This is a genomic window from Paenibacillus daejeonensis DSM 15491, from assembly GCF_000378385.1.
Taxonomy (GTDB): Bacteria; Bacillota; Bacilli; order Paenibacillales; family Paenibacillaceae; genus Paenibacillus_D; species Paenibacillus_D daejeonensis.
Genome location: NZ_KB899660.1, coordinates 633,540 through 748,882, shown reverse-complemented (window position 1 = coordinate 748,882; position 115,343 = coordinate 633,540). Strand labels below are relative to the sequence as shown.

The window sequence follows — 115,343 nt, the reverse complement described above, 5'->3', positions numbered from 1 at the left end:
GTGATAACCCGATGATTGGATGCAAGGAGACGCTGCTGATAGGCAAACACCGCACTTGTCAGCAAGGGAGGATGGATAAAGACAATTGGCACTCCTTCTCCGGTACTTGTGTAGTACAGGGTTCCTCCGTTAACAGTGGCGTAGGGCACAGACAACCACTCCTTCCCGAGATCCAACTCTAGGAGCCGGCAATGCTTCTCATCGGATCATTGAATACATATCGATGCAGCACCCATTCCACAACGCCAATCAGCACAGCAAGAAAAATGATCTCCCCTGCATAAATCCGTAAATCCATGGCGTAAGACAGGATACCAAAATAGACAATCGCCAACAAGGCGTCACACACAGCAGCAAATCCGTTATTCGTTAACCGCAAGATCACTTGGTCACCGATCAGATAGGCAAGGAGGGTAAGTCCGGTTGCGATGACTGCTGACATCATGAATGTCGTATTGGAGTAATACATCAGAAAGGCGACGATGATCGTTCCATTTACAATCCATTTCAACAAAAATTTGAACATGATGTATGCACTTCCTTTCGCTGAAATTTTTCCTTAGCGTCCCTCCTGATGATGACCTTTATGCATTTCTAATGTTCAGAGCAAATGTGGAAGGGTATTCATAGATAGATTGGCAAGGCGTGTTTACAAGTCCGAAACAAGTAGAGACGATTGCGAGATATCACAGCCCTATACTCTATCTAAGACAACTAGATTAGGAGGCAAAGGCCTATGAAATTCTCAAAAACCTGTGCAGGAGCCTTAGTAACCCTGGTCTGCACTGGCTACCTGGCGCTGGCTGAAACACCACTGGATCACTGGCTTATCAAACAGGCATCCTCAGAAACATCTATCATTCCTAGCGGACAAGCTCCGATTGGTATAGCACCAAGTAAGCCTGCGGACAACACACTTGTCCCACTAACGCCGGTTGCCGCAGCACAGCTTGATCCTAAAATGATGCTGGAGAACGCCCTGGCAGCTATGATTGAAGCTAATCGCCCGGACACCAATGTACGTGAGGTGGAGGGTCGAGTTACCGTGACTAATGTGACCAGTATGCTTGTTCTTGTCAACAAAGAGCGACATCTTCCAGCAGACTATATCCCGCCCGATCTTGTCATTCCTAATGTGCCGTTCTCCTTCGCTGGAGACCATCCGAAGAAGCAGCTCCGCAAGCCTGCGGCCAAGGCGCTGGAGCGGTTGTTCAACCAAGCCAAGGCAGAGGGAATAGAGCTAAAGGCAGTGTCAGGCTATCGCTCTTATGCAACCCAAGAGGCTATATTCAACCGTAACGCCGAGCTTAAGGGGGCGGAGGAGGCCAATCGGACCAGTGCCTATCCAGGCCAGAGCGAGCACCAGAGCGGCCTGGCGATGGATGTCTCAAGTGCCAGCGTGAACTATGACCTCGTCAAGAAATTTGGCCAGACCGAGGAAGGCAAGTGGCTGAAAGAGCACGCGCAGGAGTTTGGATTTATTATTCGTTATGCGGAGGGCAGGGAAGAAGAGACCGGCTATGATTATGAGCCTTGGCATTTGCGTTTTGTGGGTGTAGATGCTGCGAAGCGGATTGTGGGCAAGGATTTTATTCTGGAGACTTTTCTGAAGGCCTGAGTCTTGGAATTGACGTTGTCATGCATAAGATGGCAAAAGCTGCGGATAATGGAGTTAAAAAAGGTGGCTGATCTCCATGTGCGAACGCTTTTCCCTGACAGCAGATATCGTCCAGCTCCAAGAAACCTTCGGCATTACCAAAATGCTGACGTCGTACCGACAGCGGTATAACATATCTCCATTACAACAGCTCCCCATCATTATCTCCAGCCGCCGCGAACGCAGCCTGGTTGATTCCAGATGGGGACTGTTTCCGTATTGGGCCCGAGATTCCGTCAATGCGGATTATGATTCCGTTAGCGGCAAGAAAATCTTTGAACGCATCTTAAAGCGTCAACGTTGCATTATCCCATGCAGTGGTTTCTACAGCACCCGAACGGAGGGGAAGAATAGCAGCTCTGTACGAATCGTGTTGCGGGATCAGCCGGTTTTTGGCATGGCTGGCTTGTACGAGACCAGAGTGGACCCACGCGGGATGCAGCACCGGACCTTCACGATTATCACGACCATGTCCAATCGCGTTGTGTCCGAGTATACCGAGCGCATGCCTGTCATCCTGGATCGCGAGGACATGGACCTGTGGCTGGATTCTGACACGACAGATCTCAGTCTCTGGAATAGCCGGATCTATCCTTATGCCGCATCCCGAATGGACAGCTACCCAGTCAATCCTCGCCTCCAATTGGATGAGTTGGAAACCCCGGATTGCATCGTCCATTATGACCCAGGCACATTAACCGTCAAACGATAGAAGGATTGATCCGAACCGCTAATCGGCTTTGACAAGCATCCCTACTTCCATGGATAATGGTGGACAAGCATGTTCATCTATGGAAGTGGGGTCTTTTTATTATGAAATCATTGGTATTGGCTGAGAAGCCTAGTGTTGCCAAGGAGTTGGCACGTGTGCTGGGCTGCGGGCAAAAGCAGCGGCACCATTTTGAAGGTAACCAATATGTCGTCACTTGGGCGCTGGGTCATCTAGTTACCCTGGCCGAGCCGGAGGATTATGATAACAAGTATAAAAGCTGGACACTGGAGGACTTGCCGCTCTTGCCTCCCAAAATGAATCTTAAGGTAATGAAAGAAACCTCGCAGCAATTTCGAGGCGTGGCCCAGCTGTGCAAACGGCAGGATATCAAGGAGCTAATCATCGCCACCGACGCCGGGCGCGAGGGTGAGCTTGTTGCGCGCTGGATTATGGAGCTGGTGCATTGGAAAAAACCGTTTAAACGGTTGTGGATTTCCTCTCAAACTGACAAAGCAATCAAAGAGGGTTTTCGAGCGCTCAAACCGGGACGGGACTATGATAATCTCTATGCCTCCGCCGTCTGCAGGGCCGAAGCGGACTGGCTGATCGGGCTCAATATGACGCGTGCGTTGACGGTGAAGTACAATGCGCAGCTGGCGGCTGGCAGAGTGCAGACACCGACGTTGTCTCTTCTCATGAAGCGGGAGCAGGAGATCGACAGCTTCCAGCCCCAGCCCTATTGGACGGTTAGCGGTGATCTGGGTACCTTTCAGGGTTCTTATCGACAGCAGGAAGGCCATGACGGCAGACTCTGGGACAAGGCGAACGCGGAGGCGATTGCCAACCGCCTGAATGCCAAATCTGCGCGCGTTGAGAAACTGAAAACGACAGGCAAGTCGGAGCCCCAGCCGCTCGCCTACGACTTGACGGAGCTCCAGCGGGATGCAAGCAAACGTCTCGGCTTCTCCGCCAAGCAGACATCCAATGTACTGCAGCGGCTCTACGAGCAGCATAAACTGGTGACGTACCCTCGGACGGATTCACGCTATCTAACCTCAGACATGGCTCCTACGCTCAAAGGCAGACTGGAAAGTGTCGCTGTTGGGCCGTATGCCGCGCTTGCCAGGAAAGCGCTGCGGCATCCGTTAAACATCACCCGCCGGATTGTGGATGACAGCAAGGTTACAGACCACCATGCCATCATCCCTACGGAGCAGTATGTGCAGCTGGGTGCCCTGAGCAACGAAGAGCGCAAGCTGTACGATCTGATCGTCAAGCGTTTCATTGCCCTGTTCTATCCGGTCTACCGCTATGATGAGACGAGTGTCGTACTGCGAGCGGGTGAGGATGCACTCTATGCCCGGGGACGAGTACAGACGGATCTGGGCTGGAAGGAAGTCTATGGCTCAGACACAATGAGCGATGACGAGGATGAAGAAGGGGAGACGAAGCAAGCGGAGCCCCAGCAGCTGCTGCCAGCGCTTCGGATGGGTCAGAAGCTTCCCATCAAGAGTGCCAAGGCCAAGGAGCTGCGGACACAGCCACCGCCCAAATATACGGAATCTGCCCTGCTCTCCATTATGGAAAAGCACTCCCTGGGCACACCTGCGACGCGGGCGGATATTATCGAGAAGCTGCTCAACACGGATACGATTGAACGGGTGCGGGGCCGGATGGTACCGACCGGCAAGGGCAAGCAGTTAATCGAGCTTGTCGTGGATGAGCTGCGTAGTCCCGAGCTCACGGCAGAGTGGGAGCGGGAGCTCGAGCGCATCGCGAGGGGCAAAGGTGACCGCGGCCGGTTCATGAAGGGAATTCGGGAGCAGGCGGCCAAATGGGTTGGCGAGGTCAAAGTTGAAACCAAGGAATACAAACCGCATAACCTGACCCATTCGCGGTGTCCTGAATGCAGCAAGCCGCTCATGGAAGTGAAGAGCAAGCGCGGGAAGACCCTTGTCTGCTCGGATCGGGAATGTGGTTACCGGCGGGCGGCAGAACCTGCGCTCTCTAACAAGCGATGCCCGCAATGCCGCAAGAAGATGGAGATCCACAATGGGAAAGCGGGCAAGTATGCGCAATGCAGGCCGTGCAACTTTGTAGAGAAGCTGGACGGGGAACGGAGCGGTGGCGGCGGACGTAAAAACCGCCAGCAACAGGAGCGGATGGTTCAGCAATACAGTGACAATGTCAGCCTGGGCTCTAGTCTCGGTGATGCGCTGAAAGCAGCGCTGGAGCAAAAAGATAACAAGTAAAGGGATAGATTAAAGGGCTTATAGCCCATTCGGAATGAGGAACTGTGCGACCCCGAGCAGCACAAGATGACCGGGGTAAAAGCTTCGCCACACCCATCGTGGCATTGGAATACGATCGAAAGCACGATAAAAGGCTGGCCAATAGACTAGAAACGCGGTAGCGAAAATACTGTACAGCTGGGTCTCCCAGAACTTGGCGAACAAGGTGGAGAGATTGAGCAGGAAATGCAACAGCAGCTGCATATGCGACTGGCTATAGCGATAGATAAGGACCAGTGCCAGCCCGTAATACCCGTAGTTGAAATTCAGTGTCTCCAGCAAGTAGGCTGCCAGACAGCCGATCAATACCATAAGGGCCGGGTGGGACCAACGCTGCATAGCGACCAGAGCCAGCAGGCTGACCAGCAACGTGCCAACGACATTGATATCGTCGGAGTGCAGCGCCCACTGGTAAGGAATCTGCGAGATCACAGCGATGACGGTTAGCCGGAGCATATACCGTTTCATATTGGACGTGTGAAAGAATCCCAGCACGAGGGCATAGGTGTAGAGCGGGAAGGCCAACCGGCCAATGATCCGCCAGAGCGGGTCGCCTGGGAAAAAAACTAGACCGACATGGTCGATAAGCATGGTTAGCATGGCGACAATTTGCATGGGCAGCAACGCCTTTCGCGTGTAATGGTTACCCCCAGTATAATCGCAGGCCCAAGAAAAGGACAAGCCGGACAAATTCTCATGAAAATGTTGCAGCTTGGGTAAATATATTAGTACAATGGCTAGGAGTACACAGACAGCGTTCAAGCCAAGCCGAATCCATACTGATAATTGGAGGAAACCGCTATGGACAATTGCATGCTGGTGAACAAGCCTTCATTAAATCTGGTAGGTATTAGCTATTCCGGCCCCTACTCTACGCTGCCTGAGCAAGCCATTCGGCTGCAGAGTGAATTTCTGGCCAGAAAACACGAATTGAACAACCCTGTAAAGTCGCCTGCCTTGTACAGTCCGTTCCACGGTAATGAAGTATTTGCTACGTATTGGACCTGCTACGAGGTCAATCACCTGGAGGAGATTCCGGAAGGAATGGTCCAGTTTACGGTCCCGGAGCACACGTATGCCATGGTCACATGCACCAATGAGCGAATGGGCGAGGGCTATGAGCAGATTGCCGCCTGGATGGCAGACAACGATTTGATAAAAGACGACAATGCAGTCACCATCGAAGTTTTTTATATTGACGAGCACTTGGAAGAAGAGCCGGTGGAGATCTTGATTCCGATCAAGGAAAGCTCTCTCCCCGAGACATCATAGTCCAGATACTGGAGAACCTAAGAGCTGATACAGGCTCTTTTTTTCTATCTCTTATCTGGTTGCGACAGGAGATGGGTTATGGGATACAGATGGCAACAGATCGCGCTTCATGGCACGATGGCCGGCGTGGTCTCAGGTGTGTTGCTCGGCCTGATGCTGAAGCTGATCGAGGGATGGAATGGCCAACTCGTCTATACGCTGCTGCTTAATGTTGACTTCATCAAGTGGCTGCCTGCGAATATGCCGGAGTGGGTCGAATTCGCCATGCATCTGCTGGTGGCGCTCCCTCTGGGCTGGCTATACATTGCTTATATCAGCTGGCGCGGCCGCCCCTGGCTGGTCGGTATCGCCTTAGGGCTCATAACCTCTGTCACTTGGCTGCCACTTACAATGGTCTCAGTGCGAACCCCGGCCACCGATGATTATGTTGGTCTGGCGTGGTGGCTTGCCGGACATGTGGCGTATGGGGTTGTGCTTGGAGGGTACGGAAGCCTTCTCTTAAGGAGAAGGCGTGGAAGGAGATAAGTGAATGCCTTATTTGTACGGAGCCCGAATTATGCTTCGCGAATACAGATTGCAGGATGTGCCCTACATGAGGGCCTGGGTGAATAATCCCGTCATTGCCCATTGCCTGTCCGACGTATTCTTGTATCCGCATAGCCTGCAAGAGACCGAGATGTTTGTACAGCGCGTTATGGACAGCGAGGGAGGGCACCGGGGATTTATTATCGCTCATCGGGACAGCGAGGAGTACATTGGTCAGATCGACTTGTTCGAGATTGATTGGAAGAATCGTATGGCTGAGATGGGGATTGTGATCGGCAATCCTGCGGACCATGGCAGAGGCTACGGCCGCGAGGCCATCGGCATTCTGCAGCAATTCGTCTTTCACGAGCTGAATCTTCATCGACTGCAGCTCGAAGTCCATGAAGACAACGCCGCGGCGCTTGCCTGCTACCGGCACTGCGGCTTCCGTGAGGAAGGCCGCTTGCGCGATCGCCATTATCGCAAGGGAAGATACACGGATCTTGTGCTCATGTCCCTGCTGCGGCATGAATATGAACAATTGTTGCCGTAAATGCGAGTGGCAAGCCAGCTGACACGGGGTTCAGAGGCCTTATGCCGGGGTATATGAGAGAGAAGGATGCCGCGATCAGGCATCAGACTAGCTATTCAGAGCTTGCTCATCATACCTACGAAGGGGGCTTATCCCATGAACCATTACGAAGCGGATATTGACGGTTATACCTTGATTCAGCTGCCAGTGGCCGATCTCGCCAAGTCGCTGTCCTTTTACAAGGATTTGCTTGGGTTTGTAGAGGAGAATCCACAGTCGGAGCTTGATAAAAACCGGTTCTTGCGTGTCAGGAATGGCGGCGGAGAAGACGGACGTGGCGCCGGGCCCACCCTGCACTTGCTCGTGACCGATGCCGGACATTTGAAACCTACGCAGTGGGAAATCGACGGCCAGCCGATTCATGCGCTGGAACTGCACTCCAAGAATATTACTGCCCTGCATGAGAGACTCTCTGCGGCAGGTGTCAGAATTATCGAGAAGCCATATTTCACACCTCCAGCTGGGGGATACCTCAAGTTCCTTGATCCCGACAGCCACCTGATTTGTGTGAATCAGGCGGAAGAATACACAACCAATGAAGAGACCCAAGCCGGCTCGCAGATATGATTTTGGTCTCCATATAAGCATACCCGCACGAAACGGACGGATCGCACAGGTACCTGCGCGATCCGTCCGTTTCGTCTGCCACTAGCAGTCAACCTGTGCCCTTGGCTCTGTCAATCGGCTGCTTAAAGGGGTATAATTAGGGCAAACGTGTATGTAGCGTGCAATGGAAATGCAGTGGCCAGTCTTAGGCTGGCTGGATAGGAGGCAACAGGTTGAACATTTTGCAGGCGTTGTTTTTCCCTCCGGAGCAGCCGGGTGGCGTGTCGTCCATGGTTCCGTATATTCAGGAGAGGTTTCAACAGATGGATTGGCCCATGGATATCTTTTCGTTGCCCAAGCGAATCCGCAACAAAGGGCAAGAGGAAGTGGAGTTTCAAACCTTTGATGTAAAGCAGTTTGCTGGCCATCCAATTGTCGATAAATATATTCAGACGTACAAGGATTATGTCTGGTGGACGCGGATGCGCATTCAAACTTCGTACGACCTTATCCATGCGCATCACCCCATTGCTGCGCTTGTCATGAAGCAGCTGTTTCCGGATACCCCCGTATTGATGACCATTCACTCCAGCTACGAGCGTGAGTTGATCTTGAACCGCAAGATCCAGGAAGGTGGAATCGAGCATCAGTTTTTGACCGCGATCTACGGTGAGTTGGAAGCGCGGATGGATGGCTTGCTCACGGTATCCGAATCGTTCCGCGGCTATCTTGCGCCTTACCTTGCCTCACCCGAGCGCGTGCACGTAATCCCTAACGGCTTCGATGAGAAACGTTTCAAACCCATCTCCCATGATAATGCCGTCCCGCAATTGATTACGGTGTGCCGGCTAGTGCCAGCCAAGGGACTAGATATTCTGCTGCGTGCCTGTGCAGAGCTCAAACAGCGCAATTATCCATTTGTTCTTCATATCATTGGTGATGGCCCGATCCGCAAGGAGCTGGAAGAGCTCGCGGTCGAGCTGAACCTCTATGACGAAATTATATTTTATGGCTATATGCTTCACCCGGAAGAGTTCATGCCGTTCTTTGACATTTTCGTACTGCCTTCCCGAGCCGAATCATTTGGATCTGTATTCGCTGAAGCTGCGTTGTGCTGGTTGGCGCTAGTGGGGACCAATGTGGGAGGAATCGCCGAACAGATCCAGGACGGTGCCAATGGTCTGCTGGTACCGCCAGAGGATCCAACTGCGCTGGCCGATGCGCTCGAGAAGCTGGTTTCCGACCCGATCTACCGGTACAACATGGCCCGGGCAGCGTGGGATCGCGCCAAGAAGGATTACTCGCTGCAGCGGGTCATTGCACAAATGAAAAACGTCTATCTGCAGCACGACAGAGGTGCGCAGGCGCAGTAAGTCTCAGAGACCGAAGCTGCGTTTGCGCATCATCAGAACGAGCCACCCCAGACTGAACAGGCCGAACAGGGGATATAAGGTAGATACGAGCGGTCCGAAGCCCATCTGACTGCCGGCATAACAGAAAGCCAGGATGGCGAAAATCAGCAGCTCACGAGGCCAGGCCAGCCGTTCGCGCATCTGCAGGGACAGTCCGTAAATATTGGCAATTAGCGTAGTGAAGATCTCGGCAAAGATCAAGAACAGGTAGATGAACTGGATGGTGCCGCCTAGTTGCCTCGCAATGCCGCCCATGGGAATGGCAAACTGAGTAATGCCCGGCATATAAAGCGATAATGCTATATGTCCCACCAGCAGCATGAAGCCAATACCAATGCCGCCAATCCATGCGCCTGCGATAAGGACCTGCCGGTCCTTGATGCGGGCGCCCAGAGGGACTAAGACGGCCTGGGCCAGGGAGAGATTGAAGGCAGCGTACAATAGTGGAGAGGCCCAGAGTGCCCATGGTGAATAATCGCTGCCCAGCAGCAGCCAACGCTCAGCACCTGGGGTAGTCATAGTATCGATCATGATCAGTACCGTGAACATGAGCATGACAGGGACCACAATTGTATTCACCGCGAGTATGGCCTGCATCCCTTTGCGAAGCAAGAAAAAGCAACCCAAAAGGGTCACCAGCAGACCGGTTTGATAATTGATTCCGAGATGCTCATTGAAAAGTGAACCGGCGCCAGCCAGCATGACGGCTGATACGCCAAGGAGAACGACCATCATGAATTGGCTGACCCAGCCGCCAAACCGCGGCCCGAACAATGCCTTATTGAGGTCTTCATAGGAACGAGCGGCAATATCGGAGGCAATCAACATCATCTTGGCGCCCAGCCAGACGAATAGAATGGCGGATATGCCGATCGTAACAGCCGCCAAGGCTCCGAAGCGAGTGAAAAACTGAAGGATCTCCTGTCCGCTGGCAAAGCCAGCCCCGACGATCGTTCCAATATAGGTTAGTGCTACTTGCAGGGTCAGTCCAAGTCTTCTCATCTGTCACCCTCCTCATTACCAGCCTATGAAGAGATGGGGACAGGCATGACTATAGACGGTCAACAAACTGGACTTGCTTCAGGTTTGATAAAACAGTTTAATGGATACAATCTCCCGATTCTTGGGATCCATATCAAACTTGAGGAGGGCGCCTTTAGCTTTGTAGCCGATGACGTAGCTCGTATGTGTTGTAGGCTTGCCTAACGCCTCGAGGACATCCTCTTCAAAATCACCGATTCGTATGCCATTTAGTCCCGTCCGTACACCGGACTCAAACACTTCAATAAATCGGATTTGCTGATCCTTGTCGTGTCCCACGGCAAAACCGTTGTAGCAGTTCACAGTGATTTGCTCTTCATCATCGGCCAGCAAATACGTTTCTTCCGCCGTGCCGAATTGTTCGCTTGCCTTGACGATGCCTTCGCCAATCGCGAGATTGAGAAGCTTGGGGACGCTCATATTCCATTTCTCTTCTATGATGTCGGCTGTCACGTTATCCTCGGGCGGGCGAACATTTTCTCCCGTGCCTTGTCCTTTGCCTCCCTCGTTCTGAGGTGGCAGCAGACCGCCATTGGGCGGGACAGGCCGTTGCGTATCATAGGATTGCTGGGGGCTCTGTGAGCCGGGTGTCTGAGGTCCAGATGGACGCTCTGCCAATTGCTCCTGCCGGGGGGCAGGCTGTTCTGGAGCTTGTCCTTCCGGCTTGGATGCGGCGCCTGGTCCCGATTGACATCCCGATAAGGCTATAAGAAGGGCGGTCGCAGCAGCAAACCGCCGGATATGCCGCGTAGATCTATGCTTGGTCATCGGCAAGTACGACCTCCTGTAAGATCGATGTATAAGCCCGGGCACTTGCCCATAGCCTAATATATACAATTAGACGCTTGAAATTGGAAAAAAGTTGCATAAGCGCTCATGATTTGACTTTGTGATCCAAAGCAGACTTTTTGAACAACCACTAAAAATGAAGTTGCGCAGAGTATGCTGCCTGTGGTAACTTATCCAAAAAAGGTCTTCCGGTGAAGGGAACGTGAAACAATGGAACTACTAAAAGAACGCATCTTGCGTGAAGCATCAATTCTTACGAGCGACGTGTTGAAGCTGGATGGCCTGCTTAACCATCAGGTTGATCCTGTCCTGACGATGGAGATGGGCAGGGAGTTCGCCCGTAGATTTGCAGAAGAGAAAATTACGAAGGTCATCACAGTGGAGTCCTCCGGTATTCCGGTTTCGTTCGCTGCAGCATTGACACTGGGCGTACCCTTGTTGTTTGCCCGCCGGAAGAAGACGCTCATCGCAGACCCTGAGGCTTTGTCAGAACGCGTACCATCCTTTACTAAAGGTATTGTAACAGATATCATGGTCTCAAAGGAATATCTCACAGCCTCGGATCGGGTATTGTTTATCGACGATATCATTGCCAATGGTGATGCTGCGCGCGGCTTGATCAAGATTATTGAGCGCTCTGGCGCCGACCTTGCAGGAATTGGAATTGTGGTGGAGAAATCTTTCCAGGCTGGTGGGCGCGCGTTGCGTGAGCAAGGGATTCGCGTGGAATCTCTTGTCCAGATTGCTTCGCTTGAAGGCGGCAAAATTACTTTCGTCTGAGGTGACAGGCGTACCGCCCCTTTCCTCGACGAACATTTTCCTTTATAATAACAAGTAAGTGGCCGAGAGGAGGCAGACAAATATGGGGAATTCAGACTTTTCCTTGGATTTCTTTGAATCCAAGCTGACTGATGCCAAGGTGCATTTCGAGCGTGCGCTCGATTGCAAGCATACCGAATTCGACGATCTCTATCCCTACATGATCGAACATCCGCAGTTTTTCTGGTACAAACGCTATGTTGCCTGGTCGGAGCTGCTCACGATAGTGAAGCTGGGAGAAGAGCTCCAGATGGATTGGAAGCCTCAGTTTACCGAACGTCAGCGAGAGTACATTGAGAAGCGTGTAATGTCCTCCCGTGTACTGGATGAATGGTTTGAAACCAATGACTCAAAAGAACATGTTGGCTAAAGCCGGCTGGAATAGTAATGATACGGGAAGACCTCTATGAACGGTGCTTGCAGCTTCATGGAGGTCTTTTCCGTGGCTCGTTTGAAAGGAAGGTAATGACCCATGGTATCGGATGCAGATCTGGATCAGTACCGGCTCGAGGGTACGAAAGTTAGAGTCGTCAGGGACGCGATCGTCACCAATGATGTCGTAGGCATCGTTGTCGCATGGGATGACACGCATGTGATGATAAGGCGGCCCAATCGCCGTGTGGTTAAGCTGAACCGGTCGTATACCTATGAACCGGCGGCCAACCCGCGTGAAGGGGACAAGCCACAGGAGGTCGAAGGCCAGTGAAGTGTCCGGTATGTGAAGATGTACGGATGAGAGAAGTGCAGAAGGATGAGGTCATGATTGACGTCTGTCCGGATTGCAAGGGAGTCTGGCTGGACCGTGGCGAGTTAGACAAGCTGATGAAGGGCGTACACGAGATGCGCCAGGAGTTGGACTCCTGGGAGCAGCCTGCGCCTCCCGTAGGCTTGGGGGGCTCTGTGTCCCCTCAGCAACCAGGCGGTGTGCCTAGCTTTGGTAACGGCACACCTCCACAGCAGCCTTATGGAGGCCCAGCAGGGAATCCTTACAGGGGACAACAGCCTTACGGTGATCCTCAGCCTTATCAAGGCGGTTATGAGTCTCAGCATGGTCCGAATGGCCCTTATCATGAGGGGCAGCGAGAGCAAACCCATTATGACAAGGATGGGTATGACAAGCATGGCTATGATAGACGAGGCTATGACAAGTATGGCTATCCGTACAAACGGAAGAAGAAAAAAACGGTCTTGGATGTTTTCGGTGATTTATTCGATTGATAGGCCATTGGAACTGCAATCAGCATCTTGTGATGCGAAGATTGCAGTTCTTTTTTTGACCCAGTATGTTATATTTATGTTAGTATTGTGGTTGATTCGCAGTTTTTCGATGTGGTACCCAAACTATATGTTATAAAATATAACTTGAATATTACAAAAATTTCACCTATAATAAAAATATCTTCTTCACCAGTTGTTTCAAAAAAAGCGGCGTGGGTAATATATACTATCATCGCAACATATCCTATGAATAAATAGAATCAACCAATAGACTAGAATAGAGAGAGGGTATCCTGAATGAACAATGATTACTTTGAGCGTTTGTATAGCACAGTCGGAGATCTGTTGTACCGTGTACGTATCTATGATCGTGATTTGATGAATACGGATGAGATCATTGCAATGGATGAGGCTTATGAGAAGATTCAAGTGAACAAGTGGATGATGGGTAGTCCACAATGGCAGGAAAAAGCAATTGAGAAGCTGGAGCACATGAATTATCGTCTCGTTACGATCATGGAAGATCTCCTGTATACAGCGTAATCGAACCAGTCCGCGGGGCTGGTTTTTTTTGTCGGGCTAAGTATAAGACGTGTCGGGAAACCCGCTGGTCGGTTGCTGTAACGCACCTTTGTTCCTCTATTTATCGGGCAACCCGCTGGTTGGCTGTTGTGACGCACCTTTGTTCCTCTATTTGTCGGGAAACCCGCTGGTCGGGTGCTATAACGCACCTTTGTTCCTCTATTTATCGGGCAACCCGCTGGTTGGCTGTTGTGACGTATCAGGGCGGTCGTCAGAGCAAGGTGATGCGTCTCTTAGAGTCATCCGCAGGATGATTTTATTCGTTTTAATCGGCTCGTGATGTCGAGTGAATTTTCGGAATACTTTTATTTTTTCATTCATGCTCCAATATGCTTGACTTCCTGTCCTTGTGCATGCTAAGATAAATCTCGTGATCAGGACGCACTACGGTGCAGGTCACAATAACGTGCGGTCGTGGCGGAATTGGCAGACGCGCTAGATTCAGGTTCTAGTGGTGTAACAGCCGTGGAGGTTCGAGTCCTCTCGACCGCATCAAAAAAAAGGTTCCCAATTGCTCAGCAATTGGGAACCTTTTTTATTATAGGATTTTGTAAAGTAACTGGCTAAGCCTCGAAGATAAGGCCCCACTTTATGGGTTATTTACTGTGGCGACACTTGAATCCAGTCAATGTTGGGCCCTTCCGTACCGGTGGTTACCAGTCGCAAGGAATTGATTCCACTATTCATCTGAACGGAGATTGTTTTTTCTCCCCAGGTAGACCAGCTGCCAGTAGCCGCAAAAGGTGTGTTCGTCAGCACCCTGGTTCCATTGATGAATACATCCAGGTTTCTTGTGCCAGATGCAAGTGCGTAACGTATTTTAACGTTCTTTGTACCAGCGGTGGCACAGTAAATGTTATTCCACAAAATCGATGCTCCGGTGGCTGCGGTAAAATCCACATAACCGGTTCCGCTGTAACCCGGATAGAAAGAGTCGGGGGAAGCATTCGTTAAGGTTGTACCGGTTTCAGCTTCATAGATCGTACCGACTGTGCTTCCTCCCAGATCGGCTTCAAAGGTGGTTACACTGTTCGCGGGTAGGTGCGCAAAGAAGGACCCACTGGAAGCATTAAGAGGGGTTCCTGCCTCCAGGTTTCTGCTGCTGTCCGTTATCCAACGGTTGACGTTCGTGGCTGATCCGTTTTGCAGCACGAAATTTTGATTAACCGCAGACGAGCCCCGGTTAACAGCCACGATAACCACCTTGTTATTGCCTTTATAAGCCGAAACAAACACGTTGGTGTCGGGATTCTTGGTGGCATCAACTCTTACAAAGCCCGGGCGGACAAACTTTGAGAAATGAGCCATGGAGTATCCTCTTTTGCTGATTGTACCATCCTCTTTCATTGGACCGTATTGCCTGCGGATATACCACCAAATATACGCCTGAAATTCAGCCTCCACCATATTATGATGAATATGATAAGCGACATCCAATGCTTCCGGCCAACGGTCTGCGGAATTGTTGTCACTGTTCGGATAGTATACTTCTGTCATCCAGAGCTCTCTGCCTGCACCTTTTTGTTTGAAGAGCGGATACGGCATGTTCCCAATACTCGTACCATAAGTATGAGCCCCGAGGATGTCCATGTTGGCGAGTGCTTGAGGGTCATTGAGGATGGGATCAGACAAGTTTTTCAGGTATTGAAAGGACTCGGGTGCAATAACTTTGCTATTAATCGAACCTGCATTTTCTCTCATGAATCGGAGGATTTCTTGTGGTGTCCACCATGTCCATTCGTGTGCGTAATCGGGTTCATTTTGAACAGAGATGGCATACAGCTCCGCACCATTATTTTTCATATACGTCACAAAATCGTTGAGATGCTGCGCATACGCCGTGTATTTGTCATATCGCAGTCGCTTGGCGTTCGGATCTCCATTTCGATTGAAGGTCTCAACCATATCATCAGGCGGATTCCATGGCGAAGCTATTACGAGTGCACCGAGCTCAATCGCTCGTTTTGCAGTAGCTACTTCACGATACCAGTTGTTGGGGTTAGGGTCGACATATACCCTCAGGATAGAGAAGCCTAATTGATTCGCTCCGTTGCCAAACGCAGTCTCTCGTTGGGGGGCTGTTAAATCCCCGATCCATGCTGGATGATTCATGCCTCCAAAGCCACGAATAAGCTGTCGTTCGGCCGATAGGTTAATGGTCGCATCGCTGGCTGCTGACACCATGGGGTTAGCGGAGGGGACAAAGATGAGGGGAAGCGCTACAAGGAAAGCCAGCAATACAAAAATGGATTTTCGCACATACACAGTCATTTTTCCAACTCCTTCTGAAATGAGTTTCCTTCCTAATGCCACGAACCTTGAATCCCTGGATTCTTAGCTGCTGTTAAAGAGGAAACACCACCTCCTATAGAAGGTTTGGCAAGCGCTTACAACAACATTCTAATATTCGGTTATTAGTGGGTCCATGTAATTTCTAAATCAAATTTGGAATAATTAGAGATTGATTTTTAACTTGCAATGTTCGGTTGGAATTGACAAGGCATACATATTATTGGCGTCATCTTCGCACAATGAAAGGAGACTTTCAGGATCGAGGAGATGACGTTGTTATGTCGTACATGCTCAGACTGTCTCTTTTAACTTTTGTCCTGCTCTCCGTCAGTTTGACTGGCTCTGCGCCTCGTTTAACCATAGCTTCTACCGTGGCCAACCAATATGTCGGACAGCCTGCTGTTCCTGCAAACGGGCAGCAATCGGGCAAACGAATTGCTATTGTTATTGATGATTTCGGGAATGGGATGAAGGGGACAAAAGAGATGCTATCTCTGCCCATCCCGCTTACGGTAGCTGTCATGCCATTCTTGCCAACAAGCAAAGCAGATGCAGAAGAAGCTCATCGTTTGGGGCATGAAGTCATCCTCCACATGCCAATGGAACCCAACCGTGGCAAGAGAGAATGGTTGGGTCCCGGAGCATTAACTACAGATTTGGATGACGCTGAAATCCGCAAACGGGTGGAAGCGGCAATTGCCGATATTCCGTTTGCGGTAGGCATGAACAACCATATGGGATCCAAAGTTACCGCTGATCGGCGCATGATGCGCATCGTTATGGAGGTATGCAGGGAGAACGAATTGTTCTATCTGGACAGCCGGACTACACACAAGTCGGTCATTCCGGAAGTTGCTGCTGAATATCGTGTACCGATCCTTACAAATCAGCTTTTCTTGGATGATCAATATCATGTAAGCCACATCCGTAAGCAGCTTGGGCTGTTGGATCAGAAGCTAAGTGATCAGAGTGAAATGATTGCAATCGGCCATGTAGGACCCTCCGGTCTGAACGTTGCTGCCGCTCTTCGCCAATGGTCTTCTGCAATGAAGGAGCAAGCAAGGTTCGTTACAGCCTCAGAGCTCATATCTTCAGTGTCCCGTGACCAGCAAATATTGCCTTAGACCGTTACAGATGGCCCTAGCAATGGCGGCTTGGCCTTGGGGATCAGTCATCATTGCCCGGTCTCCCGCGTGACTTAAAAAGCCAACTTCCACGATGACAGCAGGTTTATCTGTTTTGCGGAGCAAATAAAACGATTCCCCTTTGCGAGGGATCGTCGTGGTCTGTTGTTGGTTGTTCAGTGCATCTTGAATACACTGGGCCAGCAGCAGACTGCGACCTTCTTCTTTATACAGCACCAAGGGGCCATGTTTACTGGCGTTAGGCGTCCAATTGACATGCAAGCTTATCAGCAGGCGAGTAGGTATTTCCTTGGCTAACTGCCTGCGCTGTGAGAGATCTTTGCGATGTCTCGAGTGGCTGAGGTGCCACCGGTTATCCTCGCTAAGCGCATAATCATTGTCGCGGTTCAAGACAGCATCGATCCCTTGGCTACCCAGCATGAGATACAATTTGCGGGCGATGGCAAGGTTAATATCCTTCTCCAGTACACTTCCATGATGAGCGCCCCCGTCAATCCCGCCATGACCCACATCAATTAACACTTCAGCTCCTGGCAATGCTCCGCCGATATCTGGGGGATCCGAAGCTTGAACGGGGACAGGCAATAAGAGGCTCAGCAGGGCAAATAAAATCAATGACTTATACATACGGATTCCTCCTATGATCATCAGCTTGGTACCCTTAGCGTGGCTCAACAAGCTCCACGTCATGCATGGGTTGATCCTGCGAAAAAAAGGACATACTGATACAAATAGCAGCGGGGAGGAGGAAGCAACTTGGCAGACGGATCGGAGCTGGTCAAGCATGTGACCAAACGGGTCGTACATTACGTGGAAACCCCTAAAGCGGAGCGTAAACTGCAGCGCAAACAAACCAAGCAGATTAAACAAACCAAGCGGGCCAAAGAACATTGGGCGGTACGGTGGTTTGGTGTTGCTCCACTTGGCATTATGGTGTGGTGGAGAGCGAGAAGAAAAGATTTCTAAACCTCAAAGAGCTGTTGCCATGATGGCAACAGCTCTTCTTATTATTCGGGGCCCCCGCAACGTATCTGGCTGATTTAATCGTAATAATGGCCATTGGCAGCTAAGATGTCAAAAGGAATATAACGAGTCCCCTCATGATCTATAGCCATATAGGGGAGGCCGTCTGACCAGCCATGATAGCCTATCACTGCCCAGACAAACCGGTGAGCGCCACCATAAGGCTCCGAGCTGTACCAGATGTGATCTTGTTGGCTTAGCTTGATTGCAAGCTCACGAAAGCTGATGGACAAGGGAGCGCCAGTTAGCCAAGGCATACGCTCATAGACGTCAAATGTGGGGAGCAATAAAAACGGGGTTGGTTCAGATGCTCCCACAATACTTGAAGCTTCCAAAACGGAGTCCGCGACAGCCTTCAGCCAAATCGTATCTTGGATAGGCAGCTGTTCTCCGGTTTTGGCATCCAGATAGAGTGGAGATTCGCCTTCCTTGACGATCCGCCAAGCGGCCAGCAGGGGGCTGGCATATCGCTGCTCGATCTGCAGTGTATCCTTCGCATCATCCAATCCTAGTGAAGCTAAACTCCGTTGTAATACAGAAGCGCTATATAGCGGTTCGGAGCCTAATCCATACTCGCCAAGGCGGAATGCTCCGTTCGGGGTCGCTTGAACGACCAAATACCCTACGGTCTCTTGTCCTTGGGCAAGCGTGACAAGCCAACTATGCGTTCCAGGTCCGAGCGCTGTAACGGTTCGCTCGGCGGTGGGCCATTCTGCAAATGCCGTTTGCTGGGCTAATTCATTTAGCCACGCGTCAATCTGATTGTGCATAGCCTGCATCGTGGCCGAAATCTGTAAAGGCTCGCTGCGTACAATCTGAGCCGTCGTCATGCTTGCAAATAGCAGCAAGGCCGCTGTATACAATGGGATCCAATGTCGCAAGTCATTCACCGTCCTGTTTCAACTCAGGTCGCTGCAAAGAAGGCGGCCTGTCCACCTTCAATTGTAAGGGATGAACCATGGGAAACCTGTAGGAACGTGTCAGGGACATCGGTCCGAGGCACGTTCTATTTTTGGTGGATGGTGGAGAAAGGTGTCTGCTAGTCCATCAGTCAATGCCGGCTAGGTGAAAAATACCGCAGTTGATGGCAGAAGCCAGTACACGTGGTTTATACTGCCAGTCGATCTCGGCTTTTCGATTCTCGAATTGAGTCTGAATGTGAGTCTTCGCCTCTTCCTCTGCGGATGCCAGCATCGCATCGTAGTAATGGGCAATTAATTGCTGCTCCTCTTCCAGGCGCTGGGCAGCTTCCTCGGCCCATCCATAATCATAGGTGCGCAACTTCTTCTCCAGCGTCTGTTCAATCATGCCTGCAGCCTTGTGCAGGGTGACGCTGCTTCGGGCAATATGCACATTCGGCGGCAGCCTGGGCGTCATCCGAAGTCCGGATAGACGGTCCTGGAACTGCTCTACGCATTGCCCGGTAGCCAGCGATACCCCGAACGAATGGATTTCTTCCCGCTTGCGGTCACATTGAAATTCGACACGCATATTCAAGCCAAGCCAAGGCGTGTATGCCGTTGATTCCATCGGATGGCTTTTTTTTGTATCAGGCTCTTGAAACAGACACACATAGCTGCCGCCGCTGCGGGCAGCCTCGAATAGCTGTTCCAGCCGTTTGGAGCCGTAATACAAATCCTCGCGGGGCATTCTTGCACCAGCAGTTGTCGCATGGACATAGCCGAAGCTCCGGGCCAGGGCGGCATCCGTCTGATCCGGACCGTCTTTGGCGGTTTGCTCTTCTACGGATTGATCGTACTTTTCTTTGTCGGTGACGAACAAAAAAGACATGGTTTCCGGCTCGGCTCCCGTTCGATCAACAAAGCCCCAATAGTAAGGACGATTGGTTAAAATCCGATCAGCAAGAGGGGATAGCTTCACTTTGAAATGCGCCGGTGATTTCTCAATAATCCGGCAATCGGTCGATTCCAGATAATGCTGGACAAATCGATGGATTTGTTTGGCGTTCATGGCTTCACCTCCACGGGCTGGCTGACGGAATCAAGCAGGGGCTTGAAGGCTTGGTCTGTCCGCTGATTGGGTTCATACCGCTGTTCTTCACGAACATGACTCAACGAATGGCCGAGCTGCTGGAAGCGGCTGCTCAGCTCTCGATTGCCACTGGACTCGAGCATCGCCTTGGCAATTTGCTTTTCCAGCGATTGCTCCTGCTTCTCGAACCGTTCGAGGATTTCGTCGAGCTCCCCGATGACCAATTCGAAGAGATTAATTTTCTCATGCAGCAGATTCACGATATGTTCTTCAATGGTACCAAGCGTGCATAGATTATAGATGCGAACATCCTCTGTCTGTCCCAAACGATGAACCCGACCGATTCGCTGTTCGACACGCATGGGGTTCCAAGGCAGATCAAAGTTAATCATATGGTGGCAAAATTGCAGGTTGATGCCTTCACCACCCGCCTCAGTTGCAATGAGCACTTGCGTTTTCCCGCGGAACAGATCCATCATCCAATCCTTTTTGCCCCGGTTCATGCCACCGCGGTACGGTACGGCCGTCAGGCCGTGACTGCGGAAGTATTGGAGCAAATACTCTTGTGTTGCACGGTACTCGGTGAAGACAATGACCTTTTCATCCATTTCACGGATTAGCTGTAGCGCAGCCTCTGCTTTGGTATTGGCTTGTATTTGCTTGATATACTCGACCAATTCCCAAATTTTTGCACGCACTGGTGAATCCTCGGCCGTCTTCTTGAACATGTTAACGAGTGTAATAAAGACGGCATCCCGGCTGCTGCACACTTCGCGTTGTAAGGTGACGAGGGAAAGCATACTTGTAAGATCGCCACCACTCTCGTCGTAGCGCTGCTTGACGAAATTCGTGACTGCATCATACAATGCTTTTTCTTCGGTTGATAGCTGCAGCGGGATATTGCGGACAATTCGCTTCGTGAAATGAATGCCGCCGTCGCCGCGCCGATTTCGAATCATAACGCCCGATAGGGCATCCTGCAGATCGCCTTCGTTTTTGGGTTGACGCTTATCAATGACGAAATTCGCCGCAAAATCGCTTTGGCCGCCCAGCTGCCCGGGCTTCAGCAGGGTAATCAAATTATACAGCTCTTCCAGTTCATTTTGTACAGGCGTAGCCGTAAGGAGCAGGCAATATTTTTTGCGCAGCTGCGTAACGAACTGGTAGTTCGTCGTTTTTTTGTTTTTCAATTTGTGCGCTTCATCAATAATCAGCATGTCGTAATCGGTGCCTAGCAATAGCTCGCGGTGCGGTTCCCGCTTGGCGGTATCCATCGATGCAACGACGACATCATAATGCCAGGTGTGAGCTTTCTTCTGGGCGACCGCAGAGATCCCGAATTTCTGGTTCAATTCACGGACCCATTGCAGAACAAGAGAGGCGGGGACCAGAATCAAGGCTTTTTTCACCAGTCCACGCACCATATATTCCTTCAGGACAAGGCCGGCTTCAATCGTCTTGCCCAGACCAACTTCATCGGCCAGAATAGCTCTGCCGCCCATACCGTCTAGTACTTTGCGAGCCGTACTGATCTGATGAGGCATGGGTTCGAGAGCTGGCAGCACTCGTAGTGATTGCAGCTCATCGAAGCTATCAATTTTACGGGCATGCTGGGCTTCAATCGCCAGCTTATAGAGGACCCATTCGTCCCACGGACCGTTTTTGCCCAGTCGTTGTTGCAGCTCATCCTGCCAGCTGCGGTCCATCTGCAGCTCTACCAGCGGGTGAAGCTTGTTCTTGCCGGTCATCACATACACCCCTTTCTAGGTTGTGAGAAACATTACATGTCTATCAGTATTGCCGCATTCTACGGGAATCATAAGAGAAGCGGGAAAACAAAGCTGTGCCAAGGGCTGTGGCGCAGTGTTATGAAGCATCGTCTTGTCACGGGATTGTGGAATTTGAAAGGATAGAAATACAACATATAGTATGTTAAAATAATAATCACATACAATATATTGTGATGGGGCGTATTCAACCTCCAGACATGTGCTGCCGATCAAGTGCTCCCCATCCTGAGAAATGGAGGCGTATTACTCTATGGCTGAAGTAAAGATAAGCCGCTTAAGTGGTCTGAGTGAGAAGATATTCCTGGACAGGTATGCGTGGAAATCGGATCATCCATCAGAGGCGAAACCTGGTGATACAGTGCTCGTGTTGACCAAGGAAGATCCCAAATTTCCTTCCAAGGAAGCAGGAGAAATTGTTACGAGGACCGGCAATCAAGTGACCGTGAAAACACGCAGCGGTCAGACGGTCACGACAGATGTGGCCAAGCTGACGCTAACGCGAGAGCAAACGCCAGAGCAGATGTGGGATCGACTGGCTGCAGCAATGGCCACGGTGGAGGAAAGTGAGACGCTTCGTAAGCAATGGGAAGAGAGATTCCGTTATATTCTGGATGACTGGAAGCTGGTCCCTGGCGGGCGCATTGCAGCGGGCGCTGGTGCCAGTGACGAATTAACACTGTTCAACTGCTACGTGCTGCCTTCTCCGCATGATAGTCGTGGCGGCATCATGTCGACGCTGTCAGAAATGACCGAAATTATGGCCCGGGGCGGCGGCGTAGGCATTAATCTGTCTTCCCTTCGTCCGAAGCGAGCCATTGTCGCAGGCGTGAATGGCTCCTCCAGCGGGTCCGTGTCGTGGGGCGGACTGTTCAGTTACACAACAGGTCTGATTGAGCAGGGTGGAAGTCGTCGTGGCGCACTGATGCTGATGATCAATGACTGGCATCCGGATCTGGAGGATTTCATTACTGTGAAGCAGAAGATGGGCGAGGTCACCAATGCCAATCTCTCCGTTTGTGTCAGCAATGCGTTCATGCAGGCAGTTCGCGAGGATTTGGAGTGGGAGCTGGTCTTCCCGGATACCCGCGACCCCGATTACGATCAGCTGTGGCAGGGAAATCTGGAAGCCTGGCGTCAGCTGGGCAAGCCGGTCATTCCTTATAAAACAGTACGCGCCCGGGATGTGTGGCACACGATTATTGAATCTGCTTGGAAATCAGCCGAGCCTGGCGTCGTGTTCATGGAGCATTATAATGACATGTCCAATAGCTGGTATTTCAATCCAATCATCTGCACCAACCCTTGCGGTGAACAGGGCCTGCCTGCATGGGGCGTCTGCAATTTATCAGCCATTAATCTCTCCCGTTTCTATGATAAAGAGTCCCACGATGTCAACTGGACCGAACTGGCTCAGGTCACTCGGTGGGCCGTGAGATTTCTTGACAATGTCATAGAAGCAACGCCATATCATTTTCCGCAAAATGAAGCCAATCAAAAAAAGGAGCGCCGGATTGGTCTTGGCACCATGGGATTGGCTGAGCTTATGATTCATCTGAAGATCCGCTACGGTAGCGAGGAGTCGCTGGACTTTCTGGATCGCCTTTATGGCTTCATGGCAAGGGAAGCGTATCTTGCCTCCACCGAAATCGCTGCCGAAAAAGGTTCCTTCCCGGCCTTTGACCCGGAGAAGTATCTGGAGAGCGGATTTATGCGCGAGCTGACCAAGGTGTATCCCGAAGTCGGGGAAGCCGTGCGGGGAAGAGGTATTCGTAATGTTACCCTGATTACGCAGGCGCCGACAGGCAGTACAGGTACAATGGTTGGTACTTCTACAGGAATTGAGCCGTATTTTGCTTTTGAGTATTATCGCCAGAGCCGCTTGGGCTACGACAAGCAGCTTGTGCCGATCGCTCAGGCCTGGCAGGATGAGCATCCGGGAGAACAACTGCCAGATTATTTTGCTACGGCCATGGATCTGGCTGCGGAGGACCATATCCGTGTGCAAGCGGCGATTCAGCGCTGGGTGGATAGCTCGATTTCCAAGACGGCTAATGCCCCGGCGGATTTCACCGTAGAAGATACCAAACGGCTGTATGAGCTTGCCTTCGAATTAGGCTGCAAGGGCGTCACGATCTATCGGGACGGCAGCCGCGACGTGCAAGTGCTCTCTACCGGCAATAAAGACGACGGCGAGAAAACCGCCAAAGTGGAATCGCAAGTGTCCGCTGAATCCGAACCGGACATCGTCGAAATCGGAGGCCTGAAAGCGACACTTCCTGCCGACAGTCCACCAGCCGACACGCTAATTGAGCATAGCGCCAAAGAAACCCAGGAAATCATACCTTCCTCGCCGCCTGCCATTGACAAGCAGTACAAACGCCGCCCGCAAATCCTGCGAGGCGCAACGTACAAAGTGAATACGCCATTCGGCATGGCTTACATTACGATTAATGACCTGGATGGTACGCCTGGTGAGATCTTCCTGAATGTAGGCAAGGCGGGATCGGATGTATTCGCGATGGCAGAGGCCCTGGGCAGAGTGTGCTCCCTGTTCCTGCGCTATGGTGATCATGGCAGCAAGGTGCAGCTGCTGATCAAGCATCTGAAAGGCATTGGCGGTACAGGGGCCATTGGATTCGGCGCAACCCGCGTGGAATCGATTGCCGATGCGGTGGCCAAATCGCTGGAGCTGCACATCTCAGAGGTGGCTGACACCCCGGAAGACGAGCTCCATGAGACAGTTGAAGCGGCGCCTCAAGCGGCAGCGGGCGAATCGCCTGCATCCCCAGCGGGTCAGCCATATAGCTCGACGGACTTGTGTCCGTCCTGCGGCTCGGCGAGCTTGATTAACACCGAAGGCTGCAAGACGTGTGCGAGCTGTGGATATAGTCGGTGCTAATTTATTCTTATATTACGTAGAAAGATGAAGTCTCACTGGCAAGATCAATAAGCTTTAAGTCCAAATGTTTGGGACTATAAGCCCATAAACCATTTGAAAAGCAGGAGTGTCTATACAGGGCACCCTGCTTTTTTGTCGTGGTTCGACAATTCTGTACAGAATTGTCCAGAAATTGTTCAGAACGACCTGATACACTTCGGATAGTGTCGAAAATCCAGAGAGTCGGTAGGTCTATAGTCTCATTCGGAGACGATCTTGTACACAGAGAGGGAGAGGTATACACGATGAGCAGGAGAGGCGTCCAACCGGTGCGGCTGGGGCTGCAAACAGACTTAATAATGACAGGGGGGCATAACGGATGGTTAAGCTGAAACGAGGCAAGAAGCTGCTGGCTTCATGGCTAATTGTGTCGATGCTTGTCATGCTGTTCCCGATGGGATCCAGTCAGGTGGCCTATGCGGCTGAAGACTTTGAAGTGCGTTTTGGACATGCCCAGGTACGAATCGGCAATGCGTCCTATGCTGCTGAAAATGCTCTTATTAATTTTAATGGAAATTCACCTGGTTTCACGCAGCATGCCAAACCAAGCCAGATGATTGATTGGATGAACGGCAATATCCGTCTGGGCTACAACGACAAATGGGAAACGGCTAGCTTCTCTATCAATGTAGCTGATAACCCACAACTGAAAGCACTGGCCCAGAGTGGGGAAGCCGAAGTCTTAATCGGTTTTACCAAAATGATTTATTATTCAGGTTTTCTGAGTTGGACACGAATCACTCGGGGGTCAATTCGGATAAAAGAACCTGGTCAGCCTGAAACAATCCTTTTTAGCAGACAAACGCCGAAGGGCGGCATTGGTAGAACAGAAGTCAAAGCTAAGATTACACCAAACTCTGTCATTAGTTTTGATTTCACCGGTGAAGGTCGCCGCTATAAGGACAACGGCCGTCTGAACGGTGTTGAAGGCTTTTATGTTAAGTTCCAAGATACCAAGCGTCCGGTTCTTGAAGAATATGACCTCAGTAACGGGACTGGAGCCCAGCGTACCAACATTAAAGCCGGTCAGCACGAGATGTATATTAAGCAACAAGAAAATCTGACGCTTTCTTACAAGTTCAGTGAACCGGTGAGACCATCAACACTGTCTCCTAATGGTCAAAATGATCATTTCCTTAGACACCCGTTGTTCGTCAATATCGAAGGTACGGGATTGCCAGCGGCTGGCGAACAGCAATACATGACTAATATGCAATACCGTAACAACGCAGATGTTGCCGATTATCATAGCACGATTGCTTACCGTTACACAGGTTCAAGATACCATCAGAGCTCAGGTTATATTAAACCAAAAATCACAGGCGGAACCACAGGTGCGCCGATGGATCAATCTATTGAAGAAAAATTCAGGAATGCCAAGCTGGCAGACGCCGCAGGTAACGTCGTGCAGCTGCGGATGCCACCTAAGACCGTATCGCCAATTCTTGAAGAACGGGATGATGCGGGTAATCCAATCAGCTTCATCAACGGCCCGGTGACGGATCCATTCAATCCGCGCAACGGCTTCGCCGTTATCATCGATGGCGTAGCGCCAAAATATCACAAGACCGCAAATGGCATTCAGCCGGAGATTCTGACCGGCGTCAATATTAACAAAGACGATACCATCGATTTTACAGTGCAGCTGACGGAGGATGCAGTCGTCAAGCGCGGATGGGATGTCAATCAAACATTCATCCATCTTAATAACGGGATGAAGGCCTATTATGTTGCAGGGCAGAACTCAAACAGCTGGACATTCCGAACGACTATTCCTGACGGCAAGACGGTCGAGACGCCGCTGCTCAAGGTCATCGCAATCTCGCATGACCAGAAGGGCGACGACAGCGACATCAATGTCATTCAGGATTATGCAGGAAACTTGCTAATCCAACCGGCGAATTTCTCTGGCGAACACGTAGATGGCACCAGAGATCACGGCGATGTCTCACTGGTTCAATCCAAGATCGACTGGGCGAAGCTCATTATTGACAACACGCCGCCGGTTATCGATTTCCGCTATCAACCGAACGGAGCCAACAATCAGCTGTATCTGAAGACGGGCAACGTTACCGTTGACGCGAATGATCCGCATCTGCTGATTCCACATCTGGATCCGGTGCTGTCGGATCGCGGTAGCGAACGTCCGAGTATGGGGATCTTCCGTCCTTCCAACATGACAGGCGGTGCTTCACCTTCAGTTGGCTTGATCTACTACTACTGGAGTCAATCGCCGTCTGATCCGCTTGCAGGCAAGGAAGATGATGAGTATGCAGCCATCAAGCGCTACTCCTTGTCTGGTAAGCAGCCAAGCGAAGAGCTGTATGAGGGCTATGAGCACATGGAGCTAATGGTTGTGAGCAACAAGAACAATCTGATCGCGCCGCCGCAAGAAGCCATTGCAACTGGAACTGCCGGTCCATGGTATCTGCACACCTGGACAGCAGACATGACATGGGATTCGGCGCGCGAGCTGAAGCAATACGAGAAAATGAAAGATTTCAAACGGCTTAACGAAGAACAGTACAACCGCTGGAAGGCTGAGCTGCAGGGCAGTAACGTATCCGATGCGGATCGTGAGTTTTATGCAGACAACCAGGCGCTTAAAGCCGTAGGTGACTATGGCGATACGCAGGTCTGGCCGCTGGAGGATTTCAAACAGGATGATTCCAACTGGAGCTATGCGGTAACTACACTGCTCCTGGACAATGCGGCGCCGGAGATTCTCAATACGGCAACCGCTGGTGACAACACAATGGATGTCCAAATGACCGTTTCCATTATTGATGAGCATAGCGGCCTGGCCCAAGCCGACTATCAATGGGTGAAGGAAGGCGCGCAGCCTGCCGACGTCGAGTGGAAAAATGTTGATCTGCACAATGGACAAGCAACGATGCGGACAATGGGTGAAGTGTTTGAGGATGGTGCGTATTCACTGTTTATTAAAGCGTCTGACCACGCAGGCAATGGAGTGGTCTGGCAGGCCGACAAAACGGTAACCGTCAGCTCGCTGGATAGCGTAAGCGGCGAATTCTTGACCGCTGCGGATACCAATTATGTTCAAAGTATGGATGTTATCTTCCGCATCAGCGGACTTACGCCGGATATCGTGGGCTATGCAGTATCGGCAAGCGCCAACCGGCCAGCTAGCGATGGCGCCTACACCACGCTGCAGCCACTGCCAGGAGGATCAGGATTAATGGTTCCTCTGAGTACACCTGATGCAGATGTGCCGGTAGTAGATGAGTCAGGTACAGAGGAGCTTGAGCAACAGACTGGCAAATCGGCCAAACCGGAAGTCAGCATACAGAGTGCTGGATCACAAACGGAGCAGACTGGCGATGAAGCTCTACCTGTTACCAACGATAATACACAGCCTGCGCAAGAAGGTAGTGAGTCAGAGGAACAGGATACGCCGATGACAACGGCTGGCGTCAGCCCGGAAGCATCAAGTTACTCCGTCCCAGTCAGCAACACGTTGAACGGGATTCAATATGTTCATATGATGGTCAAGCAAGGAGACCGCTACTATTATTTCTCCAAGGCTTACTATCTCGATAATGAAGCACCGCAAATTACGTTCAACAAGCGTGGGGTGGACTACCCACGTGAGAAGCAGGACGTAACAGTAACGATTACCGAGAATTACAGCAAAAACAACATGGACAACAAATACCTGTGGGTGCTAGCTGGCGAAGCAGCTCCTGACCAAACAACGGCAGGCTGGCAGCAGCTGCCCGTCAGCGGCGTAGCCGTTGTCGACGGCTCTGCTTTGAAAGAGGGCGAAACGGCTGACTACAGACTGTATGTCTGGTCGACTGATGGAGCAGGGAATGCAGCCTTCGCGGCTACTGAATCGACATTCAAGGTGTCCAGACCGGCAGGCCCTGAAGATCCGCCTGCACCCGGATCTTCCGATCTGATCTATGTATCCGGCGACGCACAGGATGGTTACACCGCAATCCTGAAGCTGGATCTGGATACAGTGGACAAGAACGGCTATGAATATTCGGTATCGCCGGATAATGGCGAGACCTGGGCACGCTGGAAGCCTTACACGAACTTCGTTTCGCTAAAGGTACCTACCAACCGTCCAGAACAGTTGCAGGTTCAAGTGAAGTACAGAGGTCCAAGCGGGGTTGTTGGACCAGCCAAAACATTGGATATCGCCAAGCTCTCCAAGGATGAGCCAATCTATGGTCTGGCTACCCATAACACGACAAGACCGATTAAGTCCGAGACCGGAGTCAATATTGACATCACCGTACCACTCGGCGTTCGCGTGGTGCCGGCAGCGATCAATCCGTCTACGCCAACCCGCAGCGGCAATGTATTCAATGTCAAAGAGAATGGCTTCTACGCCTTTGATCTGCAGGACCTCAGCGATGCATCCCGCAAGGATGTGCTGTATGTAGTTGTCAGCAATATCGACAGCGAGGTGCCGCGCGTCACGATTGAGTACAATGTGACCGGACCGACCAACGGCAATGTCACCGCACGAATCGTTGACTCGTCTGAACCGATCATTATGGTCAACAATGATGGCCGCAACGCGTATACCTTTGAAGAAAACGGATCGTTCCTGTTCCAGTTCCGGGATGAAGCTGGCAATATCGGTACGGAGACAGCTACAGTCGCCAACATTAACCGGGATACACCAAAAGTGAGAATCGTCCGCTCCTATAATTATGGAGAGAACGGCGGTCTGACATTCGGCACGATTCGTGATGGTAATGGCAATGTCATCTTCTCCTCCGGCGTAACGCTTCAAGTCGAGGCCGAGGAAAGCGGCCAAACACTGTTCTTCCCGGATATGAAGAACGTCCAAACGCTGTTTGAAAATGGCGTAGCTCGTTTCATCATCGCTGATATTTACGGCAATACGACAGTTGTTGAAGAAGAGGTGGATACCATTGCCTCGGCGTCCCCGGCCCCTGAAGTCACTTACACCTTCGTTGATGCTGAAGATAAGGAGCTGCCTGCTGAGGCGCTTGTAACGATTGGCGGCGAGAAATACGCCAAAGGCAAAGTGAAGGTAACAATGACGGGAAGTGTCACGGCACCCAATCAGATGTTCTCGGGCATGGCACCGTTCCGGGATGACAACGGCAACTATACGAATCTCATCAGCAATCAAGACGGGGAGTATTCTTATAGCCGATCGTTTGCCAGCAATGGCACAACAACCGTCGCGATCTCCGATGCGCTCGGCAACAACACCCGATTACCGGTAACCATTCGCGGTCTGGATAATGTTGCACCAGAGATTACGCTGAATAAGACATCTGTCGGAATCTTGCAAAACAAAGAAGATTTCAACTTCCGCACAGATCTTGGCGGATTCACGGTTAGCGACAACCTCTCCGCAGCAGCGGATATCAAGGTCGAGATTGAAGGCCTGGATCTCGCGAAGCTCGGAACGCAAGATGTGACGTACAAAGTAACAGATCAGGTGGGTAACACAACCACCGTTATGCAAAAGGTCATTGTGATGGCAGATGGCGGCATGCTGATCTTCGGTAATGACACGCTCATCTCTGCCGCATATGGCGAGACAGCACTGTTCAATACCAATGTCATTACCTTCAAGGTTACCGGATTTAATGAAATGATGATTGGCGGCGAGAAGCAGACCAATGAGTGGGGGACTTTCGATCTTCTCTATCAACCAGGTCTCTACCGCGAAGGACAGATGAAATATATTGCAGAGAAAGTGACTTATCAGCAGCTCGTGAACGGCGAATTCAAGATGACCTTCCCGAAAGTGGGCTGGTACACGATTATTGTCCGTAACCAGGAGCGCGAACGCGAGTTTGCCACCTTCTTTGTCGGTAAAATGCAATAACTAACAACCCTAACGACCGGTACAGAACGAACTGGCTGAACCCTCAGCCGGTTCGTCACCCGGCGTTCCATGCTCTCATACGAACAGGAGGTACTTAGGTGAAGGTTCTCAAGAAGACGACGGCATCCTTGCTGGCGCTTTTACTTTTCTTCTCGGTCACGGCGATTGGCATTGAAACCATCGCTGCACAAGTATCGGCACAAGGCAAGACGGTGCTCGAGAACGAACTCATCAAAATTACGGTCGATAATGCTACAGGCCGGTACGGCATTCGCACGGTGGAAGGCCAACCGATTCGCAAAAACGACCAGCACGTCAATCTGATGTTCCGGGGGGATGACCCGGAAACGTCCTTTACGACATTCCGCATTGATGGTGATGATTACATCTTCGGCAACCCGTACAAGTTCGGAGCCAGCTTCTTCTCCGAAACAACGACGCCGAGAATCGTCAACAACCCTGATGGCACTCGTCAAATCGAGACAACCTGGAAGATCAAGGGCGTCGAGATCAAGCAGGTGCTCATGCTGTACACAGACATGACGGATAAGACGAATGTTGGCAATGTCAATATCCGTTATGAAGTGCTGAACAGGAGCGGGGCTACGGTTGAGCTCGGCAGCCGGATTCTGCTGGATACGATGGTTGCGGGCAACGACGGACCGGCTTTCCAGATCGGCACAGCCTCCAGGTCACCGCTGATGGTTGAGCGCAAGCTTGTTCATGACCCGAGAGCGATTGGTATTCCCGAGGAGGACGTGAACTTTTTCAAGATTCCGCCTTACTGGGTCATGCGGGACAAGTTTGACCGGGATAATCCTCAAGCCACGAATGTCATTGCTTACGGCTTCAACAACTTTGCCGAGCAAGGCATTAACATCGTTGACGAAATGATTGTTGGCCACTGGAATGGACTGGCGAACACCAAATGGGAATATGAACTCAATCCAAATCTTGACTATACTCGCGACACGAACGATTACGGTACCGCCGACTCGGCTGTCGCTTTCTACTGGAATCCAAGAAACATCCTTCAAAACGAAGTGGCATCCTTTGAGACGGTCTACGGTCTGGGTGAAATTATCGAACCGGACAAGGTATTCTCGTTACGCTACATGGATCCGCCACAGCAGCTGGCGACATTGGAAGATAACAGTGCTTATCGCAACGAAGGGATTTTCGACATTACCGTCGAGGTCGAGAATCTGGCGATGTTCGACATGGAACATGATTATATTGAGACGGAGCTGACTCTGCAGGGTGGTCTAAACTTTGTCCGCACGGATGAGCGCGGCCAGGTCATGCGAGAGAATGGCAAGGTCGTGACAGAGCAGTTCCGCAGCAAGCAGCTGGAGATCCGCAAGCCCCCGACACCAGAGGAGGCGGAGCTGGGCATCCAGCCGAAGTTCAAACCGGGCGACACCGTTACAGTGTCTTACAAGGTCCAAGCCGTTGGGCGTCCTTGGCCAGTCACGAGAGAGTACATGCTGACCGCACGTAGTCCTCAGACAACGGCCAAGCTGACGGACACGGCAGACGAATTGCTGAAGGCACAATTCGAATCCAGTGTGTCCAATTTCATCTTGCTGCCGGCTGTCGGAGATGCCGTACCAACGTATGTATACGGTTTGACACCCAAGGAACTGTACAGCACAGATATCAAATACATCACGATGAACCTCTCCAATATCGAAGCTTACAACACAGGCAACCAGACTACACCGCCTAACTTCGATCTATACATTCGTGAGAAAGTAACCGGGAAGCGATACAAGGTGCCGGTTCGGGAATCGGTCCTGATTCAGACAACCGATGACGGTTTCTCCGGCGACATGCGGATCACGTACCGTGCAGGAGAAGAGGTAGATGCGCAAGGCCGGACGATTCGTGCCACTGACGGTCCAGAACTGCCACTCGGCGAATATCAAATGGAGATCGACTACAAAGGCACAGCAGGCGGCGACGATGAAATGGCCGCGATGTTCGATATCATCACCGATCAGACATTTATGGTATCGGACAACGATGAGACCCGGATTCGCGAAGCCAACATTGTGGCGTTGTACAAGCAAGAGATTGATTTGAGCTCCATTAATCCAGGAGCAAGTCACAATCAAGACCTGCTTGATGACTTGAACAGTATGTTTCCGGTGAAGACGTTTGAAAATATTTCTGGTTTGAGCGGAGATGTTCTTGCGTACAGAGCCTACAAGGAAGCAATTGGACGACTGAGTAAGCTGCAAGATCCGAAATTTGATCATAGTGAGTTTACGAGTCCGGATGCGTTGGAAAGCGTCCCGTTCTATAACTACAAAATGTTCTACTCCGAGGAAGAGCTGGAAGAGTTTTTCGATGACGAGGATCTTCCAGAGGACGAGAAATTCAATCGTGAAATGCTCGTTGTCATTCGCGGGATGGTCAAAGAGGTCGGTACAGGCGCTGATAAGCAAATCATCGTTGATACGAAAACCGAACCAGCCATCATTAACGAATCTGTAGCCTATCAAGGCAAGGATATCGTATTTGTACGTGGTCAATTGGAGATTTTCGGTCAGAAGTCCAGTTCGCCTTTCCTCAGCTCGCTCTTTGTTAAAGGCGACGGCACCTTGAGCGTAGCAGGCAGCGGCTTCGTCTTCCACAGAGGCGAGTGGACGTTGGATTTCTTCAATGGCTTTAAGAAGAGCCTGGGCGAAGGCTATACGGTCGATCGTGGCGAGATTCCCGCAAGTGATGACAATGAAGAAGATGACAGCCTGAACGGTACACTTCGCTGGGCTGCAGGCGCATTGGGTGACCGTCTGAACCCGTTGCGTCAGGTTATGCTCGAGACCGTTTATTTCAACCGTCATAGCCTGTTTGCTCCACCTAGCTTCACCATTGGTGGATTTGGCTTCAGCTTCAATGATTTCATCTTGCGTGAGGGCGGTATCAGCTTCGGCGGTGCCATCAAACTCAAGATCGTCGAAGGAGAAGTCAATAATGTTATCTTTAACGAGAATGGCTTCGTCGGCGTGGATGCAGCGCTGAAATTCGAGCTTGAAAAAGACCTTGGCCTGATTAATTCCAAAGACGGCAAGGGCAAGAACAATAAAAAGAGCGGCGAAATTACGGTTGTTCACTACGTGCAGGAGGTCCCTGGTGTAGCAAATACCTACGGCATTAAGTTCGAAGCCGAACTGAAGGAAATGGTAGATATCGGCGTCGAGTTGTCCTTTAAGAAGGTCAAGGACGGACGCGTACTGCCTGATGTGATCGGCTTCAAAACTTCGCTTGGCAAACCAGGCGTACTTGTAACAGGTGCGACCTACCTGACTGCTGTGCGCGGTGCCATCCGCGAACTGGCAGACACGATCGCAGGCGGCTCGGACAAGGATCCGTTCCCGCTCGTGGTACAAGCAGGCATCAGCATGCGCTTCGGTATTGCACCTGCCTACTTCTTCGGCGATGCGGATCTGACGGTCAAGCGTACTGGCCTGAAAATTGAAGGGAAGCTGGGCTTCTCGCCCAAAGCAGATGCAGGCGAAGATGATTTGATGGAGATGATCACCAAGGCGCTTCTGGAAGCACAATGGGTTACTCCATGGTTCGTCCGGGTCGAAGCAGAAGCAGATATCGGTGGCTGGGATGTTATCGTAGGCCGCGCAGGTATCTTCATCGGACAAAACCTGGAGAAGAACCGCACCGATTTTGAAGGCTTTGTAAGCTCCAGAATCCAGATTCCAAAAAGTGTGCCGATTGTAGGCGGTTTGCCGATCTCCAGCGTGTTTTTCGGACTCAATAATGACAAGATCTGGGGAAGCTTCGGCGTACTCTTCATCTCTGTAGGGGTGACTTACTATTGGGGTGGCGGTATTGAATTCGGAACCTCAGGCGAATCTCTTCCTGATGGACTCATTCATATGGTCATTGAAGATCCTGAGCGCGGACCATCCCTAATGGTTATTGGCCAGGGCATGGAGACATTAGCCACATCGTGGATCAACAGCGAGCAGGAGACCCATGAGATTACCTACCGCGATGCGGGGGATGGGGTCAAAATCATCGAAAATGGCTCGCATGCGATCGGAATGGGCGGCATTAATGTCACCAACGGTGGCCGAGTGCACCAAATTAACATGAACGATGTATCGGGCAATGCTATTATCGAGATTGCATACGATGGCAAGGACCAACCGGCTCTTTCGCTAAAAGATGCAGCAGGTAAGGATTACAAGCTTGTCTTTGATAACACCAATACAGTGGCAGGCGCAAATGCCTTCACTCAGATTATCCCGGCATCCGAATCTGCGGATGGTGTGGATTCCAGAAAAGTCTATATCACATTGCTGGATGACAAGATGGCGAGCGGTGGTACTTGGACATTGACTGCAGACCGTGCAGTTGACACTCGTTTGCTCAACGTCCCTACGTTACCAGAGCTGACAGACGTGAAATTGACCAAGAACCCATCGAACAGCAACTTGTTCACAGCCAATTGGAACGTTAGTAACGCAAAAGCCGGAGATACCGTAAATCTATACCTGACTCAGGAGCCTGTCGCTGCCAAGCTGCCAGCTGGACAAGCCGGCTTGCCAGAAGCATCAGATCCAGGACTCTTGATTGCCAAGAACATCCCAGTTGCTAAAAACGGGACGAAAACGGGCAAGGTGACCAGCGGCAGCGAGGTTATCGATGTCACCAAGGTTAGCCTGCTTGGCGACACCGAGGATATCCGCGGGCTATTGCAACAGGGCAACTACTACCTGCGCGCGGAGTTGAAATCAGACAGCGCATTTGGAACGAAGACATCTGTAGACCGGTTTGAAATCATTGATCCGCTGGCACCGCAAGCGGTCAGTGATGTAGTTGTTAAGCCAGCAGGTAACGGATTGTTCGCTCTTAGCTTCAAGCCAAAAGCGAAGAAGAACGGTCATGAGAAGTTCGAGCACAGCTACATGATTGAAGCCCGTCAAGAAGTGGCTGGAAAGCTGGAGCCATACGTGCCGTTCGGAGACATTCTGTTCACCGAAGAAGAACTGGCGCCATTCTGGAACGATCAAAGCGGCCAGTACGAGAACATTCTGATCGGGGGATGGAGTGCTACATCGACCTCCGACGAAGTGAATACAGCCAATCTGAATGGCGATACGGTTGCACGCAGCAGCTATGTCTATACCGGTCTCGAAATCGGGAAGGAATATGTGATTGGCGTGAGCAGTGTCACCAAACCGACACGCGATGCAGACAAGCATGAGAATTATCATTTTGCCAACCGTTCAGACGCGACTAAGAAGCTCCTTCCGGTACCAGTCAAGCCGAAGGTCTGGACGAATGGACAAGCGAATGCAGACTTCCAGGAATTCTTGACTAATCAGACGACGCAGACCATTCAGCTGACTTCGGATCAGAAGGATGTGGAGGTTGAAGCGTTCTACGACGAGCAGTCAGTCGGCAAAGTAAGCTTAACCAACGCAGGCAATGGCAGCGCCGGATCGATCAGCTTTGACCAATTCACGACCGATGGTCCTTATGCGATCGAACTAGTGGTTCGTAACAAGAATACACGGGACATGCAAGTTACAATGCTCTACCTCACGGTGGATACCATCGCGCCGAAGCTGTTCATTGAAGAGCCTATTACAGGCACGCGTACCACCAATGGAGAAATCCGGGTTACGGGTTCCACCTCCAATGATGCGGTACTGAAGGTAAATGGAACGACGCTTGAGGTAGCAGACAACGGAGATTTTGATGGATCGATTAAGATTAACGGCTCTGATCCGGTTGCCAGCCTCAACATCGTTGCTCGTGATGCCGCAGGCAACGAGAATACGGCAATTGTAGAGATTACAAATGATGGGTTCCGGGTGCCAACCGCACTTATTATTGAAGAACTCCCGGCCATCAAACCAGGCGAGAACCGCACATTAAAGGCGAAGCTGCGGTATGTCGTAGGGAAACAAGGCGACAAGCCGATTTTTGCAGAGGAGGCTATACCAGCAGGGCAGCTGTCAGCTCTCAGCTATGAAGTCTCGCGTGGCGAAAGTGTCAAAGTGGATCAAAACGGCAAGGTGACAGGTCAAGCGCTGGGTGTCAGCCTGATTCAGGCAGAGTACCGGATCTCCGATGAGGTCGTGCTTGAAGCGATGGCTGTAGCCACTGTAGCTAATCCGAAGCAAACGGCACTGCGCTCGATCAAGGCTTCAACTGCCGTTATTTCGAACAATAAATCGGCCACCCAAGTCGTGATTCAAGACACCGGGGACATGACCGGTCAACAGTTGGTCTACAAAGTCATCGCCAAAGGGGTGAACGAGGCTCTGCCGGTCTTCGAGGAGGATCTCACAAGCTGGAGCTTCCTGCCGCAGGATGGCATCGTCCAAGTTGCAGATGGCGACCGCATTGTCGTCGCGGCACGGACATCCCTGAACAAAAAAGCAATGGCGGTCTCTACGCTCCTGGTACCGAAGGTGTATGTAGCTTCACCTGGTGGATTCCCAGGCGGTGGTGGTGGCGGAGTCGCACCAAATCCGCAACCACCGGTAGACGAGACGCCAATTGAAGAGCCAACCGGCCCGATTGAGGTAACGGTAGGTGGACAGAAGGTAACCGCAACCTGGAATGGTACGGCGGCAGCCCTTCATATTACAAATGACATGCTAGGCGAACTGAAGGCGGACGGACTGCTCATCCAATCCAAGCAAGCCAACGTCAAGAACTACACAATCAAGATTGATCGTGCGGCCATCAAGCATACGCTCGATGCCGGCAGCAAGCTGGTGATTGATCTGCCGCTTGCCAAGTTCGAACTGGACCGCTCCAGACTGGAAGGTCTGACCGGCGATCTGGAGCTGACCATCCGGGCAGCAACAGCTGCGGAGCGGGCTGCTGATCAGCAAATTGCAGGATCGCTTGGTGCAGAAGCACTGGGAAGTGGCGATGGCGTTGTTATTCTCTCCAACCTGCCTGCTGCGAGCTGGTCTACAGCGATTCGAACGGACGTTCAGGTTCCACAAGGCATTGATGCCAAGGCCATTACGGCTGTGGTTCTGCGCTCGCCGGATGGCAGCAGCTGGACAACCGTACCTTGGAAGCTGGAAGGCAATCAGGTTCTTGTTCAATTGACTGGTGAAGGACAGTTGTTCTTCGTCCACAGTGAAGGTCAATTCCAGGATGTGCGTCCAGACTTCTGGGCACGCGAGAGCATCCAGGATGCGGCAGCCAAGCTGTTCGTGCTCGGTAAAGGCGATGGACGCTTTGATCCGAACAGCCAGATTACGCGTGCAGAGTATCCGACAATTCTGCTCCGTGTATCCGGTTGGATGAACAAAGAGGCAACAGCGGACTTCTCAGACGTGCGCGAGGGCCAATGGTTCAACCGCAGCGTCTCGATCGCTTCACAGATGGGGATTGTCAATGGCATGGCAGATGGCTCGTATCAGCCACAAGCTTCGCTGACTCGTGCTGAAGCGATGACCATGGTCGGAAGACTGCTGGCATCGATGAATCTGGGTGCAGAGCTCAGCGATGCAGAAGTGAACGAAATTCTCGCCAGCTTCGACGATGAAGCCGATATTCCGCAGTGGGCACGCCGTCCGGTAGCCCTCAGCGTGAAGAGCGGCATCATCACAGGCGACAACAACCGAGTCAAGCCAGCGGACGTACTGACCAGATCCCAAGCGGCTGCCATTGCGATCCGACTCGATCGGTTGATCACAGATTATTAAACTATAGCGATTACCCACTGGGGCGGCACCGCCCCGGTGGGTATATCTGCTCTCGACAGCTAAGCATGGTCAGTTTCACAATCAGTTTAAGGCGGTGTACAAATGGCTCTTCGGCAGAAAACAATCACCATGATTGTGGCAGTCCTGGTATGCGCCCTGGTGGCGGCAGGAACGAGCGTATATATGGCGCGGGCGAATGGGGTCAGCTGGGATACGCAGGCAGACACGTCCTGGTACGACCCGATTTATCCCACTTACAAAATCAACACGCCCCAGCAATTGGCTGGCGTGGCTCAGCTCGTCAACCAGAATGCATCGGTTAACGGTCATCCTCCGGTAGACGGCTTTCGCGGCAAAATTCTGGAGATTACCACCGATCTCGATCTGAGCGGCTACATCTGGGAGCCAATCGGAACGGAGGAGCATCCCTTCCGGGGCGCTCTGATCGCACTGGACGGTGGTACCTTCTCCATTCGCGGAATGGCGCTGCCGCAAGAGGTGCGCTACGGCGGGCTAGTAGGTAATATGGATAATGGTACAGTCGGCGGCTACGTTTTTGAATCGAATGGCACCATTCAGCTTCAGAACAGCCAAGCCGTCTATGTAGGTGCGGCAGTCGGTAAAATGACCGGCTCCAGCATTGTGTACAACATTACGAATCACATTGCGATTCAAGCAACCTCGGATAGCGAAGTACATGCTGGCGGCATTGTCGGCTCCGGCGAAGGCGACATCTCGACCTCGGTCAACTATGCGAGCGTCTCGGCGAATGGCCGGAACCTCTATACCGGTGGTCTGGTCGGAACGACAGGCACGTACGGCATGAAAATGAAGAAAAATGCCAACCATGGCGTCATCACGGCTACGGGTAACAGCCAAGGGGATGTGTATGCGGCCGGTATTGTCGGTTATGCGCATGGCACACTCCGGATGGAAGAAGAAAACACGCCATTCGACAACTCTGGCGCGATTCTTGTTCAGTCGGGTATCAACCATTATGCTGGCGGCATCGTCGGCCGCGCGGACAGTGAATTGAATCTGTCCGAGCTGACGTCCAGCACGGCTCTTGTCGAGTCTGCAGCAGCAGACTCAAGCAGCAGCTACGTTGGTGGTCTGGCAGGTGCGATTACGGCACAACAGCAAGACCGCAATTACCGGGTGAATTTCCTGCACACGGCCCCGGTTATCAACAACGGCGGTTCGCAAGTGTACACCGGTGGTATCGTTGGCTACGTCGGCAGCGATCTGACTTGGCACAATGCCCATACCAATACGACTGAAATCACAGTATCCGGTGATGACCACGTCTACACCGGCGGCCTGATCGGTCATATCACGGGTGAGCTGGCACTTGAGGCAGCAGCAGGCAACTCCGCAGCCATCAGGGTTAGCGGTGAGCCTGACGAAGCTTATACAGGCGGACTTCTCGGGTACGGTGGCAACCGGATGCTGCTTAACAATGCGCAGCCGAATGCCTATAACAACAATGGCGTTATCACGGTAGACGGCGGCACGGGTGTCTACACCGGCGGTATTGTCAGTAACCGTGCTTACGCCCGTACGAGCAACGAACCAAGCAACAACGTACACAGCAATGCAGAGCTGATCGTTACCGGTCAGCAAAAAGTATACACGGGCGGCTACATCGGCTTGCTGCCGGCTGCAAGTGCTGACAAGCGTGTGAGCGGAGCGACCTTCGCACAGAGTATTACTGTGACATCGACCGCTTCGACCGCTGATGATACGGTCAGCACGGGCGGCATCGTTGGCTATGCAGACGAAGCCCATATCGAGCAATCGGTATTCTCGGGCAAATTGCAGGTAACTGGTGGAGCGGAAACCTACACCGGTGGCATCATTGGCCGTCTCCAAAGCGGTTCGGTCACCGCATCGCAAGCCGTTGGAACAGCAGACACCTTTGCTGTCCTGAAGTCCGATGGCGTCTTGGGTGGTATCGCAGGTTATGCCAACGGTACCCTTGATGATGTCAGCAGCCGTCATCTGGCCATCACCGCTACGACCAGAGATGCTGCAGCAGGCGGCATCGCCGGGTCGGCGCAAGGTACGATTACCGGTGCGGTAGTTGGTGATGCGGGCTTCAGTAACCCGAATTCGTTGACCATTAATGCGGAAGTGCCTGCCGGAGAAGGCGCACATCGTCTGACCGCAGGCGGCATTATTGGTCATAATGAAACGGCAGTAGCCATCGTACAGAGTCAGGTAACCAAGGTAGGCTTCCTGACACAAGCAGATACAAGCGACTATACGATTGGCGGTATCGCTGGCAAGTTAACGGCAGAAGCATCTGTTGGTACGGCCGAAGATTCGGTTGCCGTATCCAATGTCACAACGAATCTGCAAGCGGACAACAGCAGCTTTGGCGGAGCCATTGGCGTCAATCAGGCCCCCGTGCTCTTCGTCGATGTTCGCAATATTCAACTGACCTCGCCAGCGGATCATGTCCGTGCTGGTGGCATTGTCGGCATTCAAGAAGGCTCGATCAGCAGTGATAACAGCCAGATGGAGTCGCATCAAGTGAATATCACGCTGGAAGGCGCGTCTGCCTATGCAGGCGGCAGCTTCGGGCAGATTACGGGTAACAGTCCGCGCACCTTGGCGGAATTCATCACCATCACGGCTAGCGGAGCTGACAACCGGCTCGGCGGAACAGCCGGTGATGTGAGTGGAACGTTGACTGACAGTGTGGCATCATCGGTTGTCATTCAGGCTTCCGGCGCCCGCACAGAAGCAGGCGGTATTGCTGGCCGCATCGAAACAGCCGGTGAATCCAATGCTGTCATCACAGGCGCTCACGCAGTGGCTGGCGAGCAGCCAATGATTACAATCACCGGCGAGCAGTCGATGATTGGCGGCATCGTCGGTCATGCGGTAAAGGCGAATATTATTCAGCCTGCTGCTGATGGGGAGCTTCCTAACTACGTCATTCTTAATGTCAGAGCCGCTCAGGTTCAGGCAGGTGGTCTGGCTGGCCACATGGAAGAAGGCATGATCATCGGCGATAGCTTCAAGACGAATCTGGGCAATGTCCTGATTAATACGTCTGAAGCGGCAACCGACGCTTATATCGGTGGTGTGACGGGCTACAACGACAGAGCGAAATTGAAAGGTCTCGATGGCCGCATTGTCAATCTCGTCGTCAGTGGTCCACGCACAACAGTTGGTGGTATGGCTGGTTACAACAAAGGTACCAACGAAGCAGTCATATCCAATGTAGCTCTGATTGGATTAAATGTTCAAGTTAACCCGGCTGCGGCGTCTTCGATTGTCGGCGGATACGTGGGACTAAACGATGTGCGCAGCGGCGATCCGGTGACGGCCCCGCAGACAGCAGTAAGCAGCATCCAACACAGCCGAGTTGTGGGTACGGCTAACCGGGCTGTCCATGTGACTGCTCCTAATACAGTCACAGGCGGCATGGTCGGCGAGAACCGCACCTTGATTGCCAATAACAGCATTACCGACAAGATTCCTGTACACTCCGGAGATAGCCAAGGACTGGTGGGTGGTCTAGTTGGTCGCAATACGGAGACGGCTACGCTATATTACACGTACTCCAACGCGACGATGTCTATCCAAGGCGCAGGTACGATAGCAGGCGGTCTGGTCGGTCATAACGAGGGACGGATTCAAGCCTCTTATGTCGATATCGACATTACGGGCAGTGCAACCGGCTCTCAATCAGCCTCCGTGTATCTGGGTGGTTTGGTCGGACGCAATACCGGTAACATCCAGCAGTCCCATACGTCGTCGGTCGTTACGGCCACAGGCGCTTACACCAATGTTGGCGGTCTGGTCGGCGATCATCAGTCGGGTACCATCACCGATTCTTATGTCGTCAAGACGGTTCGCGTACAGGCTGAGCATTCTTATGCCGGTGGTTTTGCGGGACGCATCGGTAACGGTGAGATTGCACGTACCTACTCAACCGCAAGAGTGCTTGCCGAGAACGGCGCCTATGCTGGCGGATTCGCGGGACGCTATGACAATGTGAGCAAGGAACTGCTCTACAAGAATTTTTACGTCAAGGATGAAGTGAAGCAATTCAATAATGATCTGCCAGACTTCGCGGCAGGCAGATATAACTTCCTCAGCGTGCTTGGCGGCCTTAGTACGCTTCTGACGGAGACGCTGGAGGATCGTCAAGCATTCCCTACGCTTTCCGGATGGGATTTCGAGGCGACATGGAAATATGCTTCGCCTAATGCAGCTTATCAATATCCTGAACTGAACCGGACGGCCAATACCGGTGGTCAGGATGGCAACAATGTCAATGCCAATATCAATTGGTACATGAATGACCGTGGGGCAGAGAAATATGTGCTCACGACAGAGGCAGAGCTTGCGGGACTGGCGGCTCTTGTCAATGGTACCGTACCGGGGATGGATGCATTTGATTTCCGTAACCGGATCATCGAGCTGGGCGGCAAAGTTTCCATTCAGTCGCAGCAGTGGGTACCAATCGGCTTCAATGAAGAGCGTCCGTTCCAGGGCACCTTCAACGGTGGACATCACCTGATCGACGGGCTGACCGTTGAGCCGGTCCATGGCTATAGCGGATTGTTCGGTGTAATTGGCGAGCAAGGCGCGGTTACCAGGATGACGATGGAGCCGCAAGCGGTTGCTGGTTTGAACTACACAGGCGTACTGGCCGGTTTCAATAAAGGGACCGTGTCTGACGTCAACATCGATCTGCTGGACGGCATGGAAGTCTCCGGTAAGACGGTGGGTAGTGTGATTGGTAAGAACACCGGAACGTGGAGTGATCTGCAGATCACCATTAAAGACGGCAGCCGCATCGTTGGCGCGTATGCTGATTCCATCGTTGGTGGTGTCATCGGTGAGAATGAAGCAGACCTGAAGCCGGAACTGTTCGATCTTCGTTCAGAGGATGGCAGTGTAGGCAGTGATGCTGACACAGCTGTCATTGGCGGAATCGTCGGGAAGCAAACTGGCGATATGAGCGGGTTCCAAGTCGCTCTGAAGCCGGAGTTCCGCATCTTCGCGGGCGGTCGCAACCAGATTGTCGGTGGTTTGGTCGGCCACTACGTCAGCGGTCAAGCCACAGATCTGAACGTTAGCTTCCAGGGCGGAATCCTGTTAGCGAGCGGCGAGGGTACGGTAATCGGCGGTGTGATCGGACAATCGGATGCCGGCAATACGCTGCAGAACGTGAGCGTTAGCGGCGAGACACAAGAGGCTCATCTGAGCGGAAAAGGCATTCTGGGCGGTGTCATTGGTGTGAAGAACGGCCAAGACTCTACATCCTTCGATATCCAGAATGTAGTAGTAGATAAGCTTAGACTATCGGCACAGGCAGACAGCACTAATGCGGTACTGGGCGGTGCTGTTGGGCAAATGACGGCTACAGCAGTCAGCGGTGTGAAAACGAATGTGACGTTAGTCAGTGATGCAGCACGCGTCACGGCAGGCGGCGTCGTGGGCGATGCTCACAATTCGATCATCTATGACGCAGAGTCGCTGCCTCATCTCACCGTGAATGCACGCAGCGGCAAAAGCGCCATCGGCGGCATTGCTGGCGTTCTGAGCTCGGATGCGCGCGATCAAGCCTTTGACTTCGGTCACTGGGCGCCGCTCTATCACGGTCTGTATGATGTACGCGTCCTGCCAACCACCGTTCGTGTGAACGGCAAGGACAATGAGGCGAATTTGGTTGTTGGTGGTTTGGCTGGCCAACTGCTCGAAGCTTCCATTTACAACAGTGATTCGCAAGCCAGCTTCCTGGTACAAGGTGGCCGAGTGACAGAATTGGGCGGAATCGCTGGCTACTCCAGCGGCATTATCGTACGCACCTATGCTCACGGCTCGATTGATGTGCCTTCCAGCCGGGTGTTCCAGGTCGGTGGTGTTGTAGGCCATGCTGTAGGCGGAGAACTGCACTACACCAGATGGCAGGGTGAAGACAACAGTAAACTGACGGTCGGAACCGCAGTATCTAAGCCTGGATTGTTGCCTGCTACGTATGCAGGCGGCTTCGTAGGCTCAGCGGAAGAAACCTTAATGACCCATGTTTCGTCCGATATGAATGTTGTGGTGTCCGATGAGAATCAGGACAATACCATTATTGCAGGCGGATTTGCCGGTATGCTTGGTATCGGACAACCTGTTGCTGGCGAGATTCATACCGCCTACGCTACGGGTGACGTGCAAGTGAACGGACGACTGGGCGCCTATGTCGGCGGCTTCGTAGGCTCCGCCAACCATTATGTTATTACAGACAGCTATGCTTCGGGCAATATCCTTAACACCGGCTTTGATACACGCAGCGGCGGATTTGCCGGTGCAGTCGAAGTCGGAGCAGAGATTCAAACCTCTTATGCTCTGCAAGAAAGCGTGAAAACGTCCGGGACGCGCGGTGCAACCCGCTCGTACAACGGTGGTTTCGCCGGTTACAACGATGGCGTCCTCCGTCAGGTCCATGCAGGGCCTATCGCAATCACAGTCGAGGTTAGGGGAGCCAATGTGTACAGCGGTTCGCTGATCGGCTACAACTATCGTGACGGCAAACTGCTGCAATCTACCGTAGACCATCCGGCTGATGTTATTGGTTACAACCTGGGTTCAGCCCCTACGGTGAGCCGTCAGACAGTACAACCGCTTGGCGTATCGTCCATATGGACGGACCGTGCGGACACTTCGTTCCTGAGCGATCCGGAACAAGGCGTAATTACGGTGCGCACACCAGAACAATTGTATGGTACGGTCTTGCTGAACAACGAACAGGGCTTGGCCTACTACCGCTTGTTCGACCGCACAGCAACGGAGAAGCTCCCGCTGGATCTGATTCAGCTGGCATCTAATCTGGATCTGACCGGTCAATACTGGCAATCCTTCGATACGAACCGCGGCATCATCGACGGTCAGGGCCATACGATCACTGGCCTGAAGCTGGAAGGCAACAGCGATGAGCCAACAGGCTTCGTACAGGAGAATGCGGGCACCATCCGCAACTTGCGCTTTGCCTCGGCGACGATGCAGACGTCGACGGATGGGGGAATCGTTGCCGGCGTCAACACCGGCACCATTGACCAAGTCCAGGCAGATGTACAGATTACGAGCACTGCCAGTCATACCGGAGGTATCGCTGGACGCAACGAGGGTACGATTACTCGTTCGCTGACGACTGGCCGTATCACAACCGAAGATGCCAGCAACAGTGCAACCGGCGGCATTGCTGGTGACAACACGGCACAGGGCAGCATTTCAGAAGTCTTGTCCTATGCGGCTGTTCAGGCTTCGGGTGATACAACTGCAGCTGGCGGGATCGCCGGACGCAACAGCGGACAGATCGCGTATGCTTCGGCTACCGGTACAGTTGCCACTGACGGCATGACGAAGTCCTGGGCCGGCGGCATTGCCGGTTATGCGGCAGATGGATCCATCAGCCAGTCCATTGCCGGTGGAGAAATCACAGCTGTCTCTGAAGGCAAGCTGATCCCGGGAATCACCTACTTCGGTGGGATTGCCGGACAGAAGCAGGATGAAGCAGCGCTGTCTGCCAATATCTTCAACAAGCAAATGCTGAAACTGAGCAGCGCCTTCTACTCGGAAGCGGGCTCACGAGTAGCGAGCAACGCAGACAACCTGGCCTTGACTGGCAAACAGCTGACGAGCAGCACGCTGCCTGGCACGCTGAATGCAGATCACTGGCAAGCAGTTGCGAGCTTCTATCCAAGGTTGAAAGCTCTCTCGGATCAGCCGGAAAATCTGCTGGGAGCAGCTGCAGTGGTTCTGCATGAACAGGATCTGGCGACCCGCATTGATCGTGAACGCAGCGCAGCGCTATCGGCAACAGGTATTGTCTGGAGCGTGCCGCGTCAACAGGCAACGATCAGCGCCAATAAAGCGACGCTTGTTGCCACACAGCAGCCTATAGCTTTCACAGCAGCAGCTGGCGGAAAAGAACGCATCATCCAGATCCAGTCGGCAGCACCTCGTTACGAGAGCAAGGCGGTCAAGCCGGACGTACCGGCACAGACCACCTTGACGAATCCAGTACAGGTCACGCTCACGACGACAGAGACTGGCGGACAGATCTACTATACGCTTGACGGAAAAACACCAAATGAGACGTCCCAGCTCTATAGCGGTCCATTTGAGTTGAAGGAGACAACAACCGTCAAAGCAATCACCATTGCGGAGAACAAAGAATACAGTGATGTCGCAACAGGCGTCTGGACCAAGCAACAATCAGGCGGAGGACCTGTTCCAGGAGGCGGTGGCGGTGGTGGTGTTGTGATTCCACCAACACCGAAGCCAGAACCCGAGCCAGAACCTGAGGCTAAGCCAGCGGTTCAGGCATCCATTGGCGGCCAGGTCGCTGATAGCGAAGGAACACAATCCGTTAAGGTAGCACAGAACAGCAAACTGACACTAACTGCGCCTGCTGGGCAAACCATCTATTACACAACAGATGGCAGCAAGCCGACGACAAGAAGCAAGGTCTACAAAGGCGAACTGATGATTACTGGAAATATGACCATCAAAACCATCACAAGCGCCGATGATACGGTTATTACCTTCCGTTTCGAAGTCGAAAAAGCAGCTTATGATGTCAAGGAAAATGCAGCCGACATTCGCTATATGCCGGTATATGCAGACAAGTCGTTCAGGCCAAGTCAAGCGATCAGCCGTTACGAGCTGATTGAAGCACTGGCACCGCTGCTGGATATGCAGCAGATCACCGTAGGCGTTCCATTCAGCGATGTGAAGTCACGCGAAGAAGACCTGGTTGGTTTCTTTGCATCGGCAGGCATTATTGAAGGTTACCCGAACGGCACCTTTGGCAGTGACCGTGGACTGACTAGAGCAGAATTCGTTGTTGTTCTGTCACGGGTGCTGCAACTGGAAACCAATGCTACCCAGTCCACGCTTCTGAGTGATATCAGAGGGCACTGGTCTGAAGCTTACGTCAATGCCTTCACGGCACAGGGATTGATCCAGGGCTTCCCGGACGGCACGTTCCGTCCACAAGAGCTGGTCACCCGCGCCCAAGCGGTCACCGTTATCAACCGAATGGTAGGTACACGAATTGACGCTAATCATACACCGGTGTCAGATGTGAAGCCGGGTCATTGGGCTTACGATGCCATCATGTCGGCAATTAAGTAAATTGTAAGAAAGAGGAGAGGCACATGAGAAGCAAATGGGCGGCAGCTTGGCTGCTGCTCCTGCTGCTGGCAGGAACAGGATTGGCAGTTGGAGGCATTCAGGCAGACACACAGGCAGACTACAACGCAGAGGAAATCTACGCCAAGACGCATAAGGCCATGTTCTACCTGCGGGTGCTGAATGAAGATCGCACCGTCAAATCCGTTGGTAGCGGATCAATCATTGCAGCGGACGGAACGGCAGTGACAGCTTATCACGTGGTTAAGGATGCTACCACTATGGAAGCCGTCCTGAGTGATGGGCGCACCGTCGGACCTGTGCAAGTTGTGGATTATGATGATCGCACCGACGCTGCCATCGTGAAGCTGCCTGCACCTAAGGCAAAGGAACCAGCCTATACCGTGCTGCAGGTACGTGATCCTGCGCTAGTACACGGGGAGCAAATCTTTGCTATGGGTTATCCTCTGAAAGATACTCCGATTGTGACAGAAGGTATTGTAAACAACCCTGCAGCTATGATTAACGGGCGCAGTCGTGTACTGGTATCGTCCGAAATCGTCAGCGGCATGTCCGGAGGACCGCTGCTTGACGAACAAGGAAGGCTGGCAGGTGTCATTTCGGGTTCACTACGGACCATGAATAATATCCATTTGGTGATCCCGATGCGGGACCTGGCGGTTCTGCAGCCGGTCAAGAGCAAATAGGGCAAGAGCAGCAGGCTGCTTGCGGTCGGATTTCATCTGCCGCCGAGCAGCCGCTGTTATATTCTATCGGTGAAGGAGGGGGAGCAGTTGATCAAAGCTTTTTTGTTGGATGCAAATGAACGGGATATGCACCAGCTTGCTACAATATTGGGACAATTGGAAGGCATCTCCGTCATCGGCAAAACCGTGAGTCCATATGAAGCGATCGACAGCATCGGTCTCCTTCAGCCGGACGCTCTTTTCCTTGACGTTCAATTGCCTGATATGCATGGCATCATTGTGGCCGAGCAAATTAAGGATCAGTACCCGGACGTTCAGATCGTTGTTGTTACGGAGAATAAAAACTATGCCTTGTGGGCGTTTGATCAGCAGATTGTGGATTATGTGCTCAAGCCCTGTGATAAAACGAGACTCAAACAAGCACTGAAACGACTTACGGTGCGCACACAAGCTAACGGGGCGTGAGCCCTCCAGCAGCACAAAGGCCTTCCTGGTCTCCGTAGTATTCGGAGATCGGGAAGGCCTTTTTATCGTGGGTTGAATTATTTTTCACCCGTTTCAACGATTCGTTCTTCTTCTTTGACGACCTTTTCTTCCTTATCAGTAACTGGGCTCTCCGCTTTCAGCTTGCCGCTGAGGAACCAGGAGACGACAGCAATACCGATCAATACGGCCCAGAAGAAGATTTTCCAGGTAGCCGACTCGATGAAATGTTTGTCGATAAAGTTAATATCGGGATGTGCCAAGGTGTAGAGTGCCAGCTTAACACCGACCCAGCCGACAATCAGGAAGGCTGCGGTCTCCAGGTTGGGCCGCTCCTTGAGCAGTGACACAAAATAGGTTGCTGCGAAACGCATGATGACGATACCGATCAAACCGCCTGCCAAGATGACTGCGAATTGACCGCCATCCAAACCACCAATCGTCGGCAAGTTAGTGGCCGGCAACGTAACGGCAAGCGCAACGGCTGCAAGGATGGAATCTACGGCAAAAGCCAAGTCAGCCAGTTCGACCTTCACTACGGTCATCCAGAAGCCGGACTCTTTCTTTGGCTTGCCATGCTCATCGCCTTTGTTCAGGAAAAACTTCTTGACGATGTGATTGATTGAGATATACAGCAAGTAGAGTGCACCAATCGCTTGAACCTGCCAGACATTGACGAGAAACGAAATCAGGAACAACGCGCCAAATCTTAGTACAAACGCGCCTGCCAAACCATAGAACAAAGCCTTCTTCCGCTTATCATCCGGCAGATGCTTGACCATGACAGCCATAACGAGTGCATTATCTGCTGCCAGGATCCCTTCCAGTGCGATGAGTACGAGCAGTACCCAACCATACTCCAGTAACAAACTTGCGTCCATGTTTTTCCTCCTGTGGGGGCTTGTATTTTCTTCATCCCATAGTCGGCTCAGAACATAAAAAAGACCTCTGCCGACTATAGGCAAAGGTCTTGCTGAGCATGAGTTAAAGAACAAGCGATTCATGCCAACAAAGCCGATGGATCGTTAAATCCATGAATTGACGACTTTGTTTCCGGATATGTACCGGACGCTACTCCCCTTTGAGGAAGAATATGTGATTGGTATTATTTTAGCCTGAGGATTAGGGTTTGTCAAGAACCCGCCTGGGCGGATTTTAGCGATCCTCCGCCCAGCCCTGTGAACTGGTTACACTTTGGTCAGCCAAGCAAGAAGATGTCCGTTAAATAGCTCCAGCGATTGAGTCCTGTAACCTGTTTGTTCGGCAAGAGCGAGCAGCTCATCAGCAGTATAGTATTTAAATTCCGCATCAATAAACCCATCCCCGGGCTGATAATAAGGCAATTCTGCTAGGTCGCTATAGACGGTTTTAGGAGCAAAATGACGTTTCCAGGGCGTAGAAATCAACAAGCTGCCGCCTTCGCGCAATCGTTCATGGAATTTTTGGAATACCGGAATGGGATTGTAATTCATGTGTTCCAAAATCTCCGTGAACAAAATCAAATCATATAGCTCCGTGCCAGGGATGGGGTCTGACTCAATGTTGCAGCGTGACCAGCCAATGCCGTAATCCCGTTCGAGCTGATGCGACCAATATTGGTCAGTCATATCGAGGCCATAACCTTTTGCGCCCGCCAAGACACCATACAGCAATAACGTACCATAGGCAGTACCCACATCAAGCAAATGGGTTACCCCAGGCTTAATCAGCGCATCCAGCCAACGTAGCAAAGGAAACCAATATGTGGCTTCAGCTTCTCGATAGGCATTGAGGTAGTGGCTGTTAGGGAGCTCCGAATGATAGCTGCTCAAGATCAGCTGAGCTTGCATTAATCTGTCGATGGATAGCGCGGGAGAGCTGTTAATCACTTCTGGACTTAGAGGTGGGGCTTCTGGCTGAACAGCTCCCACACGGCCTACGCTTACCAGCAAATAGCCAGCATGGGCTTCCCGTTCTTGATCGGACAGCGAAGCATACCATTGGCTTAGCCATGATTTGACGGCATGCGATCCGCCGATGAAGTCCAGGAAGTCCAGACTATTGGAAAATCCAATATGCGTTTCTTCTATTAGAGTAATCCCGCTGGCGGTGAACTCCTCCTGAAGCGACCATACCGGCTCTTCGACACCATACATCCAGATTCCTTGCTGCTCGGCAGCATACTTGCCAGCCAGATAGGGGAGACATCTTGCGGAAGGCGTAAAGATCAGGACCGTGCCATCCGGCTTGGTGAGCCGGGCCATTTCTTGCAGAATCGTGATCTTTTCCTCCCGGGTGAAGTGCTCCAGCACGCCTGCGTTCCACACCAAGTCAATACTATTGTCCGGCAGCCGGATGTCGCGAATATCAGCGACGAGGAAGCGACCGGATTGCCCGCTTTTTTGGAAAGCTCGTTGGCTGTTGACGATAGCAGGCTCTGAATAATCCACCAGGGTGACGTCGGCGCCGTCTTCTGCGAGGCGAAGCGAAATCTTCCCGGTGCCCGATCCTGCTTCCAGGACGAGCTTGGTATCCGGCTCCGGCAAGCTTTCTCGTATTTTTTTGTAAATCGATTGACTCAGAGGGTCCCAATTATAAGATACATCAGCTTGCCATAGTTGATCCCACACTTGTTTTTGTTGATCCGCTTGACTCATTCCTCACGACCTCCTGTGAGCGGCATATACTTGAGGACCAGCTCGTCGAACAGATTAGGCTTGTTGTGCAAGCGGGCCAGAGCCCGCAGACCATTGATGCCATAGAGGTGAAACAGTCCCAGCTCATTGAGTGCGAAGTCCTGCAGCTTGCCTTGCAGCGACATCCGCTGCGCCATCGTTGCGTGATAGACCCAGCTCTGGAGGCAGCAGCGCGGCTTCCATTCGTTGCGTGTACCCATATAATAGGCATAGCCCAGCAGCAGGCTGTCATCTTCGTAGCCTTGCCTGCCGCGCAGAAGACCGGTATCGTAGCCTCCAATGGCCTGTAAAGCCTCGCTGCGATGGATGACGGGATGGACAAATCCGTAGGCTAAGCCGCCGAGGGGCAGTGAGGCGAGCAAATTCAGCCATTGTTCGGCATCCGTGGCAGGAGGGACACGAAGTCCCAATGGCTGCAGTTCACCAGCAGAAGTGACAATGCCGGGGCATATCATCGGCTCCTGCGAGGTATCCAGGAATCGAATCAGAGGTTCATACCATGCTGCAGGGAAGAGCATATCAACATGAATTTCCGAGATGTAGGCGACATCTGGATAGGTCTGCCACACATATTCAAAGCAGGCTTGCCTAGCGCGGGCTATCCCGACATTTCGTTCAGATCCCAGGATATGGGCCTCAACGCCGCAATCCTTGGCGATTCTGGCCAAATCGGTATGGGTGAGACACCCCTGATTATAAATAACAACATGCCGCCCGGCGGATGCGGACAGCGAATGCAAGCAGGCGATGACCATCTCCAAATCATGCTGAAGCGAATCCTCTCTAATAAACAAGGGGAGTGTGTGGATGACAGAGCAGCCGGAAGGAAGCAGCGCGGGTGTCATGACACATCCCAAGGAATGAGGCGGGGATCGGGATCCAGTATTGACTCATATTGCTCCCGCCAGCCATAGAGCGCATCCGGGTCAAGCTGCCGGTAGCGTTCCAGCTTCTGAAGCCGATCATTTGGATTTTTCCAGCCATAGTGCTTGATCCGCAAGTCGGACAGCTCATACGGCAGGTCGAAGACATTGTCCGGAAAACGACCGCAATGCTGCGGCGTTTCTTTCCACCGATACGAGAAATTGTTACGATACCGCAGCAAAAATGGACGGTAGGTGCGGTGGGCCCGCCAATACTCGTCTTCCCGGTAATGGGTATCATTCCAGAAGTCATACAAGCGGAAGCAGTATACATCGATGTCATGTTGACTGGTCATCCTGCGCGCCTCCTCGGCGAATCGCGGCTCCAGCTCCTCGTCGCCATCCAGGTTAAGAATCCACTCCGGCGAAGCCTTAATGGTTTCTTGCCATTGCTGCTGCCGCAGTTCGGACTCATTTGTGAATTTGGATACCGCGTTGTGAACAATTCGAACAGGGATGCCGCTAAGCGCTTGCATACAAATTTCAACGGTCCGATCCGTGCTGCCGTCGTCAATAATAACCGCTTGCTCAATAAAGCCGCGGTGGGCAGACAAGACATCCTTGAGATACCGATTTTCCTCATTGCGCAAGATCATGGATAATGTGATCCCGCTTCGCTGGCGGTCGCCAGCATGGATGCTGATGTGTTTGGTTTCTTCGGACGGACGAGCGGCATGCTCTCTCAAAAATCGATCTGCGTCTGCCAAGTCTGTTTCTCGATAAATGTGAAAAGCGGGATGCCTGGTGTCAACAAACAGAGGAAGATCCAGTGCTGCGGCACGTATACAGAAGTGACGATCTTCTCCCCAAAACAAAAGGTTAGGAAGCGGGCGGAAAGACACGCCCCGATGAAGAGCATCCTTGCGAATGAGCGTACAAGCCCCTAAGCCGCCGACCTCATACAAGCCTGGTTCTCGTAGTTTGGCGATAAACTGAAGAAAGCGGATGTTTTTTTGCTCATCCGTTAGGGTTTCGCCGCGCATCTGTTCCCACTGCTTATATTCATCCCACATCCATACTTGTGGCTGGGGCATAGCATCCGGTTGCCAACGGGTCCAAAAGATTTCAGCAACAATCGGCTGCTCGGCGGAGACGAGCTGAAGCAGGGTATCCGGATGGAGGAGAAGATCCGAGTCGATCAGAAATACGTAATCGAAACCCATATCCCTGGCATAGTTCAAGATGGAGTCCTTGAAGGTAGCAACCTTCCAGACCAATTCCTCATTCCAGTAATGCGTATTCTCATCCCGTTTATATTCGCCTGCGCTGGCAGCGTATTGGACCATGGTTTGCTGGGAGTAATGGATGAATTGCTGAAGAATTTGCTGTGACTTTGAATCGTCATTGTCGTCGATGAACAGATAGCTTAACTCCAGATTTCCGGTTCTCAAGCCCTTCAAGGATTGGAGAAACCGTTCCAGAATATCCGGTGTTTGGCGGATTGGAGATGCGATTAGCACTCGTGTACCAGCCTCGACTGTCATGCAGTATCACCTCCCTGAAGGGCTTCGGCTTGACGGCTCGCCAAACGGGTTGCGAGATAGGCTCTGTTGGCCAGCATTCTTGTGTCGGCAGGTCTATAATTCAAGGCTTGCTCATTATGTATATGAGCAAGCTCGTATTGACCTAGCCGATCATAACAGACACATAGCTGAAGATGAGGCAGCCACGTAGCGCATGCGGGGTTGGTGAATCCCCAGCTATCAGGCTGTGGTAGCTGCGTTGCCATCCGGTACCACACAACTGCCGCAGCGACATCGCCTTCGTCCAGATAATGGTAGCCTACCCGGCAGCACGCCTCAGCCCGTGGCGTTCCATACTGAAACGACCGCAAAGCAGACTCTAGCGAAAGCCTTCGATCACCGAGCTCCAGGTAGCAGTCAGCGAGCTTGCCGCACGCGGCCAGCTCGTCTTCCACCCAGCCTTGGCAACTGTGAAGAAACTGGTCATACATCCGGATGGCTTTGACGAACAGTCCATGATCCTTGAGCTCATTCGCATAATAATACATATCTCTTGCCGAGAATCGTTCTCCTGCGGCAAGCCGGTTCTCATAGATTCGCAGATTGCGATCAGAATCCGTGTCTCCGTCGGCGGGAACATGCGTTACGGCGATATCACTGCTGAAGATATTGCCGCCAACTTCCAGATACTCATGAACCGGACCGATCCAGCGGAACGAGCGACTTCGCTTAACGAGTCGGTTTCGCCGCAGACTAAAACTGACATTGCCAAATTCATCGGTGCTCAAATTGTAGAGCATCGATACCGAATCGATCTCCGGGGCAAGGGAGGTTTTAAGCTCCAGCAGTTTGTCCTTGTCCTTTTTCAATAGGATGTCATCCGCATCAAGCCATAGAATATAAGGCTTTGTAGCTTGGGAAAACGCATAGTTGCGAGCTGCGGCAAAATCATCGATCCATTCAAAGTGAAAAATCCGGTCGGTAAACTGCCGCGCAATGTCGACTGTACGGTCGGTTGAACCGGTATCGACAATGATAATCTCATCGGCCACGGCGCCTACAGAGCCCAAACAGCGGGCCAGTACGCCTTCTTCATTCTTTACAATCATACACAAGCTTATTGAAATCAATCGCACACCCTCCACGAGACAATGAAATGTCATGCTAGAGCATCTATATTCCGTCTCCTACCAGAGAATGTTTATAGGTCAGGCCTTGGAAGAAATATTATCGGTCTTGACACTGGCCAGGCATAACCCTAGTTGAGCATCAATAGGCTAAGTGTAATCTGGTTCTTCTGTCGGCACGTCTGCATCGGCTTCTGTCCAACCGTTATTGTCAGCTGTTAAAAAGGAGGTCCCGTCCAGTGAGTATGCCAACCATTCCCGAAGAACACTTCCGACCGACCAAGGACGAGGTGGTCATCGATCTGCTGAAATCCATCGCTATGGAGGAGACGGCGATCTCTCATCTGCTCAATGCGGAAGCGGAAAAAATTCAGGCGTTTGTAGGTAAGGAGCTTGATTTTCCGAGTTGTCCTTCCAATGAATTCATTTTGAAATTTAACGGCCAGACCCACAAACTGGTAGACGTTATTGTGATGAAGGAGTGGCTGTTGCTCCGCAAGATGGAGAGCACGATCGAATACTACCACATTCATAGTCATGAAGAGATTTGTGAGTATGAGGAATGAACGAATAGATGAAATAGATCGGACTGTGGGAACTGAAGTGCTCCAGGCCTTGGAGCATGTGCAGCTGGCTTTTGAAAACTATCTCCATGCCATTGAGTCGCTTCATAACGGGATTGGCAAAAAGGGGCTGCAGCGTCCCGGCGCGCAGGCCCGCCTTCGCGTGCTGGCACAATATGCGGAACTGTTGAGTGTGAAGCTGGAGTTAGCCCTCGAGCCCCGTCAGGCGGCAGATCGTTTACAGTATGTACTAGAGCGGCGTAAGCTGACAAAACGAACAGATGCCATCCATAATCTGATTCAGAAGCTTCGGAACGAGCCTCGGATTCACGGAGGCATGCAACCACAAAAACCGGAGGTAAACCTCAACTCACAGTCAGTTAACCGCGCTGCACCCCAATTCATTCCACCTCAGAGAGCGAATTCGTCTGTCCATCCGCTGTCTGACCCTCGCACCATTCGAATCTCAATAGGCAGCACGGAAACCACTCTGGCTGTCGGTAAGGCTACGAATAATAAGCCTGCGGATGAGCGCGCTGTGCGCGATGTCGCTAGTTCTCAGATCGGGTTAACGCCGCGGACATTAAACCGGCCTGTGATCCGATTTTCTGTTCCGGAGATTCCCAATCGTATACATTCAAGCATTGAACAGACTGAAGTCACAGGGGGAAGAACACAAACTCCTGCTGCACCAGGCGATCTATTAAGTGACATGCAATCGGAGCTTAATTTCTCAGATAATCTGATGCCAAGGTTAGTTCCAGAAGGGCGACAGGCAACTCATTCAGCGGGAAAGGTACGTACCAAGCCTCTGCTTCTGAATCAGAGCAGAAATTGGCGTCGTTCCGTAGAATAGCGAAATCTTATGATGAAGGGAGGTGGATGAAATCGGCACGTCTCTTACTTTGTGCATGATTGTAAGAAATGAGGAGGAATGGTTGGGGCGTTGTTTGTCCAGCGTATCGTCCTATGTCGATGAAATGGTGATTGTCGATACCGGGTCCAGCGATCGCAGTGTTGAGATTGCTGCATCTTATGGTGCCAACGTCATTCATTACAAATGGGAGAATGATTTTGCAAAAGCAAGAAATGTGAGTCTGGCGCACGCGACAGGAGACTGGATTCTATGGATGGATGCAGATGAGGAGCTGGCTCCTGAAGACGGTCCGGCGTTGCGGGAGGGCATCTCGGTTAGTGAAGATCCCCTTCTACTCATTCAATTGATTAATTATTATGGAGCCGCCCCGCCTGATTCCAGCCGAGCCTATCACATTGCACATCATCGGCTTATCCGCAATGGACGGGGGTTCTGCTTCTCCCAACCGATTCATGAACAATTAAATACCGAGGCGGTCCTTGGCACAGTAGCGGCTATTCGTACACTGCCTGTCCGCATTTTTCATTACGGATATATGGATGAGGTGAAACACAGCAAGAAGAAAACAGAGCGAAATCTGGAGATCTTGTTGCGACAGAAGGAGGACGAATCCTATAGCCCGTGGATTGATTATCATCTGGCAAGTGAATGGATGGGATTGCAAAAATATGAAGCGGCACTTGGTAGCGTCAATTTGGCGATCGCCCGATTCCTCGCGGCTGGTCAGTTGCCACCCTCGATAGTCTACAAGCTAAAATATGCGACCTTGCTGGAAGCGGGTTATGCCGCCAAAATATGTCCTGCAATCGACAAGGCGATCCGTATTTATCCGGACTATGTAGATCTTTACTTTTACAAAGGAATGGCCCGATTCCTGCTTGGGCAGTATGATGAAGCGGCGCAGACGTTTAGCGAATGCATCGCAATCGGAGAATCTTGCAACCATCATCTGACCATGAGGGGAACAGGCAGCTTCTTCGCTTACTATTATCGCGGGCAATGCCGGGAACATATGGGTCTGCCAAATGAAGCGAGTGCTGATTATATAGCTGCCCTGCAGCTGCACCCGCAATTCGAACAAGCGGCACAAGCGCTCAACACATTGCAAGTTGCAGAAGAAGAAAGGGGGTGCAGGTAACGATGTCCCAGGCGAACATACCGAATATTACGCCGACAATTACTGTAACGCGCGAGCAGAGCGCGACGATGCTGCTCTCTTCCATAGCACTGGAAGAAATGGCATTGGCCCATATTATGAATGCGGAGGCTGAGAAAATTCAATACGTACTCGGCACGCTTCATTCGAGTACGACACCCCCTTCCTCGGTATCAATCAGTCAGTTGCTTGAGGTGAACAAGACAGTGCGATTAACGTTGCAGGATGTCGTATTAAAGGAGGTTTTGCTGCAGATTAAATTTGCCAATGTACTTGAATTATTGGAGAAGAGCAACTAAGGGACAAGTCGCGGAAATTAGACACCTCACGAATGGAAGCTTCATACAGTATAGCATTGATGGTGTGAAAGCTAATCAATGCTACTTTTTCATGGTGGGAGGCTAGCCTATGTCACAATCCAATATCCCCAATATAACGCCAGTGATTACAATCACCAGAGATGACGCCGTTAACTTGTTGCTGTCATCGATTGCGTTGGAGGAATTGGGACTCAGTCACATTATCAATGCCGAAGGAGAAAAGCTCCAGTATATCCTAGGGACGCTTCCGGGTTTAACGGGACCGCCTGCGACGATAAGTGACATCCTTAACGTCAATGCAAGCGTCAGGGACACGATTCGTGAGTTAACGAAAAAAGAATGGCTGCTGCAAAACAAGCTGGAAAGTATTCTGTCTACGCCAATTTCAATCGGTCCGACTGGGGCCACCGGACCAACAGGTCCATCTGGAGGTCCTCCTGGACCTACGGGACCTGCAGGGCCTACTGGGCCAACTGGATTTACTGGTGCCACGGGTGCAACCGGGCCTACAGGGACATTTGATCCGGGTACGGTCTTGTTCAATGTCATTGGTCCAACAGGGGCAGCAACAGTAGGCATTGGAGAGAACGTAACCTTCCTCTCTGACACATTGGATATCATCGTAACGCAAGGATCGGCAAATGTCGCGATTGAGAGTCGTAATGTAACAGGACCGACTGGAATCGCAGGTGCAACAGGAGCCACGGGAGCCACAGGAGCGGCCGGAGCCACAGGAGCCACAGGAGCGGCCGGAGCCACAGGAGCAACGGGAGCAGCCGGAGCAACAGGAGCGACAGGAGCAGCGGGAGCAACGGGAGCGACAGGAGTAGCCGGAGCAACAGGAGCGACAGGAGCAGCCGGAGCAACAGGAGCGACAGGTGTAGCCGGAGCAACAGGAGCGACAGGAGCGACAGGAGCAGCCGGAGCAACAGGAGCGACAGGTGTAGCCGGTGCGACAGGAGCAACGGGTGAAACCGGAGCAACGGGAGCGACAGGTGTAGCCGGTGCGACAGGAGCAACGGGCGAAACTGGAGCCACGGGAGCGACGGGTGTAGCCGGAGCCACGGGAGCGACAGGCGTGGCCGGAGCCACGGGAGCGACAGGTGTAGCCGGTGCCACGGGAGCGACGGGCGAAACCGGAGCCACGGGGGCGACAGGAGTAGCCGGTGCGACAGGAGCAACGGGCGAAACCGGAGCCACGGGAGCGACGGGTGTAGCCGGTGCGACAGGAGCGACAGGAGCAACGGGTGTCGCGGGAGCCACAGGAGCGGCAGGAGAAGAAGGGGACACTGGACCCAGAGGAGCGACAGGAGCCACGGGGGCGACAGGTGTAGCCGGTGCGACAGGAGCAGTCGGAGCCACAGGAGCAACCGGAGCAACCGGAGCAACGGGTGTCGCGGGAGCCACAGGAGCAACCGGAACCACAGGCGAAACCGGAGCCACGGGAGCGACAGGTGTAGCCGGTGCAACGGGAGCGACAGGCGTGGCCGGTGCAACGGGAGCGACAGGCGTGGCCGGTGCAACGGGAGCGACAGGCGTGGCCGGTGCAACGGGAGCGACAGGCGAAACCGGAGCCACGGGAGCGACAGGAGCAACAGGAGCGACAGGAGCCACAGGAGCCACAGGTGAAACCGGAGCAACAGGAGTAACCGGTGCAACGGGAGCAACAGGCGTAACCGGAGCAACAGGAGCAACAGGAGCAACAGGAGCCACAGGTGGCACTGGCGCTACCGGGCCTACCGGAGAAAGTGCAATTATTCCATTTGCTTCTGGCGGACCTGCCATCCTCACTTCTCTTGTCTCTGGACTTGCTGGAACGACGAGTTTAGTGGGATTCGGCAGCAGTGCGACAGGTATTAGCTTGGTAGGCGGTCTCATCGATCTGACAGGGACTGTTGCTGGACCAATCATCAACTTTGCGTTCTCGGTTCCAAGAGATGGGACGATTACCTCTATTGCAGCCTTCTTTAGTACCACGGTAGGTTTGACGCTAGCCTTGGGTACGGTCAATATTACCGCTCAATTATTCGTGACGCCTGGCCCAACGCCAACCAACTCGTTTGCGCCTGTCGCAGGCGCGCTAGTCAATCTGGCGCCTCTGACTGGCATCGTCAGTCTGGGTACGATTCGTAATGGCATCACGACAGGTCTTAGTATTCCAGTTGTAGCACAATCTCGTTTGGTATTGGTCTTCTCTGCAACAACAACTGGTTTGGCAGTGCTCACGACTACTACCGGATATGCGAGTGGCGGAATTACGATAGCCTAATAATCTTTTTCACTCTCCAGGCGATGTATGGGTATGACCCTACATCGCCTTCTTTACATTCATTTTACGTTGCGGCCGCGCCTTTTTCATCCAGCACCTGCTTGACCTTGGCAATATGAAGTCCCATCAGTCGGCTGGCCTCGCCGCCATCACCGGAAGCAATGGCCTCGTAGATGGCCGTGTGCTCGCGCAGCAGCCGCTCTGAAGTTGAGCGCTCGGAGTAGAACCAGAGCGCCCGCGTATCCTTCATACTCTCATGCAGACGGTCCGAGAGCGAGCCCATAAGATCGATGATGACCGGATTTCCCGTCGCTGCTGCAATCTGCAAATGAAAACGGACGTCGGCTTGCTCGCCGAATTGTTCGTTTCCGAGCTCTTGTTCCATTGCCCGCAAGGTATGGAGCATCTCTTCCAGTTGTGCAGTGGTGCGGTTGGCGGCAGCCAACATGGCAGCTCCCGTCTCCAGCACCTGCCGGACCTCGAGAATATGAAGCAGCGAGCGAGAGCGGTGCAGCCAATCTTCCGGCTGAAGCTGGGCCGGATGAGTCGGCTCGGTTGGCGCAGCCTTGACAAAGGTGCCGCCACCCTGGCGGATATCCAGCCTGCCCATCGCCTTGATGGCGCTAAGCGCTTCCCGGATCGTTGAACGGCCCACCCCATATTGCGAAGCCAGATCGACGACAGACGGCAGACGGTCTCCCGGAGCCAGCTCACCTGCCTCCAGTTGTTTCAGCACATCCTGTGCTACCCATTCGCTATTTTTTAAGGGGCGTTGGCCTGACGTATCCATGATCATCTTCCTTTCCCATCCCAATTCCTGTTTGCTATTGCTATATTTTATTGTATACTTAACGCAAACAAAAGTCATCAGATGACCTGATCAATTGTTGGGCCTGGTCATCATGGATGCGAGGAGGAAGCAGCAGTGTTGAAGGCAGAGGTTAGAGACGCGCTGATTGCGGTGCTTGGCACCAATGGATACAAAGATGATTCCCAGACCCTGGTCACCCACTCCTACGACGGGACGCCGATGCTCCAGGCCTTGCCTGATGCCGTTGTCTATCCGGCGGACACAGCGCAGGTAGCGGCGGTCATGAAGGTGCTGCACGAGCACCGGATTCCGCTGGTGAGCCGCGGCTCTGGCACTAATCTGTGCGGGGGGACTGTGCCGGTGCAGGGTGGCGTAGTCATGGTCATGCACCGGATGAACCGGATTCTGGAGGTGGATCTGGAGAACCTGACGGCGACCGTGCAGCCAGGCCTGATTACCAAGCAGTTTATTACCCATGTGGAGTCACTTGGTCTGTTCTATCCTCCCGACCCAAGCAGCATGGCCATCTCCACCATTGGTGGTAACATTGCTGAATGCTCGGGCGGCTTGCGCGGGCTCAAATACGGAACGACCAAGGACTACGTCATTGGCTTGGAAGCCGTGCTTGCCAGTGGCGAGATCATCCGAACCGGCGGCAAGCTCATGAAGGATGTGGCGGGCTACGATCTGACGAAGCTGCTGGTTGGATCGGAGGGAACGCTGGCCGTCATTACAGAAGCGACGTTGAAGCTCATCCCACCGCCCAAAGCCAAGAAGACGATGCTGGCAATGTACAGCGATTTATATGATGCGGCACGCACCGTTTCCAAGATTATTGAGAACCGCATTATCCCTGCCACCCTGGAGTTCCTGGACAATCCCACCATTCGGGTCGTGGATGAATTCGCCGGGCTGGGGCTGCCGCTGGATATGGCGGCAATTTTGTTGATTGAACAAGACGGCGAGCCGGAGCTGGTGGAGCGGGACATTGCCCTGATGGCCTCCATTTGCCGCAACGAGCATGCGGACCGGGTTACGGTGGCAGAGGATGCGGCGGAGGCACTGAAGCTGCTGACCGCCAGAAGAAGTGCTTTTACGGCATTGGCCCGGCTGCGGCCAACGACCATTCTGGAGGATGCGACGGTGCCCCGCTCCAAGATTGCCGACATGGTGCTGGAGATCAACCGGATCGCCGCCAAGTACGAGGTGAATATATGCACATTCGGACACGCCGGTGACGGTAATTTGCATCCGACAGCGACGACCGATGCCAGAAACCCGGAGGAGATTCACCGGGTAGAGGAGGCATTTGCCGAAATTTTTGAAGCGGCGATCGCGCTTGGTGGTACGATTACAGGTGAGCATGGGGTCGGTCTGGTCAAAGCGCCTTATCTGGAGTGGAAGGTAGGAGTGGAAGGAATGGCGCTCATGCAGGGCATCAAGAATACCTTTGATCCTCATCACCTCCTCAACCCCGGCAAGCTATTCGCCAAGTCCGCACGCAGAAGGGTGGTAATCGACCGTGGCTGAGAACCGACAGCAATCCGCTGGAACCGGAACGATCACCAAGCTGAATCCGCTCGCCGAGAAGCTGCAGCTGCGGCTGGATGAAGACCAGTTGACCAATTGCATGCGCTGTGGGTTCTGCCTGCCCGCCTGTCCTACATTCCGGGAGACGGGCATTGAGGCGGAGTCGCCGAGAGGCCGCATCGCCCTGATGAAGGCGGTAGCTGATGGTCTCATGGATCCGGATGCCGCTTTTGAGGAGCAGATGAACCATTGCCTCGGCTGCCGTGCCTGTGAGCCTGCCTGCCCGGCTGATGTCAAATACGGCCAGCTTATTGAGCAGGCAAGAGATGCCATTGAGGATCATACGACAAGCCATCGCTGGTGGGTAAAGGGGCTGCGCAAAACGATGTTCCGCGGCGTCTTTCCGAAGCAGGAGCGCATGCAGCTGCTCGGCAGAGCGATGTCGCTCTACCAGCGCTCGGGCCTCCAGCGTCTGGCTCGCGGGAGCGGACTGATGAAGCTGCTGCCTTCCCATCTGGCGGAGATGGAGGCGATCCTGCCACCGGCAAGCGGTCAGGGTGTCATTGAACGAATCGGCGACAGGCATCGCGCCAAGGGAGAGCGGATCGGTACGGTTGGTCTGTTTCGGGGCTGCATTATGGATGTTATGTTCACAGATACCAATGTGAAGACCGTTGAGTTGTTAACAGAGGCCGGGTTCGATGTGGTCATTCCGAAGGCACAGCAATGCTGCGGTGCACTGCATGCGCACAGCGGCGAGCCGGAGGAGGCGCGTTCGCTGGCACGTGGCAATATTGAGGCATTCAAACAAGCCGGGGTGGATTACATCGCCACCAATGCAGGCGGTTGCGGCGCTATTCTGGTAGAGTACGATCATCTGCTACATGAGGATTACAAGTGGGAAGCTGATGCGAAGTGGTTCGCCTCGCGCGTGATGGACATCAGTGACCTTCTTGTCCGTTACGGACGGATTCCCCGTTTTCTCGAATCTGCTGCAGATGGGGATAAACAGGTGCGGATTACCTATCAGGATTCATGCCATCTGCGCAATGTCATGCGATCTGCAGATGCCCCGCGCACCTTGATGCGGCAAATTGAAGGCGTTGCTTATGTCGAGCTTCCCGAGGCGGACCGCTGCTGCGGTTCAGCGGGTATCTATAATATAACGCAGCCCGAGATGGCGGCCAGTCTGCTCGAGGGCAAGATGGCCCAGGTCGAGACAACCGGCGCCACGCATGTGCTGACTAGCAATCCGGGTTGTCTGCTGCAGATGAAGCTTGGCGAACACCGCTGTGGCGGGAGCCGCCAAGTAGAACATCTGGTAGACTTTCTTCATGAGAGGCTGGTTAAGCAGCTATAAAGCTCTACAATCACCGCAGGCCGCCGATCCTCATCGGCGGTCTAATGTTTAATATGATGAGCAAAGTCCCTGAGGTTAGTATGCCGTGTCAAGCGGGGGCCGGACGGATTTTCGAACTACCAGTCGGGTATCGACCACGGTTTTGCTGGTGATTCCCGTCAATTGGAGGGGAGGCTCCATCAACCGGGCAACTGCCAGCTCCGCCATGGCTTCCTTCTCGACATGAATGGTTGTCAGCTCCGGAGAGATGACGACGGATTCGTGAATGTTGTCAAAGCCTACGACCGAGATATCGTGGGGTACCCGCAGGCCTATTTCGCCAAGCGATTTTATGACGCTGATGGCAATATAGTCGCATTCGCAGAACAAGGCAGTCGGCAGATCATGGCTGCGTCCCCGGAACGTATCTACTAGGACGGATTGTGACGTAACAACGGTAGGCGACACGGCGAAAATATCTGACTCGGCTATCTTCAATCCCGCTCCGGCCAAGGCAAGATGAAACCCTTGCTGGCGAGCGTCAAAATTGTGCATCCGCACATGAGACTGCACCAAGCCGACGCGCTGATGTCCTTGTTCCACCAGATAGTGTGCCGCCTGATGCGCGCCTTGAGTATTGTTCATGACAACAAAGTTGGCGCTGACCGTGTCGTGGCAGGTGTCCAGTATGATCAGGTTGCGGTGACGTCTTGCAATCGCTTCGACTTGAGCGGACGTCAAATTTGTGCCGAGAAGGATGATGCCTTGCGAAGCTTGCTCTTGCTCCAGAGCGGCAATTCCTCTCTCAGCCTCGTCGGCTGGCAGTGCGTGGACAAGGAGCGAGATCCCGCGTTTGCGGCATTTATCCTCAATATAATGAATCAGTTCCATGAAAAATGGCTGCTGATTAAAATGCTCCAAGACAATACCGGCATGGGTACATGCGACAAAGCGCAGGGTACTGCCTGCCTTGCCCGTTTTTCCTGTCCGGCTGGCGCGATGGATGTAGCCGGTCTCTTTCACGATGCGTAAAATATTGGCTCGCGTCTGAGGGCTGATGCCGGGCTTGCCATTCAGCGCGAGAGACACGGCGGATTTGGATACATTAGCGTGTTTTGCGATGTCCTCAATTTTAATCAAAGGGCATATCCCTCCTTACAAGCTGACTAAATCTTACTATGGACAACTAAAATGTACAACTCGATTGGTACGTGAAAGACTGAATAAGCGAAAGAGAAGTAACTAAAATTCAGTCAAAATAAAGCAGTGAAATTTATATAAAAAATACGATCAGTAAAGATGCGCGTGATCAATCGTTGCATGATTGTTCAATGGGACGCAAAAAAGCCGCCGATGAGCCATCGGCGGCTGAATCTACATTGTAATGGTCGGGATGACACGATTTGAACATGCGACCCCCTGGTCCCAAACCAGGTGCTCTACCAAGCTGAGCTACATCCCGAAATAGTACATGTTTATAAGCACGAAATGTATCATAACATGACAGGCCTCGCAACGCAACATTTTTTTAAAACGCTGGACATGTCTTGGTTCCGGGCTTCAAACCTGAAGAAGAACAGGGTATACTTAAGGCATTGTAAATGTCAGTGGAGAAGGAAGAAGTCCATGTTATTCGTAATCCTTGCTTTATGGGCGATGACTGTATTTTTGATTGCATCAAATCCCCGTTCCGCCGTGAACCGCGGTTTGGGCGGGGTCGCGTTTTTTGGCGGTACGGGAGCGCTGGCGGCGCTGCTGGATGACCGAATCATCCCGCTCATTGAAGACCGGTACGGCGTAACAACAGCCAGCGAAGCGCTATATGTGCTGCAGGCGGCATCTTCCGTTAGTTCCTATTATGGCGTACCGTATTTCTTTTTGCTCTTCGCCTTGGCCTACCGTCCTCTGGACTGGGTGCAGAAACGGCGTCCTTGGATCGTGCTGGGACTGCTGGTGCCGATTGCAATCAGTCTGATCGTCACACCACCTTATAACGAAATGTACCCAATCACCTTCCGGTTTGTCGTTTGGTGGGCGGTGCCTTATATGCTGTTGGGTACCATCTTAATACTGACGAAGCGAAGCGTTCATGCCCTGCAGGCGCGCACGCATGGCGTCGTTTGTCTGGCTGTGCTTCCGCCGGCGCTCATATTCATGATGCTTAACTTTGTACTCCCGACCTTTGGCATGCTGCGGATGTGGGTCTATAACACGTGGTTCGTCGGACTGGGCTTTATCATTTTTATTGTGGGGCTGTTCACGTATGGTTTCCTGGGTGTCCGGGTGCTGATCGATCGCCGCCGTCTCGATTCAACGCTGCGGGCGGTCACCTCCGGTACAGCCATTCTTAATCACGCCATCAAAAATGATATCGGCAAAGCGAAGCTCTTCAGCGAAAAAATCCGCAGCTATGCCAAATCCACGGACCAGCAAGAATTGCTGGAGGATATTGACACCGTCCTGCAAGCGTCGCGCCACATCGAACAAATGATTAGCCGCGTTCACAGACGAACAGAGGATCTGGTGGTCAAGCCTGCGGAGGTGGATCTCGGTGAACTGATTCATACGACAGCTAAGCCGTATGGCCAGCTCTCCGAGGAGCTCGATCTGACCGTGCGTGCACGCAAGGGCTGGAATTGCCGACTGGATCCTGCCCAGGTGTCGGAGGCGCTGAATAACCTGATTTCCAACAGCGTGGATGCCATGAAGGGCAAAGGGAGGCTGCAAATTGAGCTTGTCGAGGCCAAGCGTGAACTCATTATTGAGGTGCGGGATTCCGGGGGCGGCATGCCCAAGGAAGCCATACGCAAGGCTTTCGAGCCATTCTACACGACCAAGAGCGGCAGCGGTACCAACTTCGGCCTGGGACTTCCCTATGCGTATCATGTCATGAGCAAGCATGGCGGTCGTCTCCTGCTGCGCAGCAAGGATGGCGAAGGCACAACCGCAACGATGATTTTTCCGAAGCGTGCAATCCGCGCGAAGCAAGGCGACGACAAGATAGAGGGGTGAGAGGATGGAGAAGATCAAGCTATGGATCGTCGAAGACGATCAGGAATGGCTCCGGGGGCTAAAAGCCTACTTGGGAGCGCAGGAGGATCTGGAGGTTGTCTTTTCGGCTGACCGGCCCGAGCTTGTGCGTGACGCGCTGCAGCCGGGAACGCCATCGCCCGATGTCGTGCTGATGGATATTATGCTTCACGGTCATCCCGAGGGTGTTGTGCTGGCGGAAGAAGTCGGCAGCTTCACCGGGGCGCCGGTCATCATGCTGACGTCGATGGAGGAGAAGGATCTGATCTTCCGTTCGTTCCAGGCCGGAGCTATCGATTACCAGATTAAGTCCGACTACGAGAGTCTGCCTGAAGCCATCCGCTCGGCCTCGGCTCGCAAGTCGACGATCAGCGCCGCTGCGGCAGAGCAGATGCGGGAGGAATTCCGCCGGCTCAAGGAATTGGAACGCGAATTCGAAACCGAGAAGCTAAAATCACTGATTACCCCTTCAGAGCTGCAACTGCTGGAGCTAGTGGACCAGGGCTATACCCAATCGCAGATCGCCGAACGGCAATTCGTTTCAATTCGAACCGTCAAGAATCACATCGGTAATGTCCTGAAAAAGCTGGGTCTCAGCGGGTCCAAGGAAGCGGCAGGCAAGGCTCGCGAGATGGGATTGTTCGGAAGAGAGGATCAGGACAAACGTTAGCGTGCAAGAAGCGGTACCAGAGGAAGTTGGGACTGGTCATCGCCGCCTGAGTTGGTAATAATGGAAGCAGGTTGGAGGTGACGAAAAAATGGGATTTGTGTGGCTCTCCGCAGCTCATCTTGCCGCTCTGGCGGCAGCTGTTATCTGCTGGACGCTCATCGTAATCTGGCGACGGCAACTACGCCATCCTCGGCTTGGCCGAATCACGAGGTGGTCGCTGGCCGTTATTCTGCTGGGCAGCGAGATATCGTTGCAGATCTGGCATGCCATCAATGGGACTTGGGGTGTTCAGGCATGGCCGCTTCAACTATGCAGCATGACACTATTGCTGTCTGCTGTATTGCTGTTCTCACCCGGACGGCGGTTGTATGAGCTATGTTTCTTTCTGGGTATCCTTGGCGCGCTGCAGGCGCTTTTGACCCCAAATCTGGATTACACGTTTCCGCATTTTCGTTACCTGCATTTTTTCGTGGCGCATATTGCTATAATTGCTGCCAGCGTCTATATGACGGCTGTAGAGAGATACCGACCGACAGCAGGATCGGTTCTGCGAGCCATTGGCTGGCTGCATGTGCTTGCGGTGCCCGCGTACGTGGCCAATCTCTGGACCGGCAGCAACTTTATGTTCCTGGCCCGCAAGCCCGCGACCGGCTCCATGCTGGATCTACTTGCTCCCTGGCCCTGGTATCTCCTGCAACTGGAGCTCGTTGTATGGACCTTGTGCTTCCTCTTGTACGGCATGCTTCGCCTCGTCGACCGACTGGCAGGTCCCCGACGCCGGTCCAATAGCGGTGCCGCTTGATTTTTAAGATTGCCTTTGGTATAGATAAATAGACTTATATTTAGTTTATTTTCATCAAGATTCAATTGTTAGACTTCTTAAAAATGGCCGAAGAGGCACGGAATCGAATCTGGTCAACGCTTTCTGCAAGAAAGCGACTTCGGAAGCATACGCTGCGTAGCGTTCGCCTAAAAGCTTTTCGCAGAAAAGCTAGCTTCGTAAGCATATGCTGTCCCCGGATTTCTACCGCTAAAGCGGTTAGAAAATCCAGAAATCCGGGGACAACAGCGATCGGAAGATCGATCCGTGACCGTAGGCTTCTTTTTAAGTAAACCCTCAATATATTATCATCTGATTATAGAAAGCGGCTGACACACGATTATGGGCAAAAAAGTCTCCATGCAGCAAATCGCCGATTACCTGGGCGTCTCCAAATTTGTCGTCTCCAAGGCGCTCTCTGGCAAAGGCGGCGTCAGCGATCAGACCAAGGAGCGCGTCATCCAGGCGGCCTCCCAGCTCGGCTACTTTGCGCAGAGCAATACCATTCAAAAACCGGCCGAGACCACTATTGCGGTCACCAGGCCGCGCACCCGGCAAAAGAAGATCGTCATCGTCCTGATGCCCAACATCCGGTTCCAGACCAGAGAATCAACCTATTGGGGCAAGATCGTCAACGGCATCTCGGCCAAGCTTGAAGAAGACGGACTCGGCATTCTCATCGTCTCGGAGCACAGCGTCGATCACTTCATGGATATTTTAAATCCGAAAGGCATTATGGGCTTAATTGGTGTCGGGGTGATCTCCTCTTCGCTGCTGCTGGAGGTGCACCGGATGGGTATACCTATGGTCCTCGTAGACCACGAGGATGCCCTGATTCCGACCGATACGGTATTCGTCAACAATACGGACTGTATGTATCGATTGACCAGACATATGATTGGACTGGGGCACCGCGAGCTGCAATTTGTGGGCAGCAACCAATTCTCCCGCAGCTTCAAGGATCGCTGGATTGGTTTTCGCAGTGCGGTGGAGGAGGAGCTGGGGCCGAGCGCGGTTGACGGAAGCAAGCTGCTCAGCGTGGACGGGCTGACCGGACCGGATGCGGAGTCTGAAATCCTGACTTGGGCAGAGAGCATGCGCCTAGCGGGTTCACTGCCAACGGCCTGGATGTGTGCCAACGATATGATTGCTATTCACGTACTGCGGGCGCTGGAGACACTGGGGCTGGCTGTGCCGAAAGATGCAGCGGTCACCGGGTTTGACAATATAGAGGATGCGTACCGATCGCGGCCTCCTCTAACGACAGTCAACGTGCCCAAGGAAACACTGGGAAGGCGCGCTGTGGAGCGGCTGCTTGCCCGAATCGCCAAGCCATCGGATCCCATCGATAAGCTGCTTATCAATGGCGAGGTGCTCTATCGTGACTCTACTTCCACCAAGTGATTGCTCAGCTAATGATATATAAATGGCGATGCCAGGCTTATCCCGGCATCGCCATTTGGTTCAGAATTTAGAGTAGCGCCTCGATGTCATCTGTCAGAGCCGATGGCTCAGTGCGAGCACTGAACTGTCGCACAACTTGTCCGTCCCGATCCACCAAGAACTTGACAAAATTCCATTCAATCTCGCCAGTCCGGTAAGGCTCCGGTACTTCCTGAAGCAGATGGGTGAATAGGGGATGGGCGTGTTCGCCCTTGACGTCAACCTTGGCAAACATCGGGAAGCTGACATTATACTTGAGCTCGCAGAACGATTTGATCTCCGCTTCGGTCCCAGGCTCCTGGCCAGCGAATTGATTGCAAGGGAAACCCAGCACGGCCAGGCCGCGATCACGATATGTATCGTATAACTGTTGTAGTCCTTCATAATGAGGCGTCAGGCCGCAAGCACTTGCCGTGTTGACGATCAGCAGCACCTTACCTTTGTAATCAGCCAGTGTGGTGATCTCGCCATCAATCGTGGTCACAGTAAAATCATAAATCGACATATCCGTTCTCCCCCTCATAGTAGAAGTAAAAGTTCAAAAAGGCCTCCTGATTGCTTTCGGAAGCCTAAAATGGTAAAGTATAAGTTGGTCGCTCTGTCTTCCATCCGTTACAATTACAACCAACAAACAGCTACATATATTATAAAGTGTTCTTAAGAATAAGTCAAGCCTGCCCTTGCTCTGGCAGGGGCAGATGCCTTCCTAGACGACTCACAGAAAGAGAGGTCGGAAACCATGAGTATTACCAGACAAGATTGGCAAGAAGAGCAGCAACGGGTAGACCAGGTGATTGCTGCCATCGCAAGGCAGCTTGCCTTGTTAGAACAGGAAACGGGGGACGTGCAATCCGAAGCCTCCGAAATCAAAAAGAACTTCTGGGACGAAGTGACGATCAACTTCAGCACCAGCGAGGATCTGACTGAAACTTACTTCAGCATGAAGCAGCAGGCCGATCTGCTCTCTGAGCGCGAGCGCAGTCAGCGCCATGCCGCAGCTACGATGGATAAATACCGGCGGCTGGAGCGGTCGCCTTATTTTGGACGAATCGATTTCCGCGATGAGCGCAGTGGAGCAACAGAGCAGATCTATCTAGGAATCGCATCGTTTTTGGAGGAGCGCTCGGATCGTTTCCTGATCTATGACTGGAGGGCGCCGATCTCAAGCCTCTATTACGATCATGGTCCAGGACCAGCGGCATATGATACCCCGTCCGGCGAGGTGAATGGCGACTTGCTGCTTAAGCGACAATTCGCGATTCGTGACGGCGTCATCGAGCTGTTATTTGACACGGGGTTGACGATTGGGGATGAATTGCTCCAACAAGCGCTCAGCCGCAGCAGTGATCAGCAGATGCGGTCGATTGTAGCAACGATTCAGAAGGAACAGAACCGCATTATTCGTGATGAGCGCACACGGATGCTGGTCGTGCAAGGAGCCGCGGGAAGCGGAAAAACCTCAGCCGCGCTGCAGCGTGTCGCTTATCTGCTCTACCGTCACCGGGAAACGCTGCAGGCAGAGCAAATGGTGTTGTTTTCCCCAAATCCGCTCTTCAACAGCTATGTTTCTACGGTACTGCCGGAGCTGGGTGAGCAGAACATGGCGCAGACTACCTTCCAGGAGTATCTGGATCGTCGTCTGGGTGACATTTTTGCTGTAGAGGACCCGTTCACGCAGATTGAGTATGTGCTTCAGGACGGTGCGACAGCGGGATATGAGGCCAGACTCGCGGGCATTCGTTATAAATCGTCTTCGGCTTATTTGAGTACGCTGCAGCGGTATGTGAAACAGCTCGAAACAGCAGGTATGCCCTTCAAGCCGGTGAAATGCCAGGGGCAGACGGTTGTCTCGGCCAAGCAGCTCAAGGAGCGCTTCTACACGATGGATCCGTCCATCCGACTTGCCAACCGTATTGTGCTGCTAGAGGAATGGATCCAGGAGCGGATTGAAGCTTTTGAGTCGGGACAGTGGAAAGAGGCGTGGGTTGAGGATCAGATCGAGCTGTTGTCTCCCGAGCAGTACCAACGGGCTTTCCAAAAACTCCGCAAGCAGAATCGGGACAAATTGAATACCTTTGACGATCAGGACAAGGAAAAGGAACTGCTGGCCAAGCTTATTGTAAAAGAGCGTCTGAAGCAAGTGCGGCGCAGGGTGGCAGCCCTGTCCTTTGTTGATTATGTGAAGCTGTATCTACAGCTGTTTGAGCAGCCTGAATACTACGCAGCCGCAGCAGAACCCGGGGAAGCCCCCGAAGCATGGGCGGAGATCTGTGAGCGAACCGCAGAAGCCATCCGTAATCAGACCCTGCCTTATGAGGATGCCACACCCTTCCTCTATGTCAAAGAGCTCGTTCAAGGCTTTGAAACCAACACAAATGTACGGCATGTAATCGTCGATGAAGCGCAAGATTATTCGGCTTTCCAGCTGGAGTTCCTGAAGCGGCTGTTCCCACGCGCCCGCATGACGGCATTGGGTGATTTGAATCAGGCGATCTATGCCCATACGCCTGTCATGGGCGAGACTGCGCCGCTGGTCAGTCTGTATGGCGAGGAGCATACGGGAATTATCCGCTTGACTCGCAGCTACCGATCGACTCGCGAGATTGTCGAATTCACTCGCGGGATGGTTGCCGGTGGCCAGGAGATCATTCCGTTCAATCGAAGTGGCGATAAGCCAATCGTGACTGTCGTTTCTGACCGGGAGGAGCACCGGGCAGCCCTGGTCGAGACTTTAGCGGAACTGCAGCGGGAAGGCTATGCGTCAGTTGCTGTTATCGGCAGGACGGCGGCCGAGTGCGAAGCCTTGCACGCTGCCTTGCCTGAGGCCTTTGAGGCGCATTTGATTCGCAAGGAGACCGCTTCGTTCAAGACCGGAATTCAGATCATTCCTGCTTACCTCGCCAAAGGGGTGGAATTTGATGCGGTCGTCATCAGTGACGCCTCCGACCGTAATTATACCCGGGAGCTGGAGCGCAAGCTGTTTTACACAGCTTGTACGCGAGCTATGCATGAATTGCGGCTCTTGTCCGTGGGCGAGCCAAGCCGATTCGTTACGACACTGGAAGAGGGGCTCTATACGCATAGAGCATTTCAGGCAAGCGTGCATGGGGAGGGGGGCAGATGATAAGCCCATCTGCTGCTCCCCGGCGCTGCTGGTTGGTTCTGCTCTTGCTCGTGCTAATCATCGGCGGCTGTACCTCACCCGCCGAACCTGCTGACAGCGTGAACGCAGAGACGGAGCTGCCACCGGGTGCCGATCCCTTTCCTGCTAGCGCCTACGAGGGCAAGCTTGAGCCTTTCGCCTATGGTCTCGGTGATTACACGGAAGGCATGCTGGAGGAGCTGGGAGAGCCACAAGCTATGGATTACTTGACCGGCGGTCTTTACTTTGACTATCCTGAGGTGGTCTATTTTACCGATGCTCAGCTACGCGAAGATGATTCGATAGCCCCCGGCAGCGTCAAACGCATTGGTATGAGACCAGGGACTGAGCTGTTCGGAGTTACCGTAGGCGATACCTTTTCGGAGATTCGCGAGATATTAGGGGAACAGGGGACCGTGCGATCCATGGTTGAGAACGCCAATGACGGTTATTATGAAGATCAGTGGACACTGCATTACACACTGGGAGACTATGAACTGGTTTTTGCAGCCAACGCAGAGGATGAAGCAACCATTGCTGCTTATTACGAGGTGGGTGCATGATGACCGAGGTCCTGGAGGTAGTGCCGCTCCCCGCGTTGTTGCTTGTATGGGTGCTGTTATTCAGTCTTGTCGGCTTGGCAGTCATGCGATATGACAAGCGCCAAGCTGGCCGGCCGGGCAAGCGGCGGATTCCGGAGAAACGCCTTTTTTTGCTTGCTTTTGCTGGCGGAGCCTCGGGAATCTGGTGGGCTATGTATACCTATCGGCACAAGACCAAGCATCCATCGTTCCGAATCGGGATTCCAATACTCACGATTGTTCACGCAAGCGTCATCTTGTTTGTACTGATTCGCTTCCTTCCTGACATATCATAAGCCACAGCTGTAAACTCCCCCTTGTCTGACTCCCAGAAAAACAAGATAATATAGGAAGAAGCAGCCTGTTTTTTACAAGAGGGGAGGCGTCGGCTGCGCCAGAAGAGGGTAATACATTACACCTACCCTTGTTTTTGGGGTGTCTAGCTTCGCAGACTCGTACTTTTGGGGTGCCAATCTAGTCCATCCTATAGTATAATGTACACAAACACCGCTATGTCATGTTTTTTTACATCTTCTTCACAATTGTGATCCCTTCCATCCTTACTCAGACGGCCGCGCCCCGCGGCGCAAGCCGAAATTCATCTCTTTTTCCGTAACAGCTCTTGTCTGCAGATTCCAATCTGCGCTAGGACAGGGAATACACAACATCGAGGGAGTGGTGTCCATGGCTCGCAAAAAAATGGTGGCAATGCTGCTTGCCGGCGGCGAAGGCAAACGGTTAGGCGTTCTTACAAAGGACCTTGCCAAACCAGCCGTTCATTTCGGCGGAAAATACCGGATTATCGATTTTACACTTAGCAATTGCGCGCATTCGGGCATTGATACCGTAGGCGTGCTCACGCAATATCAACCGCTCATCCTTAACCAGTACCTCGGCATCGGATCCCCGTGGGGGCTGGACCGCCGCGATGGTGGGATGTCCGTGCTGCCGCCTTACGTCAAGTCCAAAGGCGGAACCTGGTACAAAGGAACTGCCAATGCGATTTATCAAAATATGGGTTTTATCGATAGCTATGATCCCGAATATGTCCTTATCATTTCCGGAGACCACATTTACACCATGGATTATGACCAGATGTTAAAAGACCATAAGGAAAAAGGCGCGGATGTGACCATTGCGGTCATCGAGGTGGACTGGAAGGAAGCCAGCCGGTTTGGACTCATGAGCGTTGATGAAGAAAACCGCGTGACCGATTTTCAGGAAAAACCCAAAAAACCACAAAGCAATCTGGCTTCCATGGGCGTTTATATTTTCTCATGGCCTGTCCTTCAGCAATATCTCATTCAGGATGAAGCCAACCCTCGCTCTTCCAATGATTTCGGCAAGGACATCATTCCGGCGATGCTGGGAGACGGGATCAAGCTGAACGCGTATCCGTTCCGCGGCTACTGGAAGGATGTCGGGACCATTGAGAGCCTGTGGGAAGGCAATATGGATCTTCTGGAGGATCAGCCGGCACTGAATCTGCAGGATAAGGACTGGCGCATTTATTCGGTGAACCCGAACCGTCCCGCCCAGTACGTCTCCGAAGATGCTGTAGTGACATCCTCGCTTATAACGGAAGGTTGTTTCGTAGAAGGCAGGGTACATCGTTCTGTCCTCTTCAACAGTGTGCAAGTGGCCAAGGACGCGATCATACAGGAATCGGTTATTATGCCGGGCGTCAAAATCGGCGAGGGTGTCAAGATCTATCGTGCCATTATCGGCGAAGGGGCCATTATCTCAGATGGGGTAACCATCGGCAAGCCTGACGGTGAGACGATCACGGTTGTGGCAAGCGATGAATATGTCGACAGCCATTCACAATCGCTTCAGGAGGTGGAGTAGTCATGAATAATCAATTGATGGGCGTTATTAACTTGATCCACGAGCCTGACGAATTGGAATCGTTGACGGCCAATCGTTGCCTGGCTACTGTACCTTTCGGTGCGCGTTATCGTCTGGTCGATTTCACGATGTCCAGCATGGTCAATTCCGGCATCTCCAAGGTGGCCGTATTTGCTCATACCAAATACCGTTCCCTGATGGACCATCTCGGATCCGGCAGCCATTGGGATCTGCATCACCGGCAGAGCGGCCTGTTTGTGCTTCCTCCGGTAGCAGACGACATGAGCGATCTGCGCAAAGGCGACCTGTTTCATTTTTTTCAGCACCGCGATTATTTCCTGCGCAGTCAGGCTGAGTATGTGGTCGTAGCCCGCAGCCACATGATCTGTAATATCGATTACAACCTTGTGCTGGCGGATCATCTAGCCAAAGGGGCCGACATTACAGTGGTCTGCAAGCGGCAGAGCGATCACCTCTGCGGTAAAGCCAGGAAGGTCGAGCTTGACAGCAACCGGCGCGTGGTAGGGATGCAGGATCATTATGGACGGATGCAGAGCGACCTGGTATCGATGGAAATGTACGTCATGAAGAAAGAGCTGCTGCTTGACCTGGTCGAGACGTCGCTGGCGCAAGGGCAGGACCATCTGGTACGGCATGCCATCATGTCGCGGCTGGATACGCTGCATATCAACGGATATCTCTATGAGGGGTACCTTGGCATTATCAACACCATTACCAGCTATTACCGCAATTCGCTTGAACTGCTGAAGCCCCAAGTGTGGCGGGAGCTCTTCTTTGAACCTGGACCGATCTACACCAAGGTCAAAGACGAACCGCCAGCAGCCTATCTCGAGGGCGCCAAAACAAGCAATTCACTGATTGCCAACGGCTGTGTAATCGAGGGAACCGTCATCAACAGTATTCTGTTCCGGGGTGTGAAGGTGCGCAAAGGGGCAATCGTCCGCAACAGTATCATTATGCAAAACGGAGAAATCGGTGAAGGCAGTCAGCTGGATCATGTCATTCTGGATAAGGAAGTCCATATCGAAGCCGGACGGGAGATTCGCGGCGTCACGGATGCGCCGTACTTGGCGAGCAAACGCAAAGTGATCTGACCGATCGCGGCAGGCAGGAGTGGAGAGAGATGAATATACTGTATGCCGTCTCCGAGGCGGCGCCGCTTGCCAAGACCGGTGGTCTTGGTGATGCGGCTGCAGCCTTGGCCAAATCTGCGGCAGCTCTGGGTGCCGGAACGACAATTATTATGCCGCACTATCGGGATATCCCTCTGGAATTCAAACGCGAATTCCGCCTTGTACATACGTTTGAGGTGCAGCTGGGCTGGCGGCGCCAGCCTTGCGATTTGTTGGCTGGTGAGGTCGGTGGTCAGCCGTTTTATTTATTGGACAATGCCTATTATTTTGGGCGGAGCGGACTCTACGGCTATGCCGATGAGACGGAACGCTTCGTTTTCTTTAGTAGCGCGGTAGTAGCAGCCCTGCCTTATATGACCGAGCAGCCTGATCTTATTCACTGCCATGACTGGCAGAGTGCGCTGATACCCTATCTCTTGAAGACGCGGGCGGCAGAGGAACCGACATTGCCGCCGATTCCTACCGTCTTTACGATTCACAATATGCTCTACCAGGGCAGGCTGCCGCTTCCTCTGATGGCAGATTTGCTCGGTGTCGCTCCCGAGGCGCTGACTGCTGAGACACTGGAACTCTATGGTGAGGCGTGTGCCTTGAAGGGCGGCTTGCTATATGCCGACCGGCTGACGACAGTAAGCGAGAGCTATCTGGATGAGATCCAGACTGCCGAATTCGGCGGTCAATTGGATGGTGTTATCCGCAGCCGCCGTGAGGATGCGTACGGTTGGGTGAATGGGATCGATACGGATCTCTATGATCCCATGCGAGACCCGGCGCTGACTGCGCCTTATCGTAATGCTCGGAACAAGAAAGTTCAGAACAAACAGGCGCTGCAGCGGCAGCTTGGATTGCCAGCAGAAGGCGATCGGCCGCTGATCGGTATCGTTTCCCGTCTGACCAGCCAGAAGGGGCTCGATTTGATCGATCCCGTGCTGGATGAGCTGGTTGGCGAGGATGCGCAGCTTGTTGTCCTGGGAGCCGGCGAGCCGGATGAAGAAGCACGCATCTCTTCATGGATGATGCGCCATCCCCGCCATGTAGTGGCAGTTACGGGGTTCGATGAACAGCTGGCCAGGCAGATCTATGCCGCGTCGGACATGTTCCTGATGCCTTCACGCTATGAGCCATGCGGACTGAGTCAGCTTATCGCCATGCAGTACAGATCGGTACCGGTTGTGCATGCGACCGGGGGCTTAAAGGACACTGTGAATCCATATGATCCGGGTACGGGGCAGGGTGAAGGCTTCGTCTTCACGGAGCTAACCCCAGAGGCTATGCTCGAGGCGCTGCGACACGCACTGGCGATTTATAGAGAGCCTGAACAGTGGAAGGGGCTTATTGCCGCAGCTGCCAAGCGGGATTTCAGCTGGAAGAAAGCTGCCAGACGGTATGTAGAGCTGTACCGGGAGCTTTTGCACCAACGAAAGGAGAAGATTTGAAATGGCAAGACAACTGGTAATCGGCAACGGCAAACTTCTCGTGAACCTGGACCAGAACTGCTTTATCCGGGACATCTACTATCCGTTTGTCGGCCAACTGAATCATGTCGGAGGGCAGAAGTGCCGTTTCGGCGTATGGGTCGACGGCTCCTTCTCATGGCTCGACGACCAGGAATGGCATATCTCCCTTGGCTATATCGAGGACTCGCTGGTAACGAACGTAACGGCCAAGAATGATCGGCTGGGACTGGAGCTCCAGCTCAACGATGGTATCCATCAACGGGAGACCATCTATATCAAGCGTGTGGTTGTACGCAACCTCAGACAGGATCAACGTGAGGTGCGGTTGTTCTTCCATCAGGATTTGATGATTGAGGGCAACGAAGTCGGCGATACGGCCGCTTACTACCCTGAGAACCATACTTTATTTCACTATAAACGGGCGTCTTACTTCATGTTTAACGGGTTCTCCGAGGAATCCGGCATTCATCAATATTCGACAGGTATTAAACGCTTCGGCTCCGCTGAAGGCACATGGCGTGATGCGGAAGACGGAGTCCTCATGGGCAACTCGATTTCGCAAGGCTCGGTCGATAGTACAATCAGCTTCCGCACGGTGGTGCCGGCAGGTGGCGAACGCACCATCTACTACTGGATGTCGATTGGTAAAGATCTGACCGAGGTCAAACGGTTGAACCAGTATGTACAGGACAGTCATCCCGAGAAGCTGCTCAGCCGGATTGTCATCTATTGGAATCATTGGCTGTCGCGTTCGGAGATGGATTTCGGCGATCTGCCGGGTCCGGTTATCAGCTTATACAAGAAAAGCCTGTTGATGGTACGTACGCAGATTGATGAACGGGGAGCGATTCTGGCTGCCAATGACACTGATATTCTGCAGTACAATCGGGATCATTACAGTTATATGTGGCCGCGGGATGGCGCGTTGATCGCCGATGCCATGTCGCTTGCCGGCTACCAAAGTGTTGTCAGCCCATTCTTCCAATTCTGCGCAGACGGCTTGGCTCCAGAAGGCTACCTGTATCATAAATACAATCCAGATGGCACGGTTGGCTCCAGTTGGCACCCCTACATCGTGCAGGGAAGCCAACGGCTTCCGTTGCAGGAAGATGAGACAGCCCTGGTTCTCTACGCATTGTGGAAGGATTACACCCGTCATCGTGTCATTGAGCTCCCTCAGTCGCTCTATAGCAATCTGATTCGCAAAGCGGCGCAGTTCCTTGGCAGTTACATTGAAGAAAGTCTGGATCTGCCCAAACCGAGCTATGATTTGTGGGAGGAACGCTACGGGATCTGGACCTATACGACGGCTTCCGTGTACGGCGGGTTGATGGCGGCGGCTTACTTCACGGACTTGTTCGGAGATTACGAGCGAAGCGATTACTATCGCGGCATAGCCGAGAAGATGAAGCAGGCGATGATTAAGCATCTCTGGGATGAGCCGTCCGGCCGCTTTGCACGGGGGCTGGTATTGAAGGACGACGAGTGGGTCAAAGACATGACGCTAGAGAGCAGCATGTTCGGCATCCTGGAGTTCGGTGTTCTGCCGGTAACGGACGAGCGGGTCATCAAGACGATGAATTCCATACGTGATGGTCTTGGGGTCCGCACCGAGGTTGGCGGAATTGCGCGATACACCAACGATTACTATTTCCAGCATTCCGGCGATATTGAGAAAGTGCCCGGCAATCCATGGATTATCTGTACGTTGTGGATAGCCAACTATGAAATCGATGCAGCGACAGAGTTGTCTCAATTGGCGAAGCCGAAGCAGACACTCGAATGGGTGGTGGGCTCGGCACTTGAGAGCGGCGTGCTCCCGGAGCAGCTCCATCCATATGATGGAACGCCATTGTCTGTGGCGCCGCTGACCTGGTCCCACGCGACCTATGTCCAGAGCGTCTGCAAGTATGCTGCAAAATACGCAGACCTTAGCGTGAAAGTATAAACCAGCCCCACAAAGTGGAGCCTTTCCTTCGAAGCTTAGCCAGAACCTTTGCGGGGGCCCCGAAAACCTAAACGTCTATACGATAAAACAAAAACCGGCCATGGCGGCCGGTTTTTTGCTGCGTTTATGCCAAGCTTCCTGCGTCGAACCGGGTCCTACCAGAGACAGGCGCGAGTAATAATGACCAGCAGGATGAAGAGCACCAAAATTGCGCCTACGTTGTTCCAAGGGCCACAGCCTACGCCACCTACGCCACCAACTGGTCCGCAGCCAGCACCACCTACAGGGTATCCCACAGTACATACCTCCTGTTGTTGTTTGTTTTGGATGCGTGCGATCGTGTCGTTCGCACGTGTTGTGATGGTTTAGATCACACTGTAATGTATGTCGGTGGGGGCAAATGGTTATGGACGTTTGTACCGGGTCGGGAGATTTGGGGCATCTGCCCAGTAGGCGTCAGACAGGGCCTGCAGGTGCTTGTAGAGGTGCCTGGAACTGCCGAATGTGCTTGATGCGGGATTCTGCTTGCATACAGCTGCCATTGCCAGCTTGCAGCAGAGAAGAAGAGCCCACACCAATCACAGAAATGCTGCCGACATGAATTCGCTCACAGACCTGTTCCTTGGTTAGGCAGACGGCAGGGGCGGATAGATTAGGGAAAGGACGCCAGAAGATCGGGTAGGCAGCAAATTCAGCTTCCCCGCCAAGGGTATGGTCAACCTGACGCTGCACAGCAATCGCCCGGACCCGGGGGGTATAGTTGCCGTGGTCACCAAGCTGAACAACGGCGGATAACGATACATTGACAATGGAAAGGCTGCCTAGGTGTGCAGTGCGGCCACACACACCGGGAATCATAGATTGGCTTCTGCTGAGGTCGAAGGTTCTGGCAACGGAACAAGCGGACCGACGATGACGGACTCCGGCGGCGTATCGAACATGGAATACAACATGACCTGGTCGGTATCTCCGACTTGAAGCATGGAAGAAGTCGAAACCCCAATCAGGGAAATACTGCCGACGGCCAACTGATGGTTGGTAACATGAAGATTCATTGCCCTTCCTCCTTCTGGAGCAGTCGTTCAACATAGAGCTGCATGGCCATCTCGATATCGTGAATCGTACGGCTTGCAATATCGGCATCCGCTGCCGGGTGGCCACTGTCCCGACTGGCAGTCTCCTTATAATAGGCGAGTCGCGGCAGAGCCTGACGCTGGAGATCAGCAAGGATTAAGCGGCTATGATGGGGATCAAGCGGTAACTGCGCATTTGCTGCAATACGGTGGAGGACCTCAGGTGCCGATTGCTCCAGATAGTGCTCAACCTGCTGTCTCGCGTCATCCTCTGCTGGCCACGAGGTGCTCTGCAGCGGAGGATCGGATGGCTGTGATTGCGGATTCCCCGCAGAGGTAGCACTAACGGGAGGCTGAGGATATATGGGCGTAGTCGTGAACTGTTCTATCACGCCTTGCGATTCGCACGCCTGGGGGGACATGCCAATATGCAGTGTGCCGTCCAGGCGTTCGACCTTCAGTTGATCAAAGCGATATTCCAGTTTCTCTATTGTGCAGGATGGCTTCTCTTCCATGACTTTTAGTCTGGTAGTGAGTTCGCATACCTGCCGTTCCAGATCGGCGACGCGCAGCAGCTGCTGCTGCAGCTGTTGTTGGGTTTGAAGTGCCCATTCCGACCAGGCTATTGGCTGCTGCATGTCCGTTCACTCCTTTACCTCGGACTTGGAAAGGGGACCAGCGACAACGGATTTTCTTCGCCGAGCTGTGGTGCCGGTCCGGTAAACTGCCCTGTATTGTAGAGCTGGGAGAGCGAGCTGACGGCTCCCGCTGTCCCTACCTGCAGGACGGAGGAATTGGAGACGCTATCCACCCGTAATTGATGGATGGTAATGTGTTGATAGACGGTCAGGTTCATACCGCATTAACCTGATTGGTGGCGTTATCCTGCACATCGGGATCAAGGGTGTTCGTTGCACTGACGCCGTTATTTGCATTGCTGAGACCGCCGGTCAGGAAGGAGCCGGAGCCTGCATAGGACTTGGAATTGCTGATCGGTGATAGCTGCAGCGCATCACCGAATTGTATGACGGCACTGGAGCCGACACTGACGATATTGACAAAACCAACGACTGAAGGCATATCACCACTCCTGTTGCAAGCTTTTGATCCATCCTATGCGGCATTCGCCCAGATGTGCCTTTATCGTGACGGCTCACGCACAGGGACATTAGCCCGTCATGCCGCATAAGATAGAAGCAGCGACGTCAGGGAAGACGGAGGTGAACGGCATGGCAGATGGATATTCCAGAGAAGATCCTACATTCGACTGGGAGCAGATGAAGCGGTGGATGGGGCAGGGAGGGCTGCCTCAAGCGCAGGAGATGCTCAAGCAGCCAGACTGGATCGAACGTTATGTCGGTCAACTGATTGGTGGCGCATTGCCTGCGATACAGATGGGCAACCAGGGGGCGGGCAAGCCTGAGATATTCGAGACGCACCGCTTTGTCATCGTCAAGCTGGCGATCCCTCCCGGAGTACGTGAGAATGAATTGAGGTTATATGTCAGAGCGGACCGGATCAAGCTGGTTTTTGGGCATGGCAAGGAGGATCTGATTACACGTCTGCCTTGCCTTGTTCTGCCTTCATCCTATCGTTCTTTGCTGGTATCCGGTGTGCTCCAGGTGAAGCTGAAAAAGCGCCGTGCAGGCGATCAATATATCGAAGCGGTGATTCGCAAAGGCCCGCAACGTTGAATTGTCACGAATTTGTCTGATCTCCACGTGGCAATGGGTCGGGGGATCTATTATAATGCAAGGTATACACTTGTTAGCCGAGGGAGTGCGTACCTTGTCATTAGTAAATGTCAGCGAAGTTTCTGCAGGCTTATTCATTCTTGGAGCTGTAGGCATTCTGCTCATTTTAAGCTTGCTCAGTTTGGGCATCCTGCGTATGTTTCAAACGCGCTATCGTACCGGCTGGTTCTATTTTGCCGGCTCTGTAGTGAGCGCTATCGTCTTCTTCGTGCTGCTCAATATATGGTACGTGTAGCGAGAATGCAGCACCGGCTGCACTGAACAGGGCTGTAGGCCTACCGTCGAACAACGGTCAGGTCTGCAGCCTTTAGTGTGTATCGCCAAGACGGCAGCGAGCAGGTTCTCGCTCTACAGTCTAAATAAGAGGAAGGAGCAAGATCGTGGATCTCGGACAAACCTGGTTTATCATCAATATCTTTTTTGTTGCTGCCCTGGTGACAACGCTGTTTTTTCAGCGCTCTTATGTAGAAGGGATTTACAAACAGCTGCCTCGGGAGGAGCTGGTCCGGCTCAAGCGCAGACGTGATTTGCTGAGAATTGCCGCGATTATTTTGTTCCTGGCCATGGCGATTACGTTCCTGGCCGATATGCGTGTCAATGGTTAATGAAGTAGGGGACACGCAGATTCAGAAGCCTGACGGCGCTGGCCGACGGGCTTTTTTTTTGGATTGAAGGGTCAGTCTTGTGACAAAACATTGACGATTACATAACATTTCGCAACTTTTCACATGTAGTTCGCGTCCACAGTAGGGTAATTCAAGTCAGCCAGAACGGCACAAAGGAGTTAATGCATTGAAATCGATAAAAGTACTGCTCATCTTTTGTCTGCTTCTGCCCCTTGCCGTAGGATCTGGGCAAGCCGAAGCCTCAAGTAACGAACAACTGGTATTAACCAAGAACAGCAAGATGCTGCAACACAACGGAGTCGCAGTTCAAGCCGTTCAGCCCGTCACGTTCCGCAATGGATCGTCCTATGGACCCTTCAAGACGATGGCTCAGCTATACGGCTTCCAGGTCTCATACAATGCAGCTACGAAAGAGTCCATTGCAATCAAGGGGAATTTAGATATTCGCTTTCGTCCGAATCAATCAGACATCCGGGTGAACGGTCAAGTCGTTCGGTCCTCGGGAACGGTTTATATCCAAGAAGGCTTTCTCATGGTCCCCTTGCGGACATGGGCTGAGTTGACCGGGAGCTCCATTGATTTTACTCCGACCGTTATGACTTTCCGCTGGAGCAATGCGCTGCAGGCCACGTTCGAGATCGTCCCCAAGACGATTCTTGCCGGGCAGACCAGAGTGACAACCCGTGACTTGGCGAATGGAAGGTATGTGGACGAGTACTGGACGGGGCTGCAAGACTATTACAGTGAACCCGGACAATATACCGTTACGCGAATGGTCCTCGGCGAGGATGGCAACTGGAGTGAACCCTATTCGGTCACTTTTCAGGTAACCATGCCCAATCAGCCGCCAGTCGCCGATTTTACAACCGACAAGACGACGTATCGAATTGGGGAACGCATTCAATACTTTGACCGGAGTACGGACGATGAGAATGCAATCGTCAAGCGGACCTGGTCCGGCAAGGCAGAGGTGTTTTTTCAGCCTGGTACCAAGCGGGTCACGCTGGAGGTTGTAGACAAGCACGGGCTGTCCGACCGCATTACCAAAGACATTACGGTAACGTCGGAAGTGCTGTACACGTTTGATGAATACCACCGGTTACATACGCCCATAGGGGACAAGTATGCCGTCGATGGCTCAGCATCGCTGACCTACCGTTCCATTCCGTACCAGGTGCAATCTCTCCCCGCGCAAATGGTGCGCAGTAATTCGCCAGAGACGCTGTTAGGCGAGGGGATCGCGTATGACGACCAATTGAGTGGACAGACACGTTTTATGTTCCATCATCTCAATGGCACCAACAAGAACATGAAGCTGGTGCTTGTGGCAACGAATACGAACAGTGTCGTTACGCAAGTCGGATTTGGCGCGTTTGCGATGGGCGGTCCCGACCCGTACGTCGCCAACACAGGGAAGCGTTCTGTCGAACGTTATTTGAACGAGCTGACCCGCAAGCCCGACACACGCTGGATCCGTCTGGGCCCGGGTGAATCCAAGATCGTCCTGCCAGATCTGCACCGGATCTCGATGAAGCCTAATCATGTATTAACCGCCTATGCGGATGTGACGACGAATACCAATGTGCGCTTCCGGATCGCTGTTGTTGAGGAGGGCCGTGATCCGATTGCTGTGCTGGAATCGCTGCCGCTGCTTGCACGAGACAACAAGCATGTTCGCGGTACGTTTACGGCAGCGGACCGGATCATCCACGTAGGCGAGACATTGGGCGCTCAGCCGCACCGTATCGTTCTTGGTGATCGGACGATGGACAGCTATATCTATGGCATTGACAACCTGACGGGCTTGCTAGAGCTTAACATCGGTAATTTTGGCGTACTGTACCGGATGCAGGTCCGCGTTGCGCCGAATACGGTGATCGCTCTTAATGCCAGAGGTGGCCAATATACCGGTGCCTTTACCGTAAACGGGACCACGGTCCCGGTGACCAACACCAATATTTTATGGAACCAGCATGAAGCAGCGGTGCTGCACCGGACCGGCGCTCGTGAAGAGATTGTGGATTTTGTATTTACCCTGGCCTCCGGCAGTAATCTGCCGATTCATATGCTATTTCTGCCGATGCCTGAGGTTCGATGGTAGGTCTGAATCTAATGCAGCTATAGTCACAAAAAAACAACCCTTCCGATGCCGAATGGCACGGGAGGGTTGTTTGCTGTAACGAGCTTCTGGATTATGCGCGTGGAGCGAAAAGGGCGTCCGGCAGCTTCAGCTCGATTTCTTTTTTCTGCTCGGAAGAGCGGATAATGCCGTCGATGATCGCTTGCTGGATCAGGATTTGATCGCCGGGAATCGGAGCAGGCCGTCCGTCCCTGACCGCTTCGACAAAGTCTCGCACCTTCTCAAAGAAGAGATCCTTCTCATGGGTGATTGTCGGGATCGGCGTGTGCGTCTGGCGTCCCATCACATCATGATACATGGTAATGTCGCCAACCTTGCCGTCCCACACACCGGACCAGTTGCCAGTGCCGAATGGATTAATCTTCAGCCCTGCATCTGTGCCGAGGAACATCGTCGAGCCGAGCGTATCCATATGCATCGCCCAGGAGATTTTGAACTGAAGCACCAGATCGCCTTCGAAACGGATCATGGCTGCCCCGAAGTCCTCGACCTCGAATCGCTCTGCCTCCGGATGATACAGCGGGTTGGAGCCGAAATGATTGGACGTATAAGCAGAGACGGTCAGCGGCCGCGGATAGCCGAGCGCATGAAGCGCCATATCCAGCGAATAGCAGCCAATGTCCGCCATCGCTCCGGCTCCTGCCAGATCCTTGCGGATAAATGTGCCGCCTGGCATGCCGCGGCGGCGTCCGCCACCTGTTTCGACATAGTAGACCTTGCCGAGCTTGCCGGATTGGACGATATCCCGAACGAGTGCCGTATTGGGATCATAGCGCGGCTGAAAGCCGATTGTCAGCATGCCGGAAGACTCGTGCGATGCTTCGGTCATCTCGATTGCCTCATCCAGAGTGACGGACATCGGCTTTTCCAACAGGACGTGCTTGTTGGCCTTAAGTGCGTCAATGGTCAGCTTGTGATGCGAGATGTTGGGTGTACAAATACTAACACCGTCAAGATCCAGCTCGAGCAGATCACGGTGATTCTGGAATGCCTTAGCATCGTGCAGCAGCTCTAGTGCAAGGAATTCCTCTGCTTTACCGGGCACGATGTCGGCAACACCGACAATCTCAACGCCAGCAAGCTGCTTGTAGGCGCGGGCGTGTGCGTGGGCGATGCCTCCTGTACCGATGATGCCGATACGAACATTAGGGACTTGGCTCATAGGGATTCACCTTTCTTTGTACCTGCCAGCGCGACCTCGGATGGCTGATGCAGCCGGGGTGCGCCGGTATGATGTTGTTGTTTGTACTGCTTGGGGGTCATGCCGATCTTCTTCTTGAACACGTAGTAGAGATAGTTGCTGCCGGAGAACCCATGATCCAGAGCGATCTGCTCTATCGGATGCAAATCCTCGATCAGGGCGGCGCAAACGCGAGTCAGCCGGTAATTCTCCAGGTAAATGCTGAAGGAGCAATCATGCTGTTCCTGAAAAATTCTCTGCAGCTGGCGCACGCTGATGTGCAGCCGTTCGGCGACTTCCTGCAGCGTAATGGCGCTGCTGTAATTGTCTTGAATATACTGAACCGCCAATTGAAAGCGATGCTTATTGAGATTGCGGGAGGGGAGGGCAAACGGCGCCTCCGCAGGTCCGGTTACCCGGGCGGCCCGCATCATGATCTGAATGATCGCTTGCTTGATCGAACTATAAAAGCCCGGGCGGCCCTCCACCCAGGCACGATATGCGTGCAAAAACCAGGGCATCGCCTGGTGTTGATCCAGAAAGGTCTGAAGCGGGAAGTGCTGCAGGGCCTGAACGCAATGCTCTGCCTCCTGCTGCTCCCATTGCTCGCCCCAGCCATCCTCTGAAGGTTGTTCCGCCAAAGGCATGATATCCACATGCAAACAGAGCTCGTACATCGGGTCGATATTATCGGCTTGCTGTTCATGCAGAACGCCGGGACCTGTCAAATAAAACATGCCTTCGCGCAGATCGAACTCTTTGTCTTCCATGCGAAGGACCCCGCTGCCGCGGGGGATGAAGTGAAACTCAAACTCGGAATGCTTGTGATAACGAATAATCTTGCCAGGGGGAAAGGAGGCCAGATGGCAGCGCAACACACGGAAGCCGTATGCCCCCCACCGGAACCGCAGCTCCAGTCGGTCCAGCGCATCCATCTTATCCTCCATTAATTGATACGGAAAAGGCTTGCTTGCCATTGTCCCGTCCCCCTCAGCAAGTGATATTATTTTAATTCATCCAATCGGATATTCCGGCCTTGGGCGGCGGATAGATTGGCTGCTTCCATCAGACTAGTCAAATCTGTAGCGAGTTGGATATTCTCATCGGCGGTCGTTCCGTTCTGAACGTGTTGAACCCATTGCTGGAATGCAGAAATACGTTCCGGCGGCAGTTCGATCGTCTGCCATTCGTTGCCTTCGCGCCGCGTGCTGCGGAGCAGCAGCTTGCTCTCAGGCGTGCCATACAGAATGGTTCCTTCCGTACCATGAAGCTCCAGCGTGAATGGCGAGTGACTGTTCACGAAGCCAGCTTCGACGATACCAACCGCCCCGTTTGTATATTTCAGTGTAGCTACTGCGTTGTCTTCGACTTCCTTGCCGGATACATATCCGAATTGAGCGCTTACAGATTCAGGAAGTCCCAGGAACAAGCGAGTCAGATACATCGGGTGACAGCCAAGGTCAATCAATGCGCCGCCGCCACAGTCTTCGAGGCTGAAGAAATGCTCTGGCAGCCAGCCTGCCAGCGCGCCGTTATGAGACAGGCGTACGCGAGCGAGCGTAAGGTCGCCCAGAAGGCCTTCTTGAACCAGTTGTTGTGCAGCCAGTGTGTAAGCATGGTTCAGACGTGGCAGCGACACGGTAAGCTTAACGCCAGCTTCCTCGATGGCCGCCAGAATCTCGCGTACTTCGCGCTGGGTTGGCGCAATAACCTTCTCGGTGAAGATATGCTTGCCTGCACGAGCAGCCTTGATCATCACTTCGTGATGCATGACAGTGGGTGTATCGACGACCACGCCATCAATGTTGCTGTCAGCGAGCAGAGTGTCCAGATCTTCTACAAAAGGTACGCCCAGCTTCTCGGCAGCTTCGCGTCCACGTTGCGGCTGTTCGTCCCATACCGCTACAACCTCTGTATCTGGATGCGCTTGAACCTCTTTGGTGTAATCCCATGCATGCACGTGCCAGTAACTTAGCATAGCAACTTTAATCATTGATATCTCTCCTTATTTAAACTATGATTTGACGACATGTCAATAAAGTAACATAAGCCAATGTGAAGATATAATAGGAATAGGCGACAAAGATACTATAAAATCGCGCCAGTAACGCTGAATCCTCACGTCAGGGTAACGACGTGAGGATTCAGCGAACGCGATAGCATACACGTTAGCTAATCAACGTGCCAATTCAGCGTGCGCCAATGCCCGTTTAATTGACTCCGCGGCGATTTTCGGGCATTATGGAAAGTAAGAGAACGGAGGTAAGCGAGTGCTGACAACAGATGAAATCATCCAGAAAATGTCCGGACAAGGCCTGCGCGTCACCGACCAGCGCAAAACCCTGGCCCGGCTGTTCGCCGAAACTTCGGGCTACCTGGCGCCCAAGGATGTCTACGATTATATGGGTCAATATTATTCGGGCCTCAGCTTCGATACCGTCTACCGCAATCTTCGGGTGATGGAAGAACTGGGTGTGCTGGAGCAGGTCATGTTCGAAGAAGGCGTCAAGTTCAAGCTGCACTGCAAAGAGCATCATCATCACCACCATATGATTTGTCTTCAATGTGGCAAGACCTATCCGATTACATTCTGTCCAATGGACATGACGCAAGCGCCTGATCAATTTCAGGTCGTGAAGCATAAATTCGAAGTGTTTGGCTACTGCAAGGATTGTCCACAGGAAGAAGTCACCGTATAGAATCAGAGGAGGCTGTGTCGATGCGGCAGTTGCTCAAGATGCCCGTTCTGTTCTACCGCAAAGTCATCTCCCCGCTCAAGCCGCCGACGTGCAGGTTTTATCCTACATGCTCCGCTTATGCATTGGAGGCGCTTGAAACACATGGCGCCGCCAGAGGATCGTGGCTGACCGTGAAACGGTTATGCAAGTGTCACCCGTTTCATCCAGGGGGCATCGACCATGTGCCACCACGCGGGCCGGAGCGGACAGAGCATCCCACCGCTTGACACATATGCTGATTGTCCGGTATATTTTGACATAGACAGAGTAAAGACTATAAATGCGTGTTCAAAAAGGTCGGTGTTCAGCACCGAGAAGATTGGAGGCAGGAGGAAATGAGGAGCGGAACGTAGCCTAAGCTACGTGAGCACCTAAGAGTTTCCCAAGGAAACTAGCTTCGTAAGCATTCGCTTAGTTCAGACTGCATTCAAGATTCGATGTCGAACCCACTCCCTGAATCACTTCGTGATCAACATCGGACTTTTTGAACAACCTCTATAAGACAGAATTTATATCATCTCTGATGAACGGATGAGTACACAGGCAGGAGCATTGCAGAGAGCCGGGGTAGGTGAGAGCCGGTATGCCGCCGCTGTGGAAGATGGTCCCGGAGGAGCTGCAGTCGAGCGGACGGGTTACAGCCTGAGACCGCAAGGCGCAGCGCGTGAGCCGGCGTTATCGGCAGGCCGCCAGGATTCGGCGGCAGATGAAGCCTTCGGGAGCTTATTTAACGCTCTGAGGGGAATTTGGGTGGTACCGCGTGAGCTAATAACTCTCGTCCCATATGTGGACGGGGGTTTTTTGTGCTATTTAGAGATGGAACATGAGGGAGGAAGCGACAATGACAGAACAAAGGAAAACATTCTACATTACCTCGCCAATTTATTATCCCAGCGATAAGCTTCACATTGGCCATGCGTATACGACGGTAGCTGGCGATGCGATGGCCAGGTACAAGCGGCTGCGTGGTTATGATGTCCGATACCTGACAGGCACGGACGAGCATGGACAAAAAATCGAACGCAAGGCAGCCGAGAAGGGGCAGTCTCCACAGCAGTTCGTCGATGAGATTGTCGGGGGCATCCGCAAACTATGGGATACGCTGGATATTTCTCACGATGACTTCATCCGCACGACCGAGGAACGTCACAAACGGCAGGTCGAACAGATTTTCAGCCGCTTGCTGGAGCAGGGGGATATCTATAAGGGAGAGTATGAAGGCTGGTACTGTACGCCATGCGAATCCTTCTTCCTGGAGAGACAGCTGGATAACGGCAATTGTCCTGATTGCGGCAGACCTGTGGAGCTGGTCAAGGAAGAGAGTTACTTTTTCCGGATGAGCAAGTACGCAGACCGGTTGCTGCAGTACTATGATGCACACCCGGATTTCATCCAGCCGGAGTCCCGCAAGAATGAAATGATTAACAATTTTATCAAGCCCGGTCTGGAGGACCTGGCTGTCTCTCGTACGACCTTCGATTGGGGGGTCAAGGTGCCTGGCGATCCCAAGCATGTCATTTATGTATGGATTGACGCGCTCTCTAACTATATCACGGCGCTCGACTATGGATCTGACGGTGAGAAATTCCAGCGTTACTGGCCCGCGGATGTGCACTTGGTCGGTAAGGAGATCGTTCGTTTCCATACGATCTATTGGCCGATTATGTTGATGGCGCTTGATCTTCCGCTTCCCAAGAAGGTTTTTGCCCACGGTTGGCTACTGATGAAAGATGGTAAGATGTCCAAGTCCAAGGGCAACGTCGTCGATCCGGTTATGTTGATTGAGCGTTACGGTCTGGATGCGCTTCGCTACTATCTGCTGCGGGAAGTTCCGTTTGGTGCGGACGGCACGTTCACGCCTGAGAACTTCGTCGAACGGGTGAACTACGACCTCGCCAATGATCTGGGTAACCTTCTGAACCGCACGATTGCCATGATCGAGAAGTACTGCGGCGGTGAGATTCCAGCCTATGCCGGAAACGTGACGGCGTTTGACGAATCCCTGACAGCTGTGGCTGCAGATACAGTGAAAGCAGTGGAAGCGGCAATGGAAGAAATGGAGTTCTCCGTTGCGCTCGCCAGCCTCTGGCAATTTGTCAGCCGCACCAACAAATATATTGACGAGACCATGCCTTGGGCACTGGCCAAAGATGAGGCCAAATCCGGCGAGCTGGCATCCGTCATGGTTCATCTGGCAGAATCACTTCGGATCATCGCTATTTTGTTGCAGCCGTTCCTGACAAACACCCCTTCACTGATCTGGCAGCAGCTGGGGATTGAAAAGGGAGAGCTGACCACTTGGTCTTCGGCAGGTTCCTTTGGACTGCTGCCAGCCGGGACTCGTGTCAATAAGGCCACGCCGATTTTCCCTCGTCTGGATGCTGCTGAGGAGGTGGCATACATCGCTGCTGCGATGTCACCAAACGCTGGCAATGCAGCACCAGCAGAGGGGACTACAGCGGCTCCTGCGGCTGCTAACGCTCCAACGGGGGCTTCGGCCGGGGCAGCAGCCAATGAACAGGAAGCACGGCCGGAGATCGCAATTGACGAATTCGCCAAGGTCGAGCTGCGTGTCGCACAAATTCTGTCAGCGGCGCCAGTTCCCAAGGCCGACAAGCTGCTGAAGCTGCAGCTCGATCTGGGGTCCGAACAGCGTCAAGTCGTCTCGGGCATTGCCAAGCACTTCTCACCGGAGGAGTTGGTAGGCCGCAAGGTCATCTGCGTGACCAATCTCAAGCCGGTGAAGCTGCGCGGCGAGCTGTCCCAAGGGATGATCCTCGCAGCCTCCTCAGGCGACCAGCTGACACTGGCGACTGTCCCCGACAGCATGCCTAATGGGGCTTTGGTGAAATAGGCGTCAAGCTATCGTGGGTGAGACGACAATTAGTGATAAGAGAAGAGCGTCGCACTCGTGAGAACGAGTGTGGCGTTTTTTTATATGGCATATACAGCCTGCTTCCCTTCCAACACGCGGCTATCTATGTAAAAGACAGGCCATCCCATCAGTATTTGCCGAGCGATGTCTGGCCCTCCCCGCCACCAATCTGCAGGAGCTTCTGCTCTAACGGCCGCCACAGCGCTTATTTGACCCGAAATCGGTGGTTTGGAATTGTAACGGCCATATAAGCTGCTATTGTGCTCATTTGGGCCTGATCACCTCTGATTTTGTCAACATAACTGCGCCCATGGCCGTTAGCCGCGCGCCCTCACCAAAAAGACCGGAATAGCTGCATATATGGCCGTTAAAGTTATGCCCAACCCGGGGAAACTGTTAGTTTAAGATGTAGCAAGCGTTAGAGCGATACTGCACAGAGGGGTAAACTAAAGTAATCTTGAAGGAACATTTCTATCTCGTACGTATGCGGGCCATTTTAGACCAATACTATGCTTTGAGAGGTGCTATAGAGGCGCTGCGGGAGGCAAGTGGTTGACACTGGTGGGCTGGATCGCTATAATCATAACGTAATCCTTACGATTACTAATTAAGATTACCTATGCAAAGGAAGGTTCACAAACATGAATAAGCGTAATTTATTTGGAAAACAAACAAAAATGGCGTTTCTGGGTCTGGTATTGCCTGCACTTGTGCTATCCGGATGCGGAAGCAATAACAATACAAATGAGACTGTTAACGGTAATGATGCGGGCACAGGTACAGAGGTCACCGCAGAGAAGATTCAAGTGGTCACCAGCATCTATCCGGTGTATTTCATGGCAAAAGAAATCGGCGGGGACCATGCGGATGTCGTCAATTTGATCCCGGCAGGTGTTGAGCCTCATGATTGGACGCCAGGAAGTGCGGACCTTATGCGAGCTACGCAAGCGGACCTGTTTCTGTACAATGGAGCGGGCCTGGAAGGCTGGGTCGATCAGTTTCTAAAAGGATTGAACGCGGACGCGACAGTGGTAACAGCCGAGATGAGCGAGGGCATTAAGCTGATCGAAGGCGGAGCTCATGACCACAGCCACGAAGGCGATGATCATGCACATGAGGATGACCACAGCCACGAAGGCGATGATCATGCACATGAGGATGACCACAGCCACGAAGGCGATGATCATGCACATGAGGACGATCACAGCCACGAAGGCGATGATCATGCACACGAGGATGACCACAGCCACGACGGTCACAACCATGACCACGGCGGTGTTGACCCTCATACATGGGTGAGTCCCAAATCCGCTCTCATTATGGCAGAGAACGTAAAGGATAAGTTTCTGGAAGTCGATCCGGCCAACAGTGAGGCTTATGAAGCGAATTTCAATGAGCTGAATGCCAAGCTGACGGCGCTGGACCAGCAGTTTACGGAACAGCTGGCTACGACGACTCGCAAGGAGATTGTGACTTCACACCAAGCGTTTGGCTATCTGAGCCGGGACTATGGCCTTACGGAAACCTCCATCATGGGTCTGTCCCCAGATGCGGAGCCGCGCGCACAAGACTTGAAGAATATTACTACATTCGTAGAAGAGCATGATGTGAAATATATTTTCTTCGAGGAACTGATCTCGCCGCAGTTGGCACAGACCTTGGCGAATGAAGCAAAAATTGATACACTTGTACTGAATCCGGTTGAGGGGCTAACGCCTGAACAGGAAGCCAGAGGCGAAGATTTTATTTCGCTCATGGAAGCAAATTTGCAAAATCTGATGAAAGCATTACAATAGAGAGAGCAAATCATCTGCCATTACATGAGATGCAGGGAAAGGAGCCAGGCGATGGATACGCAATCAGCGGCTGTAAAGGAATTATCCAATGGACTTAGTTGTCACCAAGATATCATTTCAATTCGCGATGTTTCCTTTGCTTATGAGCAAAAGCAAGTGATTACGGATCTGAACTTTTCCGTCAAGGAACGCGATTTCGTTGGCCTGATCGGGTCCAATGGCGCGGGCAAGACTACGCTGCTTAAGATGATCGTTGGTCTGCTGAAGCCAGAGCGGGGCTCCATTTCCTTGTTCAATCAACCTTCTGCGAGCTTCAAGCAGTGGGAGAGGATTGGCTATGTGCCACAGAAGAATGCATTCAATCCTTTATTCCCCACGACGGTAAGAGAGGTCGTGATGTCCGGACTATATGGGCGCAAGCACTTGCTGCGCCGTCTGAGCAAAGCGGACAAGCTGAAAGCAGAAGACGCCATGCATGCCATGCGGATTGAAGACCTGGCAGGGAAACGGATCGGTCAGCTGTCTGGCGGGCAGCAGCAACGGGCTTTTCTTGCCCGAGCGATGATCAACAACCCATCGCTACTCATCCTGGATGAGCCCACGGTCGGTATCGATGCAGAAACACAGGAAAACTTTTTTCATATGATCAAGCATATGCATAAGCATCACAACATTACATTCCTGATGGTTTCGCATGATATGGAGATGATTCGTTCTTACTTGGGCGAAGAACCGCTTGAGGAGAACGGCAAGCTGAAATTTTATGTCAAGCATACCCACGAGCTGGACAATTGCAAAGAGTCGGATCTTGCTCACAGCTTGCGGGATTTACGCAATTCGATCGACGATCTGCAGCCGGTATCTGGCTAGATGTCGGGAGTGGGATGGGGAAGGAAGGACTCGGATCGTGGACATACTTGCATTTGATTTTTTTAAACGGGCCTTGGCCGGTGGTGTGCTGATCGGAGTTACAGCCCCCTTATTGGGGCTTTTTCTTGTGCTCAGACGACTGGCCATGATCGGGGACACGCTGGCCCATGTCGCCATTGCGGGGGTCGCGCTTGGTTTTCTGCTAGGTGTATATCCCATTGGGATGGGGCTGGTCTTTGCCCTGATTGCCTCCTTTGCAATCGAAAAATTGAGAAGGACATACAAAACCTATGCCGAGTTATCCATAGCCATCATTATGTCCGGCGGTGTGGCTGTGGCTTCGATGTTATTTACAATCGGTGTCGGATTTAATGTCAGTATCACCAGTTATTTATTCGGCAGCATCTATACGTTGGGCAATGATGATCTGATCGTCATCTCCATCGTGACCGTGCTGGTGCTTGCAGCCGTCATTATTTATTACAAGGAATTATTTCTCATTACGTTTGATGAGGATGCGGCGGCAGTGAACGGTTTGCCTGTCCGTTACTTTAATATTATGATTAGTGTAATGACTGCGTTGGTAATCAGCGCCTCGATTAAGCTGGTTGGTGCGTTGCTCGTGTCGGCATTGCTGACGATTCCGGCGGCTTGCAGTCTCATTATTGCCCGCAGCTTCAAGCAGTCGATTGTCATTGTGGTGCTCATTGCAGAGCTGGCGATTATCGGGGGATTGATGATGGCGGGAATCTGGAATTTGGCTCCGGGAGCAACGATTGTGCTATTGTTGATTGCTGTTTTGATTTTGCTTATGCTGCTAAAACGCGGCTTGCGTATTTAAGCGATTCACGTTGAGGAGGGATTTACCTGTGGATTTGAATATTTGGCTGGCCTTCGGGGCTGGATTTCTATCGTTCATATCCCCCTGTTGTCTGCCGCTCTATCCATCTTATCTCTCCTATATTACCGGCATCTCGGTAACGGATCTCAAAGCCGAAAGGCGTACCCGGGATGTCCGGATACGCACAATGGTACATACCTTCTTTTTTATGATCGGCTTCTGTATCGTCTTTTACACGCTCAGTTACGGAACGAGTGCCTTCGGAGACTTTTTCCGGGACTATGAGCGGTTGATTCGTCAGATTTCGGCAATTATGATTATCGTACTCGGACTGGTGCTGGTCGGTTTCTGGCAGCCAAGATTCCTGATGAAGGAACGGAAGATGGATGTTCAGCTTGGCAAAAAAAGTTATCTGGGCTCCATCATCTTCGGAATCGGCTTCTCGGCCGGGTGGTCGCCTTGTGTCGGTCCAATTCTAAGCGCGATCCTATTGCTGGCTGCGACAAACCCAGGTACTTGGTTTCAATTAACGACGGCCTATGCGCTAGGGTTTGCGATCCCATTTTTCGTATTGGCGTTTTTTATCGGATCGACCCGGTGGATTCTGAAGTATTCATCAACCATTATGAAAATTGGTGGCGGCGTCATGATTCTCATGGGAATTCTGTTATTTACTGACCAGATGTCCCGCTTGACGGTTTGGCTGAACCAATTTGCCCCAGATTGGTTGGGCTAAGACTCAGGTAAAATAATCGATTTCCGCTTGCGGAAAATGTTCAAAGATGCGTTCCGAGATAAACATTCGGAGCGCATCGGCTTTTTCATCAGGGTACACATATTTGCCTTGACCCCAGCGACCCCACTTGTATTTGCGCTTCTCTATGTCCATCTCCAGCTTGGTTTTGGGATAACGGCGCGCGATGACATTCTTGGCGGTCTTGGTGAACCGATGCTGGATCAGTTCAAAGGTAAGGCCCTGTGTCGCCTCCACAGGGAGCGCTTCGGCCAGCTTGGCGATCAACTCTCCATAGCCTTCCTCCCAGCCCTCATACCAGATAATCGGCGCAATAATGAAGCCCATGGGGTAACCGGCTCGTGCGACCTTGGCAGCTGCTTCGATCCGCTGTTCAAAGCGTGAGGTTGCGGGCTCGAAATGCTTGATTACATATTGGCTGTTCACGCTAAACCGGATTCTGGTGTGCCCATTATGCCTTGCATCCAGCAAGGAATCGACGTGGTGAAACTTGGTGACGAATCGCAGCCGGCCGTGCTCCTGGTCCGCCATGAACTCAATCAGTTCCCGCAGAGAGCCTGTAATGGGCTCTAGCCCGACAGGATCTGAAGTACAGGCGGCTTCAAAGCGGGTGATCTCCGGTACGCGTTCCTCGATATAACCGCGAGCTGCATCCATAATCTCATCCATGTTGACGTAGACACGAATATAAGGCTTGGCACCGAGCGTTGTCTGCAGGTAGCAATAATGGCAATGGCCCATGCAGCCAGTAGCAATGGGAATGGCATATTCGGCTGAGGGCTTGGATTGGTCGAATTTGAGCGTTTTGCGTACTCCGACAACCAGCGTGCGTTTGGCAATCTTGTATTGCTCCAGTTCGCTGTCTCCTGGCAAATTGGTAATGCGATTATGGGAGGTCGTCATACGCAGCGGAATACCTTGCTCCTCGACCCAACGGTAGATTTGTTGCCCCTTGGGATAATCCAGCGCACCTGGCTCAAAATAGACCAGTTCAGGAACGAATGATTCATGAAGCTTGCTTCTTCTGGGCCTGTTCGGCGTTTCTGTCGTTGCCATCGCGTGGCCTCCTTTTTGAACGTGAACGGATAATATCAGGTATAGTGTTTGATGCTGTCCGCCGATTGAGTCATGGAAGATCAAGGCGCCGAGGTTGCGGTTGCAGCAGATAACAGTGTATGATACTAAGAGTAACTACCAGCAACAGGTGGAATGAAGCAAGTGAGGGGGAGCTTTCGATGCCGACTCCGAGCATGGAAGACTACTTGGAGAGAATTTATAAACTGATCGACGAGAAAGGATACGCACGCGTCTCGGATATCGCCGAAGGTCTTGAGGTGCATCCCTCATCCGTAACCAAAATGATTCAAAAATTGGACAAGGACCAATATTTGATCTATGAGAAATATCGGGGCTTGATGCTGACGAACAAAGGCAAAAAGATCGGCAAGCGGCTCGTTGACCGCCATCAGCTGCTAGAGGATTTCCTGACGACGATCGGCGTACAGGAATCCAATATCTATACGGATGTGGAAGGAATCGAGCATCATCTCAGCTGGGATTCGATTACGTGCATTGAATCGCTCGTTGAATATTTCCGGGTTGAGCCGGCGCGGCTCGAGGATTTGAGACAGGTGCGCGCAAGGCTGGACAATGAATAATCAATTCAGAACTGTAGCCAAAAAGCTATACATAACGGCTCACCGATAGGACAGCAGCCTAGCCGAACACAAAAAAGGGTTGTCATGAGGTATTCCTCACGACAACCCTTTTTTTGAAATATAAGAAAGTATATGTTTTACTCCTTTACTTGGCTTACATTTCTCCGGAATGAAACTTGCTTCGCCGCCAAAGGACGGCGTAGCTGTTTCACCTTGTATGCATCAATGATACTTGGGAAGATCGTCATCATCCTTGCCGCCCTCGATGACCCGAAAGGGTATATTCTTGCGGGGCGTCTTGGAGCGAGCCTGCATCTTCTGTGCCGTGCGCGCAGATGGCTTGATCTTGGGATGCTTGCTGCCTCCGGCCTTGCGGCCGAACCAGCGGTCTGGCGGAAACTTGTAGAGCAGATAGATAATCCCGAACACCGCTATACCGATCACCAAAACCGAAGGATTGTTCATAAACGTGTAGATGATGCCAATCACCAACAGGACCCCTAAAATAATGGTGACCGTATTGAATCTTCGCACTCGCAGCACATCCTCTCACATCGAATCAAACAGCGGGGTTGCCTACTTTGGGTTCGCTCATCTCGCGGTCCAGTTCACGCATCCGGTTGAAGGAAGCGATGGAGACGGCCACTTGATCGTCTGTAGGTTCCTTGGTTGTCAGCTTCTGCAGCCACAGGCCTGGATAACCCAGGAACCGCAGGACCGGCGTATCACGCAGGGCATTGGTGAAGCGCAAAGCCTCATAGGAAAAACCTAATACCAGCGGCAACAGCAGAACCCGCAGATACACGCGCTGCCATAGGCTATCCCATTGGAAGAAGGAATAGATAATGACACCGATAATGACAGAAAGAATAATGAAGCTGCTACCGCAGCGATAATGGAGGCGTGTATATTTCTGAACGTTTTTGACGGTCAAGTCTTCGCCTGCTTCATAGGCACTGATTACTTTATGCTCGGCTCCATGGTATTGGAACAGACGCTTGACAATCGGAGTCAATGAAATCAAATAGAGATAGGTCAGCAAGAATATGATCTTGATGAGTCCTTCAATCAAATTGTGAACGAAGATGCTGTAGCTGTTCCCAAAAATCAATTCTTCCAAAACGGCGGGCACGACCGTAAACACCAGTTTCCCGAAAATGAAAGAGAGCACGCCCATAACTGCCACACCAAGCACCATCGTTAAATTCCAGCCGGATTTTTCTTCTTTTTTCTTCTCTTTGACAGCTTCTTGCGATCCTTCTTTTTGATCATCCTCATCGACTTCATCCTCGGCATAGGCCTCAGCAGAGAAGTTCAAATGCTGTGAGCCCTTGGCGCTGGACTCTACAATCCCGACTACTCCTCGAACGAGCGGAATCTTCTTCAGATTCTGAACCCAACGAGCAGAGGTCTTGGGTACTTCGTAAAACACAATATCATTGTTTTTGCGGCGAACCGCAGTTACATTTACATGTTTGCCAGCGAACATGACGCCTTCGATTACAGCCTGTCCGCCATATACGGCTTTGCTATCTTGCGGCAAGAGTTGGTCACCTTCCTCATCTCTACTATTAAATTATATTGTACTTGATTCGGGGCTGCTTTGCCAATTTATTGTCACGGTCATGAACAGGCTTGAATGGAGGCGCTATGCGTTGTTGCATACTAATGCCATACCGTGCAAGCCATAATGAAGAAAAGGGGCCTGAACATGACCAAAGCAAAAGAACAAGAGCGAAGCGGCGGCCGGCCATACAAGACAAATCCCTGGACGTTTTGTCTAATGCTCGGTATCTATGCCGGAGTAATCTGGGGACTGATGCGCTGGCTAATGAATATTGTGAATTTCACAAGTGTCATACCGGGATTTTTGCTCGAGCCATTCTTTCGCCGCTCGTTTCTCGAAACGTATTGGGGCGTATTATTGGGGCTGGGCAGCTTTATTGTTTTCTCCATTGTAGCCGCTTATGTATACAAAGCACTGCTCGGTAAGTTCACCGGTCCTTGGGCCGGGATTGTATATGGTCTACTGTGGTGGGGAGTGCTATTTGCGTCAGTTGGTCCATTGTTAGGACTCATGGCTCCGCTCCAGCAACTGGGGTGGAACACGGTCATCGCAGAACTGTGTGTGTTTACCGTGTGGGGCTTGTTCATCGGGTTTACGATTGCCTTTGAGTTCAACAATGAAGAGTCGCGCGAGCCAATGGAGGCAGCAGGAGGGCCTGCACGCCGGCAGACGTAGGAAACGCTTCTCAAACCGGCGGCTCCTGTGGTAAAATGGCAATTGATTCTTGTCATTAGACAGGAACATATCCAGGAGGTGTCTGAAGTGACCACTGTACTGGTTTTGAACGGGCCCAACCTCAATATGCTAGGCGTGCGGGAGCCCGGTATCTACGGTACTGTGACATTGGCTGAGATTGAAGCTCGTCTGGCTGTGCTTGCCGAAGCATCCGGCGTGACGCTTGCATTTTTTCAGTCCAATCATGAAGGTGCGCTGATTGACAGGATCCAAGAGGCATACGGGAATACAGACGGCATCCTGATCAATCCCGGCGCGTACACGCATTACAGTTACGCATTGCGGGACGCGATTTCCGGCAGCGGAATTCCCACAGTAGAAGTGCATATGTCCAATATACATAAGCGGGAGGCGTTTCGGCATCAGTCGGTTATTGCTCCGGTGGCGGTAGGACAGATCGCAGGTTTTGGCGATCAGAGTTATGAACTCGGCTTGTCCGCCTTGCTGGGGCATCTGCGACGCGCCTGACGTTATGCTCCTGCACAAGGGAGGCAGCAATGGCTAACAAACGCGTACATCGGTTGAGAGAGAAGCTCGCAGAACGTGGACTGAAGGCAATGCTGATCAGCAACCCGGTGAATCGCCGGTATCTGAGTGGTTTTACCGGTTCTTCCGGTTATGTGCTGGTAACGGAGCAGGAGAGCTGGCTGCTGACCGATTTTCGTTATATGGCCCAGGCGCCTCAGCAAGCGCCAAGGTTTCAGGTAGTTGACCATGGTACCAGCCCGATTGACGCCATCGGGGAGCTGTTGTCTGCTGCAGGACATGGGAGATTGGGCTTTGAGCAAGAGTTTGTCGTATTTAGCGACTACACCGCCTGGAGCGAGTCTTTATCCGGTACGGAGCTTGTGCCGGTTTCCGGTGTAGTCGAAGAACTGCGGGTCATCAAGGATGAGCAGGAAATCGCCGTGATGCAGGAAGCGGCCGAGCTGGCAGACGCTACATTTGCCCACATCGTCGGATTGCTCAAGCCCGGGATGGTTGAATCGGACATCGCGTTGGAGATGGAAGTCTTCATGCGCAGTCGCGGCGCAACGTCTTCTTCCTTTGATACCATTGTTGCCTCAGGGGAGCGTTCGGCTCTGCCGCACGGCGTTGCAAGCAGCCGTGTCATCGGGAACAATGAGTTCGTCAAGCTGGACTTCGGAGCCTATTATCATGGGTATTGCTCCGACCTCACGCGCACGGTCGTGGTTGGTCAACCAACTGACAAACACAAGGAAATCTACAGCATCGTGCTAGAAGCACAAATGCACGCGCTGGACCACATCCGGCCGGGTATGACGGGTGTCGAAGCCGATGCCTTGACGCGCGATATCATCACGCGGTATGGTTATGGTGATCATTTTGGCCATGGCACAGGCCACGGACTGGGGATGGAGATTCACGAAGCCCCGCGCCTCTCGCGTCTTAGCCAGACAGTTTTAACACCCGGTATGACAGTAACGGTCGAACCCGGCATCTATCTCCCCGGTTTTGGCGGAGTACGGATTGAGGATGATATCGTCATTACGGATAACGGGATTAAAATATTGACCTCATCCCCGAAGGAGCTTATGATCCTGGGATAGGAAATTCAAACGTACACATTGGAGGGACTTGCTAGTGATTTCAGTCAACGATTTTAAGACAGGCCTGACCGTTGAGGTTGAAGGCGACATTTTTACCGTCATTGAATTTCAACACGTAAAACCGGGAAAAGGCGCCGCATTTGTGCGTTCCAAGCTCAAAAACCTGCGTAACGGCAACACCGTGGAGAGAACATTCCGCGCAGGTGAGTCGATCGGTCGCGCAATGATCGAGAACCGTGAAGTACAATACCTCTACAATTCGGGCACGGAATATACCTTTATGGATAACGAGACCTATGACCAGTTCAACCTGGACAAAAAACAGCTGGAATGGGAAATCAATTTCTTGAAGGAAAACATGAATGTAAACATCGCCAGCTACCAGGGCGAAATTATCGGCATCACGATGCCAAACAGCGTGGACTTGAAAGTAACGGAAACCGAGCCAGGCGTCAAAGGCAACACCGCGCAAGGCGCAACCAAAAGTGCTAAGCTTGAAACAGGTCACACGGTGCAGGTGCCTCTGTTCATCAATGAGGGCGATGTGCTGTCGATCGATACTCGCGAAGGCAAATATATTTCACGCGCATAAGCTGCGAAATGTGCCTAATAAGCCGCTCATTGCCTGCTGGCAGGAGCGGTTTTTTGCATGGAAGCATGGACTCCCGACACAGCCAGTTGTGTCAAGGCAAGTTTATGTTATAATGTATAACTGATTGTTAAGTGAGGATGTTGGATTTCATAAGTCAAGTTACGGGAGTGAGTCAGTCTTGTCGTTACTAGTCATGAAGTTCGGAGGCAGTTCTGTAGGCACGCCTGAACGAATGCAGCGTGTAGCTAGACGAATCCTGGAGAGACAACAGGAGGGCCATCAGATCGTTGTCGTCGTCTCAGCAATGGGGGATACGACGGATGATCTGATTGATCAATCCAAGCAGCTGAACCCGAATCCGCCGGCGCGCGAGATGGATATGCTGCTTACGACGGGGGAGCAGATCTCGATTGCTCTACTGTCGATGACGATTCATCAGCTGGGGGGCCAAGCAGTATCGTATACCGGCTGGCAGGCCGGCTTCCGCACGGAACCGGTGCACGGAAAAGCAAGAATTACAGATATTCAGGCAGACCGCGTGATTCGTTCGCTGGATGAGGGACAAATCGTTATTGTAGCTGGTTTCCAAGGGATGTCTGAGGACGGAGAGATTACAACCTTCGGGCGCGGAGGCTCGGATACAACGGCCGTCGCGTTGGCAGCCGCGGTCCAGGCAGATCGTTGCGAAATCTATACGGATGTAGACGGCGTATATTCAACGGATCCGCGAGTCGTCAAATGCGCCCGCAAGCTGGAGGAAATCTCGTATGATGAGATGCTGGAGCTGGCCCATCTTGGAGCCGCTGTGCTGCATCCGCGTGCGGTGGAGTACGCCAAGCACAATAATGTGTGTCTCGTGGTCAGATCGAGCTTTACGTATAATGAAGGAACTGAAGTGAAGGAGGAAGCGGTAATGGAGCAAGGGATCGTCGTTCGGGGCATTGCCTTCGACAAGAATGTAGCAAGAATCAGTCTGCTGGGCGCGCAGGATATTCCCGGCATCCTGGCCAAGGTATTCGGAGCACTGGCGAATAACGGAATTGATGTGGACATCATTGTTCAGAGCGGTGTAGCTGACGGCAAAGCCGACTTCTCTTTCTCCGTTTCCAACAATGACATCGCCAAAGCACTGCGCGTGATAGAAGATCTTCGTAGTGAAGTGCCTTTCCGGGAAGCGACTTCCGAAGAGAACCTTGTCAAGGTATCAATCGTTGGCGCAGGCATGGTTAGTCACCCAGGCGTAGCTGCCAAAATGTTTGAGACCATCTCACAGCTCGGTGTCAGCATTAAAATGGTCAGCACGTCCGAAATCAAATGTTCCTGTGTCATTGAAGCAGGGCCGCTTAATGAGGTGGTTCGCGCCCTTCATACGGCTTATAACCTGGATACAGAAGAACAAGCTTTTGTCGGTGGTCCACAGGATCGTCGCGAGTAATCGCCCTTATACCATTTGACCCAAAACATATACCAAAAAGCGTCTCCGCCATCATGGCCGGGGACGCTTTTTGTCGTGAGATCTTATCCAATCCGCTCGCTGATCATTGTAAACAATTTGTATAAGACCGCCGTAATCCCCGCAGCCATGAGGGGTCCGACGGGAATGCCGCGCAGAAAAACAATGCCGAGGATGGAGCCGATCACCAAACCGACAATAAGCTGGGGATCATACTTCAGCATCTCCAGACCTTTGCCGTTGACGTAAGTGGCTATGGCCCCGCCAGCAAGGGCAAGCCAGCCGGGCCAGGAGGTGAGGGCTGCGGTAATTTCCTTCATTTGAATGCGTCCCGAAGCGAAAGGGACCAGCACACTGAAGGTAAGAAACAACAGCCCCAACTCCAAGCCGCGGCGTTCAATCATGGGCAAATAACGATCCAGATGAACAAGCTTCACAACAAGCAGCACACATGCGGCGGTCGATATGATAGGCGATTTGCCCACCAGGCCGACGATAATCAAGCCGACCAGTATAATTTCTCCAATCATGATTGGCCTCACCCGTTCCCTGACATGGTGGGGGCGGTACAAGCCCCCTACCACTATATGCCGGTCCTCACGGATTAGACCTGTACTAAATCATATAATCATATACTTCCATTACAGGCACCTCTGCTGGTAACGGGAACGTGTCGGAGCGCAGGCCACGCCGCATCGCCTCAAGCGTTAATACGTCTGTTGGCTGAATGTTGCCAAGGTTTACGTTACAGCCCATCGCACGCAGCAAGGTGAGCTGTTGATCCTTCTGCGGCGCTTCCCATAAGAAGCGGCTGAGGTCAGGAAAGCGGCGTCTGATCTGCTCCAGCTCATCCTCGCTGCAGCGGCCTGCTTCGTCGAACAATCCAACGCCAACGCCGGACTCTCTTGCTTCAATAGAAACGAGCTCGGCACCCGCTGCCCAATCTGCCTCGGCTGTGGCGGCAAGTGCTTCCAGATCGATGCGGAAGCCCTGCTCTTTTTTGCCGTACTCTGTGTAAACATGTAATCCCCGCTTCACGCCATCCCTGATCAGCTCTGAACGTCTTGCACGTGACAGCTCAATCGTACCGTCTGATACTTCAATCGTATCGTAGCCGCATTTGCATACCCGATCCAGAAACGAATCCGCTACGTCTTGGCGTACCGCCGTCTCGAGCAAGGTTCCTCCAGGCATGATTCGAATTTCATAACGCCGAGCCAGCCGAATCTTGCTCTCCAATAATTCCTCGGCGTACAAAGCAGAGGTTCCGAAACCCAGCTTGATGCAATCGATATAATGGCCTGATGTTTCGAGCAAATCACAGAAAGCATGCCAGCCAAGGCCCTTGTCAATGACCATGGTCAATCCGCAAGTCGACTCGACGGTTGCCGCTGCCCTGCCTGTCTCGCGCCGGGATTCCCGCTCTCCGATCGGATCACATAACAGTGGGTGCCATCCCGTACGTGAAATTGCCTCCATATTCATTCTCCCTTGCTTGGTAGTGTTGGGGATCTAGCTTCAATCGTTCTTGTTGCACTATATGCATTTGTGAGAGGGCAGGTGTCATGGATGCCTAATTCGAGAGGCGCCTGCATAGGATGAAATAGATACGTATTGCACATAGGGGAGGAGAGAACACGACGATGGACAGGCTGGTTGTTGCAATGGCGGTGCTGCGCATCTGTTCCGGGGGGATTGAGATTGGGGCAGCGCTGCTCATGCTGAAGTTCAATCAATTGGAAAAAGCATTGGCCGTGAATGCTTCGCTCGCATTGGTAGGCCCGCTCATCCTCATCTCAACCACGACCATTGGGCTGGTGGGCCTCTCGGACAAGCTGTCGGCAGCCAAGATGGTATGGGTATTGGCGGGGGTGACATGTCTGATGATCGGTATTCTTAAAAAATAAAGTCTCATGTGTTCTCTTCGGCTCAGCAGTCATAATCGGTCAACTTGCGCATACACTGGAGTACGAACAGGGACAAACTTCCGGGAGGGTTGCCGCATGTTGAATCGGATTAAGCATCTGCTGCCGCTGGAGCTGCAGAGCCTGCTGGATCGCTTGCCGGCTCCGGTACGGGACGAGCTGGAAGAGATTCGGATTCGCGAAGGAAGGCCGCTAGAAATTGGATATGGCGGATGTTCCCGGTTTGTTGATCATAACGGTCAACCTATGGATTTGCCTGACAAGGAAGTGTACAAGCCGGACAGTCAGCTCTGCCGACAGCTGTTGGAGAAGATCACGAAGCATTCGCTCTATGCGATGGAAGAAGAATTAAGACGGGGCTACATTACGGTAGATGGCGGGCACCGCATTGGTCTGTCGGGCCGAACAGTGCTGGACGGGGGAATGGTCAAGGGAATCCGCGATGTCAGTGGATTCAATCTGAGGATTGCCAGAGAAGTCGTAGGCGCTGCCAATCAGGAGTTGCCCCAGCTCTTGGATCGACAACGTCAGTCCGTTCACTCGACACTCATCCTGGGTCCCCCGCAGCAAGGCAAAACGACGTTCATCCGCGACCTGGCTCGAAGTATAAGCTATGGGCTCTGGCGTCATTCTGATGCCGTAGCCTGGCGAGGCCGCAAGGTTGGCATTGTCGACGAGCGCTCGGAGATCGCTGCCTGTTATCGTGGCGTCCCTGCCTTTGATGTCGGTCCACGGACCGACGTGATGGATGCATGTCCCAAAGCAGAAGGCATGATGATGCTGATCCGCTCCATGTCGCCCGAGGTGCTCGTTATCGATGAAATCGGACGTCCAGAGGATGCCGAGGCCATTCTGGAAGCCAGCCGAGCCGGCATCCGACTGCTGGCCACCGCACATGCTTATGACTTGGACGATGCCAAGGGGCGTCCCATTATCCGGGAACTGCTGGAGGCTGGAATCTTCGGGGCCATCGTCAATGTGAGACGCAATGCGAGAGCCGCTCGGAGTGTGGTACAGCTGCTCAAGCACACCGCGGGGGTTCCGTCTGTCTGGCACATGCCTTCGGCCCGGGGCCATCCGGCGCAGGCGGCAAAGGGGGGCGGGCATGGTTAAGCTGCTGGGGGCCATCCTTATCTTGTTTGCAGGCACGATGATCGGATTTCAGCAGGCAGCCAGATTTGCTGAGCGACCGCGTCAGCTGCGTCAGTTGGCCCACGCCTTGCAGCGGCTCGAGACGGAGATTGGTTATGGCTATACGCCGCTGGATGAAGCGTTAAGGCGGGCAAGCCATGCTCTGGCAGAGCCCGCAGCCGCTCTATTCGCCGATGCGGCTGCACGGCTGTCTAATGGTGGGGAAACAACCTTCCGTGAAGCATGGGAAGCGGCGTTGGCTGAACATTGGCCCCGTACATCGATGAAGCGTGGCGAGCATGAAGTCATGCTGCAGTTGGGTACGTTGCTGGGCATCAGTGACAGGGAAGATCAAATGAAGCATTTGCGGTTGGCGCTGCTGCAGCTGCAATCGGAAGAGGAAGCGGCACGGGAGGACCAGGTCCGGTATGAGAAGATGTGCAAGAGCTTGGGGATCCTGGCCGCTGCGCTGATCGTTATTCTGATGGTGTAGGTGGTGCCGAACGGATGAATATGGATGTCAGCGCGATTTTTCAAATCGCAGGTATCGGAATCATCATTGCCATGATCCATACCGTACTCAAACAAATGGGCAAAGAAGACATGGCACATTGGGTGACTTTAATCGGTTTTGTCGTCGTTCTGTTTATGGTTGTTCGTATGCTGAACGACTTGTTTCAGGAAATTAAGAGCATTTTCTTGTTCCAATGACAGCAAGGCAATAGTAGGTGAGCAAAATGGAAATGGTCCAGATCGTAGGAATCGGTCTGATCGCAACGCTGCTGATTCTGATCGTGAAGGAACAAAAGCCGGTTTTTGCCTTCTTACTCGCGGTTTTTACCGGCATTTATCTGTTCTTGTTCCTGATCGGCAAAATCGATACGGTGATTCGGGTACTGGAGAATCTCGCCAGTCGCTCAGGCGTACCGACGATCTATCTGCAGACGATCCTCAAGATTATTGGCATCGCCTATATTGCCGAGTTCGGTGCACAGATCGTTAGAGACGCCGGTCAGGAAAGCATAGCATCCAAGATCGAATTTGCCGGCAAGGTTCTGATCCTGGCTATGGCGGTCCCGATCATCAGTATCATTGTCGAGACTGTTCTGAACTTGCTGCCGGCAGGAGGGTAGAAGGGTATGAACCGCTGCATCTCCGTCATTCTGTTATCCCTGCTGCTCCTTCTCCTGCTCAGCGGGGGAGCTGCCGAAGCCGCCCCGGATGTTGAGGCCCCCGGCGCGCCAACTCCCGAGGAGCTTGCCCGTGATACCGCCACACATCTGGACACGAGTGAGGTGGAGCGGTACTGGAGTCTGTTGATGTCGGAGTATGGCGGCTACTTTCCCGATGAACGGCTTCCCAGCTTCATTGAGATGATCACACCAGGAGGGGAAGGACTCAAGCTGACGACAGTCGCAGGCGGATTGTTTCGTTATCTGCTGCATGAGGTCCTTTACAATGGCAAGCTGCTTGTGACCATTGTGCTGCTGACGATTTTCAGTATGATGCTCGAGACGCTCCAGACCGCCTTTGAACGACGATCGGTCAGTAAGATTGCCTATGCTGTCGCCTATATGGTTATGATCATTCTGGCAATCAATAGTTTCCATGTCGCTATCGGCTATGCCAGGGATGCCATAGGGGCCATGATTGATTTCATGATGGCGATGATTCCGCTGCTGCTCACGCTGCTGGCTTCCATGGGCAGCATCGTCACGGTATCTGTCATGCATCCGCTCATCGTATTCATGATCCATACGGTAGGCACTGTTATCCATACGGTTGTGTTTCCGCTCTTGTTCTTCTCGGCTGTGCTTCACATCGCAAGCTCGTTGTCGGAGCGGTTCAAGGTAACGCAGCTGGCTGATTTGCTGCGGAATATCAGTGTCGGACTGCTTGGGGTGCTGCTAACCGTATTCCTGGGCGTCATCTCGGTCAGAGGAGCGACGGGTGCCGTGACCGACGGGGCTGCAATCAAAACGGCCAAGTTCTTGACAGGAAATTTCGTGCCGGTGGTCGGCCGGATGTTCTCCGATGCGACTGATACCGTACTGTCGGCCTCGATGCTGCTCAAGCATGCCATAGGGATTGCTGGCGTTGTCATCCTCCTGTTCCTGTGCGTGTTTCCGGCCGTTAAAATTCTGACGCTTGCGCTGATCTATAATGTAGCGGCGGCTGTACTTCAACCGCTCGGAGACAGTCCGATCATTACCTGCCTGCAGACGATCGGCAAATCCATGATTTACGTATTTGCCGCCCTGGCCGTTGTCAGTCTTATGTTCTTCCTGGCTGTCACGATTATTCTTACAGCGGGGAATGCGGCCATTATGATCCGTTAAAGTTGGACAGGAACCTGGAGAACCGGCGTATGGAGGTGAGCGAATATGGCCTGGCTGGCAGAATGGCTCAAGCAGATTATTGCAATCATCCTGCTGGCGGGTATCGTCGAGCTGCTCCTGCCCAGCAACGCCTATCAGCGATATGTGAGGTTAGTCCTGGGCCTGTTCATTCTACTGGCTCTGCTCTCCCCGATTCTCAGCTTGCTCCAAGGTGAATTCGGCCCCCGGTTAGAAGCAAGCATACGCGACTGGCAGGGATCAGCCGCCAGGCAGGCTGTACAAACCGGTCACTCACTCACGGAGCTCCAGCAGCAAGCCGCTGTCCTGAACAGCCGGCAGCAGGATCAGGCGGCGGAACTTGCTGCCGCCAAGCTTGCAGGGGAGATGGCTGCCGAGATTTCACGCCGCAGCGGTGCGCCGCAGCCCCGGGTCGAGGTGCTTTTGGAGGCGGAGAGTGGGGGGTACTGGCGGATTTCGAAGGTAGCGGTCTCGCTCGCAGAAGAGATGGAAGAGGGCAATGCGTCGACATCACCTTCCATATCCTCGCCGGAGCCAATAGAACCAGTGGCCGTTGAGGTGTGGCTGGGCAGCACGACGGACCATCCAGAGCCACAACAAGCAACCCGCGAGGCAAGTGAACGATGGCAGCAGGTGATTCGTACGATTCTGGCAGACGGTTGGGGCGTAGCCTCCGAGCTGATTCAAGTGACACAGGCAGGCGGGGAATAGACAAGAAAGACGAAGCGGAAAGGAGGCGGAACTGGTGGCCAAATGGCTGGATCAGATGGAGGCAATGGTGGGAGGCGGTCCCTCGGGACCCAAGCGGGTCCGCACCTTGCGGTGGCTGCTGCTGATCGGCTGCATCGGGATCATGCTGATGATCGTGCAATCCTTTGTCAACTTCGAGGATGTGGCGCCTGCGGCCGACCAGACTCCTCCTCCAGAGCAAACGCCCGATCCTGTTTTTGGTTCGGCATCGGATGAGCCGGATTCGGTATTCACGGCCATTGAACGCCCCTTGGAGCAGCGTCTGCAGGAGATTCTCGAGAAAATCGTCGGCGTCGGCTCCGTCGATGTGATGGTAACGATCGATTCAACGGAGGAAACTGTCGTCCAGCACAACCGGAAGGAGTCCGAGCAGACGACCGAAGAAACGGATAAAAACGGCGGAAAGCGCCACGTTGCCTCGACGACAAGCGATGGTCAGGTCGTGCTGTATGAGGTGGAGGGAGAAAAACGGCCGTTTGTTACCAAAACGATCAAGCCGCGCATCCGCGGAATTCTGATTGTCGCCCGCGGAGCTGAAGATCCGACGGTCCGCGGTCTGCTGATGGACGCTGTGCAAAAGGGATTTCAGGTGCCTGCTCACCGTATTTCCGTTGTACCGAGCAAGCAGCCTTAACCTATATATCGCTTTTGAAATGCCATATCATTACAAAAAGGAAGGTTGGTAAACAATGAATACGAAACGGCAAACAATTTGGTTGGTCTCAATGCTCTCTCTGATGGTAATCCTCTCCGCCTACTATCTATTCACAGAGGACAGCAGTCCGGAGAATCGTCTGACAGACGCGCAAGGCATTACGGATGTCGTGCTGGGCGACGGGGCAACTGAAGTAACGGTCAGCGGCGACGAAGGAATTAGCAACGAAGAAATTATCGTCACTGAAGACGAAGTACTCGGGGATCAGGAAACGATGGCAACGAGTGAAGGCACAGATTTGACAGAGCAGGAAGTGCTCGGCATTCTGAAAGACCAGGAAGCGGTGGCCACCACGAGTGACTACTTTACACAGCAACAGTATCTAAGAGCGGAGAGTCTTAATGACGAGATTAACCGTCTCTATGGCATTGTCACCGATATGAGCCAGGATCCAGACACCGCCACCGAAGCCCTGGAGCAGATTGACAACATCCAGGAGCAGGATGAGAAGATCACGGCACTGGAGGACGAACTCCGGAGCGAATTCAACGACGTTCACATCTCACCGGAGCAAGACAAATTCAAAGTTATTGTCCAGAGCCAGAATCTCGAGCGCAGCCAGGCTGCCAGTATTTTTGACAAAGTCATGCGGACACTGGAGGTCTCACCGGAGCATATCTCCGTCCAGTTCGTCCAGTAACAGCAGTACCGATATCCCGCCGGGGCCGGAGAGCCTCGGCGGGTTGTTGGCGTTCTTGTATTTCCAAAGATTTCAGAAGTGGAGAGAAGCGGGGAAATTATGACTCGTTTCTCAAAATGGGTTGTGATATAATACTAACGTTATGTTTGATTCCTTGAGGCCGCGTGCTTCACAACTGTTAAGGAGTGAATGATACGATGTTCAAACTGAGCGAGATTAAAGAGCTGATTAAACTGGTTGATCAGACCTCTGTACAAGAGCTCGAACTGGAAAATGAAGGGGCACGCCTGCTCATTCGCAAACCGGGCAAAACTGAAGTGGTGAATATTCAAAGCGCACCGATTACGCATACATATACGCAACCGGCCATTCAGCCTACGGCCCCTCAGACGGGAGCGGCCCCGGCGGAGCAGCCAGCTGCCGCTGCTGCAGTCCCTGCAGTGGCTGATAATCTGCACAAGATTGTTTCGCCAATGGTTGGAACATTCTATCGCGCCTCTTCGCCGGACAACCCTGCATTTGTTCAGGTAGGTGACCGTGTCAGCGAGAAAACTGTGGTCTGTATCCTCGAAGCCATGAAGCTCATGAACGAGCTCGAAGCCGAAGTGCGCGGAGAGATCGTCGAGATTCTGGTGGAGAACGGACAACTGGTCGAGTTCGGGCAGCCGCTGTTCCTGGTTAAGCCGGAGTAGCTTAGATCTCTAGGAAAGGGGTTCGAAGGGTGGAATTTCAAAAAATACTGATCGCCAATCGCGGCGAAATCGCCGTACGGATTATCCGCGCCTGCCGTGAGCTGGGCATCAGCACGGTCGCGGTGTACTCGGAAGCGGATCGTGACTCGCTCCATGTCAGACTGGCTGATGAGGCCTACTGCATCGGTCCAGTGGCATCCAAAGACAGTTATCTTAACCTGACCAATATTATGAGCGTTGCTACGTTAACCGAATGCGACGCCATCCATCCGGGGTACGGCTTCTTGGCGGAGAACGCAAATTTCGCTGAGATCTGCGAATCCTGCAATATCACCTTTATCGGTCCATCGCCTGACGCCATTAGCCGCATGGGTGACAAATCGGTAGCCAAGCAGACAATGAAAGAAGCCGATGTGCCGATTATTCCAGGCTCTGACGGATTAATTGAAGATCTTGACGATGCGGTACGGATTGCACGCGAAATTGGCTATCCTGTCATTATCAAGGCAACGGCAGGCGGTGGAGGCAAAGGCATCCGCATCGCCGAGGACGAGCCATCGCTGGTACAGCAGATCACCACTGCGCAGCAGGAGGCTCTGAAGAACTTTGGCAATGCCGGCGTCTACCTGGAGAAATATCTGACTGGCATGAAGCATGTCGAAATCCAGATTATTGCAGACAAGCACGGTAACGCGGTTCATTTATTCGAGCGTGACTGTTCAATTCAGCGTCGACGTCAGAAGCTGATTGAGGAAGCCCCGTGCCCGGTGTTGTCCCCGACGCTTCGCGAACGGATGGGTCAGGCAGCCGTGCGAGCGGCACTGGCCGTTGATTACTCTGGCGCAGGTACGCTTGAGTTCCTGCTTGGACCTGATGGTAATTTCTATTTTATGGAGATGAATACCCGAATTCAGGTTGAGCATCCTGTAACGGAGATGATTACAGGCATCGATCTGATCAAGGAAATGATCTCCGTTGCTGAAGGCAACCCGCTCAGCTTCCGGCAAGAGGATGTCACCATTAATGGCTGGTCCATCGAATGCCGCATTAATGCTGAGGATTCAGAGCGTAATTTTATGCCGTCTCCTGGCCAGATCGGATTTTACCTGCCGCCCGGAGGTCCTGGCGTGCGCGTCGACAGCGGTGCCTATCCCGGCTACACCATCTCGCCACATTACGACTCTATGATTGCCAAGCTGATCGTATGGGGATCTACGCGTGAAGAAGCCTTTGCCACCATGAAGCGTGCCTTATCCGAGTTTGCTATCGAAGGCATTCGGACAACGATTCCGTTTCATCTCAAGCTGCTTAATCATCCCAAGGTGGTGCAAGGCAACTTCGATATTAAGTTCCTCGAAGAGCATGATTTGAACCAGCCGGAGGAAGAGGCCAGATAACGATTCTGACAATTCGTCCGGTTTGTCATAATTCTTGGCAAATGGTATAGTATAGAGAATAAGAAGCGGATAAGCTCTGCGTGAAGCCTTAGGGTTCCGCATTTTATGGGAGGTGTAGATTGGTATGAGTACGATTGCTGCGGATTATGAGAAAACCGACATGGGAACGATTCAGATCGCACCTGAAGTCATAGAAGTGATAGCCGGATTGGCTACGATAGAGGTGCCTGGGGTGGCTGGCATGAGCGGCGGATTTGCTGGCGGCATTGCCGAGCTGTTGGGCCGCAAGAACCTATCCAAGGGTGTAAAGGTTGAAGTAGGTCAGCGCGAAGCGGCAATCGATGTGTCCATCATTGTAGAATACGGCAACCGTATTCCCGACATTGCCTCCGAGATTCAACAGAGTGTCAAGCGCTCCATTGAGACGATGACCGGGCTATTGGTCGTAGAGGTCAACGTGCATATTCATGACGTTCATTTCAAGGCGGCTGACAAGCTGGAGGATGACGAAGCGACCGCAAACCGGTTGAAGTAACGCATTCGCACCCGGACATCTTAGGATCCCCCCTCGTGAAGGGCTTGCCAGCTCGGCACAAGGGGGGCTTTTCATTTGAGGAGGCAGACGGTTGATTAAAATCATGGACAGGCTTCTCTTATTTTTCTACAGCCTCATCGTCGGTGCCCTCTCTGTCATCATCTTGGCGCTGGGCGCTCGTTGGATTCCCCAATCGGTAACGAATATGTGGGTCCGTGAGCTGTATGGCAACCAAGTGTGGCTGCCCGCTACGCTAATTGCGATCTCGCTGATTGTGTTCCTGATCAGTCTGCGTTTTTTCTATGTCTCGGTCAAACGGGGCAATGCCGCAAGCCAATCCATTGACCAGCGCACGGAGTATGGCGATATCCGGATTTCAATGGAAACGGTTGAGAATCTGGCTCTCAAGGCCGCAGGCAAGCAAAGAGGAGTCAAGGATCTCAAAGCGAGAATCCGGATTGCCGATGCTGGTCTTGAGATTATGCTGCGGGCCATTGTGGATGGAGAGAGTTCTATCCCGGTATTAACCGAAGACATTCAGCGGGCTGTAAAAGAGCATGTCGAGGAAGTGACTGGCATTCCGGTTGCTGATGTTACCGTGTTTATTGCTAATATCATCCAGACCCAGACCTTCAAGAGTCGTGTTGAATAGGGGTGGTGAAGCCGATGTGGAGGGAATATTGGCTGCAGTACCGGGGACGGATCGCGGGGATGACGATCGCTGTATTCCTGGGAATGATCTACCTGTTCACTGGATTCTGGGACATGATGTTTGTAGCGCTGCTGTTGTGGATCGGTTATTTTTTTGGCAAGCAAAAGGACGAAGCGGCCCCGCCTATGATACCTTGGGGACGCATAACGGACTGGCTGACGGATCGCTGGCGCTGGTTCAAATAAATCCTGTGATTTCCTCCTTCCGATGATGCAGCAGAGGGAGGGAGTCATAGGTTTTTTGGGTTCAAACCAGGGTATTACTTACGTATGTATTTTTGAGAAATCAAGGAGGTCCCATGAAACGGAGACTGGCTCGTGAGATAGCGGTACAGAGTCTGTACCAGATGGAAATGAATGAGGTCAACGCCTCGGACGCAGTGGATATGCTGATGGAGGAAGCGGCGCAGGAGGATAATGAAATGGGCGCGGCACCCGGGGAAACGGCCAAGATTAATGCTTATGTTCGTGAATTGGTAGAGGGTGTTATCGCACAGCGCCAGACGATCGACGATATGGTGCAGCAGTTTTTGACAGGCTGGCAAGTGGACCGATTATCCCGCGTGGACCGGCAGATTCTGCGGCTCGCCTGTTATG

General features: G+C 52.6%; 104 protein-coding genes, 2 tRNA genes and 1 riboswitch (2 of these 107 cut by a window edge). Of the genes, 73 read left to right on the top strand and 33 right to left on the bottom strand.

Annotated elements, in window-relative coordinates:
* Together F556_RS33680 and F556_RS0110405 are read right to left on the bottom strand one after the other, a co-directional pair.
* Window positions 1-149, bottom strand: partial view of an alpha/beta fold hydrolase gene (locus F556_RS33680; RefSeq protein ID WP_020616886.1) — the 5' end (the start) only. Its footprint begins 739 nt before the window's first position; only the first 149 of its 888 coding nucleotides appear in the window; it begins with the start codon at window positions 147-149; its stop codon lies off the left edge, out of view.
* A 29-nt stretch (window positions 150-178) separates the two neighbouring features.
* The gene (locus F556_RS0110405) at window positions 179-526 is read right to left on the bottom strand and encodes a DUF2512 family protein (RefSeq protein ID WP_020616885.1); all 348 of its coding nucleotides are present in this window, start codon (window positions 524-526) and stop codon (window positions 179-181) included.
* A 210-nt stretch (window positions 527-736) separates the two neighbouring features.
* Between F556_RS0110405 and F556_RS33675 the strand changes: the two genes are divergently transcribed.
* The 3 genes from F556_RS33675 to F556_RS0110390 all read left to right on the top strand — a co-directional run bounded on the left by F556_RS33675 (window position 737) and on the right by F556_RS0110390 (window position 4,621).
* A complete protein-coding gene (locus F556_RS33675; RefSeq protein ID WP_020616884.1) occupies window positions 737-1,618 on the top strand; it encodes a M15 family metallopeptidase in 882 nt (293 codons plus the stop codon).
* Between the two features lie 76 nt (window positions 1,619-1,694).
* The gene (locus F556_RS33670) at window positions 1,695-2,369 is read left to right on the top strand and encodes an SOS response-associated peptidase (RefSeq protein ID WP_020616883.1); all 675 of its coding nucleotides are present in this window, start codon (window positions 1,695-1,697) and stop codon (window positions 2,367-2,369) included.
* A gap of 101 nt (window positions 2,370-2,470) precedes the next feature.
* On the top strand, window positions 2,471-4,621 hold the full coding sequence (locus F556_RS0110390; protein WP_020616882.1) for a DNA topoisomerase III: 2,151 nt from the start codon (window positions 2,471-2,473) through the stop codon (window positions 4,619-4,621).
* An 18-nt stretch (window positions 4,622-4,639) separates the two neighbouring features.
* Here the strand turns inward: F556_RS0110390 and F556_RS0110385 are convergent, their stop codons facing one another.
* Window positions 4,640-5,260, bottom strand: a complete 621-nt coding sequence (locus F556_RS0110385; protein ID WP_342663300.1) for a TraX family protein — start codon at window positions 5,258-5,260, stop codon at window positions 4,640-4,642.
* 201 nt (window positions 5,261-5,461) lie between these two features.
* Here F556_RS0110385 and F556_RS0110380 point away from each other — a divergent pair, with 201 nt between their 5' ends.
* From F556_RS0110380 to F556_RS0110360, 5 genes are all read left to right on the top strand, one after another.
* Entirely contained in the window at window positions 5,462-5,932 is a 471-nt protein-coding gene (locus F556_RS0110380; protein WP_020616880.1) for a GyrI-like domain-containing protein, read from the top strand.
* 78 nt (window positions 5,933-6,010) lie between these two features.
* Complete coding sequence (locus F556_RS0110375; RefSeq protein ID WP_020616879.1) at window positions 6,011-6,457, top strand: hypothetical protein; 447 nt, start codon at window positions 6,011-6,013, stop codon at window positions 6,455-6,457.
* 4 nt (window positions 6,458-6,461) lie between these two features.
* Window positions 6,462-7,010, top strand: coding sequence for a GNAT family N-acetyltransferase (locus F556_RS0110370; RefSeq protein WP_020616878.1), 549 nt, complete (start codon window positions 6,462-6,464; stop codon window positions 7,008-7,010).
* Between the two features lie 135 nt (window positions 7,011-7,145).
* Entirely contained in the window at window positions 7,146-7,616 is a 471-nt protein-coding gene (locus tag F556_RS0110365; RefSeq protein ID WP_020616877.1) for a VOC family protein, read from the top strand.
* Window positions 7,617-7,828: 212 nt separating this feature from the next.
* On the top strand, window positions 7,829-8,968 hold the full coding sequence (locus F556_RS0110360) for a glycosyltransferase family 4 protein (RefSeq protein WP_020616876.1): 1,140 nt from the start codon (window positions 7,829-7,831) through the stop codon (window positions 8,966-8,968).
* Window positions 8,969-8,971: 3 nt separating this feature from the next.
* Here F556_RS0110360 and F556_RS0110355 read toward each other — a convergent pair whose 3' ends face one another.
* Together F556_RS0110355 and F556_RS36170 are read right to left on the bottom strand one after the other, a co-directional pair.
* The gene (locus F556_RS0110355; protein WP_020616875.1) at window positions 8,972-10,009 is read right to left on the bottom strand and encodes a YkvI family membrane protein; all 1,038 of its coding nucleotides are present in this window, start codon (window positions 10,007-10,009) and stop codon (window positions 8,972-8,974) included.
* A 78-nt stretch (window positions 10,010-10,087) separates the two neighbouring features.
* On the bottom strand, window positions 10,088-10,816 hold the full coding sequence (locus tag F556_RS36170; RefSeq protein WP_020616874.1) for a hypothetical protein: 729 nt from the start codon (window positions 10,814-10,816) through the stop codon (window positions 10,088-10,090).
* 231 nt (window positions 10,817-11,047) lie between these two features.
* Here F556_RS36170 and F556_RS0110345 point away from each other — a divergent pair, with 231 nt between their 5' ends.
* The 7 genes from F556_RS0110345 to F556_RS0110320 all read left to right on the top strand — a co-directional run bounded on the left by F556_RS0110345 (window position 11,048) and on the right by F556_RS0110320 (window position 13,948).
* Window positions 11,048-11,617 (top strand): xanthine phosphoribosyltransferase, encoded by a 570-nt coding sequence (locus tag F556_RS0110345; RefSeq protein ID WP_020616873.1) that lies wholly within the window; start codon window positions 11,048-11,050, stop codon window positions 11,615-11,617.
* Window positions 11,618-11,699: 82 nt separating this feature from the next.
* A complete protein-coding gene (locus F556_RS0110340) occupies window positions 11,700-12,026 on the top strand; it encodes a hypothetical protein (protein WP_020616872.1) in 327 nt (108 codons plus the stop codon).
* 102 nt (window positions 12,027-12,128) lie between these two features.
* Window positions 12,129-12,362, top strand: a complete 234-nt coding sequence (locus F556_RS0110335) for a hypothetical protein (protein ID WP_020616871.1) — start codon at window positions 12,129-12,131, stop codon at window positions 12,360-12,362.
* On the top strand, window positions 12,359-12,874 hold the full coding sequence (locus F556_RS39240; protein ID WP_020616870.1) for a TFIIB-type zinc ribbon-containing protein: 516 nt from the start codon (window positions 12,359-12,361) through the stop codon (window positions 12,872-12,874). The genes F556_RS0110335 and F556_RS39240 overlap by 4 nt, the downstream gene beginning before the upstream one ends.
* Window positions 12,875-13,171: 297 nt before the next feature.
* The gene (locus tag F556_RS0110325) at window positions 13,172-13,417 is read left to right on the top strand and encodes a hypothetical protein (protein ID WP_020616869.1); all 246 of its coding nucleotides are present in this window, start codon (window positions 13,172-13,174) and stop codon (window positions 13,415-13,417) included.
* 49 nt (window positions 13,418-13,466) lie between these two features.
* On the top strand, window positions 13,467-13,736 hold the full coding sequence (locus F556_RS37060; RefSeq protein WP_169447566.1) for a hypothetical protein: 270 nt from the start codon (window positions 13,467-13,469) through the stop codon (window positions 13,734-13,736).
* 128 nt (window positions 13,737-13,864) lie between these two features.
* Window positions 13,865-13,948, top strand: a tRNA-Leu gene (locus F556_RS0110320).
* Window positions 13,949-14,056: 108 nt separating this feature from the next.
* Here the strand turns inward: F556_RS0110320 and xynC are convergent.
* On the bottom strand, window positions 14,057-15,769 hold the full coding sequence (gene xynC, locus F556_RS0110315) for a glucuronoarabinoxylan endo-1,4-beta-xylanase XynC (RefSeq protein WP_281167898.1): 1,713 nt from the start codon (window positions 15,767-15,769) through the stop codon (window positions 14,057-14,059).
* 257 nt (window positions 15,770-16,026) lie between these two features.
* Here xynC and F556_RS0110310 point away from each other — a divergent pair, with 257 nt between their 5' ends.
* A complete protein-coding gene (locus F556_RS0110310) occupies window positions 16,027-16,872 on the top strand; it encodes a divergent polysaccharide deacetylase family protein (protein WP_020616867.1) in 846 nt (281 codons plus the stop codon).
* On the opposite strand, the gene F556_RS0110305 is transcribed toward F556_RS0110310, so the two are convergent.
* The gene (locus F556_RS0110305; RefSeq protein WP_020616866.1) at window positions 16,840-17,520 is read right to left on the bottom strand and encodes an N-acetylmuramoyl-L-alanine amidase family protein; all 681 of its coding nucleotides are present in this window, start codon (window positions 17,518-17,520) and stop codon (window positions 16,840-16,842) included. The genes F556_RS0110310 and F556_RS0110305 overlap by 33 nt on opposite strands.
* 129 nt (window positions 17,521-17,649) lie before the next feature.
* Between F556_RS0110305 and F556_RS0110300 the strand changes: the two genes are divergently transcribed.
* The gene (locus F556_RS0110300; protein WP_020616865.1) at window positions 17,650-17,859 is read left to right on the top strand and encodes a YqzE family protein; all 210 of its coding nucleotides are present in this window, start codon (window positions 17,650-17,652) and stop codon (window positions 17,857-17,859) included.
* Window positions 17,860-17,933: 74 nt separating this feature from the next.
* Here the strand turns inward: F556_RS0110300 and F556_RS36160 are convergent, their stop codons facing one another.
* The 3 genes from F556_RS36160 to F556_RS0110285 form a co-directional block, all read right to left on the bottom strand.
* Complete coding sequence (locus tag F556_RS36160; RefSeq protein ID WP_020616864.1) at window positions 17,934-18,797, bottom strand: hypothetical protein; 864 nt, start codon at window positions 18,795-18,797, stop codon at window positions 17,934-17,936.
* 166 nt (window positions 18,798-18,963) lie between these two features.
* Complete coding sequence (locus tag F556_RS0110290; RefSeq protein ID WP_020616863.1) at window positions 18,964-19,887, bottom strand: YqhG family protein; 924 nt, start codon at window positions 19,885-19,887, stop codon at window positions 18,964-18,966.
* On the bottom strand, window positions 19,884-21,656 hold the full coding sequence (locus tag F556_RS0110285) for a DEAD/DEAH box helicase (protein ID WP_020616862.1): 1,773 nt from the start codon (window positions 21,654-21,656) through the stop codon (window positions 19,884-19,886). Before F556_RS0110285 ends, F556_RS0110290 begins: the two co-directional genes overlap by 4 nt.
* A 292-nt stretch (window positions 21,657-21,948) precedes the next feature.
* Between F556_RS0110285 and F556_RS0110280 the strand changes: the two genes are divergently transcribed.
* The 6 genes from F556_RS0110280 to F556_RS0110255 all read left to right on the top strand — a co-directional run bounded on the left by F556_RS0110280 (window position 21,949) and on the right by F556_RS0110255 (window position 48,506).
* On the top strand, window positions 21,949-24,597 hold the full coding sequence (locus F556_RS0110280) for an adenosylcobalamin-dependent ribonucleoside-diphosphate reductase (RefSeq protein ID WP_020616861.1): 2,649 nt from the start codon (window positions 21,949-21,951) through the stop codon (window positions 24,595-24,597).
* A gap of 358 nt (window positions 24,598-24,955) precedes the next feature.
* Entirely contained in the window at window positions 24,956-30,481 is a 5,526-nt protein-coding gene (locus F556_RS0110275; protein ID WP_020616860.1) for a DUF5011/hyalin repeat domain-containing protein, read from the top strand.
* Window positions 30,482-30,579: 98 nt separating this feature from the next.
* Complete coding sequence (locus F556_RS0110270) at window positions 30,580-38,187, top strand: S-layer homology domain-containing protein (RefSeq protein ID WP_020616859.1); 7,608 nt, start codon at window positions 30,580-30,582, stop codon at window positions 38,185-38,187.
* Between the two features lie 102 nt (window positions 38,188-38,289).
* A complete protein-coding gene (locus F556_RS0110265) occupies window positions 38,290-47,337 on the top strand; it encodes a chitobiase/beta-hexosaminidase C-terminal domain-containing protein (RefSeq protein WP_020616858.1) in 9,048 nt (3,015 codons plus the stop codon).
* 23 nt (window positions 47,338-47,360) lie between these two features.
* Window positions 47,361-48,041, top strand: coding sequence for a S1 family peptidase (locus F556_RS0110260; protein ID WP_020616857.1), 681 nt, complete (start codon window positions 47,361-47,363; stop codon window positions 48,039-48,041).
* A gap of 87 nt (window positions 48,042-48,128) precedes the next feature.
* Entirely contained in the window at window positions 48,129-48,506 is a 378-nt protein-coding gene (locus tag F556_RS0110255) for a LytR/AlgR family response regulator transcription factor (RefSeq protein WP_020616856.1), read from the top strand.
* A 77-nt stretch (window positions 48,507-48,583) separates the two neighbouring features.
* On the opposite strand, the gene F556_RS0110250 is transcribed toward F556_RS0110255, so the two are convergent.
* The 5 genes from F556_RS0110250 to F556_RS0110230 form a co-directional block, all read right to left on the bottom strand.
* Window positions 48,584-49,405 carry a TerC family protein gene (locus tag F556_RS0110250; RefSeq protein WP_020616855.1) on the bottom strand — a complete coding sequence of 274 codons (822 nt, stop codon included), beginning with the start codon at window positions 49,403-49,405 and terminating at the stop codon, window positions 48,584-48,586.
* Window positions 49,406-49,499: 94 nt separating this feature from the next.
* Window positions 49,500-49,616, bottom strand: a riboswitch (yybP-ykoY riboswitch).
* A gap of 95 nt (window positions 49,617-49,711) precedes the next feature.
* Window positions 49,712-51,160 (bottom strand): class I SAM-dependent methyltransferase, encoded by a 1,449-nt coding sequence (locus F556_RS0110245; protein WP_020616854.1) that lies wholly within the window; start codon window positions 51,158-51,160, stop codon window positions 49,712-49,714.
* Window positions 51,157-52,044, bottom strand: coding sequence for a hypothetical protein (locus F556_RS0110240; RefSeq protein WP_020616853.1), 888 nt, complete (start codon window positions 52,042-52,044; stop codon window positions 51,157-51,159). Before F556_RS0110240 ends, F556_RS0110245 begins: the two co-directional genes overlap by 4 nt.
* Window positions 52,041-53,606 carry a glycosyltransferase family 2 protein gene (locus F556_RS0110235; RefSeq protein WP_020616852.1) on the bottom strand — a complete coding sequence of 522 codons (1,566 nt, stop codon included), beginning with the start codon at window positions 53,604-53,606 and terminating at the stop codon, window positions 52,041-52,043. Before F556_RS0110235 ends, F556_RS0110240 begins: the two co-directional genes overlap by 4 nt.
* Entirely contained in the window at window positions 53,603-54,694 is a 1,092-nt protein-coding gene (locus F556_RS0110230) for a tetratricopeptide repeat-containing glycosyltransferase family 2 protein (RefSeq protein WP_020616851.1), read from the bottom strand. Before F556_RS0110230 ends, F556_RS0110235 begins: the two co-directional genes overlap by 4 nt.
* A 263-nt stretch (window positions 54,695-54,957) precedes the next feature.
* Here F556_RS0110230 and F556_RS0110225 point away from each other — a divergent pair, with 263 nt between their 5' ends.
* The 5 genes from F556_RS0110225 (at window position 54,958) to F556_RS0110205 (ending at window position 59,897) form a co-directional block, all read left to right on the top strand.
* Window positions 54,958-55,278, top strand: a complete 321-nt coding sequence (locus F556_RS0110225) for an alpha-helical endospore appendage domain-containing protein (protein ID WP_063824367.1) — start codon at window positions 54,958-54,960, stop codon at window positions 55,276-55,278.
* Complete coding sequence (locus tag F556_RS0110220; RefSeq protein WP_211222558.1) at window positions 55,250-56,131, top strand: hypothetical protein; 882 nt, start codon at window positions 55,250-55,252, stop codon at window positions 56,129-56,131. The genes F556_RS0110225 and F556_RS0110220 overlap by 29 nt, the downstream gene beginning before the upstream one ends.
* A gap of 55 nt (window positions 56,132-56,186) precedes the next feature.
* The gene (locus tag F556_RS0110215) at window positions 56,187-57,290 is read left to right on the top strand and encodes a glycosyltransferase (protein WP_020616848.1); all 1,104 of its coding nucleotides are present in this window, start codon (window positions 56,187-56,189) and stop codon (window positions 57,288-57,290) included.
* 2 nt (window positions 57,291-57,292) lie between these two features.
* A complete protein-coding gene (locus F556_RS0110210; RefSeq protein ID WP_020616847.1) occupies window positions 57,293-57,607 on the top strand; it encodes an alpha-helical endospore appendage domain-containing protein in 315 nt (104 codons plus the stop codon).
* 109 nt (window positions 57,608-57,716) lie between these two features.
* Complete coding sequence (locus tag F556_RS0110205; protein ID WP_020616846.1) at window positions 57,717-59,897, top strand: exosporium glycoprotein BclB-related protein; 2,181 nt, start codon at window positions 57,717-57,719, stop codon at window positions 59,895-59,897.
* Between the two features lie 64 nt (window positions 59,898-59,961).
* Here F556_RS0110205 and F556_RS0110200 read toward each other — a convergent pair whose 3' ends face one another.
* Window positions 59,962-60,687 carry a FadR/GntR family transcriptional regulator gene (locus F556_RS0110200; protein WP_020616845.1) on the bottom strand — a complete coding sequence of 242 codons (726 nt, stop codon included), beginning with the start codon at window positions 60,685-60,687 and terminating at the stop codon, window positions 59,962-59,964.
* Between the two features lie 135 nt (window positions 60,688-60,822).
* Between F556_RS0110200 and F556_RS0110195 the strand changes: the two genes are divergently transcribed.
* Entirely contained in the window at window positions 60,823-62,238 is a 1,416-nt protein-coding gene (locus F556_RS0110195; RefSeq protein WP_020616844.1) for an FAD-linked oxidase C-terminal domain-containing protein, read from the top strand.
* Window positions 62,231-63,598, top strand: a complete 1,368-nt coding sequence (locus F556_RS0110190; protein WP_020616843.1) for a (Fe-S)-binding protein — start codon at window positions 62,231-62,233, stop codon at window positions 63,596-63,598. The genes F556_RS0110195 and F556_RS0110190 overlap by 8 nt, the downstream gene beginning before the upstream one ends.
* Before the next feature lie 75 nt (window positions 63,599-63,673).
* Here F556_RS0110190 and F556_RS0110185 read toward each other — a convergent pair whose 3' ends face one another.
* Both F556_RS0110185 and F556_RS0110180 read right to left on the bottom strand, forming a co-directional pair.
* Entirely contained in the window at window positions 63,674-64,717 is a 1,044-nt protein-coding gene (locus F556_RS0110185) for a substrate-binding domain-containing protein (protein WP_020616842.1), read from the bottom strand.
* Window positions 64,718-64,962: 245 nt separating this feature from the next.
* Window positions 64,963-65,039: transfer RNA gene (locus F556_RS0110180), tRNA-Pro, on the bottom strand.
* Between the two features lie 194 nt (window positions 65,040-65,233).
* On the opposite strand from F556_RS0110180, the gene F556_RS0110175 reads away from it, so the two are divergent.
* The 4 genes from F556_RS0110175 to F556_RS0110160 all read left to right on the top strand — a co-directional run bounded on the left by F556_RS0110175 (window position 65,234) and on the right by F556_RS0110160 (window position 69,501).
* Window positions 65,234-66,589 (top strand): sensor histidine kinase, encoded by a 1,356-nt coding sequence (locus F556_RS0110175; RefSeq protein ID WP_211222557.1) that lies wholly within the window; start codon window positions 65,234-65,236, stop codon window positions 66,587-66,589.
* Window positions 66,590-66,593: 4 nt separating this feature from the next.
* Window positions 66,594-67,277, top strand: coding sequence for a response regulator (locus F556_RS0110170; protein WP_020616840.1), 684 nt, complete (start codon window positions 66,594-66,596; stop codon window positions 67,275-67,277).
* Window positions 67,278-67,365: 88 nt separating this feature from the next.
* Complete coding sequence (locus F556_RS33655; RefSeq protein WP_020616839.1) at window positions 67,366-68,079, top strand: YwaF family protein; 714 nt, start codon at window positions 67,366-67,368, stop codon at window positions 68,077-68,079.
* Between the two features lie 360 nt (window positions 68,080-68,439).
* A complete protein-coding gene (locus F556_RS0110160) occupies window positions 68,440-69,501 on the top strand; it encodes a LacI family DNA-binding transcriptional regulator (protein WP_020616838.1) in 1,062 nt (353 codons plus the stop codon).
* Window positions 69,502-69,568: 67 nt separating this feature from the next.
* Here the strand turns inward: F556_RS0110160 and F556_RS0110155 are convergent, their stop codons facing one another.
* Complete coding sequence (locus F556_RS0110155) at window positions 69,569-70,045, bottom strand: glutathione peroxidase (RefSeq protein ID WP_020616837.1); 477 nt, start codon at window positions 70,043-70,045, stop codon at window positions 69,569-69,571.
* A 234-nt stretch (window positions 70,046-70,279) separates the two neighbouring features.
* Between F556_RS0110155 and helD the strand changes: the two genes are divergently transcribed.
* The 7 genes from helD (at window position 70,280) to F556_RS0110120 (ending at window position 79,670) form a co-directional block, all read left to right on the top strand.
* Window positions 70,280-72,664: an RNA polymerase recycling motor HelD gene (gene helD / locus F556_RS0110150; protein ID WP_020616836.1), complete on the top strand. Its 2,385-nt coding sequence runs from the start codon at window positions 70,280-70,282 to the stop codon at window positions 72,662-72,664.
* Window positions 72,661-73,245 (top strand): DUF4309 domain-containing protein, encoded by a 585-nt coding sequence (locus F556_RS0110145; protein WP_020616835.1) that lies wholly within the window; start codon window positions 72,661-72,663, stop codon window positions 73,243-73,245. Before helD ends, F556_RS0110145 begins: the two co-directional genes overlap by 4 nt.
* Complete coding sequence (locus tag F556_RS0110140) at window positions 73,242-73,559, top strand: DUF1294 domain-containing protein (RefSeq protein WP_245583039.1); 318 nt, start codon at window positions 73,242-73,244, stop codon at window positions 73,557-73,559. The genes F556_RS0110145 and F556_RS0110140 overlap by 4 nt, the downstream gene beginning before the upstream one ends.
* A 388-nt stretch (window positions 73,560-73,947) precedes the next feature.
* Window positions 73,948-75,111: a glucose-1-phosphate adenylyltransferase gene (locus F556_RS0110135; RefSeq protein ID WP_020616833.1), complete on the top strand. Its 1,164-nt coding sequence runs from the start codon at window positions 73,948-73,950 to the stop codon at window positions 75,109-75,111.
* 2 nt (window positions 75,112-75,113) lie between these two features.
* Complete coding sequence (glgD, locus tag F556_RS0110130; protein WP_020616832.1) at window positions 75,114-76,226, top strand: glucose-1-phosphate adenylyltransferase subunit GlgD; 1,113 nt, start codon at window positions 75,114-75,116, stop codon at window positions 76,224-76,226.
* A gap of 29 nt (window positions 76,227-76,255) precedes the next feature.
* Entirely contained in the window at window positions 76,256-77,701 is a 1,446-nt protein-coding gene (locus tag F556_RS0110125) for a glycogen synthase (protein WP_020616831.1), read from the top strand.
* 1 nt (window position 77,702) lies between these two features.
* The gene (locus tag F556_RS0110120; protein ID WP_020616830.1) at window positions 77,703-79,670 is read left to right on the top strand and encodes a glycoside hydrolase family 15 protein; all 1,968 of its coding nucleotides are present in this window, start codon (window positions 77,703-77,705) and stop codon (window positions 79,668-79,670) included.
* Window positions 79,671-79,825: 155 nt separating this feature from the next.
* On the opposite strand, the gene F556_RS38330 is transcribed toward F556_RS0110120, so the two are convergent.
* From F556_RS38330 to F556_RS0110095, 6 genes are all read right to left on the bottom strand, one after another.
* A complete protein-coding gene (locus F556_RS38330) occupies window positions 79,826-79,966 on the bottom strand; it encodes a hypothetical protein (RefSeq protein WP_169447564.1) in 141 nt (46 codons plus the stop codon).
* Between the two features lie 160 nt (window positions 79,967-80,126).
* Window positions 80,127-80,528 carry a spore germination protein GerPE gene (locus tag F556_RS33650; protein WP_020616829.1) on the bottom strand — a complete coding sequence of 134 codons (402 nt, stop codon included), beginning with the start codon at window positions 80,526-80,528 and terminating at the stop codon, window positions 80,127-80,129.
* A complete protein-coding gene (locus tag F556_RS0110110) occupies window positions 80,525-80,725 on the bottom strand; it encodes a hypothetical protein (protein WP_020616828.1) in 201 nt (66 codons plus the stop codon). The genes F556_RS33650 and F556_RS0110110 overlap by 4 nt, the downstream gene beginning before the upstream one ends.
* Window positions 80,722-81,381, bottom strand: coding sequence for a spore germination protein GerPC (gene gerPC, locus F556_RS0110105; protein WP_020616827.1), 660 nt, complete (start codon window positions 81,379-81,381; stop codon window positions 80,722-80,724). Before gerPC ends, F556_RS0110110 begins: the two co-directional genes overlap by 4 nt.
* A gap of 14 nt (window positions 81,382-81,395) precedes the next feature.
* Window positions 81,396-81,599 (bottom strand): spore germination protein GerPB, encoded by a 204-nt coding sequence (locus F556_RS0110100; protein WP_020616826.1) that lies wholly within the window; start codon window positions 81,597-81,599, stop codon window positions 81,396-81,398.
* Window positions 81,596-81,823, bottom strand: coding sequence for a spore germination protein (locus F556_RS0110095; protein ID WP_020616825.1), 228 nt, complete (start codon window positions 81,821-81,823; stop codon window positions 81,596-81,598). The genes F556_RS0110100 and F556_RS0110095 overlap by 4 nt, the downstream gene beginning before the upstream one ends.
* A 98-nt stretch (window positions 81,824-81,921) precedes the next feature.
* On the opposite strand from F556_RS0110095, the gene F556_RS0110090 reads away from it, so the two are divergent.
* From F556_RS0110090 to F556_RS0110075, 4 genes are all read left to right on the top strand, one after another.
* Window positions 81,922-82,437 carry a hypothetical protein gene (locus F556_RS0110090; protein WP_157272693.1) on the top strand — a complete coding sequence of 172 codons (516 nt, stop codon included), beginning with the start codon at window positions 81,922-81,924 and terminating at the stop codon, window positions 82,435-82,437.
* A gap of 94 nt (window positions 82,438-82,531) precedes the next feature.
* Window positions 82,532-82,732, top strand: a complete 201-nt coding sequence (locus F556_RS0110085) for a hypothetical protein (protein WP_020616823.1) — start codon at window positions 82,532-82,534, stop codon at window positions 82,730-82,732.
* Window positions 82,733-82,877: 145 nt separating this feature from the next.
* Entirely contained in the window at window positions 82,878-83,102 is a 225-nt protein-coding gene (locus tag F556_RS0110080) for a hypothetical protein (protein WP_020616822.1), read from the top strand.
* Between the two features lie 187 nt (window positions 83,103-83,289).
* Window positions 83,290-85,224 (top strand): stalk domain-containing protein, encoded by a 1,935-nt coding sequence (locus tag F556_RS0110075; RefSeq protein ID WP_020616821.1) that lies wholly within the window; start codon window positions 83,290-83,292, stop codon window positions 85,222-85,224.
* A gap of 91 nt (window positions 85,225-85,315) precedes the next feature.
* Here the strand turns inward: F556_RS0110075 and F556_RS0110070 are convergent, their stop codons facing one another.
* The 3 genes from F556_RS0110070 to F556_RS0110060 are packed head-to-tail and all read right to left on the bottom strand — an operon-like array spanning window position 85,316 to window position 88,436.
* Complete coding sequence (locus F556_RS0110070) at window positions 85,316-86,425, bottom strand: Gfo/Idh/MocA family protein (protein WP_020616820.1); 1,110 nt, start codon at window positions 86,423-86,425, stop codon at window positions 85,316-85,318.
* A complete protein-coding gene (locus F556_RS33645) occupies window positions 86,422-87,420 on the bottom strand; it encodes a helix-turn-helix transcriptional regulator (protein ID WP_020616819.1) in 999 nt (332 codons plus the stop codon). Before F556_RS33645 ends, F556_RS0110070 begins: the two co-directional genes overlap by 4 nt.
* 26 nt (window positions 87,421-87,446) lie before the next feature.
* Window positions 87,447-88,436: a Gfo/Idh/MocA family protein gene (locus tag F556_RS0110060; protein ID WP_020616818.1), complete on the bottom strand. Its 990-nt coding sequence runs from the start codon at window positions 88,434-88,436 to the stop codon at window positions 87,447-87,449.
* A 277-nt stretch (window positions 88,437-88,713) separates the two neighbouring features.
* On the opposite strand from F556_RS0110060, the gene F556_RS0110055 reads away from it, so the two are divergent.
* From F556_RS0110055 to F556_RS0110025, 7 genes are all read left to right on the top strand, one after another.
* Window positions 88,714-89,142 (top strand): Fur family transcriptional regulator, encoded by a 429-nt coding sequence (locus F556_RS0110055; protein ID WP_020616817.1) that lies wholly within the window; start codon window positions 88,714-88,716, stop codon window positions 89,140-89,142.
* A gap of 20 nt (window positions 89,143-89,162) precedes the next feature.
* Window positions 89,163-89,408, top strand: a complete 246-nt coding sequence (yidD, locus tag F556_RS0110050) for a membrane protein insertion efficiency factor YidD (RefSeq protein WP_020616816.1) — start codon at window positions 89,163-89,165, stop codon at window positions 89,406-89,408.
* A 614-nt stretch (window positions 89,409-90,022) separates the two neighbouring features.
* Window positions 90,023-92,035 carry a methionine--tRNA ligase gene (gene metG, locus F556_RS0110045; RefSeq protein WP_020616815.1) on the top strand — a complete coding sequence of 671 codons (2,013 nt, stop codon included), beginning with the start codon at window positions 90,023-90,025 and terminating at the stop codon, window positions 92,033-92,035.
* 662 nt (window positions 92,036-92,697) lie between these two features.
* Window positions 92,698-93,852 (top strand): metal ABC transporter solute-binding protein, Zn/Mn family, encoded by a 1,155-nt coding sequence (locus tag F556_RS0110040; protein WP_020616814.1) that lies wholly within the window; start codon window positions 92,698-92,700, stop codon window positions 93,850-93,852.
* Window positions 93,853-93,903: 51 nt separating this feature from the next.
* Entirely contained in the window at window positions 93,904-94,722 is an 819-nt protein-coding gene (locus tag F556_RS0110035) for a metal ABC transporter ATP-binding protein (RefSeq protein ID WP_020616813.1), read from the top strand.
* 37 nt (window positions 94,723-94,759) lie between these two features.
* Window positions 94,760-95,563, top strand: a complete 804-nt coding sequence (locus F556_RS0110030) for a metal ABC transporter permease (RefSeq protein WP_020616812.1) — start codon at window positions 94,760-94,762, stop codon at window positions 95,561-95,563.
* A 28-nt stretch (window positions 95,564-95,591) separates the two neighbouring features.
* Window positions 95,592-96,299, top strand: a complete 708-nt coding sequence (locus F556_RS0110025; RefSeq protein ID WP_020616811.1) for a cytochrome c biogenesis CcdA family protein — start codon at window positions 95,592-95,594, stop codon at window positions 96,297-96,299.
* Window positions 96,300-96,302: 3 nt separating this feature from the next.
* Here F556_RS0110025 and splB read toward each other — a convergent pair whose 3' ends face one another.
* Window positions 96,303-97,373 carry a spore photoproduct lyase gene (splB, locus tag F556_RS0110020; RefSeq protein ID WP_020616810.1) on the bottom strand — a complete coding sequence of 357 codons (1,071 nt, stop codon included), beginning with the start codon at window positions 97,371-97,373 and terminating at the stop codon, window positions 96,303-96,305.
* A 179-nt stretch (window positions 97,374-97,552) separates the two neighbouring features.
* On the opposite strand from splB, the gene mntR reads away from it, so the two are divergent.
* The gene (gene mntR, locus F556_RS0110015) at window positions 97,553-97,975 is read left to right on the top strand and encodes a transcriptional regulator MntR (RefSeq protein WP_020616809.1); all 423 of its coding nucleotides are present in this window, start codon (window positions 97,553-97,555) and stop codon (window positions 97,973-97,975) included.
* 222 nt (window positions 97,976-98,197) lie between these two features.
* Here mntR and F556_RS0110010 read toward each other — a convergent pair whose 3' ends face one another.
* Both F556_RS0110010 and F556_RS0110005 read right to left on the bottom strand, forming a co-directional pair.
* A complete protein-coding gene (locus F556_RS0110010; protein WP_020616808.1) occupies window positions 98,198-98,509 on the bottom strand; it encodes a hypothetical protein in 312 nt (103 codons plus the stop codon).
* A 25-nt stretch (window positions 98,510-98,534) separates the two neighbouring features.
* The gene (locus F556_RS0110005; RefSeq protein ID WP_020616807.1) at window positions 98,535-99,518 is read right to left on the bottom strand and encodes a DUF1385 domain-containing protein; all 984 of its coding nucleotides are present in this window, start codon (window positions 99,516-99,518) and stop codon (window positions 98,535-98,537) included.
* Between the two features lie 168 nt (window positions 99,519-99,686).
* On the opposite strand from F556_RS0110005, the gene F556_RS0110000 reads away from it, so the two are divergent.
* The 5 genes from F556_RS0110000 to F556_RS0109980 all read left to right on the top strand — a co-directional run bounded on the left by F556_RS0110000 (window position 99,687) and on the right by F556_RS0109980 (window position 103,875).
* Window positions 99,687-100,217, top strand: coding sequence for a YqhR family membrane protein (locus F556_RS0110000; RefSeq protein ID WP_020616806.1), 531 nt, complete (start codon window positions 99,687-99,689; stop codon window positions 100,215-100,217).
* Between the two features lie 87 nt (window positions 100,218-100,304).
* The gene (aroQ, locus tag F556_RS0109995; RefSeq protein WP_020616805.1) at window positions 100,305-100,745 is read left to right on the top strand and encodes a type II 3-dehydroquinate dehydratase; all 441 of its coding nucleotides are present in this window, start codon (window positions 100,305-100,307) and stop codon (window positions 100,743-100,745) included.
* Window positions 100,746-100,774: 29 nt separating this feature from the next.
* Window positions 100,775-101,848, top strand: coding sequence for a M24 family metallopeptidase (locus F556_RS0109990; RefSeq protein ID WP_020616804.1), 1,074 nt, complete (start codon window positions 100,775-100,777; stop codon window positions 101,846-101,848).
* Window positions 101,849-101,882: 34 nt separating this feature from the next.
* Window positions 101,883-102,440 (top strand): elongation factor P, encoded by a 558-nt coding sequence (efp, locus tag F556_RS0109985; protein ID WP_020616803.1) that lies wholly within the window; start codon window positions 101,883-101,885, stop codon window positions 102,438-102,440.
* 178 nt (window positions 102,441-102,618) lie between these two features.
* Complete coding sequence (locus tag F556_RS0109980; RefSeq protein WP_026297213.1) at window positions 102,619-103,875, top strand: aspartate kinase; 1,257 nt, start codon at window positions 102,619-102,621, stop codon at window positions 103,873-103,875.
* 83 nt (window positions 103,876-103,958) lie between these two features.
* Here F556_RS0109980 and F556_RS0109975 read toward each other — a convergent pair whose 3' ends face one another.
* Both F556_RS0109975 and comA read right to left on the bottom strand, forming a co-directional pair.
* Window positions 103,959-104,423: a DUF441 domain-containing protein gene (locus tag F556_RS0109975; RefSeq protein WP_020616801.1), complete on the bottom strand. Its 465-nt coding sequence runs from the start codon at window positions 104,421-104,423 to the stop codon at window positions 103,959-103,961.
* An 85-nt stretch (window positions 104,424-104,508) separates the two neighbouring features.
* On the bottom strand, window positions 104,509-105,372 hold the full coding sequence (gene comA / locus F556_RS0109970; RefSeq protein ID WP_020616800.1) for a phosphosulfolactate synthase: 864 nt from the start codon (window positions 105,370-105,372) through the stop codon (window positions 104,509-104,511).
* A gap of 164 nt (window positions 105,373-105,536) precedes the next feature.
* Between comA and F556_RS0109965 the strand changes: the two genes are divergently transcribed.
* The 15 genes from F556_RS0109965 to nusB all read left to right on the top strand — a co-directional run.
* Window positions 105,537-105,800 (top strand): YqhV family protein, encoded by a 264-nt coding sequence (locus F556_RS0109965; RefSeq protein ID WP_020616799.1) that lies wholly within the window; start codon window positions 105,537-105,539, stop codon window positions 105,798-105,800.
* Window positions 105,801-105,896: 96 nt separating this feature from the next.
* Complete coding sequence (gene spoIIIAA / locus F556_RS0109960; RefSeq protein WP_020616798.1) at window positions 105,897-106,931, top strand: stage III sporulation protein AA; 1,035 nt, start codon at window positions 105,897-105,899, stop codon at window positions 106,929-106,931.
* Window positions 106,924-107,442, top strand: coding sequence for a stage III sporulation protein SpoIIIAB (spoIIIAB, locus tag F556_RS0109955; protein ID WP_020616797.1), 519 nt, complete (start codon window positions 106,924-106,926; stop codon window positions 107,440-107,442). The genes spoIIIAA and spoIIIAB overlap by 8 nt, the downstream gene beginning before the upstream one ends.
* Window positions 107,443-107,456: 14 nt before the next feature.
* Window positions 107,457-107,660 carry a stage III sporulation protein AC gene (gene spoIIIAC / locus F556_RS0109950; protein WP_020616796.1) on the top strand — a complete coding sequence of 68 codons (204 nt, stop codon included), beginning with the start codon at window positions 107,457-107,459 and terminating at the stop codon, window positions 107,658-107,660.
* 26 nt (window positions 107,661-107,686) lie between these two features.
* Window positions 107,687-108,082 carry a stage III sporulation protein AD gene (spoIIIAD, locus tag F556_RS0109945; RefSeq protein WP_020616795.1) on the top strand — a complete coding sequence of 132 codons (396 nt, stop codon included), beginning with the start codon at window positions 107,687-107,689 and terminating at the stop codon, window positions 108,080-108,082.
* A gap of 6 nt (window positions 108,083-108,088) precedes the next feature.
* Window positions 108,089-109,288, top strand: coding sequence for a stage III sporulation protein AE (spoIIIAE, locus tag F556_RS0109940; RefSeq protein ID WP_020616794.1), 1,200 nt, complete (start codon window positions 108,089-108,091; stop codon window positions 109,286-109,288).
* Between the two features lie 45 nt (window positions 109,289-109,333).
* The gene (gene spoIIIAF / locus F556_RS36155; RefSeq protein WP_020616793.1) at window positions 109,334-110,017 is read left to right on the top strand and encodes a stage III sporulation protein AF; all 684 of its coding nucleotides are present in this window, start codon (window positions 109,334-109,336) and stop codon (window positions 110,015-110,017) included.
* Window positions 110,018-110,051: 34 nt separating this feature from the next.
* Window positions 110,052-110,690 carry a stage III sporulation protein AG gene (gene spoIIIAG / locus F556_RS0109930; protein ID WP_020616792.1) on the top strand — a complete coding sequence of 213 codons (639 nt, stop codon included), beginning with the start codon at window positions 110,052-110,054 and terminating at the stop codon, window positions 110,688-110,690.
* A 55-nt stretch (window positions 110,691-110,745) separates the two neighbouring features.
* Entirely contained in the window at window positions 110,746-111,411 is a 666-nt protein-coding gene (locus F556_RS0109925; protein WP_020616791.1) for a SpoIIIAH-like family protein, read from the top strand.
* 197 nt (window positions 111,412-111,608) lie between these two features.
* Window positions 111,609-112,103, top strand: coding sequence for an acetyl-CoA carboxylase biotin carboxyl carrier protein (gene accB, locus F556_RS0109920; protein ID WP_020616790.1), 495 nt, complete (start codon window positions 111,609-111,611; stop codon window positions 112,101-112,103).
* A 29-nt stretch (window positions 112,104-112,132) separates the two neighbouring features.
* Window positions 112,133-113,500: an acetyl-CoA carboxylase biotin carboxylase subunit gene (gene accC / locus F556_RS0109915; RefSeq protein WP_020616789.1), complete on the top strand. Its 1,368-nt coding sequence runs from the start codon at window positions 112,133-112,135 to the stop codon at window positions 113,498-113,500.
* Window positions 113,501-113,624: 124 nt separating this feature from the next.
* Window positions 113,625-114,035 (top strand): Asp23/Gls24 family envelope stress response protein, encoded by a 411-nt coding sequence (locus tag F556_RS0109910; RefSeq protein WP_020616788.1) that lies wholly within the window; start codon window positions 113,625-113,627, stop codon window positions 114,033-114,035.
* A gap of 91 nt (window positions 114,036-114,126) precedes the next feature.
* Window positions 114,127-114,687 carry an alkaline shock response membrane anchor protein AmaP gene (gene amaP / locus F556_RS0109905; protein ID WP_020616787.1) on the top strand — a complete coding sequence of 187 codons (561 nt, stop codon included), beginning with the start codon at window positions 114,127-114,129 and terminating at the stop codon, window positions 114,685-114,687.
* Window positions 114,688-114,701: 14 nt separating this feature from the next.
* On the top strand, window positions 114,702-114,932 hold the full coding sequence (locus F556_RS0109900) for a DUF2273 domain-containing protein (RefSeq protein ID WP_020616786.1): 231 nt from the start codon (window positions 114,702-114,704) through the stop codon (window positions 114,930-114,932).
* Between the two features lie 113 nt (window positions 114,933-115,045).
* On the top strand, window positions 115,046-115,343 hold the 5' portion of the coding sequence (gene nusB / locus F556_RS0109895) for a transcription antitermination factor NusB (RefSeq protein ID WP_020616785.1). It continues 152 nt past the right edge of the window; the window shows 298 of its 450 coding nt (coding positions 1-298); the start codon lies at window positions 115,046-115,048; the stop codon falls past the right edge of the window.

Bases quoted from the DNA above. Each gene is read 5' to 3' on its own strand.
- F556_RS0110405 (WP_020616885.1), bottom strand. From the start codon at position 526: ATGTTCAAATTTTTGTTGAAATGGATTGTAAATGGAACGATCATCGTC.
- F556_RS33675 (WP_020616884.1), top strand. From the start codon at position 737: ATGAAATTCTCAAAAACCTGTGCAGGAGCCTTAGTAACCCTGGTCTGC.
- F556_RS33670 (WP_020616883.1), top strand. From the start codon at position 1,695: ATGTGCGAACGCTTTTCCCTGACAGCAGATATCGTCCAGCTCCAAGAA.
- F556_RS0110390 (WP_020616882.1), top strand. From the start codon at position 2,471: ATGAAATCATTGGTATTGGCTGAGAAGCCTAGTGTTGCCAAGGAGTTG.
- F556_RS0110385 (WP_342663300.1), bottom strand. From the start codon at position 5,260: ATGCTAACCATGCTTATCGACCATGTCGGTCTAGTTTTTTTCCCAGGC.
- F556_RS0110380 (WP_020616880.1), top strand. From the start codon at position 5,462: ATGGACAATTGCATGCTGGTGAACAAGCCTTCATTAAATCTGGTAGGT.
- F556_RS0110375 (WP_020616879.1), top strand. From the start codon at position 6,011: ATGGGATACAGATGGCAACAGATCGCGCTTCATGGCACGATGGCCGGC.
- F556_RS0110370 (WP_020616878.1), top strand. From the start codon at position 6,462: ATGCCTTATTTGTACGGAGCCCGAATTATGCTTCGCGAATACAGATTG.
- F556_RS0110365 (WP_020616877.1), top strand. From the start codon at position 7,146: ATGAACCATTACGAAGCGGATATTGACGGTTATACCTTGATTCAGCTG.
- F556_RS0110355 (WP_020616875.1), bottom strand. From the start codon at position 10,009: ATGAGAAGACTTGGACTGACCCTGCAAGTAGCACTAACCTATATTGGA.
- F556_RS36170 (WP_020616874.1), bottom strand. From the start codon at position 10,816: ATGACCAAGCATAGATCTACGCGGCATATCCGGCGGTTTGCTGCTGCG.
- F556_RS0110345 (WP_020616873.1), top strand. From the start codon at position 11,048: ATGGAACTACTAAAAGAACGCATCTTGCGTGAAGCATCAATTCTTACG.
- F556_RS0110340 (WP_020616872.1), top strand. From the start codon at position 11,700: ATGGGGAATTCAGACTTTTCCTTGGATTTCTTTGAATCCAAGCTGACT.
- F556_RS0110335 (WP_020616871.1), top strand. From the start codon at position 12,129: ATGGTATCGGATGCAGATCTGGATCAGTACCGGCTCGAGGGTACGAAA.
- F556_RS0110325 (WP_020616869.1), top strand. From the start codon at position 13,172: ATGAACAATGATTACTTTGAGCGTTTGTATAGCACAGTCGGAGATCTG.
- F556_RS0110310 (WP_020616867.1), top strand. From the start codon at position 16,027: ATGTCGTACATGCTCAGACTGTCTCTTTTAACTTTTGTCCTGCTCTCC.
- F556_RS0110305 (WP_020616866.1), bottom strand. From the start codon at position 17,520: ATGTATAAGTCATTGATTTTATTTGCCCTGCTGAGCCTCTTATTGCCT.
- F556_RS0110290 (WP_020616863.1), bottom strand. From the start codon at position 19,887: ATGAACGCCAAACAAATCCATCGATTTGTCCAGCATTATCTGGAATCG.
- F556_RS0110285 (WP_020616862.1), bottom strand. From the start codon at position 21,656: ATGACCGGCAAGAACAAGCTTCACCCGCTGGTAGAGCTGCAGATGGAC.
- F556_RS0110280 (WP_020616861.1), top strand. From the start codon at position 21,949: ATGGCTGAAGTAAAGATAAGCCGCTTAAGTGGTCTGAGTGAGAAGATA.
- F556_RS0110275 (WP_020616860.1), top strand. From the start codon at position 24,956: ATGGTTAAGCTGAAACGAGGCAAGAAGCTGCTGGCTTCATGGCTAATT.
- F556_RS0110265 (WP_020616858.1), top strand. From the start codon at position 38,290: ATGGCTCTTCGGCAGAAAACAATCACCATGATTGTGGCAGTCCTGGTA.
- F556_RS0110260 (WP_020616857.1), top strand. From the start codon at position 47,361: ATGAGAAGCAAATGGGCGGCAGCTTGGCTGCTGCTCCTGCTGCTGGCA.
- F556_RS0110250 (WP_020616855.1), bottom strand. From the start codon at position 49,405: ATGGACGCAAGTTTGTTACTGGAGTATGGTTGGGTACTGCTCGTACTC.
- F556_RS0110245 (WP_020616854.1), bottom strand. From the start codon at position 51,160: ATGAGTCAAGCGGATCAACAAAAACAAGTGTGGGATCAACTATGGCAA.
- F556_RS0110240 (WP_020616853.1), bottom strand. From the start codon at position 52,044: ATGACACCCGCGCTGCTTCCTTCCGGCTGCTCTGTCATCCACACACTC.
- F556_RS0110235 (WP_020616852.1), bottom strand. From the start codon at position 53,606: ATGACAGTCGAGGCTGGTACACGAGTGCTAATCGCATCTCCAATCCGC.
- F556_RS0110230 (WP_020616851.1), bottom strand. From the start codon at position 54,694: ATGATTGTAAAGAATGAAGAAGGCGTACTGGCCCGCTGTTTGGGCTCT.
- F556_RS0110225 (WP_063824367.1), top strand. From the start codon at position 54,958: ATGCCAACCATTCCCGAAGAACACTTCCGACCGACCAAGGACGAGGTG.
- F556_RS0110220 (WP_211222558.1), top strand. From the start codon at position 55,250: ATGAAGAGATTTGTGAGTATGAGGAATGAACGAATAGATGAAATAGAT.
- F556_RS0110215 (WP_020616848.1), top strand. From the start codon at position 56,187: ATGATTGTAAGAAATGAGGAGGAATGGTTGGGGCGTTGTTTGTCCAGC.
- F556_RS0110210 (WP_020616847.1), top strand. From the start codon at position 57,293: ATGTCCCAGGCGAACATACCGAATATTACGCCGACAATTACTGTAACG.
- F556_RS0110205 (WP_020616846.1), top strand. From the start codon at position 57,717: ATGTCACAATCCAATATCCCCAATATAACGCCAGTGATTACAATCACC.
- F556_RS0110200 (WP_020616845.1), bottom strand. From the start codon at position 60,687: ATGGATACGTCAGGCCAACGCCCCTTAAAAAATAGCGAATGGGTAGCA.
- F556_RS0110175 (WP_211222557.1), top strand. From the start codon at position 65,234: ATGACTGTATTTTTGATTGCATCAAATCCCCGTTCCGCCGTGAACCGC.
- F556_RS0110170 (WP_020616840.1), top strand. From the start codon at position 66,594: ATGGAGAAGATCAAGCTATGGATCGTCGAAGACGATCAGGAATGGCTC.
- F556_RS33655 (WP_020616839.1), top strand. From the start codon at position 67,366: ATGGGATTTGTGTGGCTCTCCGCAGCTCATCTTGCCGCTCTGGCGGCA.
- F556_RS0110160 (WP_020616838.1), top strand. From the start codon at position 68,440: ATGGGCAAAAAAGTCTCCATGCAGCAAATCGCCGATTACCTGGGCGTC.
- F556_RS0110155 (WP_020616837.1), bottom strand. From the start codon at position 70,045: ATGTCGATTTATGATTTTACTGTGACCACGATTGATGGCGAGATCACC.
- helD (WP_020616836.1), top strand. From the start codon at position 70,280: ATGAGTATTACCAGACAAGATTGGCAAGAAGAGCAGCAACGGGTAGAC.
- F556_RS0110145 (WP_020616835.1), top strand. From the start codon at position 72,661: ATGATAAGCCCATCTGCTGCTCCCCGGCGCTGCTGGTTGGTTCTGCTC.
- F556_RS0110140 (WP_245583039.1), top strand. From the start codon at position 73,242: ATGATGACCGAGGTCCTGGAGGTAGTGCCGCTCCCCGCGTTGTTGCTT.
- F556_RS0110135 (WP_020616833.1), top strand. From the start codon at position 73,948: ATGGCTCGCAAAAAAATGGTGGCAATGCTGCTTGCCGGCGGCGAAGGC.
- glgD (WP_020616832.1), top strand. From the start codon at position 75,114: ATGAATAATCAATTGATGGGCGTTATTAACTTGATCCACGAGCCTGAC.
- F556_RS0110125 (WP_020616831.1), top strand. From the start codon at position 76,256: ATGAATATACTGTATGCCGTCTCCGAGGCGGCGCCGCTTGCCAAGACC.
- F556_RS0110120 (WP_020616830.1), top strand. From the start codon at position 77,703: ATGGCAAGACAACTGGTAATCGGCAACGGCAAACTTCTCGTGAACCTG.
- F556_RS33650 (WP_020616829.1), bottom strand. From the start codon at position 80,528: ATGATTCCCGGTGTGTGTGGCCGCACTGCACACCTAGGCAGCCTTTCC.
- F556_RS0110110 (WP_020616828.1), bottom strand. From the start codon at position 80,725: ATGAATCTTCATGTTACCAACCATCAGTTGGCCGTCGGCAGTATTTCC.
- gerPC (WP_020616827.1), bottom strand. From the start codon at position 81,381: ATGCAGCAGCCAATAGCCTGGTCGGAATGGGCACTTCAAACCCAACAA.
- F556_RS0110100 (WP_020616826.1), bottom strand. From the start codon at position 81,599: ATGAACCTGACCGTCTATCAACACATTACCATCCATCAATTACGGGTG.
- F556_RS0110095 (WP_020616825.1), bottom strand. From the start codon at position 81,823: ATGCCTTCAGTCGTTGGTTTTGTCAATATCGTCAGTGTCGGCTCCAGT.
- F556_RS0110090 (WP_157272693.1), top strand. From the start codon at position 81,922: ATGCCGCATAAGATAGAAGCAGCGACGTCAGGGAAGACGGAGGTGAAC.
- F556_RS0110070 (WP_020616820.1), bottom strand. From the start codon at position 86,425: ATGAGCCAAGTCCCTAATGTTCGTATCGGCATCATCGGTACAGGAGGC.
- F556_RS33645 (WP_020616819.1), bottom strand. From the start codon at position 87,420: ATGGCAAGCAAGCCTTTTCCGTATCAATTAATGGAGGATAAGATGGAT.
- F556_RS0110060 (WP_020616818.1), bottom strand. From the start codon at position 88,436: ATGATTAAAGTTGCTATGCTAAGTTACTGGCACGTGCATGCATGGGAT.
- yidD (WP_020616816.1), top strand. From the start codon at position 89,163: ATGCGGCAGTTGCTCAAGATGCCCGTTCTGTTCTACCGCAAAGTCATC.
- metG (WP_020616815.1), top strand. From the start codon at position 90,023: ATGACAGAACAAAGGAAAACATTCTACATTACCTCGCCAATTTATTAT.
- F556_RS0110040 (WP_020616814.1), top strand. From the start codon at position 92,698: ATGAATAAGCGTAATTTATTTGGAAAACAAACAAAAATGGCGTTTCTG.
- F556_RS0110035 (WP_020616813.1), top strand. From the start codon at position 93,904: ATGGATACGCAATCAGCGGCTGTAAAGGAATTATCCAATGGACTTAGT.
- splB (WP_020616810.1), bottom strand. From the start codon at position 97,373: ATGGCAACGACAGAAACGCCGAACAGGCCCAGAAGAAGCAAGCTTCAT.
- mntR (WP_020616809.1), top strand. From the start codon at position 97,553: ATGCCGACTCCGAGCATGGAAGACTACTTGGAGAGAATTTATAAACTG.
- F556_RS0110000 (WP_020616806.1), top strand. From the start codon at position 99,687: ATGACCAAAGCAAAAGAACAAGAGCGAAGCGGCGGCCGGCCATACAAG.
- F556_RS0109990 (WP_020616804.1), top strand. From the start codon at position 100,775: ATGGCTAACAAACGCGTACATCGGTTGAGAGAGAAGCTCGCAGAACGT.
- F556_RS0109975 (WP_020616801.1), bottom strand. From the start codon at position 104,423: ATGATTGGAGAAATTATACTGGTCGGCTTGATTATCGTCGGCCTGGTG.
- comA (WP_020616800.1), bottom strand. From the start codon at position 105,372: ATGGAGGCAATTTCACGTACGGGATGGCACCCACTGTTATGTGATCCG.
- F556_RS0109965 (WP_020616799.1), top strand. From the start codon at position 105,537: ATGGACAGGCTGGTTGTTGCAATGGCGGTGCTGCGCATCTGTTCCGGG.
- spoIIIAA (WP_020616798.1), top strand. From the start codon at position 105,897: ATGTTGAATCGGATTAAGCATCTGCTGCCGCTGGAGCTGCAGAGCCTG.
- spoIIIAB (WP_020616797.1), top strand. From the start codon at position 106,924: ATGGTTAAGCTGCTGGGGGCCATCCTTATCTTGTTTGCAGGCACGATG.
- spoIIIAC (WP_020616796.1), top strand. From the start codon at position 107,457: ATGAATATGGATGTCAGCGCGATTTTTCAAATCGCAGGTATCGGAATC.
- spoIIIAD (WP_020616795.1), top strand. From the start codon at position 107,687: ATGGAAATGGTCCAGATCGTAGGAATCGGTCTGATCGCAACGCTGCTG.
- spoIIIAE (WP_020616794.1), top strand. From the start codon at position 108,089: ATGAACCGCTGCATCTCCGTCATTCTGTTATCCCTGCTGCTCCTTCTC.
- spoIIIAF (WP_020616793.1), top strand. From the start codon at position 109,334: ATGGCCTGGCTGGCAGAATGGCTCAAGCAGATTATTGCAATCATCCTG.
- F556_RS0109925 (WP_020616791.1), top strand. From the start codon at position 110,746: ATGAATACGAAACGGCAAACAATTTGGTTGGTCTCAATGCTCTCTCTG.
- accB (WP_020616790.1), top strand. From the start codon at position 111,609: ATGTTCAAACTGAGCGAGATTAAAGAGCTGATTAAACTGGTTGATCAG.
- F556_RS0109910 (WP_020616788.1), top strand. From the start codon at position 113,625: ATGAGTACGATTGCTGCGGATTATGAGAAAACCGACATGGGAACGATT.
- F556_RS0109900 (WP_020616786.1), top strand. From the start codon at position 114,702: ATGTGGAGGGAATATTGGCTGCAGTACCGGGGACGGATCGCGGGGATG.